The sequence below is a fragment of the Microbacterium sp. SL62 genome (genome assembly GCF_026672635.1).
Lineage (GTDB): Bacteria > Actinomycetota > Actinomycetes > Actinomycetales > Microbacteriaceae > Microbacterium > Microbacterium testaceum_A.
This window is the reverse complement of sequence record NZ_JAPPRM010000001.1, coordinates 1761696-1872817: the sequence shown is the minus strand read 5'-3', so window position 1 is coordinate 1872817 and position 111122 is coordinate 1761696. Positions and strand designations below refer to the sequence as shown.

At 69.1% G+C, this 111122-nt stretch carries 118 protein-coding genes and 3 rRNA genes (2 of these 121 cut by a window edge); 37 read left to right on the top strand and 84 right to left on the bottom strand.

The annotated features are described in order from the left end of the window. The 11 genes from OVA26_RS08925 to OVA26_RS08875 form a co-directional block, all read right to left on the bottom strand. On the bottom strand, positions 1-351 hold the 5' portion of the coding sequence (locus OVA26_RS08925) for an RNA polymerase-binding protein RbpA (protein ID WP_055955187.1). Its footprint begins 3 nt before the window's first position; the window shows 351 of its 354 coding nt (coding positions 1-351); its start codon is at positions 349-351; the stop codon falls past the left edge of the window. 1 nt (position 352) lies between these two features. Continuing rightward, positions 353-601, bottom strand: a complete 249-nt coding sequence (secG, locus tag OVA26_RS08920; protein WP_056232190.1) for a preprotein translocase subunit SecG — start codon at positions 599-601, stop codon at positions 353-355. A 113-nt stretch (positions 602-714) separates the two neighbouring features. Then, positions 715-1503, bottom strand: a complete 789-nt coding sequence (gene tpiA / locus OVA26_RS08915) for a triose-phosphate isomerase (RefSeq protein WP_144784756.1) — start codon at positions 1501-1503, stop codon at positions 715-717. After that, positions 1494-2708, bottom strand: coding sequence for a phosphoglycerate kinase (locus OVA26_RS08910; protein WP_268103866.1), 1215 nt, complete (start codon positions 2706-2708; stop codon positions 1494-1496). The genes tpiA and OVA26_RS08910 overlap by 10 nt, the downstream gene beginning before the upstream one ends. Positions 2709-2714: 6 nt before the next feature. Beyond that, the gene (gap, locus tag OVA26_RS08905; protein ID WP_094734144.1) at positions 2715-3725 is read right to left on the bottom strand and encodes a type I glyceraldehyde-3-phosphate dehydrogenase; all 1011 of its coding nucleotides are present in this window, start codon (positions 3723-3725) and stop codon (positions 2715-2717) included. A 103-nt stretch (positions 3726-3828) separates the two neighbouring features. Then, complete coding sequence (locus tag OVA26_RS08900) at positions 3829-4455, bottom strand: superoxide dismutase (protein ID WP_056232453.1); 627 nt, start codon at positions 4453-4455, stop codon at positions 3829-3831. A gap of 423 nt (positions 4456-4878) precedes the next feature. After that, positions 4879-5856 (bottom strand): DNA-binding protein WhiA, encoded by a 978-nt coding sequence (gene whiA, locus OVA26_RS08895; RefSeq protein WP_268103865.1) that lies wholly within the window; start codon positions 5854-5856, stop codon positions 4879-4881. A 40-nt stretch (positions 5857-5896) separates the two neighbouring features. Then, a complete protein-coding gene (rapZ, locus tag OVA26_RS08890) occupies positions 5897-6778 on the bottom strand; it encodes an RNase adapter RapZ (protein ID WP_056232207.1) in 882 nt (293 codons plus the stop codon). A gap of 31 nt (positions 6779-6809) precedes the next feature. Beyond that, on the bottom strand, positions 6810-8753 hold the full coding sequence (gene uvrC / locus OVA26_RS08885; protein WP_268103864.1) for an excinuclease ABC subunit UvrC: 1944 nt from the start codon (positions 8751-8753) through the stop codon (positions 6810-6812). Positions 8754-8755: 2 nt separating this feature from the next. Continuing rightward, a complete protein-coding gene (gene uvrA, locus OVA26_RS08880) occupies positions 8756-11725 on the bottom strand; it encodes an excinuclease ABC subunit UvrA (protein WP_074694853.1) in 2970 nt (989 codons plus the stop codon). A 124-nt stretch (positions 11726-11849) separates the two neighbouring features. Further along, positions 11850-12278 (bottom strand): MarR family winged helix-turn-helix transcriptional regulator, encoded by a 429-nt coding sequence (locus OVA26_RS08875; protein WP_268103863.1) that lies wholly within the window; start codon positions 12276-12278, stop codon positions 11850-11852. A 36-nt stretch (positions 12279-12314) separates the two neighbouring features. Between OVA26_RS08875 and OVA26_RS08870 the strand changes: the two genes are divergently transcribed. Then, positions 12315-12551: a hypothetical protein gene (locus OVA26_RS08870; protein WP_144784746.1), complete on the top strand. Its 237-nt coding sequence runs from the start codon at positions 12315-12317 to the stop codon at positions 12549-12551. 19 nt (positions 12552-12570) lie between these two features. Here OVA26_RS08870 and OVA26_RS08865 read toward each other — a convergent pair whose 3' ends face one another. The 3 genes from OVA26_RS08865 to coaE all read right to left on the bottom strand — a co-directional run bounded on the left by OVA26_RS08865 (position 12571) and on the right by coaE (position 15783). Further along, a complete protein-coding gene (locus OVA26_RS08865) occupies positions 12571-12996 on the bottom strand; it encodes a VOC family protein (protein WP_268103862.1) in 426 nt (141 codons plus the stop codon). 31 nt (positions 12997-13027) lie between these two features. Further along, positions 13028-15097, bottom strand: a complete 2070-nt coding sequence (gene uvrB, locus OVA26_RS08860; RefSeq protein ID WP_074694849.1) for an excinuclease ABC subunit UvrB — start codon at positions 15095-15097, stop codon at positions 13028-13030. An 83-nt stretch (positions 15098-15180) separates the two neighbouring features. After that, positions 15181-15783: a dephospho-CoA kinase gene (gene coaE / locus OVA26_RS08855; protein ID WP_268103861.1), complete on the bottom strand. Its 603-nt coding sequence runs from the start codon at positions 15781-15783 to the stop codon at positions 15181-15183. Positions 15784-15895: 112 nt separating this feature from the next. On the opposite strand from coaE, the gene OVA26_RS08850 reads away from it, so the two are divergent. Continuing rightward, positions 15896-16270, top strand: a complete 375-nt coding sequence (locus tag OVA26_RS08850; protein ID WP_144784740.1) for a response regulator transcription factor — start codon at positions 15896-15898, stop codon at positions 16268-16270. An 8-nt stretch (positions 16271-16278) separates the two neighbouring features. On the opposite strand, the gene OVA26_RS08845 is transcribed toward OVA26_RS08850, so the two are convergent. The 12 genes from OVA26_RS08845 to rpsA all read right to left on the bottom strand — a co-directional run bounded on the left by OVA26_RS08845 (position 16279) and on the right by rpsA (position 31970). Then, a complete protein-coding gene (locus OVA26_RS08845; protein ID WP_268103860.1) occupies positions 16279-17436 on the bottom strand; it encodes a diguanylate cyclase domain-containing protein in 1158 nt (385 codons plus the stop codon). Next, positions 17433-18170 (bottom strand): sensor histidine kinase, encoded by a 738-nt coding sequence (locus tag OVA26_RS08840; protein ID WP_268103859.1) that lies wholly within the window; start codon positions 18168-18170, stop codon positions 17433-17435. Before OVA26_RS08840 ends, OVA26_RS08845 begins: the two co-directional genes overlap by 4 nt. Next, on the bottom strand, positions 18149-19051 hold the full coding sequence (locus OVA26_RS08835) for a hypothetical protein (RefSeq protein ID WP_268103858.1): 903 nt from the start codon (positions 19049-19051) through the stop codon (positions 18149-18151). Before OVA26_RS08835 ends, OVA26_RS08840 begins: the two co-directional genes overlap by 22 nt. Positions 19052-19141: 90 nt before the next feature. Further along, positions 19142-19831 (bottom strand): hypothetical protein, encoded by a 690-nt coding sequence (locus OVA26_RS08830; RefSeq protein WP_268103857.1) that lies wholly within the window; start codon positions 19829-19831, stop codon positions 19142-19144. 126 nt (positions 19832-19957) lie between these two features. After that, positions 19958-20509, bottom strand: coding sequence for a GIY-YIG nuclease family protein (locus OVA26_RS08825; RefSeq protein WP_268103856.1), 552 nt, complete (start codon positions 20507-20509; stop codon positions 19958-19960). A gap of 34 nt (positions 20510-20543) precedes the next feature. Continuing rightward, complete coding sequence (gene treS / locus OVA26_RS08820) at positions 20544-22805, bottom strand: maltose alpha-D-glucosyltransferase (RefSeq protein WP_442786071.1); 2262 nt, start codon at positions 22803-22805, stop codon at positions 20544-20546. Between the two features lie 155 nt (positions 22806-22960). Further along, positions 22961-24175: an MFS transporter gene (locus tag OVA26_RS08815; RefSeq protein WP_268103854.1), complete on the bottom strand. Its 1215-nt coding sequence runs from the start codon at positions 24173-24175 to the stop codon at positions 22961-22963. A 177-nt stretch (positions 24176-24352) separates the two neighbouring features. Continuing rightward, positions 24353-24469: ribosomal RNA gene (gene rrf, locus OVA26_RS08810) — 5S ribosomal RNA — on the bottom strand. A 102-nt stretch (positions 24470-24571) separates the two neighbouring features. Then, positions 24572-27683, bottom strand: a 23S ribosomal RNA gene (locus OVA26_RS08805). 414 nt (positions 27684-28097) lie between these two features. After that, positions 28098-29619, bottom strand: a 16S ribosomal RNA gene (locus OVA26_RS08800). Together the 16S, 23S and 5S rRNA genes form the textbook arrangement of a ribosomal RNA operon. 586 nt (positions 29620-30205) lie before the next feature. Beyond that, complete coding sequence (locus tag OVA26_RS08795; RefSeq protein WP_268103853.1) at positions 30206-30379, bottom strand: hypothetical protein; 174 nt, start codon at positions 30377-30379, stop codon at positions 30206-30208. A gap of 136 nt (positions 30380-30515) precedes the next feature. After that, entirely contained in the window at positions 30516-31970 is a 1455-nt protein-coding gene (gene rpsA, locus OVA26_RS08790; protein ID WP_056227982.1) for a 30S ribosomal protein S1, read from the bottom strand. Positions 31971-32439: 469 nt separating this feature from the next. On the opposite strand from rpsA, the gene OVA26_RS08785 reads away from it, so the two are divergent. After that, a complete protein-coding gene (locus tag OVA26_RS08785; RefSeq protein ID WP_268103852.1) occupies positions 32440-33441 on the top strand; it encodes a lytic transglycosylase domain-containing protein in 1002 nt (333 codons plus the stop codon). 4 nt (positions 33442-33445) lie between these two features. Here OVA26_RS08785 and OVA26_RS08780 read toward each other — a convergent pair whose 3' ends face one another. Further along, positions 33446-36460: a DEAD/DEAH box helicase family protein gene (locus OVA26_RS08780; RefSeq protein ID WP_268103851.1), complete on the bottom strand. Its 3015-nt coding sequence runs from the start codon at positions 36458-36460 to the stop codon at positions 33446-33448. A gap of 65 nt (positions 36461-36525) precedes the next feature. On the opposite strand from OVA26_RS08780, the gene OVA26_RS08775 reads away from it, so the two are divergent. Beyond that, a complete protein-coding gene (locus OVA26_RS08775; RefSeq protein ID WP_268103850.1) occupies positions 36526-37656 on the top strand; it encodes a hypothetical protein in 1131 nt (376 codons plus the stop codon). 42 nt (positions 37657-37698) lie between these two features. On the opposite strand, the gene OVA26_RS08770 is transcribed toward OVA26_RS08775, so the two are convergent. The 9 genes from OVA26_RS08770 to OVA26_RS08730 all read right to left on the bottom strand — a co-directional run bounded on the left by OVA26_RS08770 (position 37699) and on the right by OVA26_RS08730 (position 46460). Further along, positions 37699-39396 carry an ABC1 kinase family protein gene (locus tag OVA26_RS08770; protein ID WP_268103849.1) on the bottom strand — a complete coding sequence of 566 codons (1698 nt, stop codon included), beginning with the start codon at positions 39394-39396 and terminating at the stop codon, positions 37699-37701. 52 nt (positions 39397-39448) lie between these two features. Further along, positions 39449-40027 (bottom strand): PadR family transcriptional regulator, encoded by a 579-nt coding sequence (locus OVA26_RS08765; protein ID WP_144781888.1) that lies wholly within the window; start codon positions 40025-40027, stop codon positions 39449-39451. A gap of 150 nt (positions 40028-40177) precedes the next feature. Next, positions 40178-41152 carry a phospholipase gene (locus OVA26_RS08760; protein WP_268103848.1) on the bottom strand — a complete coding sequence of 325 codons (975 nt, stop codon included), beginning with the start codon at positions 41150-41152 and terminating at the stop codon, positions 40178-40180. 297 nt (positions 41153-41449) lie between these two features. After that, a complete protein-coding gene (gene pgi / locus OVA26_RS08755) occupies positions 41450-43129 on the bottom strand; it encodes a glucose-6-phosphate isomerase (protein ID WP_268103847.1) in 1680 nt (559 codons plus the stop codon). 63 nt (positions 43130-43192) lie between these two features. Then, positions 43193-43918 carry an NUDIX hydrolase gene (locus OVA26_RS08750; protein ID WP_268103846.1) on the bottom strand — a complete coding sequence of 242 codons (726 nt, stop codon included), beginning with the start codon at positions 43916-43918 and terminating at the stop codon, positions 43193-43195. A gap of 9 nt (positions 43919-43927) precedes the next feature. After that, complete coding sequence (locus OVA26_RS08745; RefSeq protein WP_268103845.1) at positions 43928-44425, bottom strand: Sec-independent protein translocase subunit TatA/TatB; 498 nt, start codon at positions 44423-44425, stop codon at positions 43928-43930. Further along, positions 44413-45219, bottom strand: a complete 807-nt coding sequence (gene tatC, locus OVA26_RS08740; RefSeq protein WP_268103844.1) for a twin-arginine translocase subunit TatC — start codon at positions 45217-45219, stop codon at positions 44413-44415. The genes OVA26_RS08745 and tatC overlap by 13 nt, the downstream gene beginning before the upstream one ends. Further along, positions 45216-45452 carry a twin-arginine translocase TatA/TatE family subunit gene (gene tatA / locus OVA26_RS08735; RefSeq protein ID WP_268103843.1) on the bottom strand — a complete coding sequence of 79 codons (237 nt, stop codon included), beginning with the start codon at positions 45450-45452 and terminating at the stop codon, positions 45216-45218. The genes tatC and tatA overlap by 4 nt, the downstream gene beginning before the upstream one ends. 24 nt (positions 45453-45476) lie before the next feature. Beyond that, positions 45477-46460, bottom strand: a complete 984-nt coding sequence (locus OVA26_RS08730; RefSeq protein WP_268103842.1) for a dioxygenase family protein — start codon at positions 46458-46460, stop codon at positions 45477-45479. Between the two features lie 165 nt (positions 46461-46625). On the opposite strand from OVA26_RS08730, the gene OVA26_RS08725 reads away from it, so the two are divergent. The 3 genes from OVA26_RS08725 to OVA26_RS08715 are packed head-to-tail and all read left to right on the top strand — an operon-like array spanning position 46626 to position 48576. Next, positions 46626-46937 carry a hypothetical protein gene (locus OVA26_RS08725; protein ID WP_056227956.1) on the top strand — a complete coding sequence of 104 codons (312 nt, stop codon included), beginning with the start codon at positions 46626-46628 and terminating at the stop codon, positions 46935-46937. Next, positions 46934-47611, top strand: coding sequence for a response regulator transcription factor (locus tag OVA26_RS08720; protein ID WP_268103841.1), 678 nt, complete (start codon positions 46934-46936; stop codon positions 47609-47611). The genes OVA26_RS08725 and OVA26_RS08720 overlap by 4 nt, the downstream gene beginning before the upstream one ends. Beyond that, positions 47608-48576, top strand: a complete 969-nt coding sequence (locus OVA26_RS08715) for a sensor histidine kinase (RefSeq protein WP_268103840.1) — start codon at positions 47608-47610, stop codon at positions 48574-48576. The genes OVA26_RS08720 and OVA26_RS08715 overlap by 4 nt, the downstream gene beginning before the upstream one ends. A gap of 10 nt (positions 48577-48586) precedes the next feature. Here the strand turns inward: OVA26_RS08715 and OVA26_RS08710 are convergent, their stop codons facing one another. The 5 genes from OVA26_RS08710 to OVA26_RS08690 all read right to left on the bottom strand — a co-directional run bounded on the left by OVA26_RS08710 (position 48587) and on the right by OVA26_RS08690 (position 52604). Then, entirely contained in the window at positions 48587-49372 is a 786-nt protein-coding gene (locus OVA26_RS08710) for an FAD:protein FMN transferase (RefSeq protein WP_268103839.1), read from the bottom strand. After that, entirely contained in the window at positions 49369-49884 is a 516-nt protein-coding gene (locus tag OVA26_RS08705) for an FMN-binding protein (RefSeq protein ID WP_268103838.1), read from the bottom strand. The genes OVA26_RS08710 and OVA26_RS08705 overlap by 4 nt, the downstream gene beginning before the upstream one ends. A gap of 11 nt (positions 49885-49895) precedes the next feature. Beyond that, the gene (locus OVA26_RS08700) at positions 49896-51326 is read right to left on the bottom strand and encodes a ferredoxin reductase family protein (RefSeq protein WP_268103837.1); all 1431 of its coding nucleotides are present in this window, start codon (positions 51324-51326) and stop codon (positions 49896-49898) included. Positions 51327-51440: 114 nt separating this feature from the next. After that, complete coding sequence (locus tag OVA26_RS08695) at positions 51441-51815, bottom strand: VOC family protein (protein WP_268103836.1); 375 nt, start codon at positions 51813-51815, stop codon at positions 51441-51443. Positions 51816-51908: 93 nt separating this feature from the next. Beyond that, on the bottom strand, positions 51909-52604 hold the full coding sequence (locus tag OVA26_RS08690) for a helix-turn-helix transcriptional regulator (RefSeq protein ID WP_268103835.1): 696 nt from the start codon (positions 52602-52604) through the stop codon (positions 51909-51911). Positions 52605-52788: 184 nt separating this feature from the next. Between OVA26_RS08690 and OVA26_RS08685 the strand changes: the two genes are divergently transcribed. Continuing rightward, positions 52789-53193 carry a hypothetical protein gene (locus tag OVA26_RS08685; RefSeq protein WP_268103834.1) on the top strand — a complete coding sequence of 135 codons (405 nt, stop codon included), beginning with the start codon at positions 52789-52791 and terminating at the stop codon, positions 53191-53193. Continuing rightward, positions 53180-53536 (top strand): hypothetical protein, encoded by a 357-nt coding sequence (locus tag OVA26_RS08680; protein ID WP_268103833.1) that lies wholly within the window; start codon positions 53180-53182, stop codon positions 53534-53536. Before OVA26_RS08685 ends, OVA26_RS08680 begins: the two co-directional genes overlap by 14 nt. Before the next feature lie 15 nt (positions 53537-53551). Here the strand turns inward: OVA26_RS08680 and OVA26_RS08675 are convergent, their stop codons facing one another. Continuing rightward, positions 53552-54265 (bottom strand): TetR/AcrR family transcriptional regulator C-terminal domain-containing protein, encoded by a 714-nt coding sequence (locus OVA26_RS08675; RefSeq protein WP_268103832.1) that lies wholly within the window; start codon positions 54263-54265, stop codon positions 53552-53554. A 103-nt stretch (positions 54266-54368) separates the two neighbouring features. Continuing rightward, on the bottom strand, positions 54369-55196 hold the full coding sequence (locus tag OVA26_RS08670; protein WP_268103831.1) for an SDR family NAD(P)-dependent oxidoreductase: 828 nt from the start codon (positions 55194-55196) through the stop codon (positions 54369-54371). A 189-nt stretch (positions 55197-55385) separates the two neighbouring features. Between OVA26_RS08670 and msrB the strand changes: the two genes are divergently transcribed. Together msrB and msrA are read left to right on the top strand one after the other, a co-directional pair. Beyond that, entirely contained in the window at positions 55386-55844 is a 459-nt protein-coding gene (gene msrB, locus OVA26_RS08665) for a peptide-methionine (R)-S-oxide reductase MsrB (protein ID WP_144781908.1), read from the top strand. Between the two features lie 53 nt (positions 55845-55897). After that, a complete protein-coding gene (gene msrA, locus OVA26_RS08660; RefSeq protein WP_268103830.1) occupies positions 55898-56452 on the top strand; it encodes a peptide-methionine (S)-S-oxide reductase MsrA in 555 nt (184 codons plus the stop codon). A 48-nt stretch (positions 56453-56500) separates the two neighbouring features. Here msrA and OVA26_RS08655 read toward each other — a convergent pair whose 3' ends face one another. Genes OVA26_RS08655 through OVA26_RS08645 form a run of 3 tightly spaced genes read right to left on the bottom strand, consistent with a single transcriptional unit; the run spans position 56501 to position 58694 of the window. After that, entirely contained in the window at positions 56501-56998 is a 498-nt protein-coding gene (locus tag OVA26_RS08655) for a GNAT family N-acetyltransferase (RefSeq protein WP_268103829.1), read from the bottom strand. Continuing rightward, a complete protein-coding gene (locus OVA26_RS08650; protein WP_268103828.1) occupies positions 56995-58290 on the bottom strand; it encodes an FAD-dependent oxidoreductase in 1296 nt (431 codons plus the stop codon). The genes OVA26_RS08655 and OVA26_RS08650 overlap by 4 nt, the downstream gene beginning before the upstream one ends. Beyond that, entirely contained in the window at positions 58287-58694 is a 408-nt protein-coding gene (locus OVA26_RS08645) for an arsenate reductase ArsC (protein WP_056227932.1), read from the bottom strand. The genes OVA26_RS08650 and OVA26_RS08645 overlap by 4 nt, the downstream gene beginning before the upstream one ends. Positions 58695-58794: 100 nt before the next feature. On the opposite strand from OVA26_RS08645, the gene OVA26_RS08640 reads away from it, so the two are divergent. Both OVA26_RS08640 and OVA26_RS08635 read left to right on the top strand, forming a co-directional pair. Continuing rightward, entirely contained in the window at positions 58795-59145 is a 351-nt protein-coding gene (locus OVA26_RS08640) for an ArsR/SmtB family transcription factor (RefSeq protein WP_268103827.1), read from the top strand. A gap of 49 nt (positions 59146-59194) precedes the next feature. Further along, the gene (locus OVA26_RS08635; RefSeq protein ID WP_268103826.1) at positions 59195-60430 is read left to right on the top strand and encodes an NAD(P)/FAD-dependent oxidoreductase; all 1236 of its coding nucleotides are present in this window, start codon (positions 59195-59197) and stop codon (positions 60428-60430) included. 180 nt (positions 60431-60610) lie between these two features. On the opposite strand, the gene OVA26_RS08630 is transcribed toward OVA26_RS08635, so the two are convergent. Genes OVA26_RS08630 through OVA26_RS08620 form a run of 3 tightly spaced genes read right to left on the bottom strand, consistent with a single transcriptional unit; the run spans position 60611 to position 62800 of the window. Then, positions 60611-61111 (bottom strand): GNAT family N-acetyltransferase, encoded by a 501-nt coding sequence (locus tag OVA26_RS08630; RefSeq protein WP_268103825.1) that lies wholly within the window; start codon positions 61109-61111, stop codon positions 60611-60613. Beyond that, positions 61108-62070: a dipeptidase gene (locus OVA26_RS08625; RefSeq protein WP_268103824.1), complete on the bottom strand. Its 963-nt coding sequence runs from the start codon at positions 62068-62070 to the stop codon at positions 61108-61110. The genes OVA26_RS08630 and OVA26_RS08625 overlap by 4 nt, the downstream gene beginning before the upstream one ends. Continuing rightward, positions 62063-62800 (bottom strand): sulfurtransferase, encoded by a 738-nt coding sequence (locus OVA26_RS08620; protein ID WP_268103823.1) that lies wholly within the window; start codon positions 62798-62800, stop codon positions 62063-62065. The genes OVA26_RS08625 and OVA26_RS08620 overlap by 8 nt, the downstream gene beginning before the upstream one ends. 113 nt (positions 62801-62913) lie before the next feature. On the opposite strand from OVA26_RS08620, the gene OVA26_RS08615 reads away from it, so the two are divergent. The 3 genes from OVA26_RS08615 to OVA26_RS08605 are packed head-to-tail and all read left to right on the top strand — an operon-like array spanning position 62914 to position 65094. Further along, entirely contained in the window at positions 62914-63663 is a 750-nt protein-coding gene (locus OVA26_RS08615; protein WP_268103821.1) for a glycosyltransferase family 2 protein, read from the top strand. After that, positions 63660-64493, top strand: coding sequence for an endonuclease/exonuclease/phosphatase family protein (locus OVA26_RS08610; protein ID WP_268103820.1), 834 nt, complete (start codon positions 63660-63662; stop codon positions 64491-64493). The genes OVA26_RS08615 and OVA26_RS08610 overlap by 4 nt, the downstream gene beginning before the upstream one ends. 25 nt (positions 64494-64518) lie before the next feature. Continuing rightward, positions 64519-65094, top strand: coding sequence for a hypothetical protein (locus OVA26_RS08605; protein ID WP_268103819.1), 576 nt, complete (start codon positions 64519-64521; stop codon positions 65092-65094). Positions 65095-65103: 9 nt separating this feature from the next. Here OVA26_RS08605 and OVA26_RS08600 read toward each other — a convergent pair whose 3' ends face one another. Further along, positions 65104-65358 carry a hypothetical protein gene (locus OVA26_RS08600; protein ID WP_268103818.1) on the bottom strand — a complete coding sequence of 85 codons (255 nt, stop codon included), beginning with the start codon at positions 65356-65358 and terminating at the stop codon, positions 65104-65106. Between the two features lie 182 nt (positions 65359-65540). On the opposite strand from OVA26_RS08600, the gene OVA26_RS08595 reads away from it, so the two are divergent. Further along, the gene (locus OVA26_RS08595) at positions 65541-65756 is read left to right on the top strand and encodes a DUF2945 domain-containing protein (protein WP_268103817.1); all 216 of its coding nucleotides are present in this window, start codon (positions 65541-65543) and stop codon (positions 65754-65756) included. 134 nt (positions 65757-65890) lie between these two features. Here OVA26_RS08595 and OVA26_RS08590 read toward each other — a convergent pair whose 3' ends face one another. The 4 genes from OVA26_RS08590 to OVA26_RS08575 all read right to left on the bottom strand — a co-directional run bounded on the left by OVA26_RS08590 (position 65891) and on the right by OVA26_RS08575 (position 68658). Continuing rightward, entirely contained in the window at positions 65891-67330 is a 1440-nt protein-coding gene (locus OVA26_RS08590) for a cryptochrome/photolyase family protein (protein ID WP_268103816.1), read from the bottom strand. Beyond that, positions 67327-67596, bottom strand: coding sequence for a DUF2256 domain-containing protein (locus OVA26_RS08585; protein ID WP_268103815.1), 270 nt, complete (start codon positions 67594-67596; stop codon positions 67327-67329). The genes OVA26_RS08590 and OVA26_RS08585 overlap by 4 nt, the downstream gene beginning before the upstream one ends. 156 nt (positions 67597-67752) lie before the next feature. Next, positions 67753-68244, bottom strand: a complete 492-nt coding sequence (locus tag OVA26_RS08580) for a pyridoxamine 5'-phosphate oxidase family protein (RefSeq protein ID WP_268103814.1) — start codon at positions 68242-68244, stop codon at positions 67753-67755. Between the two features lie 54 nt (positions 68245-68298). Further along, entirely contained in the window at positions 68299-68658 is a 360-nt protein-coding gene (locus OVA26_RS08575) for a biopolymer transporter Tol (RefSeq protein WP_268103812.1), read from the bottom strand. Between the two features lie 229 nt (positions 68659-68887). Between OVA26_RS08575 and OVA26_RS08570 the strand changes: the two genes are divergently transcribed. The 3 genes from OVA26_RS08570 (at position 68888) to OVA26_RS08560 (ending at position 70712) form a co-directional block, all read left to right on the top strand. After that, positions 68888-69172: a hypothetical protein gene (locus OVA26_RS08570; protein WP_143017794.1), complete on the top strand. Its 285-nt coding sequence runs from the start codon at positions 68888-68890 to the stop codon at positions 69170-69172. 16 nt (positions 69173-69188) lie between these two features. After that, entirely contained in the window at positions 69189-69392 is a 204-nt protein-coding gene (locus OVA26_RS08565) for a cold-shock protein (protein ID WP_013583139.1), read from the top strand. Positions 69393-69575: 183 nt separating this feature from the next. Next, positions 69576-70712: a fatty acid desaturase family protein gene (locus tag OVA26_RS08560; RefSeq protein ID WP_431844590.1), complete on the top strand. Its 1137-nt coding sequence runs from the start codon at positions 69576-69578 to the stop codon at positions 70710-70712. 48 nt (positions 70713-70760) lie between these two features. Here OVA26_RS08560 and OVA26_RS08555 read toward each other — a convergent pair whose 3' ends face one another. Together OVA26_RS08555 and OVA26_RS08550 are read right to left on the bottom strand one after the other, a co-directional pair. Next, positions 70761-71366: a M15 family metallopeptidase gene (locus tag OVA26_RS08555; protein ID WP_268103810.1), complete on the bottom strand. Its 606-nt coding sequence runs from the start codon at positions 71364-71366 to the stop codon at positions 70761-70763. An 83-nt stretch (positions 71367-71449) separates the two neighbouring features. After that, positions 71450-71953, bottom strand: a complete 504-nt coding sequence (locus OVA26_RS08550) for a metallophosphoesterase family protein (protein ID WP_268103809.1) — start codon at positions 71951-71953, stop codon at positions 71450-71452. A gap of 79 nt (positions 71954-72032) precedes the next feature. Here OVA26_RS08550 and OVA26_RS08545 point away from each other — a divergent pair, with 79 nt between their 5' ends. Continuing rightward, positions 72033-72701, top strand: a complete 669-nt coding sequence (locus OVA26_RS08545) for a response regulator transcription factor (protein ID WP_268103808.1) — start codon at positions 72033-72035, stop codon at positions 72699-72701. Next, the gene (locus OVA26_RS08540; RefSeq protein ID WP_268103807.1) at positions 72694-73770 is read left to right on the top strand and encodes a HAMP domain-containing sensor histidine kinase; all 1077 of its coding nucleotides are present in this window, start codon (positions 72694-72696) and stop codon (positions 73768-73770) included. The genes OVA26_RS08545 and OVA26_RS08540 overlap by 8 nt, the downstream gene beginning before the upstream one ends. An 8-nt stretch (positions 73771-73778) precedes the next feature. Here the strand turns inward: OVA26_RS08540 and OVA26_RS08535 are convergent, their stop codons facing one another. Beyond that, positions 73779-74216, bottom strand: a complete 438-nt coding sequence (locus OVA26_RS08535) for a VanZ family protein (protein ID WP_268103806.1) — start codon at positions 74214-74216, stop codon at positions 73779-73781. Between the two features lie 111 nt (positions 74217-74327). Here OVA26_RS08535 and OVA26_RS08530 point away from each other — a divergent pair, with 111 nt between their 5' ends. Next, positions 74328-74711, top strand: a complete 384-nt coding sequence (locus OVA26_RS08530) for a DUF3054 domain-containing protein (RefSeq protein WP_268103805.1) — start codon at positions 74328-74330, stop codon at positions 74709-74711. A gap of 54 nt (positions 74712-74765) precedes the next feature. Here the strand turns inward: OVA26_RS08530 and OVA26_RS08525 are convergent, their stop codons facing one another. Further along, positions 74766-75275 carry a glycine cleavage system protein R gene (locus OVA26_RS08525; protein ID WP_144781926.1) on the bottom strand — a complete coding sequence of 170 codons (510 nt, stop codon included), beginning with the start codon at positions 75273-75275 and terminating at the stop codon, positions 74766-74768. 61 nt (positions 75276-75336) lie between these two features. On the opposite strand from OVA26_RS08525, the gene OVA26_RS08520 reads away from it, so the two are divergent. Together OVA26_RS08520 and OVA26_RS08515 are read left to right on the top strand one after the other, a co-directional pair. After that, a complete protein-coding gene (locus OVA26_RS08520) occupies positions 75337-75615 on the top strand; it encodes a DUF6412 domain-containing protein (RefSeq protein WP_222121660.1) in 279 nt (92 codons plus the stop codon). A gap of 115 nt (positions 75616-75730) precedes the next feature. Further along, a complete protein-coding gene (locus OVA26_RS08515) occupies positions 75731-76462 on the top strand; it encodes a YidC/Oxa1 family membrane protein insertase (RefSeq protein ID WP_268103804.1) in 732 nt (243 codons plus the stop codon). On the opposite strand, the gene OVA26_RS08510 is transcribed toward OVA26_RS08515, so the two are convergent. The 3 genes from OVA26_RS08510 to OVA26_RS08500 form a co-directional block, all read right to left on the bottom strand. Beyond that, positions 76398-77699, bottom strand: a complete 1302-nt coding sequence (locus OVA26_RS08510) for an MFS transporter (RefSeq protein WP_268103803.1) — start codon at positions 77697-77699, stop codon at positions 76398-76400. The genes OVA26_RS08515 and OVA26_RS08510 overlap by 65 nt on opposite strands. 134 nt (positions 77700-77833) lie before the next feature. After that, complete coding sequence (locus tag OVA26_RS08505; RefSeq protein WP_268103802.1) at positions 77834-78049, bottom strand: SCO4848 family membrane protein; 216 nt, start codon at positions 78047-78049, stop codon at positions 77834-77836. 23 nt (positions 78050-78072) lie between these two features. Further along, a complete protein-coding gene (locus OVA26_RS08500) occupies positions 78073-78414 on the bottom strand; it encodes a TraR/DksA family transcriptional regulator (protein ID WP_268103801.1) in 342 nt (113 codons plus the stop codon). Positions 78415-78466: 52 nt separating this feature from the next. On the opposite strand from OVA26_RS08500, the gene OVA26_RS08495 reads away from it, so the two are divergent. After that, positions 78467-78826, top strand: a complete 360-nt coding sequence (locus OVA26_RS08495; RefSeq protein ID WP_268103800.1) for a DUF2834 domain-containing protein — start codon at positions 78467-78469, stop codon at positions 78824-78826. Positions 78827-78897: 71 nt separating this feature from the next. Here OVA26_RS08495 and OVA26_RS08490 read toward each other — a convergent pair whose 3' ends face one another. Next, a complete protein-coding gene (locus tag OVA26_RS08490; RefSeq protein WP_268103799.1) occupies positions 78898-79758 on the bottom strand; it encodes an SDR family oxidoreductase in 861 nt (286 codons plus the stop codon). A gap of 93 nt (positions 79759-79851) precedes the next feature. Between OVA26_RS08490 and OVA26_RS08485 the strand changes: the two genes are divergently transcribed. From OVA26_RS08485 to OVA26_RS08475, 3 genes are all read left to right on the top strand, one after another. Continuing rightward, a complete protein-coding gene (locus tag OVA26_RS08485) occupies positions 79852-80220 on the top strand; it encodes a winged helix-turn-helix transcriptional regulator (protein ID WP_144781931.1) in 369 nt (122 codons plus the stop codon). A gap of 2 nt (positions 80221-80222) precedes the next feature. Next, complete coding sequence (locus OVA26_RS08480) at positions 80223-81278, top strand: FUSC family protein (RefSeq protein WP_268103798.1); 1056 nt, start codon at positions 80223-80225, stop codon at positions 81276-81278. An 81-nt stretch (positions 81279-81359) separates the two neighbouring features. Beyond that, positions 81360-82013: an LON peptidase substrate-binding domain-containing protein gene (locus OVA26_RS08475; RefSeq protein WP_268103796.1), complete on the top strand. Its 654-nt coding sequence runs from the start codon at positions 81360-81362 to the stop codon at positions 82011-82013. 105 nt (positions 82014-82118) lie between these two features. Here OVA26_RS08475 and OVA26_RS08470 read toward each other — a convergent pair whose 3' ends face one another. The 3 genes from OVA26_RS08470 to OVA26_RS08460 form a co-directional block, all read right to left on the bottom strand. Beyond that, positions 82119-82895 (bottom strand): isocitrate lyase/PEP mutase family protein, encoded by a 777-nt coding sequence (locus OVA26_RS08470; protein WP_268103795.1) that lies wholly within the window; start codon positions 82893-82895, stop codon positions 82119-82121. Then, on the bottom strand, positions 82892-83560 hold the full coding sequence (locus tag OVA26_RS08465) for an SDR family oxidoreductase (RefSeq protein WP_268103794.1): 669 nt from the start codon (positions 83558-83560) through the stop codon (positions 82892-82894). The genes OVA26_RS08470 and OVA26_RS08465 overlap by 4 nt, the downstream gene beginning before the upstream one ends. A gap of 178 nt (positions 83561-83738) precedes the next feature. Next, entirely contained in the window at positions 83739-84137 is a 399-nt protein-coding gene (locus OVA26_RS08460) for a YchJ family protein (protein WP_268103793.1), read from the bottom strand. A 48-nt stretch (positions 84138-84185) separates the two neighbouring features. Here OVA26_RS08460 and OVA26_RS08455 point away from each other — a divergent pair, with 48 nt between their 5' ends. Next, a complete protein-coding gene (locus OVA26_RS08455; RefSeq protein ID WP_268103792.1) occupies positions 84186-85097 on the top strand; it encodes a 5'-3' exonuclease in 912 nt (303 codons plus the stop codon). A gap of 6 nt (positions 85098-85103) precedes the next feature. On the opposite strand, the gene OVA26_RS08450 is transcribed toward OVA26_RS08455, so the two are convergent. Together OVA26_RS08450 and trpD are read right to left on the bottom strand one after the other, a co-directional pair. Next, on the bottom strand, positions 85104-86096 hold the full coding sequence (locus tag OVA26_RS08450) for a PHP domain-containing protein (RefSeq protein WP_268103791.1): 993 nt from the start codon (positions 86094-86096) through the stop codon (positions 85104-85106). Positions 86097-86098: 2 nt separating this feature from the next. Then, on the bottom strand, positions 86099-87160 hold the full coding sequence (gene trpD / locus OVA26_RS08445; RefSeq protein WP_268103790.1) for an anthranilate phosphoribosyltransferase: 1062 nt from the start codon (positions 87158-87160) through the stop codon (positions 86099-86101). Positions 87161-87293: 133 nt separating this feature from the next. On the opposite strand from trpD, the gene ctaE reads away from it, so the two are divergent. The 6 genes from ctaE (at position 87294) to OVA26_RS08415 (ending at position 93334) form a co-directional block, all read left to right on the top strand. Next, positions 87294-87965 carry an aa3-type cytochrome oxidase subunit III gene (gene ctaE / locus OVA26_RS08440; protein WP_268103789.1) on the top strand — a complete coding sequence of 224 codons (672 nt, stop codon included), beginning with the start codon at positions 87294-87296 and terminating at the stop codon, positions 87963-87965. A 15-nt stretch (positions 87966-87980) separates the two neighbouring features. Continuing rightward, positions 87981-88793, top strand: a complete 813-nt coding sequence (gene qcrC, locus OVA26_RS08435) for a cytochrome bc1 complex diheme cytochrome c subunit (RefSeq protein WP_056227819.1) — start codon at positions 87981-87983, stop codon at positions 88791-88793. A gap of 39 nt (positions 88794-88832) precedes the next feature. Continuing rightward, the gene (gene qcrA, locus OVA26_RS08430) at positions 88833-89891 is read left to right on the top strand and encodes a cytochrome bc1 complex Rieske iron-sulfur subunit (RefSeq protein ID WP_056227815.1); all 1059 of its coding nucleotides are present in this window, start codon (positions 88833-88835) and stop codon (positions 89889-89891) included. Beyond that, a complete protein-coding gene (gene qcrB, locus OVA26_RS08425; RefSeq protein ID WP_442786055.1) occupies positions 89888-91729 on the top strand; it encodes a cytochrome bc1 complex cytochrome b subunit in 1842 nt (613 codons plus the stop codon). Before qcrA ends, qcrB begins: the two co-directional genes overlap by 4 nt. A 208-nt stretch (positions 91730-91937) precedes the next feature. After that, a complete protein-coding gene (locus OVA26_RS08420; protein ID WP_268103788.1) occupies positions 91938-92345 on the top strand; it encodes a rhodanese-like domain-containing protein in 408 nt (135 codons plus the stop codon). Positions 92346-92383: 38 nt separating this feature from the next. Continuing rightward, positions 92384-93334, top strand: coding sequence for an alpha/beta fold hydrolase (locus OVA26_RS08415; RefSeq protein ID WP_268103787.1), 951 nt, complete (start codon positions 92384-92386; stop codon positions 93332-93334). A gap of 52 nt (positions 93335-93386) precedes the next feature. Here the strand turns inward: OVA26_RS08415 and OVA26_RS08410 are convergent, their stop codons facing one another. The 6 genes from OVA26_RS08410 to OVA26_RS08385 form a co-directional block, all read right to left on the bottom strand. Beyond that, positions 93387-94178 (bottom strand): PP2C family protein-serine/threonine phosphatase, encoded by a 792-nt coding sequence (locus tag OVA26_RS08410; RefSeq protein WP_268103786.1) that lies wholly within the window; start codon positions 94176-94178, stop codon positions 93387-93389. A gap of 4 nt (positions 94179-94182) precedes the next feature. Further along, the gene (locus tag OVA26_RS08405) at positions 94183-94599 is read right to left on the bottom strand and encodes a cytochrome c oxidase subunit 4 (protein WP_056227799.1); all 417 of its coding nucleotides are present in this window, start codon (positions 94597-94599) and stop codon (positions 94183-94185) included. Between the two features lie 2 nt (positions 94600-94601). Then, positions 94602-96365: an aa3-type cytochrome oxidase subunit I gene (ctaD, locus tag OVA26_RS08400; protein ID WP_056227796.1), complete on the bottom strand. Its 1764-nt coding sequence runs from the start codon at positions 96363-96365 to the stop codon at positions 94602-94604. 2 nt (positions 96366-96367) lie between these two features. Further along, positions 96368-97249, bottom strand: a complete 882-nt coding sequence (ctaC, locus tag OVA26_RS08395) for an aa3-type cytochrome oxidase subunit II (RefSeq protein WP_081349657.1) — start codon at positions 97247-97249, stop codon at positions 96368-96370. Between the two features lie 166 nt (positions 97250-97415). After that, a complete protein-coding gene (gene erpA, locus OVA26_RS08390) occupies positions 97416-97781 on the bottom strand; it encodes an iron-sulfur cluster insertion protein ErpA (RefSeq protein ID WP_056227791.1) in 366 nt (121 codons plus the stop codon). Positions 97782-97853: 72 nt separating this feature from the next. Further along, complete coding sequence (locus tag OVA26_RS08385) at positions 97854-99248, bottom strand: dipeptidase (RefSeq protein ID WP_268103785.1); 1395 nt, start codon at positions 99246-99248, stop codon at positions 97854-97856. Between the two features lie 46 nt (positions 99249-99294). Here OVA26_RS08385 and OVA26_RS08380 point away from each other — a divergent pair, with 46 nt between their 5' ends. Then, the gene (locus OVA26_RS08380; RefSeq protein WP_056227784.1) at positions 99295-99867 is read left to right on the top strand and encodes a DUF3043 domain-containing protein; all 573 of its coding nucleotides are present in this window, start codon (positions 99295-99297) and stop codon (positions 99865-99867) included. Between the two features lie 75 nt (positions 99868-99942). Here the strand turns inward: OVA26_RS08380 and OVA26_RS08375 are convergent, their stop codons facing one another. From OVA26_RS08375 to OVA26_RS08325, 11 genes are all read right to left on the bottom strand, one after another. After that, positions 99943-100968: a quinone-dependent dihydroorotate dehydrogenase gene (locus OVA26_RS08375; RefSeq protein WP_268103784.1), complete on the bottom strand. Its 1026-nt coding sequence runs from the start codon at positions 100966-100968 to the stop codon at positions 99943-99945. A 10-nt stretch (positions 100969-100978) separates the two neighbouring features. Next, a complete protein-coding gene (nrdR, locus tag OVA26_RS08370; RefSeq protein ID WP_268103783.1) occupies positions 100979-101470 on the bottom strand; it encodes a transcriptional regulator NrdR in 492 nt (163 codons plus the stop codon). A gap of 12 nt (positions 101471-101482) precedes the next feature. Beyond that, on the bottom strand, positions 101483-102784 hold the full coding sequence (gene hisD / locus OVA26_RS08365) for a histidinol dehydrogenase (protein ID WP_268103782.1): 1302 nt from the start codon (positions 102782-102784) through the stop codon (positions 101483-101485). A gap of 63 nt (positions 102785-102847) precedes the next feature. Beyond that, positions 102848-104125: a hypothetical protein gene (locus OVA26_RS08360; RefSeq protein WP_268103780.1), complete on the bottom strand. Its 1278-nt coding sequence runs from the start codon at positions 104123-104125 to the stop codon at positions 102848-102850. Between the two features lie 95 nt (positions 104126-104220). Next, positions 104221-107685, bottom strand: coding sequence for a DNA polymerase III subunit alpha (dnaE, locus tag OVA26_RS08355; RefSeq protein ID WP_442786070.1), 3465 nt, complete (start codon positions 107683-107685; stop codon positions 104221-104223). A gap of 178 nt (positions 107686-107863) precedes the next feature. After that, a complete protein-coding gene (locus OVA26_RS08350; protein ID WP_268104906.1) occupies positions 107864-108787 on the bottom strand; it encodes an RluA family pseudouridine synthase in 924 nt (307 codons plus the stop codon). A 1-nt stretch (position 108788) separates the two neighbouring features. Beyond that, on the bottom strand, positions 108789-109373 hold the full coding sequence (gene lspA, locus OVA26_RS08345; RefSeq protein WP_268103778.1) for a signal peptidase II: 585 nt from the start codon (positions 109371-109373) through the stop codon (positions 108789-108791). A 9-nt stretch (positions 109374-109382) separates the two neighbouring features. After that, positions 109383-110003 carry a DivIVA domain-containing protein gene (locus OVA26_RS08340; protein WP_056227760.1) on the bottom strand — a complete coding sequence of 207 codons (621 nt, stop codon included), beginning with the start codon at positions 110001-110003 and terminating at the stop codon, positions 109383-109385. A gap of 133 nt (positions 110004-110136) precedes the next feature. Further along, on the bottom strand, positions 110137-110439 hold the full coding sequence (locus tag OVA26_RS08335; RefSeq protein ID WP_056227755.1) for a YggT family protein: 303 nt from the start codon (positions 110437-110439) through the stop codon (positions 110137-110139). A gap of 2 nt (positions 110440-110441) precedes the next feature. Then, positions 110442-110912 (bottom strand): cell division protein SepF, encoded by a 471-nt coding sequence (locus OVA26_RS08330; protein ID WP_115920529.1) that lies wholly within the window; start codon positions 110910-110912, stop codon positions 110442-110444. Between the two features lie 31 nt (positions 110913-110943). Further along, on the bottom strand, positions 110944-111122 hold the final stretch of the coding sequence (locus OVA26_RS08325) for a YggS family pyridoxal phosphate-dependent enzyme (protein WP_268103777.1). 508 nt of this gene lie beyond the right edge of the window; only the last 179 of its 687 coding nucleotides appear in the window; its start codon lies off the right edge, out of view; the stop codon is at positions 110944-110946.

Here is a 111122-nt window from a genome sequence, read left to right as displayed (position 1 = left end):
CTGTCCGCGACGCTCGCGCAGCTGCTGCAGAGCGTCATCGAGGAGCGAAGCGGCTTCTTCGTCGCTGCGGCGCTCCTTCACGTAGGCGAGGTGCGTCTTATACGGCTCCGCCTTGGCGAGAGCCGGCGGGTTGGCCTTGTCGCGTCCGGCGGGGAGCCCGGAGTGCGGGGAGTCGATCGTCTCGGGGATCTCGTCGTCGGGGATGCCCGCGGCGAAATACCGGACGGTCTCGTTGCCGAGGGCGTCCCAGTACGAGACGGCGACGCGGTCGGCGTGGAAGCCGTGATCCTGCTCGCCCATGGGGCCCGCGCCGACGCGCGAGCCACGGATGGCATTGCCGCCAGTGGCCATGTCAGATCTCCGCGAACTTGGTGAGGAGACCGAGACCCACGATGGTGACGAACCACACCAGCGCGAGCACGATCGTGAAACGGTTGAGGTTGCGCTCGGCCAGGCCCGACGAACCGAGGGCGGAACTCATGCCGCCGCCGAACATGTCGGACAGACCGCCACCGCGACCCTTGTGAAGCAGGATGAGCAGGGTCAACAGGAGGCTGGTGATACCCAGAAGCACCTGCAGGACGAACTCGAGAATCTGCACAGTCGAAAGCCTTTCGTAGCGATCAGGTCGACCGCACAAGCGTCAAGTATACGGGGAGGCGCCCCGGACGCACGGTTGCCCGCGGCGAAGCGCCGCGGGCAACCGTGTCGGCGTCAGACGCCGACATGCTTCTGGAAGCGGACGATCGCGGCGAACTCGTCGACGACGAGGCTCGCGCCACCCACCAGGGCGCCGTCCACATCGGGCTCGCGCATGAAGCCGGCGATGTTCCCCGACTTCACCGAACCGCCGTAGAGGACGCGCGTACGAGCGGCCGCATCGGCACCCAGCTTGTCCGCGACGACCGCACGGAGCTTGGCGCAGACCTCCTGGGCCTGGTCGGGCGTCGCCGCCTGACCCGAACCGATGGCCCACACCGGCTCGTAGGCCACGACGATGTCGGCGTCCGCCGCCACGCCCTCGAGCGCGACCTCGAGCTGACCGACCGGAACGGCGCTGGCGCCGAACTTCTCGAGGTCCTCCGAGGTCTCGCCGACGCAGATGACCGGCGCGAGACCGTGGCGAAGGGCCGCCTGGGTCTTCGCCGCGACGACCTCGTCGGTCTCGTTGTGGAACTGACGACGCTCCGAGTGCCCGATGATCACGTACTTCGCGTCGAGCTTGGCCAGGAACTGCCCCGAGATCTCGCCGGTGTACGCGCCGGAGTCGTGAGCCGACAGGTCTTGACCGCCGAGGGCGAAGTCGATCTTGTCGGCGTCGAGCAGCGTCTGCACGGTGCGCAGATCGGTGAACGGCGGGAAGACCGCGACCTCGACGCTTCCGGCCTCGTGCTTGGCTTCCTTCAGCGTCCAGTGCAGCTTCTGAACGAACGCGACCGCCTGCAGGTGGTCGAGGTTCATCTTCCAGTTGCCGGCGATGAGGGGGGTTCTGGTCACTGCCATCCGAGGACCTCCAGTCCGGGGAGCTTCTTGCCTTCGAGGAACTCCAGGCTGGCGCCGCCACCCGTGGAGATGTGGCCGAACGCCTCGTCGGCGAAGCCGAGCTGACGCACGGCTGCGGCGGAGTCGCCACCGCCGACGACGCTGAGGCCGTCGACCTCGGTGAGTGCCTGGGCGACGGTCTTGGTGCCGGACTCGAACGCCTTCATCTCGAACACGCCCATCGGGCCGTTCCAGAAGACGGTGCGCGAGCCGCGGACGGCGTCGGCGAACATCTCCGCCGTGCGGGGGCCGATATCGAGGCCGAGACCGGACGCACCGAAGGCGGTGTCTTCGAGGGCGTCCGCGTCGGCGACCACGTGATCGGCGTCCGCCGAGAACGAGGCGGCGACGACCGCATCCACCGGCAGCACGATCTCGACGCCGCGCTCCTTCGCCGTGGCGAGGTAACCCTTCACGGTGTCGATCTGGTCCCGCTCGAGCAGGCTCGAGCCGACCTTGTGCCCCTCGGCGACGAGGAAGGTGAACATCATGCCGCCACCGACGAGAAGCTTGTCCACGCGCGGCAGCAGGTGCTCGATGACGCCCAGCTTGTCGCTGACCTTCGAACCGCCGAGAACGACCGTGTAGGGGCGCTCGGGGTTCTCGGTGAGACGGTCGAGGACCTCGAGCTCCTTCTGGATGAGAAGGCCGGCGGCCGAGGGCACCAGCTGAGCGAGGTCGTAGACGCTCGCCTGCTTGCGGTGCACGACGCCGAAGCCGTCCGACACGAGGGCATCGCCGAGAGCGGCGAGCTCGCGGGCGAAGGCCTGGCGCTCGGACTCGTCCTTCGAGGTCTCCCCCGCGTTGAAGCGGAGGTTCTCGATGACGGCGACCTCACCGTTCTCGAGCGAGGCCACGGCATCCTGAGCCGACTCGCCCACCGTGTCGCGCGCGAACGCGACCGGCTGGCCGAGGAGCTCGGACAGGCGCTGCGCGACCGGCTCGAGGGAGTACTTCGGGTCGGGGGCCCCGTCGGGGCGGCCCAGGTGCGAGCACACGATCACACGCGCGCCGGCGTTGATCAGTGCGTTGAGGGTCGGCAGCGACGCGCGCACGCGGCCATCGTCCGTGATGATCCCGTCCTTGAGAGGAACGTTGAGATCACAACGGACGATGACTCGCGTGCCGGCCAGCGACCCCAGCGAATCGAGGGTGCGCAGAGCCATGGAGGGTCAGAGACGCTCGGCGACGTACTCGGTCAGGTCGACGAGACGGTTCGAGTAGCCCCACTCGTTGTCGTACCACGACGAGACCTTGACGAGGTTGCCGCTGACGTTGGTCAGCTCGGCGTCGAAGATCGACGAGTGCGGGTTGCCCTGGATGTCGCTCGAGACGATCGGGTCCTCGGTGTACTGGAGGATGCCGTTGAGGCGACCCTCGGCAGCGGCCTTCTTGTAGACCTCGTTGACCTGGTCGACGGTCAGGCCCTCGGTGGGCGTGACGATCGTGAGGTCGACGATGGAGCCGGTGGGAACCGGAACGCGGTACGACGAGCCGCTGAGCTTGCCGTTGAGCTCGGGCAGCACCAGGCCGATGGCCTTGGCGGCACCGGTCGAGGCGGGAACGATGTTGATCGCCGCGCCGCGCGCACGACGCAGGTCGCTGTGCGGGCCGTCCTGGAGGTTCTGGTCGGCGGTGTAGGCGTGAGCGGTCATCATGAAGCCGCGCTCGATGCCGAAGGCCTCGTTGAACACCTGGGCGAGGGGCGCCAGGCAGTTCGTGGTGCAGGACGCGTTCGAGATGATGACGTCGGTCTCGGGGTTGTAGGTCTCTTCGTTGACGCCCATGACGATGGTGGCGTCGTCGCCTGTGGCGGGAGCCGAGATGAGGACCTTCTTGGCCCCACCGGTGATGTGCTTCTTGGCGTCTTCGGCCTTGGTGAAGCGACCGGTCGACTCGATGACGATGTCGACGCCCAGCTCGCCCCAGGGGAGGTTCGCGGGGTCGCGCTCTTCGAAGACCTTGATGGTCTTGTCGCCGACGGTGATGGAATCTGCGGTGTACGAGACGTCCTCGGTCAGCACGCCGCCGACGGAGTCGTACTTGAGGAGGTGCGCCAGCGACTTGTTGTCGGTGAGGTCGTTCACCGCCACGATTTCGAGGTCGGCACCCTGCGCGAGAGCCGCGCGGAGGTAGTTGCGTCCGATACGGCCGAAGCCGTTGATTCCGATCTTGACGGTCACGGAATATCTCCTGAATCAGTTGTGCGCGAGAAGCGCGTGATTGCGGTGTTCGCTGGCGGACAACGGCGTCCCGGTGAGGTGTCCCACCGGGACGCCGCACCGTTTACGACAGTACCAGCAGACCCGCGGTCTTCTCTCGGGCGGCGGCGAAGCGCTGCTGGGCGTCATCCCAGTTCGCGATGTTCCAGAACGCCTTCACGTAGTCGGCGCGGACGTTCTTGTAGTCGAGGTAGTACGCGTGCTCCCAGACGTCGAGGAGCAGGATCGGCACGGTGCCCGCGACGATCTGACCCTGCTGGTCGAAGAACTGCTGGATGACGAGGTTCTCGCCGATCGAGTCCCAGAACAGACCCGCCCAGCCGGAGCCCTGCACGCCGAGGGCGGCGGCGGTGAACTGCGCACGGAAGGCGTCGAACGAGCCGAACTGGTCGTCGATGGCCGACTCGAGGTCGCCGGTGGGCTTGTCTCCACCGTTGGGCGAGAGGTTCGTCCAGAAGATCGAGTGGTTCGTGTGACCGCCGAGGTTGAACGCGAGGTCCTTCTGCAGACGGTTGATGTTGGCGAAATCGCCCTTCTCGCGCGCTTCGGCGAGGAGGTCGAGAGTGGTGTTGGCACCGTTGACGTAGGTCTGGTGGTGCTTGCTGTGGTGCAGCTCCATGATGGTCGCACTGATGTGCGGCTCCAGCGCCGAGTAGTCGTAGGGCAGTTCGGGCAGCGTGTACTTCGCCATGATCTCAACTTCCGAATCGGTCGCTGCCGAAACCTCTTCGCCGAGACGACGTGCCGAGGGATCGAGCAGCGAGGGTGACGAGTTCATCCTACTGAGGGGTAACCACGGCGCACCGGGGTTGCTTCCCCGGATGACGGAAGATAAACGCCCGGGCGCGTCGGACGGGGGCGATGGATGCCGTGACCCGCGGGGCCCGGACGAGCGAGGTCGCACTCAGCGGGCGACGGTGATCGGGACAGCCTGAGCGTCACCGGGGCGCCCCGAGGACGGCATCCCCCTCAGCCCTCGGATCTCACCGGAACAGCGGCCTCGATCCCGGGATGCCGGCGACGGCGGCATCCCACCCTGACTCTGTCCTCGGCACCGACCGGCACAGCGGCTTCGGTTCCCGGGATGCCCTCGACGGCGGCGCCCCACCCGGGCTCAGTCCTCGGCACCCACCGGAACCGCGGCTTCGGTTCCCGGGATGCCCTCGACCTCGGCCTTCTTGTCAGCCATGGCGAGGAGGCGTCGGATACGGCCGGCGACGGCGTCCTTGGTGAGGGGCGGATCGGCGTGGTGGCCGAGCTCGTCGAGGCTCGCGTCGCGGTGCGCCAAGCGCAGCTCACCCGCCTGCTTAAGGTGCGCGGGAACCTCGTCGCCGAGGATCTCGAGAGCGCGCTCGACGCGCGCGCACGCCGCGACGGCGGCCTGCGCGGAGCGACGGAGGTTCGCGTCGTCGAAGTTCACGAGACGGTTGACCCCGGCCCGCACCTCGCGGCGCTGGCGCATCTGGTCCCACTCCCCTGCGGTGCGGCGCGCGCCCATCTCGTACAGGGCTCCGCGGATCGCCTCGCCGTCGCGGACGACGACGCGCGGCACTCCGCGCACCTCGCGGGCCTTGGCGGGGATGCCGATGCGGTGGCCCGCACCCACGAGCGCCATCGCCGCCTCCGACGAGGGGCAGGAGATCTCGAGGGCCGCGGAACGACCGGGGTCGCTCAGGGTGCCGGCGGCGAGGAACGCTCCACGCCAGATGGCGCTCAGGTCGGGACGCGAACCAGTGGTCAGCTTGTTCGGCAGGCCGCGCACGGGGCGACGGCGCTGGTCGAGGAGTCCGGTCTGCCGCGCGAGGGTCTCGCCCGCCTCGATCACGCGCACCGCGTAGAGCCCGCCCGCACGCCCGCCGGAACCCTGCACGTGGTGCAGTTCGGGACGGACGCCGTAGAGCTCCATGAGGTCGCGGGCCACGCGGCGCGCGAGGATGTCGGAGTCGAGTTCGGCCTCGACCGCGACGCGGTTGGCGATGGAGTGCAGACCACCGGAGAAGCGCAGGAGGGCCGTCAGCTCGGCGACGCGCGCGGTCGGGCGCGGGTCGCGAACGGTGATGAGTTCGGCCTTCACGTCGGCGGTCAGCGGCACGGTTCTCCTCGGGTGGGGGCGGCGGGGACGACGGTACAGCCTACTCGCGACCGAGGTCGCGGTGAGCCACACGGACGGCCACCCCGGGCACATCGGACAGACGTGCAGCCAACTCCCGCGCCATCACCACCGAACGATGCTTGCCGCCCGTGCAGCCCACAGCCACGACGGAATGCCGCTTGTTCTCGCGCTGATACCCCTCCATCACGGGGCGCAGCGCCGCCGCGTACGCATCGAGGAACTCCGCCGCGCCCTGCTGACCCAGCACGTATTCCCGCACGCGGGGATCCTCTCCGGTGAGCGCGCGCAGATCGTCGTTCCAGAACGGATTCGGCAGGAAGCGCATGTCGGCGACGAGATCGACGTCGGGCGGCAGGCCGTACTTGAAGCCGAAACTCATCAACGTGACGGTGTGGCGCGCAGCGCCCTCTTCTCCGAACAGCTCGACCGCGCGCAACGACAGCTGGTGGACGTTCAGTGCGGAAGTGTCGATCACGACGTCGGCGGCCTCGCGGACCGGAGCCAGTCGCTCGCGCTCGCGACGGATGCCGTCGAGGATCGTGCCGTCGTGCTGCAGGGGGTGCGGCCGGCGCACCGCCTCGAACCTGCGCACGAGCACCGCGTCACTGGCATCCAGGAACACCACCCTCACCTGCCGGTTCGCCTGCAGGGTGCGCATGGCCTCGGGAAGGTCGCCGAACAGCGATCGGCCGCGGACGTCGACCACGACCGCGACGCGTGGAACGGCCCCACCGGCGAGCTCCGTGAGCTCGAGAAGCGGCCGCAGCATGCGCGGGGGCAGGTTGTCGACCACGTACCAGTCGAGGTCTTCGAGGGCGTTGGCGACCGTGGATCGCCCGGCGCCCGACATGCCCGTGACGATCAGCACCTCGCCTGGCTCGTCGTCGCGTGCCGGTTCCATGGGCGATCGCCTCCCGTCGTGTCGGTCCAGCCTACCGAGCCAGATGGCTGTGGATGTTCTCGGCGAGCGTCGGCCCGATGCCGGGGAGCTCCATGATCTCTTCGGGCGTGGCGTTCTTCAACGCCGAGACCGACCCGAAATGCCGCAGCAGCGCCTTGATGCGCGTATCGCCGAGTCCGGGCACCTCGGTGAGCACGCTCGTGATGTCGCGCTTGCGGCGCTTGCGCTGGTGGACGATCGCGAAGCGGTGGGCCTCGTCGCGCAGACGCTGCAGCAAGTACAGCGCCTCCGAGGTGCGCGGAAGGATCACCGGGTACTCCTCCCCCGGCAGCCACACTTCTTCGAGACGTTTGGCGATGCCGCACAGCGCGATCTCCTCGTGCCCCGCGTCGGCGAGGGCACGGGCCGCGGCGGCGACCTGGGGCTGACCTCCGTCGACCACGAGCAGCTGCGGGCGGTAGGCGAAGCGCGGCCTCTTGCGGGCCGTGACGACCTCGCCGTCGGCCGTCGCCTCCTCGGAGTCGGGATCGGCCACGATCGCCCCGTCGATGGTCTCGGGCTCGATCTCGTCGGGCCGGTCGAGGTACGCCAGCCGGCGACTGAGCACCTGGTACATCGAATCGGTGTCGTCGGTCGTCTCGGCGACGCCGAAGGAGCGGTACTGGTCCTTGCGCGGAAGGCCGTCCTCGAACACGACCATGGATGCCACCACGTTGGTGCCCGACAGGTGCGAGATGTCGAAGCACTCGATGCGCAACGGCGCCTCGGTCATGCCGAGAGCCTCTTGCAGGTCGGTGAGGGCCTGCGACCGGGCGACGTAGTCGCTCGTCCGGCGCGTCTTGTGGAGCATGAGGGCCTGTTGCGCGTTGAGCGTCGCGGTCTTCAGCAGGTCGGCCTTGCGGCCGCGCTGGGCGACCTGCAGGGTCACCGGGCGGCCCCGGCGTTCGCGCAGCCAGTCCTCGAGCTGCTCCGCGTCGTCGGGGAGTTCGGGAACGAGCACCTGACGGGGGATGTCGCTCGCGTCGGCGTCTCCGTAGGTGCGCTGGAGGACCTGGTCGACGAGATCGGCACCGGAGATGTCGATCTCTTTCTCGATCGTGGTGGCGCGGACTCCGCGCACGCGTCCGCCGCGCACCACGAAGTGCTGGACGGTCGCGGCGAGCTCGTCCTCGGCGATGCCGAAGAGATCGGCATCCGTGTCGGAGGCCAGCACGAGCGCGCTCTTGCCGAGCACGGCGTCGATGGCCTGCAGGCGGTCGCGGTAGTGCGCGGCCGACTCGTAGTCCATCGCGGCCGACGCCTCTTTCATTCGCGACGTCAGCTCGCGCGCGAAGCGCTGGTCGCCGCCCGACATGAAGGCGACGAAGTCGTTGACGATCGCGCGGTGCTCCTCGATCGTCACCTTCATCGAGCAGGGACCACCGCAGCGCCCGATCTGACCCGGGAAGCACGGTCGACCGGAGGTCATCGCCTTCTTGTACGACGAGTCGCTGCACGTGCGGATCGGGAAGACCTTGATCATCAGGTCGATCGTGTCGTGCACCGCCCAGACCTTGGGGTACGGGCCGAAGTACTTCGCCCCACGGATCTTCGGGTTGCGCGTGACGATCACCCGCGGCGCCTCGTCGGCGAGGGTGATCGCCATGAAGGGGTACGACTTGTCGTCCTTGTAACGGACGTTGAACGGCGGATCGAACTCCTTGATCCACATGTACTCGAGCTGCAGCGAGTCGACGTCGCTGGGCACGACCGTCCACTCCACGCTCGCCGCCGTCGTGACCATGCGGCGCGTGCGCTCGTGCAGCGAGTGCAGCGGCGCGAAGTAGTTCGACAGGCGCGCGCGCAGGTTCTTCGCCTTGCCGACGTACAGCACGCGCCCCTCGGCGTCCCGGAACCGGTAGACCCCCGGATTCGTGGGGATCTCGCCGGCCTTGGGACGGTACGGAAGGTGCGAGACCCGTTCGCGGGACGCCATGCTCAGCGCGCCGCGCTCACGAGCTCTCGCTCGGTGTCGCCGGTCTCAACCGTCGCCGCGTTGCGCTGCGCGCCGGTGCGACCGGTCTCGAGGAGCTCCGCGAGGAAGGCACCGGTGTGGCTGCCCTCGACCTTCGCGACCTGCTCGGGCGTGCCGGTGGCCACGATCGTTCCCCCGCCGGCGCCGCCCTCGGGGCCGAGGTCGATGACCCAGTCCGAGCTCTTGATGACGTCGAGGTTGTGCTCGATGACGATGACGGTGTTGCCCTTGTCGACGAGACCGTTGAGCACCTTCAGCAGCAGGGACACGTCTTCGAAGTGCAGACCGGTCGTCGGCTCGTCGAGCACGTAGATCGAGCGGCCGTTGCTCCGGCGCTGCAGCTCGGTCGCGAGCTTGACGCGCTGCGCCTCGCCGCCCGACAGCGTGGTCGCCGACTGTCCGAGGCGCACGTAGCCCAGGCCGACATCGACGAGGGTCCGCAGGTAGCGGTGGATCGCTTGGATCGGCTCGAAGAAGTCCGCGGCCTCGGAGATGGGCATCTCGAGCACCTCGGCGATGTTCTTGCCCTTGTAGTGCACCGACAGGGTGTCGCGGTTGTAGCGCTTTCCGTGGCAGACCTCGCAGTCGACGTAGACGTCGGGCAGGAAGTTCATCTCGATCTTCAGCGTGCCGTCGCCGGAGCACGCCTCGCAGCGCCCGCCCTTGACGTTGAAGCTGAAGCGCCCGGCCTGGTAGCCGCGCACCTTGGCCTCGGGCGTCTCGGCGAACAGGCTACGGATGCGGTCGAAGACGCCGGTGTACGTGGCCGGATTCGAGCGCGGCGTCCGGCCGATGGGCGCCTGATCGACGTGCACGACCTTGTCGAGGTTGTCGAGTCCGGTGACGCGCGTGTGCTTGCCGGGTACGCGCCGAGCGCCGTTCAGCTTGGAGGCGAGGACCTCGTACAGGATGCCGTTGACGAGCGTGGACTTGCCCGAGCCGCTGACCCCGGTGACGGAGGTCAGCACACCGAGGGGGAAGTCGGCCGTGACGTTCTGGAGGTTGTTCTCGCGTGCCCCGACGACCGTGACCTGGCGCTTCTTGTCGATCTTGCGGCGCTTCTTGGGCGCCTCGATCGAACGACGGCCCGAAAGGTAGGCCCCGGTGAGGGAGCGCTCGTCTTCGAGGAGTTCGGCGAGAGGGCCGGAGTGGACGACGTTTCCGCCGTCGACGCCCGCGCGGGGTCCGATGTCGACCACCCAGTCGGCCGCGTGGATCGTCTCTTCGTCGTGCTCGACGACGATCAGCGTGTTGCCCAGGTCGCGAAGGGTCTCGAGGGTCTGGATGAGACGGCGGTTGTCGCGCTGGTGCAGGCCGATCGACGGCTCGTCGAGCACGTAGAGCACACCCGTGAGGCCGGAGCCGATCTGCGTGGCCAGGCGGATGCGCTGGGCCTCGCCGCCCGAGAGCGTGCCGGCGGCGCGACCGAGGCTGAGGTAGTTCAGGCCGACCTGCAGCAGGAAGTCGAGACGAGCCCGGATCTCGCGCAGCACCGCGGCGGCGATCGTGGCCTCGCGGTCGGTCAGCGTGAGCTGCGAGAAGAAGTCCCGCGCGTCGGCGAGGCTCATGCGCGATGCCGCGGCGATCGAGGTGCCGTCGACGAGGACCGAGAGCACCTCGGGCTTGAGACGGTCGCCGTCGCAGACCGCGCAGGGGACCTCGCGCAGGTACTCCGACCAGCGCTGGCGCTGCGTGTCGGACTCGGCCTGGAGATACTGACGCTCGATGTACGGAACGACGCCCTCGAAGCCCGAAGAGTACCGCATCTCCCGGCCGTAGCGGTTCTTCCACTTGACGGTCACCTTGTAGTTCTCGCCGCGCAGCACCGCCTGCTGAACGTCGTGCGAGAGGTCCTTCCACGGGGTGTCGAGCGAGAACTCCAGGTCGCGCGCGAGTCCTTCGAGCAGGCGCTCGTAATACTGGAACAGGCCCTTGCCCTGCGTGGTCCACGGCAGGATCGCTCCGTCGCGGATGGAAAGTTCTTCATCGCCCAGCATGAGGTCGACGTCGACCGACATGCGCGTGCCGAGGCCCGAACACACGGGGCACGCACCGAACGGCGCGTTGAACGAGAACGTGCGCGGCTCGATCTCGGTCAGCTGCAGGGGGTGCCCGTTGGGGCATGCGAGCTTCTCGGAGAACGACTGCCAGGCGTCGTCGCCCTCTTCGTCGACGTAGTTGACCTGCATGATGCCGCCGGCGAGGCCCATCGCGGTCTCGACCGAGTCGGTGACGCGGCTCAGGTTGTCGCCGGAGGCCACGAGTCGGTCGACGACGACCGCGATGTCGTGCTTGTAACTCTTCTTGAGTGTCGGGGGCTCGGCCAGCTGGACGAGCTCGCCGTCGACGACCGCGCGGGCGTAGCCCTTGGCGCTGAGCTCTTTGAAGAGGTCGACGAACTCGCCCTTCTTCTGGGTGACGACGGGGGCGACGATCTGGTAGCGCGTGCGCTCGGGCAATTCCATGAGCTGGTCGGCGATCTGCTGGATCGTCTGACGCTGGATGCGGGCGCCGCAATCGGGGCAGTGGGGAACACCGACGCGCGCCCAGAGCAGGCGCATGTAGTCGTGGATCTCGGTGATCGTGCCGACCGTCGAGCGGGGGTTGCGGTTGGTCGACTTCTGATCGATCGAAACGGCCGGGCTGAGTCCCTCGATGAAGTCGACGTCGGGCCGGTCGACCTGTCCGAGGAACTGGCGCGCGTAAGCGCTCAGCGACTCGACGTAGCGACGCTGCCCCTCGGCGAAGATCGTGTCGAAGGCGAGGCTCGACTTGCCCGAACCCGACAGACCGGTGAAGACGACGAGCGAATCGCGGGGGATGTCGAGGTCGACGTTCTTGAGGTTGTGGACACGCGCGCCCCGGACACTCAGCTTTCCGCTGGTACCGGAATTCGCGGATGACGAAGGCTGGGCGACAGGAACGATGGGCACCTGTTAAGTCTAGGTCGGACCTCCGACATCGGCCCCGGGTTCGCCCGGGGCGCACGGATGTGCGAGAGTGCGGGCCCCGCGACGTCGCGCCCGGACACCTCGGACGGTCGCCCCGGGCCGGGTGTCAGTTGCGCGTCGGTCCCGCGAAGGGAGCGAGACCGTCGCGCAGCGCCACGAGCGCATCGTGGTCGACCCCGACCCGCTCCATGATCTTGCCCGGAACCTCGAGCGCGGCCGCGCGCAAAGCGCGACCCTCGTCCGTCAGCGCGATGTCGAGCACGCGCTCGTCGTCGGCGCGTCGCGACCGCGCGACCCTCCCCTGGGCCTCGAGGCGCTTGACGAGCGGCGACAGCGTGGCGGGCTCCATCGCGAGTTCGACGGCGAGAGCGCCGAGGGAGCGCGGCTCCTCCTCCCAGAGCGCGAGCATCACCAGGTACTGCGGATGCGTCAGCCCGAGCGGCTCGAGCACGGGGCGGTAGATCGAGACCACGTTCCGGGCGGCCGTGACCAACGCGAAGCACACTTGATTCTCGAGCTTCAGGAGGTCGTCCACGTGCACTCCTCTCCATTCGTTAGTACACTAACTATCATGACACGAAGGGATGCCGACCGCCCGCCTCTGCGCGAGCGCGTCCGCGACGCCGGCGGCTGGTACCAGTACCTCAACACGCGCCTCATCCGGGTCGCCGGACCCGCGTCGGTCGGCCCGTACGAAAGCACCCCCGAGCCCGTCCGCACGGAGCGCCCCTGTCCGCTGTGCGGTCACGCGATGTCCGAGCACGCCGTCGACCGGTCGGGGCCGAAGCCCCTCCTGCACTGCCCCTGACGTCCGACGCGGACCCGACTCACTCGTCGAGCACGGGCCTCCCCCGGTCATCAAGTGGCCAGCCCGGGTTGACCGCAACCTCCCAGGGGTGGCCGTCGGGGTCGATGAAGACGCCGGAGTACCCGCCCCACGGGGTGTCCGCTCCCGCGCGCGCGAGCCGGGCTCCCGCCGCCTCCGCCTCCGCGAGGATCGCATCGACGTCAGCCGGGTGATCGACGTTGTGGGCGAGGGTCACCCCGCCCCAGCCCCCGGCATCCGAGACTCCGGAGTCCTCGGCGAGCTTCGCCCTCTCCCACAACGCGACGACCATACCTCCGACGTCGAAGAACGCCACCTCTCCGGCGACCGACGACGGATGCGCTCGCCACCCGAGCGCCGTATAGAAGGCCATCGCCCGTTCCAGATCGCTGACGCCGAGGGTGACGAGCGTGACGCGTTGTTCCATGACGACCTCCGCGCGCCGGACCCGATCAGGGTCAGGCGTGACCGGCGCGCTCCATGGCGCGCAGCTCTTTCTTCATGTCCTGCACCTCGTCGCGCAGGCGTCCGGCGAGCTCGAACTTGAGCTCGGCCGCTGCCGCGAGCATCTGCTGCGTGAGATCCGCGATCGTGGACTCGAGTTGATCGGCGCCCTCGGCCGCGATACCGGTGCGGCGCAGGGACGGCGTGGGCGATTTGCCCTTGCCGGACTTGTCGTTGCGTGCCAGGAGGTTCTTCGTGTCGGACGCCTCGCGGTTGAGCACCTCGGTGATGTCGGCGATCTTCTTGCGCAGCGGCTGCGGGTCGATCCCGTGCTCGAGGTTGTAGGCGATCTGCTTCTCTCGACGACGTTCGGTTTCCTCGATGGCCTTGCTCATCGAATCGGTCATCTTGTCGGCGTACATGTGCACCTCGCCCGAGACGTTTCGCGCCGCACGGCCGATGGTCTGGATGAGCGAGGTGCCGCTGCGCAGGAACCCCTCCTTGTCGGCATCGAGGATCGACACCAACGAGACCTCCGGAAGGTCGAGACCCTCGCGCAGGAGGTTGATGCCCACCAGCACGTCGTAGACGCCGGCGCGCAGTTCGGTGAGCAGCTCGACACGGCGCAGCGTGTCGACGTCGGAGTGCAGGTACCGCACGCGGACCCCGTGCTCGCCGAGGAAGTCCGTGAGCTCCTCCGCCATCTTCTTCGTGAGGGTGGTGACGAGCACGCGCTCGTCGCGCTCGACGCGGACGCGGATCTCTTCGAGCAGGTCGTCGATCTGTCCCTTCGACGGCTTGACGATGATCTCCGGATCCACGAGACCGGTCGGACGGATGATCTGCTCGACCACGCCGTCGGCGATCCCCATCTCGTAGCGGCCCGGCGTCGCCGACAGGTAGACCGTCTGGCCGACGCGCTCCTTGAACTCGTCCCATCGCAGCGGGCGGTTGTCCATCGCGCTCGGGAGGCGGAATCCGTGCTCGACCAGAGTGCGTTTGCGCGAGGCGTCGCCCTCGTACATCGCCCCGATCTGCGGGACGGTCACGTGGGACTCGTCGATGACGAGAAGGAAGTCGTCGGGGAAGAAGTCGAGCAGGGTGTGCGGCGGGTCGCCGGGCATCCGGCCGTCCATGTGCCGCGAGTAGTTCTCGATGCCCGAGCAGAACCCGAGCTGCTGCAGCATCTCGAGGTCGAAGGTGGTGCGCATGCGCAGACGCTGCGCCTCGAGGAGCTTGCCCTGCGACTCGAATTCCTTCAGACGCTCCTCGAGTTCGTGCTCGATCGTTCCGATCGCACGCTGGACCGTCTCGGTCCCGGCGACGTAGTGCGATGCGGGGAAGATCGGCACGGAGTCCATCTTCTCGATCACATCGCCCGTCAGGGGGTGGAGGAGATACAGGGCCTCGATCTCGTCGCCGAACATCTCGATGCGGATGGCGTACTCCTCGTACACCGGGATGATCTCGATCGTGTCACCGCGCACGCGGAAGTTTCCGCGCGAGAAGTCGACATCGTTGCGGTTGTACTGCATCGAGATGAACTTGCGGATGAGGGCGTCGCGGTCGTACCGCTCCCCCACCTGCAGGGCCACCATCGCGCGGAGGTACTCTTCCGGCGCGCCGAGGCCGTAGATGCACGAGACCGTCGACACCACCACGACGTCGCGGCGCGAGAGCAGCGAGTTCGTCGTCGAGTGTCGAAGGCGCTCCACCTCAGCGTTGATCGAGCTGTCCTTCTCGATGAAGGTGTCCGTCTGCGGGACGTAGGCCTCGGGCTGGTAGTAGTCGTAGTACGAGACGAAGTACTCGACGGCGTTGTTGGGCATCAGCTCGCGGAACTCGTTCGCCAGCTGGGCGGCCAGCGTCTTGTTGTGCGCGAGCACCAGCGTCGGACGCTGCACCTGCTCCACCAGCCACGCCGTTGTCGCCGACTTGCCGGTACCCGTGGCACCCAGCAGCACGACGTCGGTCTCACCGGCGTTGATGCGCCCCGCGAGATCGGCGATCGCCTGTGGCTGATCACCGGAGGGCGTGTATTCGCTGATGACCTCGAAGGGGCGGACGGAGCGCGTGGCCTGCATACTTCCAGCGTAGGCGGGGCCTCCGACATCGGGGTCGGGTTGCGTTCGCCGTGGGCGAGCGCCCGGGTCCCGCATCGCCCCGATCAGGCGGGACGGACCACCCGAGCCCAGAGCTCGTCGACCTGTCGACGCGTGGCATCCATGTCGGACGAGGTGTCGATCACGACGTCCGCCAGAGCAAGGCGCTCCTCCTCGCTCGCCTGCGAACCCACGCGCGCGCGGGCGTCGGCCTCGCTCAGCCCACGGTTCTCGACGAGACGCCGCACGCGGAGCTCCGCGGGGCAGTGCGCCACGACCACCAGGTCCCACGAGTCGCCGCCGCGGGCCTCGGCGAGCAGGGGCACGTCGTACACGACCACCGCACCCGCGTCCGCGGCGAAGGCCTCGTCGAAACGCCGCTGCGACTCCTCGCGCACGGCCGGGTGCACGAGCGCGTTGAGGCGCGCGAGTCGATCGGGATGACCGAACACCAGGGCTCCCAGCGCGGCCCGATCGAGAGACCCATCGGGACGCACGACGTCCGCACCGAACTCGTCGGCGATCGCGCCGAGCACCACGGACCCCGGGGCCTGCACCTCCCGCACGATCGCATCCGCGTCGACCACGACGGCTCCACGGTCGGCGAGCAGGGCGGCGATGGTGGATTTGCCTGAGGCGATCCCACCCGTCAACGCGAGAAGAGGCACCCATCGAGGATGCCATATCCGCACGTCCTCCCACCGGGGAGGCGTATCGTCCACCTGTCGTCTAGCATTTGCCCAGGCCGCACGCCCGTTCCGGCCCGACGAAAGCTCCGCCATGACCTCCCCACACACCACTGTGGTGATCGAGGACGACCTCGACATCCGCCTCCTCGTGACGGCGGTCCTCGAGAGCGCCGGATACGTCGTCCACGCGGCCGCGACCGGCCTCGACGGCATCGAACTCGTCCGTCGGCACGACCCCGTCGTGACGACGTTGGACGTGAGCATGCCGGGGATCGACGGGTTCGAGACGGCGCGCCGCATCCGCGCGTTCAGCGACACCCGCATCCTCATGGTGAGTGCGCGGGCTGATGAGAATGAACAGCGGGCGGGCCGCGAGGCCGGCGCCGACGACTACCTCACCAAGCCGTTCCGTCCGCGCGAGCTCCGCCAGCGGGTCACCGACCTCGCCCAGTCCGTCCGGGACTGACCCCCGACTCAGGCCAGCCCGAAGGCCTGTTCGCCGGTCGCAGCCGCGTGCGCCGCGGCCTCGTCCGCTCGCGTCGTGAGGGCGACCGAGTGATAGCCGTGATCGGCGGCCAGAGCCACTCCGACGCCCACGGTGGGCACGACCGCGGCGCCCAGGCGCGCGAGGTCGGCGACCACGCGCTGATGCAGGACGCGAGCGGCGCGACGCACGTCCGTCGTCGGCGTCGTGGTGAACGCCACGGCGAGGCCGGCGGCATCCGTCTCCCCCACGAGGGCCATCGTGGGTGAGTGCCGACGCACGGACGCGCGCACCTCGAGGGCCAGCCGCTCGGCGTCGTCGGGGCCGAAAGCGACGGCGACGCGCTTGAGATCGTCGATCCGGATGCCGATCACGCACACGCCCTCGCCCGCCTCCTCGGCCCGCGAGCAGATGATGGCGAGAGTGGCCTCGAACGATTCGCGGAATAGCACGCCGTTCGCGTCCACCGACAGCCGTCGGGTCTCGGACGTCCCGCGCAGCGCCGACTCGTTCGCCCGGAGAACGGAGGTCACCACCACCGCCGCGATGAGGAGCGAGATCGTGAGGATCGCCGACACCCGCGTGTCGAACGCGTCGCGGAACAGCGCGCTGTCCGGGCCGAGCGAGAGGAACACGATCGCGCGGGCGACGAACCACACCGTCTCGACCGCCAGGACGACGGTCAGTCCCGACGAGCTCCAGCGACGGGCGATCGCCCCTCGACGCGTCTCGATCGCCCCCGTCGCGGCTAACACCGCGTTGCCGAGGAAGAACGGCACGGCCCCCGCCCACGATCCTCCCTCAGGCCCCGCGGCCAGAGCGGCGATGACGACCACGAGGACGGTCGCCGTGAGGATGAGCGCGGCACGGCGAACCGATCCGCCGTTGAAGGCGACGCACCCCAGCCAGATGAAGCCGGTCGCGGCGACGAACGCGCCGTTGCCCACCGCGACCGCGACGTATACGTCGGGAAGCAGCAGCCAGGCCAGATAGCACGTGGCCGAGAACGTCCCCGACAGGTAGGCGCTCGCCCACAGTCGCCCGGGGAGACCATCCTTGAGCATGAGGGTGTCGAGCAGGTACATCACCGTCGACATGACGATCACGAGGGTCGCCGCGGCCTGCAGGGTGAGGACGTCGAGGTTCACGGGGTCTCCCTCGGATCGCGTGGCAGCCGCACGGTGAAGGTCGCCCCTTCGCCCGCTGCCGTGTGCACGGTGATCTCGCCGCCGTGGGCGCGGACGAGGTCTCGGCTGATGGCGAGGCCCAGCCCGCTGCCGTGGGTCGAGGATTTGCGCACGGCGTCGCCCCGGAAGAACCTTTCGAACAGGCGCGCCTGTTCGCTCGCGCTGATGCCCGGCCCGTCGTCCGAGATGACGACCGTGATCGAGCGCGGTTCGTTTCCGACCGAGACGGCCACCGACCCCCCGCGCGGGTTGTACTTCACGGCGTTCGAGAGCAGATTGTCGATGACCTGGCGCACCCGGCGTCCGTCGACCAGCGCGTGCGCCGTCGGTAGGTCGCCGGCCTCGATCAGGATGCCGTGATCATGCGCCTTCAACGCGATCGACTCGATCGCGGAGCGGACGATGGCCGAGACGTCGGTCGGGCGCAGGTCCAGGTCGACGCCGAAGCCCTCCCTCGAGGTGGACGACACCGCGAGGATGTCAGCGACCAGCTCGAGCAGCCGCGAGGCGTTGCGCTCGGCAACCTCGAGCCTCTCCCGGGTCGCGGGATCGAGCTCGTCGTCGTCGAGCGCGAGGTCGAGGTAGCCGATGATCGAGGTGAGCGGGGTGCGCAGCTCGTGCGAGACGCTGGCGACCAGGTCTTCGCGGGCCCGACGGGCTTGCTCCTCCACCGTCACGTCGCGCGAGACGACCACCGCCCCGGCGTCGCCGGCGTCGCTGCGGGGCAGACGGCGCGCGGTGACGTTGAGGGCGCGGCGGTCCTCCCCGGGAGGCCGTACCAGACCACCTCGCCCTCGAACACCTCTCCCGAACGCGCGCGAGCGAGCGGAGCGGATTCGGGGGCGATCGCGGTGGACCCGTCGGCGGCGAACACCGCGACCTCCCGGCCGAAGGCGTCCGTGCTGTTCAACAGGAGTCCGTGGGCGGTGTTGGTGACGGAGAACTCCCCGGTCGGGCTGATGCGCGTGACGCCGAAGTCGACGGCATCCAGCACCTCGGTGACGAGGTCCTCCTGACGCCGGGCACGATCGAGGGCTCGACGCAGCTCGGCGGACTGCTTCTCGAGCAGGACCCGCTGGGCGCGGGATCGTCGAGCGGTGAACGCGGCCATCGACGACAGCGCCGTCACGGTGAAGGGCAGCACGAGGGTCGACGCGGTGAACCTCTGCAGGTCATCGGTCGTGAGCTGGTGGACCATCACGGCGGTCACCGTCAACGACACGGCGACGACGCCGCGCAGACCGAAGACCGTCCCGATCCAGATCGCGGGGAACGTCCACAACAGACCGACTCCGGCCAGCGGCGAGCTCTCGCGCATGACGGCGATCGCCACGACGTCGACGATCGGCAACAGCCCGACCACCCACCGGGGCATGCGCTGCCAGGGCAGGAGCACGGCGGCGATCGCACCCGCGAAGACGAGCGAGGTCCCTCCGAAGAACAGCGAGGCGTGGCCCACCTGCCCCACCGAGATCGACACCACGACACTCAGGAGGGTCGCTGCGGCCAGAAGCGTCTGGCTCGCCACGATGCTGCGGCGCAGACCGAAGCGCTCGCTCGAGGTCGGAGACGCCATGGCCTCGACCATAGCGTTTTCCGAGTGCGCGACCAGGGCGGTGTGCTCCGGCACGCCGGTCAGGGGGTCGTGACGGCTCCGGCGAAAGGGTCAGAACCCGAAGTCGCCGCCGAAATCTGCCCCGAGGTCCCCGCCGAAGTCACCGCCGAAATCGGCCGCGCCCTCGTCCGTCCCCGACGCGTCCGCGACGCCGGCGGCATCCGCGTCGGCCTGGGCGTCCGCTGCCGCGCCGTCGGCGTATCCCGCGTCGTATCCGGGGTCGAACATCGCCCCGACGAGAGCGGAACCGACGACGTACCCCCCGATCGTCCCGAGCATCGAGGCTCCGAGCATCGACCCGAAACCCGGCCCGTTCGAGAAACCGCGCCCGCCGAAGGTGCGCTCCATGAAACCGGGCTGCGAGTACTCGGCGCGGGTGGCGGCGCGGGCCAACGACGCCGGATCGTCGCTTGCCGGACGCTCGGCGGGTGCCAACCCGGCCGACATCTCGGCGAGCACCTGTTGACGCTGGGCCGGGGTCAGTCGGCCGAAGGCTTCGGCGTGCACCTGTTCGACTGTCTCGGGAGGCGCCGTCCGCAGGAGGTAGCGGTAGCGCTCGATCGCCTGGCGGTCCTCGTCGGACCCGGATGCGGCGGCCGGCACCTGCTGCTGCGCGGGCGGAGGGGCGTACCGCCCCTCGGCGTCACGAGAGCCGCTCGCCGAACCGTGGGGCACCGGGGTCTCGGGGGCTCGTCGCGAGGCGTCGTCGCCGGAGCCGAACAGTCTGTCGAACAAGCCCATGGGTGCGCCTCTCTGATCGTGTGTCTCGCACCGTAGACCGCTCACCTCGGAGCGCCCTGAGGCTTGTGGACGGCGGAGCACTCGTGGCAGCCGGGCAGGCGGAGCGCACGGAGCATGCGACAGCCGTCAGCCCCGGCGCGCGATCGCCGCGCTCGTCCACCGGGCGTACAACGCCCAGGGGTCGTCGACGCCCGCCGCGAGCTCGGCCACGTGCGCGTCGAGCGCGGGGCTGCGGCGGAACCACTCGGTCCTGCCGAATCGCTCCTCGTCGAACTGCGCGTGTCGACGCCGCTCGACGAGCCTGTCCCCCGGCTCGAGGGCGAGGAGCTCGTCGTGCCAGATCGCGGCCAGCCGCTGGCGGGGGCTCGCCGTGGTACCGATCTTGATGCGATCGTCGAACCGCAGGTAGTAGACGACGTCGACGCGCGGCGGCGGGAGCTCACCGTCGACGGGGTCGCCGTGCCGCCACTCGCACACCGCGCAGAGCCACCCGCTCGGCCACCGCACGCCCAGCCGCGACCCGCACAATCGGCAGGGCACCGGAAGCACGTCGGTCACGCCGTCGTGCCCGGCAGCCCAGTCCGCGCTCACGCCCAGGTGCCAGGTGCAGAGCGCCACCGGGGCGGAGGGATCGGCCGCTCGACGGCAATCGGGCACGAGGCAGTCGGGGGCGGACATACGCTCACGCTACGCCCGACGCCCGACATCGCCGTCAGTCGTCGGCGGCCGGCGCCTCCAGCACGAGGAACAGACCGGCGTACGGCCCGAGCTCGAGAGAAAAGCTCTGCAGCTCGTCCACTCGGCCCACGGCCTCGCCGGTCGCCGCGTCGATCGCGATGCTCTGCGGCACCAGCCACTCCGACCGGACCGTTCCCTCGATCGTCTCACCCGAGAAGTTCAGCACCGTGATCTGCAGGGGCGCCGACTCGTCCCGTCGGTCGCCCCCATCGAGACGATGGACCATGACGAGCATGCTCGGATGCCCGACCTGCGGGATGTCGACCTGCGAGGCGATGGCGATGCCGTGATCGCTGCGGATCCGCAGGATCTCTTTCAGCCCCGACAGGAAGGATTCGGGGTCTTCCTGCTGCCGACCCAGCGAGCCGTAGAGCGAGCGCGCGCGCGGCACGCCCGACATCGACGACGCCGCGTCGGGGGCCACGTCGAGCAGGTCGTGCGCTCCCCGCTCGATCCAGCGCGTGTCGCCGGTCGAGATGAGATGGCGCACGTCATCCGCCGGAAGCGTGAGCGAACCCGTGAGGTCCCAGCCCGAGAGGGCGAAGACTCCCGGCTGCCAGGAGTTGTACTTCGCGAGCAGCAGGTGGGCATCGCGGATGGCCGGGATGTCTGCGTCGGTGATCTCGTCGAGCGTCGCCTTGCCCTGCGTCGCAGCGATGAGGGATGCCGAGGTGCAGGCGATCCCGTTCTGCGTGAAGACGAGGTTGTAGTCGGCTTCGACGGTGAGCTTCTCGGTGAGCTCGGCGCGCACCATCTCGGCGATCTCTCCCCCGGTGTGCTCCTCGTGCCGGAAGGGGTAGACGGTGTCGCGGTGGGTCGTGGCCCAGTGCACGAGCTCGTAGGTCAGCTCGTCGTGATTCTGCATGCCGTGAACGAGCTGCACGGGCTCGACGCCGGTCTCGAGCGCCGTCGTGAGCGCGAGCCTCAGGAACTCCGTGTTCGCCGTGGCGAGGGCGTGGTGATACCCGGGCCGCGTGACGAAGTCGTACGACAGGTCGGCGCCGACCGCGCTCGTGTCGCGGATGTCCTCCATCGTGAGGTTCAGCTCCTGGAACGTGAACCCGCCGACCTTTCGGACCATCCCGGCGATGATGTGGTTGGCCGCGTGCGACAGCGGGTGCCCCTCCGACCACGCAGGCAGGCCCTCTGCGCTCTTCTCCACACCGAGGAAGCCGTTCGCGTCGAGTCGTAGCGCGCTCGTCCCGAGATCGCCGAGGGAGTGCAGGGCATCTCCGATCACGAGCCGCATCCCTGCGAAGGTGGGGTCGAGCCAGTTGATCGACGGCTGCCCCTCCTTGAAGTAGTGGAGGTACACCCAGCGTCGCTCGAGACCGTCCGTGCCGACGACCGGAGCGGTCGTGCTCCAGTTCGTCTCTTTCACCCCCGGGGTGTAGAAGATGACGCGCTGAAGTTCGCCGATGATGTAGCCGCGTGCGCTGAGCTCGCGCTCGGTTTCGGCATCGAGGTTCACCGAGTCGCGCCCGGCGGGCACCTCGGGAAGCAGGTCCCAGTCCTCACGGGGGATCTCGACCATGTGGTAGATGCCCGGGTAGTCCTTGTACGCCATCTCGGCGAGCCGGAAATCCGCGCCTTTACCCGTGTGACCGGGAACGATGTCGTCGATGACGCTGCCGCCGTGCGACTCCGCCACGTCGGCGACGCGGCGGAAGGCGTTCTCGTCACCGAATTCGGGGTCGATCTGCGTGCTGATGCGATCGAAGTGACCGTCGACGCTGGGGGTCTCCTGCCAGCCGGTGATACCTCCGGCCCTCTTGACGGGACCGGTGTGGATGCCGTTGATCCCCACCCACTCGAAGGCCTCCCACAGCGCCTCATCGCCGAGCGCCTCGAGGAACGACTCCCCCGGGCGGGTGATGAGCGAGATCGGATAGGCCGTGAACCAGACGTCGGTCGATTCGATGGCCCGGCGCGCGTCCGGACGCGCGTAGGGATTACGCCACATCGAGGGCTGACCGGACAACTGCCGGCTCAGGACATCGGCGTCTTTGAGCATCGACTGACGGACGAGCCACTCCACATAGGAGGGATTGCCGCCGTTGGCGTTGCGGGGATCGGTGAGGAATCGACGGAGAGTGCCACCGCGGAACTGGTCGCGGGGACGCAGCCGACGGGGTCGCGCCGGATAGCGCTGCTCGTCGTAACTGATCTCGGTCGTCGTCTCGACCGCCTCTTCGGCATCGATGTCATCCGCGTCGTTCCGACCGGCATCGACCATCTCGTCGTCCACCACAGCGCGCTCATCGGCGTCGTCCACTCCCGACCTCCCTCACGTCATATCCGACGCTAGTCGCTTCCACTGACATCGACCTCGGGCATTGACCTCGACCCGCCGGGTGTCGACAGATCCGTCGTGCGCGCCTTCCTCGGGGCTCACCGCGGACGCGACGGGGCCCCGCGCAGGGCCGACCAGGCGATCACCAGCGCGAGCAGGCACATCCCGAGCACCGCGGCGAGGAACACCCCCCACCCGACGGAGGAGAAGACCAGTCCCAGCACCCATCCGAACAGGCTCGAGCCCGCGTAGTACCCGAGGTAGTACAGCGACGACGCCTGCGCGCGGGCCTCGGGATCGGCGGCAACGGGTGTCCAGCCCGAGGCCACCGCGTGCGCTCCGAAGAAGCCGGCGGTGAAAGCGAGCAGCCCCACGATGACCGCGGCGATGAACGGCAGGAACATCACGATCACGCCCGCCGCCATGAGTCCGGTGCTGCCGAGCAGGAGGGGGAGCCTGCCGTACCGCACGGCCAGAGCGCCCGCCCGCGGAGACGAGACCGTCCCGGCGAGGTACGCGAGGAACAACAGCGTCACGATCGCCGGCGGCAGAGCGAACGGCGGGGCCGCCACGTGAAAGCCCAGATAGTTGTAGACCGCGACGAAGGCACCCATCAGCAGGAACGCTTGCGCGTACAGCGCTATCTGCACCGGAGAACGCAAGTTGAGCGCCAGACGCCGCCTCACCGACGGTCCCCTCACCGTCCGGGACCGGCCGGGAACGAACCCCCTGGCCGCCGGTACGAGCCACAGGAACACCACCGCCGCGACCACGCAGAGAAGGACCACGGATGCCACCCCCCACCGCCAGCCGGCCAGTTCGGCGATCCAGCCCGAGGCCACGCGTCCGGAAAGACCGCCCACGGTCGTCCCCGCGATGTAGGAGCCGGCGGCCGCCGCCACGAATCGGGGCGACACCTCCTCGCTCAGGTACGCGAGGGCGACCGCCGGAACGGCACCGAGCGCAGCCCCCTCGAGAAGTCGCAGCGTCAACAGCACACCGAGGTCGTCCGCGAAGGGCGTGACAGCCCCGAGAAGAGTCGCCGCGATCAGGCCGATGGCCATGGCGGGCACGCGACCGATGCGATCGGCCACCAGCGACCAGGGGATGACCGCCACCGCCAGGCCCAAAGTGGATGCCGAGACGGTCAGGGCCGCCCCTGCCGGGCCCGACGCGAGATCGACGGCGATCGCCGGGAGGACGGCCTGTGTCGCGTACAGCTGCGCGAAGGTCGCGACGCCGCCGAAGAAGAGTCCGATCAGCAGGCGACGGTAGTCGCGACTCCCGGGGAGATGGCCCGAGAACTCGCTCACACCCTCGAGCCTATCGACCAGTGGCCCGGGGTATGACGAAGCGCCGGTGCCCACACCCCCCATTTCTGGGTGGGTGTGTGCACCGGCGCTGAAACCCCGGGGTCGTATCACCCGGGAATTGTGCCCGTAAATGCGAAATGGCCACCCAACATTGGGTGGCCATTTCGACTAAAAGAAGTCCGGCGGTGTCCTACTCTCCCACAGGGTCCCCCCTGCAGTACCATCGGCGCTGAGAGGCTTAGCTTCCGGGTTCGGAATGTAACCGGGCGTTTCCCTCTCGCTATGGCCGCCGAAACACTATTGATGTTTCAAAAACCAACAACGACATGATCATTGTTGAGTTCCCGACCGTACATCGAGAACCACTCAGTGGACGCAAGCACCAAAAACAGGTGTGTTATCAAGTCATCGGCTTATTAGTACCGGTCAGCTTCACGTATTACTACGCTTCCACATCCGGCCTATCAACCCAGTAGTCTGGCTGGGAGCCTCTCACCATAAATGGTATGGAAGTCTCATCTTGAGGCCGGCTTCCCGCTTAGATGCTTTCAGCGGTTATCCATCCCGAACGTAGCTAATCAGCGGTGCTCCTGGCGGAACAACTGACACACCAGAGGTTCGTCCAACCCGGTCCTCTCGTACTAGGGTCAGATCCTCTCAAACTTCCTACGCGCGCAGCGGATAGGGACCGAACTGTCTCACGACGTTCTAAACCCAGCTCGCGTACCGCTTTAATGGGCGAACAGCCCAACCCTTGGGACCTACTCCAGCCCCAGGATGCGACGAGCCGACATCGAGGTGCCAAACCATGCCGTCGATATGGACTCTTGGGCAAGATCAGCCTGTTATCCCCGAGGTACCTTTTATCCGTTGAGCGACAGCGCTTCCACAAGCCACTGCCGGATCACTAGTCCCGACTTTCGTCCCTGCTCGACCTGTCAGTCTCACAGTCAAGCTCCCTTGTGCACTTACACTCGCCACCTGATTGCCAACCAGGTTGAGGGAACCTTTGGGCGCCTCCGTTACATTTTGGGAGGCAACCGCCCCAGTTAAACTACCCACCAGGCACTGTCCCTGAACCGGATCACGGTCCTAAGTTAGATATCCAGAGTGACCAGAGTGGTATTTCAACAATGACTCCACACTCACTGGCGTGAATGCTTCACCGTCTCCCACCTATCCTACACAAGCCACACCGAACACCAATACCAAGCTGTAGTAAAGGTCACGGGGTCTTTCCGTCCTGCTGCGCGTAACGAGCATCTTTACTCGTAATGCAATTTCGCCGAGTTCGCGGTTGAGACAGTTGGGAAGTCGTTACGCCATTCGTGCAGGTCGGAACTTACCCGACAAGGAATTTCGCTACCTTAGGATGGTTATAGTTACCACCGCCGTTTACTGGGGCTTAAATTCTCAGCTTCGCCTTGCGGCTAACCGGTCCTCTTAACCTTCCAGCACCGGGCAGGCGTCAGTCCGTATACATCGTCTTGCGACTTGGCACGGACCTGTGTTTTTAGTAAACAGTCGCTACCCACTAGTCTCTGCGGCCACCACACCCTTTCGGAGCAAGTCCTAATAAGTGGATGGCCCCCCTTCTCCCGAAGTTACGGGGGCATTTTGCCGAGTTCCTTAACCACGATTCTCTCGATCTCCTTGGTATTCTCTACCTGACCACCTGAGTCGGTTTGGGGTACGGGCGGCTAGAACCTCGCGTCGATGCTTTTCTCGGCAGCATAGGATCACCCACTTTTTATCCGCATCGTGTCTCAGCCTGTATGAGTGACGGATTTGCCTATCACTCGGCCTACGCACTTGCACCAGGACTACCATCGCCTGGCTTGGGCTACCTTCCTGCGTCACACCTGTTAATACGCTAGCCGCACCAGCATGGGGTCGAGCGTTCACACGGACGCGTCTCACCCCGAAGGGATCAACAACATTCCGAGCTAGGACTCTTAGCACCACTGGATTAGCTTGGGCGGTTCTTCGCCGGTACGGGAATATCAACCCGTTGTCCATCGACTACGCCTGTCGGCCTCGCCTTAGGTCCCGACTTACCCAGGGAAGATTAGCTTGACCCTGGAACCCTTGGTCTTTCGGAGGACGTGTTTCTCACACGTCTTTCGCTACTCATGCCTGCATTCTCACTCGTGTAGCGTCCACGGCTGGGTCACCCCGCCGCTTCACTCGCCACACGACGCTCTCCTACCCATCAACACGGCTGGACCACGAAGGCCTACCAAAAATGTCAATGCCACAACTTCGGTGGCGTGCTTGAGCCCCGTTACATTGTCGGCGCGGAATCACTTGACCAGTGAGCTATTACGCACTCTTTCAAGGGTGGCTGCTTCTAAGCCAACCTCCTGGTTGTCAAAGCAACTCCACATCCTTTCCCACTTAGCACGCGCTTAGGGACCTTAGTTGGTGGTCTGGGTTGTTTCCCTCTCGACTATGAAGCTTATCCCCCACAGTCTCACTGCTGCGCTCTCACTTACCGGCATTCGGAGTTTGGCTGACGTCAGTAACCTTGTAGGGCCCATCGGCCATCCAGTAGCTCTACCTCCGGCAAGAAACACGCAACGCTGCACCTAAATGCATTTCGGAGAGAACCAGCTATCACGAAGTTTGATTGGCCTTTCACCCCTATCCACAGCTCATCCCCTCAGTTTTCAACCTAAGTGGGTTCGGTCCTCCACGACGTCTTACCGTCGCTTCAACCTGGCCATGGATAGATCACTTCGCTTCGGGTCTAGGACACGCGACTGAATCGCCCTATTCAGACTCGCTTTCGCTACGGCTACCCCACTCGGGTTAACCTCGCCACGTATCGCTAACTCGCAGGCTCATTCTTCAAAAGGCACGCTGTCACCCCTACTAAGGAGGCTCCAACGGTTTGTAAGCAAACGGTTTCAGGTACTATTTCACTCCCCTCCCGGGGTACTTTTCACCTTTCCCTCACGGTACTTGTCCGCTATCGGTCACCTGGGAGTATTTAGGCTTATCAGGTGGTCCTGACAGATTCACACGGGATTTCTCGGGCCCCGTGCTACTTGGGATACTCTTCACGCCAAGAACAGGCATTTCGACTACGGGGTTCGCACCCTCTATGACCGGCCATTCAAAACCGTTCGTCTATACCCTCTTGTCACGTCGATCATTCGGCAGAACAATCAGAAAAGTCCCACAACCCCCAACATGCAACGCCTGCCGGCTATCACACACGCTAGGTTTAGCCTCTTCCGGTTTCGCTCGCCACTACTTACGGAATCGCTTTTGCTTTCTCTTCCTGTGGGTACTGAGATGTTTCACTTCCCCACGTTCCCTCTACCCGCCCTATATATTCAGGCGGGAGTCACCAGGTACGCACGCGCCCTGGCGGGGTTTCCCCATTCGGACACCCTCGGATCAAAACTCGCTTATCAGTTCCCCGAGGCTTATCGCAGATTGCTACGTCCTTCTTCGGCTCCAGATGCCAAGGCATCCACCGTTTGCTCTTAAAGACTTGAAATCACATGAGTTGAATCGTCAAAAAATTGACTAATGATCTTTAAGATCATCTTCACGACACAAACCAAAAGGCTCATGTCGAAGATGCTCGCGTCCACTGTGTAGTTCTCAAAGTACGGGCGGTACCCACCCCAGCCACCGGAACACCGGTACCGAAGCAGGCCCTCGAGGAACAGCCACCAACCACCACCAGCCATACGACTGACGCGATCAGCGCCCGGCCCCTCAGGACCCAACAGCGTGCATGTATCGACAACTCCGAACCAGATCGTTCCAGTGGCAAGCCACGTACTAAACCCGAGAACCTCGTCCCCGACACCAAGTCAAATGTTCCACCCATGAGCTAACCGGCAGACACATTCGGTCTGATCCGGCGCCTGAACAACCCCATTACAGGGCGTCAGATGCTCCTTAGAAAGGAGGTGATCCAGCCGCACCTTCCGGTACGGCTACCTTGTTACGACTTAGTCCTAATTACCGATCCCACCTTCGACGGCTCCCTCCACAAGGGTTGGGCCACCGGCTTCAGGTGTTACCGACTTTCATGACTTGACGGGCGGTGTGTACAAGACCCGGGAACGTATTCACCGCAGCGTTGCTGATCTGCGATTACTAGCGACTCCGACTTCATGAGGTCGAGTTGCAGACCTCAATCCGAACTGGGACCGGCTTTTTGGGATTCGCTCCACCTCACGGTATTGCAGCCCTTTGTACCGGCCATTGTAGCATGCGTGAAGCCCAAGACATAAGGGGCATGATGATTTGACGTCATCCCCACCTTCCTCCGAGTTGACCCCGGCAGTATCCCATGAGTTCCCACCATTACGTGCTGGCAACATAGAACGAGGGTTGCGCTCGTTGCGGGACTTAACCCAACATCTCACGACACGAGCTGACGACAACCATGCACCACCTGTTTACGAGTGTCCAAAGAGTTGACCATTTCTGGCCCGTTCTCGTATATGTCAAGCCTTGGTAAGGTTCTTCGCGTTGCATCGAATTAATCCGCATGCTCCGCCGCTTGTGCGGGTCCCCGTCAATTCCTTTGAGTTTTAGCCTTGCGGCCGTACTCCCCAGGCGGGGAACTTAATGCGTTAGCTGCGTCACGGAAACCGTGGAATGGTCCCCACAACTAGTTCCCAACGTTTACGGGGTGGACTACCAGGGTATCTAAGCCTGTTTGCTCCCCACCCTTTCGCTCCTCAGCGTCAGTTACGGCCCAGAGATCTGCCTTCGCCATCGGTGTTCCTCCTGATATCTGCGCATTCCACCGCTACACCAGGAATTCCAATCTCCCCTACCGCACTCTAGTCTGCCCGTACCCACTGCAGGCCCGAGGTTGAGCCTCGGGATTTCACAGCAGACGCGACAAACCGCCTACGAGCTCTTTACGCCCAATAATTCCGGATAACGCTTGCGCCCTACGTATTACCGCGGCTGCTGGCACGTAGTTAGCCGGCGCTTTTTCTGCAGGTACCGTCACTTTCGCTTCTTCCCTGCTAAAAGAGGTTTACAACCCGAAGGCCGTCATCCCTCACGCGGCGTTGCTGCATCAGGCTTCCGCCCATTGTGCAATATTCCCCACTGCTGCCTCCCGTAGGAGTCTGGGCCGTGTCTCAGTCCCAGTGTGGCCGGTCACCCTCTCAGGCCGGCTACCCGTCGACGCCTTGGTGAGCCATTACCTCACCAACAAGCTGATAGGCCGCGAGCCCATCCCAGACCGAAAAATCTTTCCAAACACGACCATGCGATCACGTCTCATATCCAGTATTAGACGCCGTTTCCAGCGCTTATCCCAGAGTCCAGGGCAGGTTGCTCACGTGTTACTCACCCGTTCGCCACTGATCCACCAAGCAAGCTTGGCTTCACCGTTCGACTTGCATGTGTTAAGCACGCCGCCAGCGTTCATCCTGAGCCAGGATCAAACTCTCCGTAAAAAAGAAATGCATACAACCACCGGGAAAACGGGGCCGCAGCGAGTTTGAAACTGACCAAAGAAAAACATCATTACTGACGAATTTCACGCCAACCCCCGAAAGGGTTGGACTTTGATCCAAAGGAATTTCTCGCAATCCAACAAAAGTCAGACCGACGAGGAATAAATTGGCATTTGACAAGTGCACGCTGTTGAGTTCTCAAGGAACGGACGCACCCACAGAAACGATCTCTCGACCTACCCGTGAGGCAGTTCACTTCAATTGACAGCCGCCAGCACACGGAACCTCACTGGGATCTCAAAAAGATCAACCTCGGGAACCGGCCGAACGACCAAACCAAAACCATACACCATTCGGAGGAGGTTATGGGTGGTCCGCCACTTGAGACGATGCGGGGCCTTCCGGCCTCTCCGCTCTCCCCTGTGGGGCGAACAAGTAATAAGTTACGCGGGAACGATCGACCCGTCGAATCCAGGCACATCTCGGGCGTGTCGCTTGACCGCGGCCGCGGAATCCTGCGGAAACGTCGACGGCCCGGCGCGACCTTCGAGGTCGCCCGGGCCGAGGGACGGGAACGATGTGGCCGTCAGGCGACGAGTGTCCATGTCGACGGGGAGGTCATGGCATCCGTGTGTCCCCCGGTGAACTCGAGCCCGCCGAAGAACATCGCTCCGATGACCAAAGCGAAGACGAACGCGATCGACAGGAACAGCACGGCCACGCCGGCAAGGGTGATCAGAAGAGGAAGTCGAGAAGCCATGTCTTCATCCTGCCCTGCTCCCCCACCCGCCCACCAGGGCTTGCGCCCGGGAACGACCGAAGGCCGGCACCTCCGAGGAGGGAACGACCGAAGGCCGGCACCTCCGAGGAGGTACCGGCCTTCGATGCGGGACGGATCAGCGACCGGAGAGCTTCTCGCGAAGCGCAGCCAGCGACTCGTCGTCGGCGAGGGTGCCCTGGGCGGGCGTCTCGGACGAGAACGATCCACCGAACGAACCGGCGTCCGTCGGGTTGGCGGCCTCGGCCTCGAGGGCCTTGGCGACGGCAGCCTTGTGGGCTTCCCAGCGACCCTGAGCAGCGGCGTACTCCTGCTCCCAGGCCTCGCGCTGAGTGTCGAAGCCCTCGAGCCACGCACCCGACTCGGGGTCGAAGCCCTCGGGGTACTTGTACTCGCCACGCTCGTCGTACTCGGTGGCCATGCCGTACAGCGCCGGGTCGAACTCGGTGCCGTTGGGGTCGACCGACTCGTTGGCCTGCTTGAGCGACAGCGAGATGCGGCGACGCTCGAGGTCGATGTCGATGATCTTGACGAAGACCTCTTCGCCAACCGACACGACCTGCTCGGCGAGCTCGACGTGCTTGCCCGACAGCTCCGAGATGTGCACGAGACCCTCGATGCCGTCGGCCACGCGGACGAACGCACCGAAGGGAACGAGCTTGGTGACCTTGCCCGGAGCGATCTGACCGATCGCGTGGGTACGGGCGAACACCTGCCACGGGTCTTCCTGCGTCGCCTTGAGCGAGAGCGACACGCGCTCGCGGTCGAGGTCGACCTCGAGGATCTCGACGGTGACCTCCTGGCCCACCTCGACGACCTCAGAGGCGTGCTCGATGTGCTTCCAGGAGAGCTCGGAGACGTGGACGAGACCGTCGACGCCGCCCAGGTCGACGAACGCACCGAAATTGACGATCGACGAGACCGTGCCCTTGCGGACCTGGCCCTTGTGGAGGTTGTTGAGGAACGTGGTGCGCGACTCGGACTGCGTCTGCTCGAGCAGAGCGCGGCGCGAGAGCACGACGTTGTTGCGGTTCTTGTCGAGCTCGAGGATCTTGGCCTCGATCTCCTGGCCGAGGTACGGCGTCAGGTCGCGGACCCGGCGCAGCTCGATGAGCGAGGCCGGGAGGAAGCCGCGGAGGCCGATGTCGACGATGAGACCACCCTTGACGACCTCGATCACGGAACCGGTGACAACACCGTCGTTCTCCTTGATCTTCTCGACGTCGCCCCACGCACGCTCGTACTGAGCGCGCTTCTTGGACAGGATGAGGCGGCCTTCTTTGTCCTCCTTCTGGAGAACGAGTGCCTCGACGTGGTCGCCGACGTTGACGACCTCGTTGGGGTCGACGTCGTGCTTGATCGAGAGCTCGCGGGAGGGGATGACACCCTCGGTCTTGTAACCGACGTCGAGGAGGACCTCGTCGCGGTCGATCTTCACCACGGTGCCTTCGATGAGGTCGCCATCGTTGAAGAACTTGAGCGTCTTCTCGACCGCGGCCAGGAAGTCTTCGGCCGAGCCGATGTCGTTGATCGCGACCTGCTTGGTAGCCGGGGCGGTCGTTGCGGTAGTCATGTAGTGGGTTGTCCTAGTTGGGTGTGGTGTCGGGCTCCGACTCCTGTACCCGTCGGTCCGAAGACCGGGGGCCGTCGGGCTGGGGCCGCCCGAGGGCGAACTCCAACCACGAGTCGAAGCGAAGCGGATTGTTCATGCGATGCCACGGGCTCGCCAGATAGGCAGAACCCAGGTGTGACACCTCAGTCTAACGCACCAGGCCTGTCGCGCAGTCCCGGGTGACGCGCATCCCGCGCTCGAACCGTCACACGCTGACGCCGACCGCGCGGGGCGAACGGAGACAGCGGGCCGGACAGGGCGTTTGCGCGTGCACGCGATTCGCCTCGGATCGGCCGTTTTGTTCCGGCGTTCTGAGGCGGTCCGCCCAGGTGGCGTCCAGAAACACGTGCCAGGCTCCCCGTCTTGTGCCCGCTGACGCGGGTCGGACGGTGACACCCGCACCGTCCTCCCCTCACGTGAAACCGGTTCTATGCGCTCTGACTCGACGTCCTTTTCCAATCGTCGTGACCGCCGCCTCGCCGCCCGCCGCACTCGTCGTCGCCCCGTGACGACAGTGGGAGCGCTCGTGCTCGGCGTGGTCGCGGCCGCGGCTCTCACCGGCACCGCGCCGGCCGCCACCGCCTCCCCCGCCGACCTGTCGACCGCGACGTTCTCGCTCGCCTCCTCGATCACGCCCACGGTGCTCGCGGCCACCCCCGGCCCCGAGAAGACCGAGGCCCGCGCGGCGGAGACCGCTGCGTCGACCTCGATCCAGGCCGTCGCCACCGTGCAGAGCGACATCGCGGCATCCGGTCTCGACATCGGCCAGCCCGCCACGGTCGACACGACTGCGCTGCAGCAGGCCACCGACCGCCTCGAGGCGGCCTCGGTGCTGCCCGAGACGTTCCTCCCCGCGCTCTCGCACGACGTCGCCGCGGCCACCGCCGCGGTCGACCAGCGCGTGGCCGAGTTGCGCGGCGGTCTCGACGCCGCCGTGGCCAAGAAGGCCGAAGAAGAGGCGGCCGAGAAGGCGCGCCAGGAAGCAGAGGCTGCTGCCGCGGCGAAGGCCGCCGCCGACAAGGCCGCCGCCGAGAAGCAGGCCTCGTCGTCGTCGTCGTCCTCGTCCAACTCCGGCGGTGGCGGGTCTTCGGCCCCCATTCCGACCGGAGGCGGTTCGGGAGACAACAGCCCCGCCGGTGCCCAGGCCGCCGCGCGCGACATGCTCGCCAGCCGCGGCTGGGGCGACGACCAGATGTCGTGCCTCGTGTCGCTGTGGAACAAGGAGTCGGGCTGGAACTACAAGGCCTACAACTCCGGCAGCGGCGCCTACGGCATCCCGCAGGCGCTCCCCGGCAGCAAGATGTCGTCCGCCGGTGCCGACTGGCAGACCAACGCCGCCACTCAGGTGTCGTGGGGCCTCGGGTACATCTCGGGCCGCTACGGCACGCCGTGCGGCGCGTGGGGCCACTCGCAGTCGACCGGCTGGTACTGAGCCCTCAGCTCCATCGCATCATCGAGCGCGCCGCTCCGGAGAATCCTCCGGTGCGGCGCGCTTCTGCGAGCAGCGGGAGATTCTCGGGTCCGTTGAGCTCGTGCAGGACGGCCGGACCCACGTGCACCTGCCACGCGCCGTGGAAGCGGACGGCGTCCGCCCGACGACGACCGATCTCGGAAGGCACGGCGAGGAACTGCCGGGACCGGGAGCGTCCCGCCCGCTCGAGGACGGCGCGCACCCACCACGACCCTCCGCCGCGGTCGACCTCCAGCACGAAACGCGGTGACCGGATCGGGCCGCACAGCTCCTCCAGCGCGATCCCGAAGGTCTTCTGATCGGCGAGGCTCGCGTGCGCCATCGTGATCTCGGCGCGGGTGGCGTCGGCATCCCTCCGCTCTCCCTCCCACACCGCAACGGCGAGCGGGGACCGGACGCGCCCACTCTCGGACAGCGCCGTCCAGACCACATGCGCCATGTTCCTCAGCGTTGCCGCCGCGTCCCGAGCCTGCCGACGCGTGCGCCGCCACGCCGAGAACAGGGGAACGGCCATGACGGCACCGATCAGGGCGCTGGCTCCCCCCACTGCGACTCCCGCGAACGGGGGCAGGAAGAACGACAGTGCGATCAGCGCCGCCGGCGCTCCCGCCGATACTCCGAGCCACCCGCCGAGGGCACGCTCGGCCATCACCGACGTCGAGAAGACCGGCGTGCGGGCCGGGCGCTCGACCACCCCGAAGAGCTCCTCGCGGTCGTCGTACGGGGAGCCGATGCGCCAGGCGGATCGCGTCTCGTCCCGCGGTGGAGCCGAGGTCAGCGCGTCGACACGCTCCAGCGACGCGCCGGGGGTCTTCTCGAGCACCTCGTCGAGCGCGCGACGACGGTCGCGCCCCAGCGCCGCGGGCAGCCCGCGGACGATGCGCTCCGGGTGGTCGGCGTCGAGTCCCCACAGGCCGGCGTGCTTGCGACGGAGGCGGGCGGCATCCGGTTGCGCGTCGAGGGGCGAGTCGGGCGGCAGCAGCGCCGAGACCGTCCAGTTGTGGGCGACCTTCTCGGGCCAGCTCGGATCGCGCCGCAGCGTACGGCCCCGCAACTGCTGCGTCGCCGACGCCGTCGCCACCGCGGTGAGATCGATCAGGGTGTTCACCGCCGGGCAGTCCCACCCTTCGCCGAAGAGACCGCGCGTGCCCACGACCACCTCGAGCGAGCCGTCGGCGAGCAGCCGGGAGACGGCGCTGACCACCCCCGACCCCGTGGTCCCCCGCACCTCGAGGACGGCCACGTCGTCGGAGCAGGGCTCCCCCGTCACCGGGACGCCGAGCTCGCGCGCGAGCGCCGGAAGCAGCGTCTTCGCGTGACGGACGGCGACGCGCACCGTCGAGGACGTGACGAGGATCGCGCGCAGCGCCGAGGTAGCGGCATCCGTCGCCACGATCGAGAACGTGCGGACGGCGCCGGCCGAGCCCAGGAGTCCCCCGTGGACGTTGCCGTGAGTGACGTAATCGGTCACGACGAGGGCGCGGAGGCGGTCGCCGATCTCGTCGCGCTCGCGGGAGAGGATGTCGCACGCTCCCCTGTCCTTCGAGAGGGAGGACGCGAGGACCGTGTCGATCGGATCGCGGGTGCGCCGCACCCCGCGGTCGGTCAGGGCGAAGCCGAAATCGGCGAGCAGGCGACGCAGCCGGCGCCACTCATCGGCGCGCGCGGGGTCGGGGAGCACCCGGTCCAGGGCGTATCGACCCAGCAGGCGCAGCGTCTCTTCGGTCGTGGGCGCCCGTCGCGCCACGGCGGGAAGACGAGCGGTGAGCGGATCGTCGGGCGCGACGACGGAGAACATCGCCGCAGCGGCCTCGGCACCGGCGAAATCGACGGCGAACGCCGCCGAAAGAGCGGCATCGACGGCGGCGTCGGGGTCGCACGACTCCGCGGCGGGCGGCGGGGGCTCGAGCCCCGGACGCGCGGGCGCACTCCTCCCCGCGGGAGGGACCGGGACGGGCGACGAGACGCCCTCGGTGGGCGGTTCGAGGGGATCCGCGGGGGCGGAAGGGGTCGATGGCTGGAGCACCGCGCGCAGGAACTCCCTTCCGACGCCCACCGCGAAAGTCGTCCGAAGCGCCTCCGCGAGGGCCTCGGCGTGCGCGGAGAGGAACGCCCGCTCCTCGCCGGTCGGTTGGACTACGTGGACGAGGTCGCGGTACGGCGCGAGGTCCCCCTCGCGCACGACCGCCGGCACGGGAACCTCGAGATCGACCTCGCCCAGCAGCGAGACGTAGTTCTCGTACTCGTTCGCGTCGTCGGGCGAGGGAAGTGTGGCCGTGAGCCCGATCACGAGCGGCTCCCGCCCCACGGCGCGCAACCGCGCGACGAGCGCCGCGACCACGAGCGCCCAGTGATCGAGGAGGTGATGGCACTCATCGAGGACGATGGTCTCGACCCCCGCCTCGACGAGGCGCTCCAGCAGCTCGCGCGATCGCGGGTGCAGAGCGGCCGTGAGAGCGGCGGCATCCTGTCTCGCCAGAGTGCGCCGAAGAGCGCGGGACCGAGAGCGGATGCCACGGCCGTACGCCGCGGCATTGCTCTCGCTGAGCGCCTCGAGCCATCGCTCGGCCTGGTCGGGGGTGCGATCGTCGGTGATCAGCTCGTCGACCCAGCGGGCGCGCGCCAGGGCCGCGAAGGGCTCGCTGGAGTCGACCACGCTGATCGCCTGGTACGTCAGGGCCGTGAGGTCGGCGGGGAGATCGGGGTCGTCCGACACGGCGGCGTCATCGTGCGCCAGCACCCGGGCAGCGCCCACCCACTGCGCGCGGATCGCCGTCGTGGGCGCGAAGACCACCGTGCGCCTTCCCCGGCGTGCGGCGAGGAGGAGCCCGAGCAGGGTCTTTCCGGCACCCGGCGGGGCGACGAGGTGCAGCGGCTCCCCCGCGTCGACGTCGACACGGTCGAGCGCGGCGCGCTGATAGACCCGGAGCGTTCCGTCGAACCGCCACGCCGACAGGGGACGGCGTGATTCGGTCGACACCGCGCCAGTCTAGGGAGGGACCCCCGGCGGGCAGGCGGACCGACACCCGCCGGAGAGGACGACGCGTGGACCTTCGATGGCTCGACGCCCCCGACGAGGACGTGCGGCGGGAGCTGCCGACCGTGCCGGAGCACGAACCGCCGCCGTGGGTACCGACCCGCAGACGCCTGCTCGTGCGGCTGAACGCCGTGATCCAGGTTTGGACCCTTTTCATCGTGGTGTTCAACACCGGACTCGACGTCGACATCCGGGGCGACGGGACGCTCCAGGCCGACGACGTCCGCACCCTGGTCATCACCCTGGTCGTCGCCATCGTCTGGACCGCCGCGAGCATCGCGCTGTGGCGATGGTCGCGGAAGGCCTCGACGCCCGTCCAGCTCCGCCGCGCTCGCCGCGCTCTCACCGCGCGGGCGAACGAGTTCCGCGCGGAGGCATGGTGGCGGGACTCCTTCACAGCCATCGTCACCGCTCACTCCGCCGGCGTGCGCGAGTACCCGCGCTTCGTGGGCGAAGGGGTCGAGTTCGGGACGGTTCGACTGCGGATGCCGCGGACGCGTCCGCGCTCCTACGTCTGCGTCTCGCTGGCATCCCCGCTCCCCCACCTGGTCCTCGACGCCGTCGAGAACGACGGAGTGCGCTCGGGGCTGCCCGAGAACCTCGCCGAACGACAACGGATCTCGCTGGAGGGCGACTTCGACCGGATCTTCCGCGCCTACGCTCCACGCGGATACGCCCGCGACGCGCTCTACGTCCTGACCCCCGATGTCATGGCGGTCCTCGCCGATCACGCCCGCGCATTCGACGTCGAGATCATCGAGGATCGCGCGGTGTTCTTCCGGGCCGAGCGGCGACGGTGGGACGACCGGGCGCTGTGGCGGGAGGTGGACGCGATCCTCACCCACGTCGCGCCCCGGCTGCGGCAGCGCTCCCTGCGATACACCGACGAGAGGGTCGCGGGCCAGGTCGCCCTCGAGATCGCGGAGAGTCTCGCGAGCGGTTCGTCGGGGGTCACGGCGTGGCGCCCGGACGCGCCCGTGGTGGGCCCGGAAGGGCGACGGCTCCGCTCCGGGACGCCCCGCCACGGGTGGTGGGCGAACGTGCGCGTGGTCTCGTCGTTCATGCTCGGAACGGCGGTCTACGGCATCCCGGTGTTCCTCGGCGTCGTCACGCTTCTGGGCATGTTCGACGGGCGCTGAGCCGGGCGGCAGCCTTCACCGTCCCACGCGGAGCCGACGCCGTCAGGCGCCGTTGCGTCGAGCGACCCACCCCGCCAGCAGGGCGTGCGAGAGCGGCGCGATCGAGACGACCATGAGGATCGTGCCCAGCACCGCCTGCTCCGCCTGCAGCAGCACCCCGCCGATGAGCAGGCCCGTGAACAGCACCGACGAGACCACCCGGCGCACCATGCGCTCGAGATCGCGCATGCGCCGCTCGATGCGCGGGGTCTGGACCGACACCGAGCCGTCTTCGAAGCGCGAGATGAGGTTGTCGGCCCGGCGCGGGAGGCGCGCGGTCACGGCGGCGACCGCTCCGACCTCGCGGACGAAGGCCTGCGCGGTGTTGCCGCTCTCTTCGCGGATGAGGCGTTGGGCGTAGGGCTCGACGGCGTCCCAGATGTTGAAGGCGGGATCGAGCGCGCTGCACATGCCGCTCGTGAGCGACATCGCGCGCACGATCAGCAGGAAGTTCTCGGGCAGCTGGAACGGCAGCGACCGCACGACGTCGCCGAACTCGATCGCGAAGGCGCGGAACTCGCGCGGGTCGACCTCTTGCAGCTCGGCGAAGCCCATCCCACCGAAGCGGGAGAACAAACCCGTCATCGCGCGCTCCAACTGCACGGTGTCGGCCGAGGGCAACAGCACGCCGACATCGCGGATGCCGTCGACCAGGCCCTTTCCGTCACGCGAGGCCGCCGCGATGAGCACACGGCGCAGCCCCCGGCGCAAGCTCGGCGGGACCTCGCCCATCATGCCGAAGTCGATGAACGTGAAGCGCCACGCCGGGGTGCCGGCGTCGGTCGTGCCGCCGAGCGGCGTGACGAAGACGTTTCCGGGGTGCGGGTCGGCGTGAAAGAAGCCGTCGTCGAACAGCTGGTCGAACATCACCCGCGCGAAGCGGGCGGCGACCTCGGACGGATCGATGCCGGCCGCGCGGAGGGCGTCGACGTCGTTGATCTTGATCGCCGTGACGTCTTGGAGGGTGAGCACGCGGCGGGTGGTGCGCTCCCACACGACCTCGGGCACGGCCACTCCATCGGGCCCGCCGAAGTCGGTCGCGAAGCGCTCGGAGTTGGCGGCCTCGTGCAGGTAGTCGATCTCTTCGAGGCTCGTGACGGCGAACTCCTCGACGAGCGAGGGCATGTCGACGCGATCGCGGACCAGGGCGACCTTGCTGAGCCACACGCCGACCTTGCGGAGGGCGCGCAGGTCGACGTCGACGATGCGGTCGATGCCCGGGCGCTGGATCTTCAGCACGACGGCGCTCAGGCCGGTCTCGGCGGCCAGATCCTCCGTCAGCACAGCGCGGTGCGCCTGACCCAAGGAAGCCGCCGCGAGGGGGCGCTCGTCGACGCTCGCGAAGGCGCGCTCCAGTGGCATCCCGAGCTCTTCTTCTGCCCGCGCGCGCATCTGCGCGAACGGCACAGCGGGCACCTCGTCTTGCAGACCCTCGAGCTGTTTCGTGATCGAGGGCGGCAGCACGTCGAGACGCGACGACATGAACTGCCCGACCTTGATCATGAGACCGCCGAGGTCGACAGCGAGCACATGGAAACGCTGGGCGATGCGCTCGAGCCGCCGGGTGCGGCCCCGGGCGGAGATCCACCCGAGACCGAACCGCGGCAGGAACAGCTCGAACCACCAGGCCTGCACCAGATAGCGCGCCGCGAAGCGCGTGATCCGCCGGTAGCGGGCCTTCATGAGGGCGTCGTCGGTCATCGATTCTCCTGGATGCCGACGGGCGGAATGCCCCCGTCGAGCGGGCGTGACCTCAACCCTGGGCGAGGATGGAGTAGAGCTTACGGCGCGCCTCGTCGAGGATCTCGACCGCTTGCGCGACCTGCTCCTTGTCGCCCGTGCGGCCGACCTGCGCCGCCGCCTGGGCCAGTTCGATGCCGGCCTTGGGGAGCGCGGTCATGCGACCGCCGTCGCGGGATCCGGCCGACTCCCACGGCGCCGTGCGCTCGGTGGTCTCGTCGCCGGCCGCAGCGCGGCCCTCGGCGGTGAGCGAGTAGGTCTTGCGGCCGTTCGACTCCTCGGCCTGCACCAGGCCCTCGTCGGTCAGCAGCTGCAGCGTGGGGTAGACCGAGCCGGGACTCGGCTTCCACGAGCCGCCGCTGCGATCTTCGATCTCGCGGATGATCTGGTAGCCGTGCATCGGCTGCTCGAGCAGGAGCGAGAGCACGGCCGAACGCACGTCGCCCTTGTTCATGCGCGGCGTCGAGGCGGTCTTCTGCTCGAACTGCGTGCGCAGCTGCTCGAGACCCTCGAGGATGTTGGACATCGGCCAGCCGGGGGTGTTGTTGCCACCGCGTCCGCCGAACGCGTCTCCCAGGAATGAACCACTCATGACGACCTCCTTCGCGCGGACCCGATCTGAGTCAGCGATACATAACGATATATCGCTGAGGAGGGGTGGAGGCTGGGAATCGACCCGCGATCCTTCGACGTCGAGCAGACCCGCAGCGCCCGGCGGGGACCCGAGGCGCAGCGACGCGGATCAGTACCAGTTCATCGCCTGAGAGTGACCCCACGCGCTGCACGGGGTGCCGTAGCCGCGGGAGATGTAGTCGAGGCCCCACGCGATCTGAGTGGCCGCGTTGGTCTGCCAGTCGGCGCCGAAGCTCGCCATCTTGCTTCCGGGCAGGGCCTGCGGGATGCCGGTCGCCCCACCGTCATTGTTGTAGGCCTGGTAGTTCCAGCCCGACTCCTTGTTCCACAGCGACGACAGGCACGAGAACTGGTCGCTCCCCCAGCCGTACTTCTCGGCCATGAGCTGCGAGGCGTACGCGCGCGCTCCCTCGGGCGTGTTGACCCGGGCGAGAGCGGCGGCGGCATCGGCCTGACGCTGCGCCTCGGCGGCCGCTGCGGCCTCGGCCTGACGCTGCGCCTCGGCGGCGGCGTCGGCGGCGGCCTTGTCGGCCTTCGCCTGGTCGAGGCTGCCCTTAACCTCCGCCACGCGGGCGCTGACGCGGTCGGTCTCGCTCTGGGCGTTCTGACTCAGGGCGGGTACGAGCAGCACCGGGAGCAGGTCGCGGGAGGTGAGGCGGTCGACGGCGTCTTGGAGCGCGCCCGTGTCGATCGACGCGTCGCCGATCGAGAGCGGGAGCCCGGTCGCGGCGACATCGGCCTGGACGGCGGTCGCGTTCGAGAGAGCCGTCTGCGCCCCGTCGAGGGCGGCGGCGGCCCCGGTGCTCACGGCGTCGAGGGTCGGCGCCGTGGACACGGGCACCGAGGTGCCGGGGGCGGAGAAGGAGGATGCCGAGGCGTCGGGCAACGAGACGGGAGACGCCATCGCCAGACCGGTCGTGGCGACCAGGCCGAACGCGAGGCCGGCGCAGGTGGCCGCCGTGACGAGGGTGCGTCGGGCGCGGTTGACGTGGGTGAGTTTGATGTCGGAACGCAGCAAGAGAGATCTTTCGTCGGGGGCGCGCTCGTCGGGATCGAGCACGGTGTCGCGCCGTCGGGTCGGCACGGGCCCCGAGTGTGGGTGCTGGTTCTGGGCGTTATCTTTTCGTTACCTGGAAGACCGGTGAGAGCAGACGGTTCGGTGACGCGCGCTCGCCGGGGGTCGCGCGACAGGTTCCGCTTCTCGTCGCCAGCAGAAGAAAAACGCGCCTTACCCGGTCTTTTATCGACGCTCCGACGCCGGGTTCCCGTCAGCCGCCGCTGAGCTTTCCTCCCCTCGCGACGAGAGGCCGATCCGACGAAGAAAAAATCTCGTCGAATCGGCCTCTCAGCGGTCGACCCGCCCGTCGCGTCGCGCGAGGGCTCAGCCGCGGTGCGCCCGGTAGTAGTCCAGGAGGGCGCGCGTCGAGGAGTCCTGAGCCGCCAGCGCCTCGTCGTCACCCTCGATCGCGGGGGCGATCTGCAGAGCGAGCTGCTTGCCCAGCTCGACGCCCCACTGATCGAAGGAGTTGATGCCCCAGATCGTGCCCTGCGTGAAGGTGATGTGCTCGTACAGGGCGATCAACTGGCCGAGCACCGAGGGCGTGAGAGACGGCGCGAAGATCGACGTGGTCGGCCGGTTGCCGGGGAACGTGCGGGCGGCGACGAGCGCGCCCGTGGTTCCCTCGGCCTCGACCTCTTCGGCGGTCTTGCCGAACGCCAGCGCCTTCGTCTGTGCGAGGAAGTTCGCCAGGAACAGGCCGTGCACGTCGCGCCCGTCGTCGGCGCGCGGGTAGGCCGGGTTCACGAACGCGATGAAGTCGGCCGGTATGAGACGCGTGCCCTGGTGGATCAGCTGGTAGAACGCGTGCTGACCGTTGGTTCCGGGCTCTCCCCAGAAGACCTCGCCCGTGTCCGTGGTGACCGGCGTTCCGTCCCACCGCACCGACTTGCCGTTGGACTCCATCGTGAGCTGCTGCAGGTAGGCCGCGAAGCGGTGGAGCTGCTGCGCGTAGGGAAGTACCGCGTGCGACTGCGCGCCGAGGAAGTTGGTGTACCAGACGTTGAGCAGACCCATGAGAACGGGCACGTTCTGCTCGACCGGAGTGGATGCCACGTGCTCGTCGACCGTGTGGAAGCCGGCCAGGAGCTCGCGGAACACGTCGGGACCCAGGGCGATCGCGAGCGACAGCCCGATCGAGGAGTCGACGGAATAACGTCCGCCCACCCAGTCCCAGAAGCCGAAGGCGTTCGTCGGGTCGATGCCGAACGCTGCGACCTTGTCGAGCGCGGTCGACACGGCGACGAAGTGGTGGGCCACGGCGTCGGTGCGGGCGGCATCCGAGTCGTCGATCGCGCCCTTCTCGGCGAGCTGCGCCCACAGCCAGTCGCGAGCCAGGCGGGCGTTGGTCAGGGTCTCGAGCGTCGTGAAGGTCTTCGAGGCGACGATGAAGAGGGTGGTCTCGGGATCGAGGTCAGCCGTCTTCTGCGAGATGTCGGTGGGGTCGATATTCGAGACGAAGCGGGCCTGGATGCCGGCGTCGGCGTACGGCAGCAGAGCCTCGTAGACCATCACCGGGCCCAGGTCGCTGCCGCCGATGCCGATGTTGACGACGTGCGTGACCTTCTTGCCGGTGACGCCGCGCCACTCGCCCGAGCGCACGCGGTCGGCGAAGACGCTGAGGCGGTCGAGCACCTCGTGCACGTCGTGGTCGATCTGCTGACCGTCGACGACGAGGGACGGCTCGACTCCTGCCGGGCGACGGAGCGCGGTGTGCAGCACCGCGCGGTCCTCACTGGTGTTCAGGTGCGCACCGCTCAGCATCGCGCCGAAACGATCGCGCACACCGGTCTCGTCGGCGAGGGCGACCAGAGCGTCGAGGATCTCGGGGGTGACGAGGTTCTTGGACAGGTCGACGTGCAGGTCGCCCACCGTGCGCGTGAGATCACGCGTGCGATCGGCGTCGGAGGCGAACCAGCCACGCAGGTCGGGATCGAAACCCTCCCGCAGAGCGGTGAGGCGGGACCAGGCGGCGGTGGTGGTGGGATCGATAGGCGCAGTCACGGAACCCACGCTAGCGACCTCGGACGATCGCCACGCCGCGGATGACGAAGTGCGCCGGACGCGCTACGACCGGGGCGGCGGCCCGGATGGAACGCGAGCGCCCGTGACGACCTCGGTCAGGGGAATCTCACGGGATCTGTCCCAGGGCTCAGTCCACCCGAGGCGGTCGAACAGCCCGTCCAGCACCATCGCGGTGAACCCCCACACCGTCTGCGGGCCGCGCGCCGTCTGCAGGGCGAAGGCCGGGCCCCGCCACTCCCGACCGTCACGACGCAGCACCGTCACTCCTCGGCGTTCGGGATCGAGCAGATCGGCCACCGGGGCGCGGAAGACCTCGGCCGACTCCGCCGCATCCACGGCACGCACCGGGGTCGGGCGCGCCCACCATCCGATCACCGGGGCGACCTCGTGGCGAGAGAAGGCCAGGGGCAGCGACTCGAGGGTGCCCAGCACCTCGACACCGTCGGGATCGAGTCCCGTCTCTTCGCGGGCTTCGCGGAGGGCCGCCGCCACGGCATCCGCGTCTTCGGGATCGACCCGGCCGCCGGGGAACGCGACTTGGCCCGGGTGGGCGCGCAGGGTGCTCGCCCGCGCGAGCAGCAGCACGTCGAGATCGCTGGGGACGGTGGGCGAGACCCGACGGCTGGGTACCCCGTCGAGCACGCCGAAGAGGATGAGCACCGCCGCCGCTCGCGCCTCGCCCTCGACCGGTAGTGCCTGCAGCGCCGGGGAGACGTCACCGAGCCCGCGCGCGAGGAGGGCTTCGAGCTGAGCGCGGGGCGAGGGCATAGTTCGAGGCTATGCCGAGACGGTTGCCCGCGCGGTCGCCTCTTCGGCGGGGGCGGCAGGCGCGTCGGGTGCGGCGACCTCCGACCCCGCGGGCACCTCGATCCAGCGCGGGTGGGCGGAGCTGCCGACGCGCACGCGGCGCATCGGGACGCTCGGGCGCTCCGGTACGACGGGAGCCGTGGCGTCTGCGGCATCCGGGGCCGAGGTCGTGGTCGAAACGGGGACGGATGCCGTGTCCGCGGCCATCGCGACGGGTGGTGCCGCGAGGGCCTCGGCGATGATGCGCCGAGGGTCGTACCGCCGGGGGTCGAGCGCGCGCCATTCGCTCGCGTCGGCGGGGACGCCGAGCTCGGTCGCGGCGCGATGCCGCGCGGCATCCACCGTTGCGCGAAGCGCGCGAACGAGGGACGCGAGGCGCGCGACCACCCCGGGCAGCCGCTGCGGGCCGATCACCACCGCGGCGATGAGCCCCACGAGGAGGAGCTTCTCGAGCGTCAGGCCGAACATGAGGTCTCCTCGGAGGCCGACGCCCGGGCGACGGCCCTATCGTGCAGAGCCGCGACCAGGAGGGCCGCGGCGTAGAAAGCGGTCATCGGAACGGCGACGACGAACATCGACATCACATCGGCCGACGGCGTGGCGAGGGCGCTGAAGAGCACGATGGCCACGACCGCGTACCGCCAGCTCTGCGCGAGGGCGCGGGCCGAGACGATGCCGGCGAGGTTCAACACCACCAGCACCACCGGCAGCACGAAGGCGAGGCCGGTCGCGATGACGATCTTCAGGGCGAAGTCGATGTAGGCGCCCGCGTCGAGGATCGTGGAGTCGTCGCTCGAGGCGAAGCCCGTGAGCACTGACACCATATGCGGGAACAACAGCAGTCCCGTCGCGCACCCGGCGGCGAACAGCGGAGCCGCGGCCCCCACCGAGCCGAGGACGTACCGCCGCTCGCGCCCCGTGAGTCCGGGGAGCACGAACGCGAAGAGCTCGTACAGCCAGACCGGGCTCGACAGGACGAATCCGGCGACCATGGCGACGCGCAGGCGCAGGTCGAAGGCCCCGGTGACGCTGTCGAAATTGAGGCTCGCGTTGCGCTCGGCCGCGATCTGCACGATCGGTGCGCGGACCAGGTCCATCACCGGTTCGTACAGCAACCAGCCGGCGACCGCGCAGACCGCGAGGGCGACCGCCGCCCGCACCGCGCGTCGCGTCGCCTCGTCGAGGTGCGCGGCGACGGGCATGGGGGCTGAACGGCGCGCCTCGGGTCGGGACGGCGCGATGGTGGGGGCGGCGGCGGTCATGGCGTGCTCGGCGGGGAGAGGACGGGCACGGCCGTCGTCGACGGAACACGGTCGTCGGCGCGATCGGCCGGAGCGGCGGTCTCTTCCGCCCGGGACTCGCTCACCTCGGTCTTGAGGATGCGCACCGACTGCCCGAGGCTGCGGGCGAGGGCGGGGAGCTTGGCGGCTCCGAAGATGAGGATGACGACCGCCAGCACGATCAGGGCGTGCCAGCCGGTGAGATTCTGCAGCATGAGAAGGGTTCCTTTCGATTCGGTTCAGCGCCCGCCGGGGGCTCCACCGGGGGCGGCGCCCGCGGTCGGGGTGGTGGCGGTGTCGACGCGGACGCCGAGGGAGACGGTGTAGCCGGAGGTGTTGTCGCCCGAGGTGGTGGCGAGCTGCAGCGCTCCCCCGTCGTCACCGAAGACGTTGTCGCTGTCGAGTGAGACGCGCGTGAGGTTGGACGCCGAGGACGGGTACAGGCTCGTGTCGGCGTAGACGACGTCGCACGTGTCCTTCGGCAGGGCCACCTGCGAGGTCGCGATCGCGTTGGAGGCGTCGGTGATAGCATCCACGTTCGGGTACACCTCGAAGTGGATGTGCGGCCAGCGGCCGTCGTAGCAGCCGGGGAAGATCGAGGTGAACGACACCACGCCGTCGTCTCCGACGACCTGGACGCCGCGCAGGTAGGTCTCGTTCTCGATGCCGGAGGAGTACATCGAGTAGTTGCCCTCGGTGTCGCAGTGCCACACGTACACGGCGGCTCCGGTCATGGGCGCATCGCCGTTCGCGGTGTCGAAGATCGTGAGGTTCAGCGCCATGGGGATGCCGGTGGCCGTCGCTCCGCCGTCGAGGCTCGATCGCAGGTCGCTGCGGACGATGCCGGACTGCTCCAGGACGTCGGCGCCGTTGGATCCATCGCCCGGGTAGGGGCCGGCGGTCTCGTCGGGGATCTCTCCCGAGGGGAGGGCTGCGGCCGCGCTCGTCGCCGTGGCGCTCGGTGTCGCGCTCGCCGTGGGCGTCGCGGTCGGGGTCGCCGTCGCTGCGGTCGTGGCGGCGCCGGAGGCCGTGGGAGCGCACGCCGCCAGCGTGGCGGTACCCGCGCCCAGCACGACCAGGCCCAGGATGCCGCGGCGCGAGACGAGCGTCCGGATGTCGAACGGCGCCCCCTGGTCGACGACGGGCTCGTCGGCGCGGTCGAGCAGGCGCCCCTCGTACGCGGGTCCGTCGGGGGTCATCTGGGTGTCGGGGATTCTGCTCATGGTCTGCTCCATCGGTCGAGGCGGATGTCGATGGATCGAGGATCGCGGAGCGACCCTGCCCCCTCCCTCACCGAATCTATGGACCGCCTATGCGCGACGAATCCGCGCGTGATCCACCGTCCCCGGCCCCGGTGCGCATGTCAGGATGAACGAGGGAGGTACGCGATGACCGGAACACTGCACGCCGTGACCCTCGTCGTGAACATGCCGATCACCAAGATCGACGCCCTCGACGCGATCGCCTTCGCCGCCGACGGGGGTGTCGACGGTGCAGGCACGATGAGCCCGCGCGTCTGGCTCGCCCCGCACGCGTGGGCCGAGGTCGAGATCCCCAAGTTCGCCGATCCCCCGCCGTTCGCGATCGACGTGTACTCCGACGTCTCGGGGGCGGTGGCGTGGGCGCAGGCCCGCCGCCTGTTCGACGCCCTCGAGCGCTTCGGATGGAACGTGAGCCCGCCGCGCGCGGGGGTGCAGTGAGCGAGACCGCCGCGCCGCGGCCTCGGCTGCTGTACGTCGAGGACGACGCCGGGATCGCCGCGATGACCCTCGAGGTGCTCCGCGAGACGTATGACGTCGTGCACGAGGCCGACGGGCTGGCGGGCCGCGACCGGGCGCTGCGCGAGAGCTTCGAGGTGATCCTGCTCGACCGGCGTCTCCCCGGCCGCGACGGAGCCGAGATCGTGCGCGACCTGCGCACCGCCCACATCACGACCCCCGTGCTGCTGCTCACCGCCCTCGGCGCCGTCGCCGACCGCGTCGAGGGGCTGGACGCCGGCGCGAACGACTACCTGCTCAAGCCTTTCGACTTCGACGAGCTGCTCGCACGGCTGCGGGCGCTGCGGCGCGGCTACCGCGCCGAGGGACGTCGCCGCGGCGTCTCGGACTGGACCTATCTGCCCGACACGGCCGTGATCTACGGCCCCTCCGGCGAGCGCGTGGCCCTCACCTCGACCGAGAACGCCGTGCTGGAGTTGCTCACCCGGAGCCCCGACCACGTCTTCTCGCGCGAGGAGATCGCCCGCGCGGTGTTCTCGTCTCCGGATGCCGTGACCACCGTCGACACGTACGTGCACTACCTGCGCCGCAAGACCGCGACCGACCTGGTCGAGACCGTGCGCGGGCGCGGCTATCGCGCGGGGGCCGAGCGGTGAGCGCCGACGACGACCTTCGGGTCGTCCGCCGGGCCGCGCTGCGGGTCGGCACCCTCGTGGCGGGCGCGTCGGCCGTCGCGATCGCCGTGGGGGTCGGCATCCTGATCTCGGTGCTCATCGCGCAGGCCCGCACCGAGGGTGGCGGCCGACACGGCCCGGGCGGCGCCCCCGTGGGCGATCGCTTCGTGGTCGACCTCGACGACGTGCTGCCCTGGGTGATCGGCCTGGGTCTCGCCGGCGTCGTGGTGCTCGGGCTCGTGGGGTGGGCCGCGGCCCGTTGGTCGGTGCGTCCGCTCGATGAGGCCCTGCGCCGACAGCGCGCGTTCGTCTCGGATGCGAGCCACGAGCTGCGCACGCCCCTCACCGCCCTGTCCAGCCGCATCCAGATCGTGCAGCGACGCCTGCACCGCGGCGAACCCGCCGACGAGCCGCTCGATCAGCTGCGGCGCGACGCACAGATCATCGACGACGTTCTCGCCGACATGCTGCTGACCGCCGAGGGCGAGGTGCACACGGGCACCGCGCGGGTCGACGACAGCGTGCGCGCGGCGACCGCGGCGCTGTCGTCCCTCGCCGCCGACGCGGGAGTGCGCCTGCGACCGACCCGGCTGACGGGCGTGGTCGTCGCCGTACCGGCGGTCACCGTCGTGCGCATGTGCACCGCGCTGCTCGACAACGCCATCGGGCACACGCCCGCGGGCTCCGAGGTCACGGTCACCGCCGACGCCGACGACCGCGACGTCGTCATCCGCGTGGAGGACGGGGGAAGCGGCATCCGCGACGACGATCTGCCCCGCATCTTCGATCGCTTCGCGCGCGGGGCGGAGTCGGGCCGGCGCCGCGGTTTCGGGCTCGGGCTGGCGCTCGTGCGCGAGGCGGCGACCCGCTACGGCGGGAGCATCGAGGTCGAGCGCACCTCGCCTACGGGCACGGTGTTCGCCCTGCGCCTCCCCCGCGCCCGCTGACGGAGTGTTCTCAGCCGGCGAGCGCGTCGTGGAACGCCGACACCTCGACCCGGCCGGCGAAGCGGCGCGTGCGGCCGTGCTCCCAGACGATTCCGGATGCCACGGGGGCCACCGGCATCCACTCGAGGTCGTCGATCCCGGCGATGGCCGCCACGGTGGCCCAGGCGTCGGCGGTGGTGAGGTCGTCGGCGACGATCGTCGCGCTCACGGGACCCGCGAGGTGCATGCCCGTGCGCGGATCGACGAGGTGCGCGCCGCGCTCGGACGTGCCCGAGGTGGCCACGGCCCCGTCGACGACCTCGGCCCTGGCCAGCAGCTCGCCCTCGTGGGTCGGGTGCGCGATGCCGATGCGCCACACGTGCTTGCTCGTCGCGGCCGTGCGCAGGCGCATGTCGCCGCCCACGTTGACGCCGACCGCCTCGATCGCGCCATCGGCGAGAAGCTCGTCGAAGGCCCGGGTCGCGGCATCCGTCGACCATCCCTTCACGTACCCGGTCGGGTCGAACCAGCCCCGCCAGTGCGCGTCGAAGCGGCCGCCGCTGCGCTCGCGCAGATCGCGGCACCGCGCGGCCACCTCGGCCACCCGCGGGTCGATGTCGCCGAGCTCGAGACCCTCGTCGCGCAGCCGCGAGATGTCGGAGTCGTCGCGGTAGGTCGAGAAGACGCGTTCGTCGTCGCGCAGGCGCGCCACGCACGCGGCGATCGCCCGCTCGACCTGCGCCATGCGCTCGCCGATGACGGTGATCGAGGCGACGGTCCCCATCACGGGCTCGACGACCGTGAACGCGCCGGTCATGCGCGGGCCTGGTCGAGGGCGGACTGCAGCGAGGTGCGGTATCCGGTGCTGGTGTAGGTGGCACCCGAGACCATGTCGACCTGGGCGCTCTGCGCCTGCACGGTCTCTTTCACCAGCACGGGCAGCGCGCGTGAGTTGATCTGCTGGTCGCGGCCGCTCTCGGAGGGGTACTGCGGCACCTGCACGTCGGTGATCGCGCCGCCCGACACGGTGATCTGCACCTGCACGGGACCGAAGCGGGTGTCCGCCGCCTGGCCGGTGTAGGTGCCGTCGGTGAGGCCGCTGGATGAGGTCTGCGCGCTAGTCGACCCCGACGAGGTCGAGCTCGAACCCGAGGACGCGGATGCCGACGGGCTCGGGGTGGTCGTGGTGGTCTTCGGAACCGTCGCGACACCCGACGAGGGGGCATCGGCGAGCGCGCTCGTCGACTCGGGGACCGTCGAGGTGCGGTAGCTGAACAGCAGCACGAGACCGGTGACGGTCGCCATGAGGGCGTAGACGATCTTCTTCATCGCAGGTCTCCTCAGACGGTGAAGGCTTCGAGGTGGACGCCCTCGGCCGGGACCCCGGCGCGGCGCAGGTCGGCGCGCACGGCATCCATCCACGGCTGCGGTCCGCACAGGAACACGTCGGTGTCGGCGGTTCGCGGAGAGACGTAGCGGATGAGGTCGGCTCCCGCCCATTGCGCGTGCGAGGCGGGCAGCCACGACGAGGTCGTGCGGGCGCGGGGGCCGGGAAGGGGCGCGTGACGAAGCCCCCGCTCCCGCACGAGGCGCTCGACCGCCTCCGCACGCAGGGCGTCGTCGGCGGTGTGGTCGCGCACGATGAGCGTCGCCTCGCCCGGAGCCCAGTCGGCTTCTTCGAGCATCGCGACCAGGGGCGCGACGCCCGCACCCGCGCCGATCATGAGCAGGTGTCCGCCACGACGCTCGTCGGCGGTCATCGTGCCGTAGGGGCCCTCGATGAGCACACGCGTGCCGGGGCGGAGCGCGGCGAGCCGCTGCGTGCCGTCGCCGACGAAGCGGGCCGAGATGACGAGCTCGCCGCCGGCCGGATCGGTGGCGAGAGAGAAGGGGTGTCCGCGTGTCCAGCCCGCGCCGTCGAGGAAGCGCCAGACGAAGAACTGACCGCCGCGCGCCTTGAGGGCGTCGATCCGGCGTCCGGTCATGCGCACCGAGACGCCGCTCTGGCCGTCGCGCTCGACGGCTCTGACCCGGATGCCGTGACGCAGCGACCTCGCTAGCGGAAGCCCGAGACGGAAGACGACGAGCGTCGCCACGGTCACGCCCCACATCGCCCACCAGTACACGGTGGCGGCGGGCGAGACGGTGAAGTCGGCGCCCGTCCACAGCATGTGCGGAATGGCGAGGCCGACGCCGAGATAGCCGTACAGGTGCAGCAGGTGCCATGACTCGTACCGCAGTCGCTTGCGGGCCTTGCGCACCGAGGTCACCACGACCAGCAGCAGCAGGGCGGTCCCCGCGGTCGCCAGCAGCATGCCCGGGTCCTCCCACACGAATTGCCACGCCTGCTCGAGCGGGTTGATACCCGCCTGCACCGCATAGCCGAGGATCTGCAGCCCGATGTGCGCCGTGAACAGCGCGAACGACCAGAAGCCGACGATGCGGTGCATGCGGGTGATGCCGTCGCGACCGAAGCCGCGCTCGAACAGCGGCACGCGCGCCATGAGTAGCACCTGGTAGAAGAGCAGGTTCGCGGATGCCAGGCCCGCGGCGCGACCGAGGGAGTTCAGCGAGTCGGCTCCCCCCGCCAGCAGCGACTGCACCTCTCCCCCCGCGACCCACACGGCCACGACGACGAGGCTCGTCGCCCAGATGACGACGATGGCGGCGAGGTTCCACAGCGGGCGGGTGTTCGGCCTGCTCCGCGGCACACGGCGAGCGCGGCGCACGGCGACGGCGGGCGGGGCGGCGAGGGCGGGTGCAGCGGTCATGCGCTCAGCGTGCCCGCGCGCTCCCCAGACGGCTCCAAGAATGCGGCGTACGGGGGTGATGCATAGGAAACGCGTAGATTGCGGATTCGCACACCCGTCGACGAGCGGCGGGCGCTACCTCGCGCCGGGAGTGCTGAAGAGGTTCACGACGTTGCCGTCGGGGTCGCGCACGAGCGCCGATCGGTTGCCCCACGGCATCGTGGTCGGTTCGAGGACGACGTCTTCACCAAGCGCCCGAAGCGCGGCGAACGCGGCGTCGACGTCGTCGACCTCGAACTCGACGAACACGGACCGGTTCGCTGCGGGCACGAGGGCTCCGTCGAGCATCGCGACCGTGGCGGTGCTGGCGATCGCGAGGGTCGCGCCGGGGCCGCTGAATTGCGCGAAGACAGGGGCGGGCCGTTCGGCCTGCTGACCGGTGACCCGCTCGTAGAACGCGACGAGGGCGTCGAGGTCAGCGGTGACGATGCGGATGGAGGCGAACGACATGGGATTCCTTCGGTGAGGTCGGTGGGAGGGAAGCTCCAGCCTCACCGGGGAGCGCGACACCGTCGTGTCGGTGTTTCGCAAAGTCCCTTCCGTTCAGTCCTCGACCACCGACCGCAATCGCCCATACGGGATCGCGAGGTCGGCGGCACGCAGTGCGCGCTGCGGGGGTCGCTCCTCGGTCACCTCGATCGCCCGCATCCGGTCTCCCCGGAAGGCTCGGACCTCGTCGCGCAGGCGGCACCACGCGATGAGGTACCACTGCCCCTCCTTGCCGATGGACCCGAGGGGCTCGACCTCGCGGACCGACTCGGTGCCGCCGGCGTCTTGGTAGCGCAAGCGCACGACGCGGTCGGCGCGCAGGGCTGCAGCGAACTCGGGCGGGGCGACGACCTCGTCCTCACTCTCGAGGACGTGCACGCGCGACGCGAGAGCGCGGGCGCGCGCCGCCTCGCCCTCCGGCATGACCGCGAGCATCTTGCGGGCTGCCGTGCGGGCGGAGAGCCGGAACGGGCTGCGCCCGAGCGTGCCGAGCCCGATCAGCACCGCGAGCGCCTCGTCGAGCGTGAACCCCGCCGGGCCCAGTGTCGCGGACGCATCGATCACGTATCCACCGGTGCGGCCGGGCTCCGCCCAGATCGGCAGACCCGCTTGCTGGAGCGCCGAGAGATCCCTTTCGATGGTGCGCACGGACACCTCGAACCGCTCCGCGAGACGGCGAGCACTGCGTGGCCGCGGCGAGACGGCCCGCAGTTCTTCCACCAGGCCATAGAGACGATCGGTGCGGTTCACTCCCCCATCATCGGACGCCTCGTCGCCCGGAGCACTCCGCGACGTCGGCGAGAAGCGATGGCGCCGGTCAGACTCGCGCCCGACTCTTCTCGGCGCGTGAAGACGCGCTCGCCCGTCTCGATCGGCGGGGACGAGCGGATCGGACATTGCCCGACAAGGTCGACTTACAGCGTAAGCTGATGGCGTGGAACACGACAGCATCGAGGACTCGCCTCCGCGCCGTTCTCGTATGCAGCTGCAGGAGTGGGTGCAGGAATTCGTCGATCTCGGGCACCCGATTGCCAGCCGGATCCGCGTTGCGGAGCAAGAGGATACGGACGGACGCGACACCGGCCTCGTCGTCGTCGAGCTCGTTCACGGCGGCGGATCGGTCTCGCTCGAACCCCGCGGATACGACGATCCCGTCTGGCAGGCCGACCTCATCGGTGGAGACGACGACGTCATGCTGTCGCCCTACGCGCTGGCGGGGCTCGCGGCCGAACTCGTCGTCGCCGGCAACCTCTGCGCTTTCCTGCGGGGGAAATCGCTGGAGTGGGACCGAGCAAGCGGGCGCCACACGGCGGGAGGGGCGACAGATGCCTCAGGATGACGCGCACGAACTCCTGTCGAACATCCTCGACCGTTGCGCCGCCATGGAACGCCCGTTCTGGGAGGTCAGCGCCGAGAAGAGGGCCGAGGTGGCGCGCCACTTCGGGTCTCCCGCGGTGATCATGCGGGTCGGACAGGGGTCCGACGAAGATCTGCGCATCGCCGGCGGAGCCGATCTCTTCCTGGCAACGTCGCTGTTGACCGAGATCGCGATCGAGCTCGCGGAGCAGGCGCACACGGGCCGCAGTCGGTCGGAGGCCGTCTCCGCCATCCGCGCGCGCCTGCGCGCTCTCCTCGGGCCAGCAGCCCACCCCGAAGACGCATCCGATCCGCGCCGCGGATGAGGCGCGGGCCGGCCTCTATTGGGACAGCTGACGGTCCAGTCGGTCCAACAGCGCCTCGAGCGATTCCTCGAACTCGTCCTCGGAGCGATCCCTGCTGAGAAGACCGCGCAGTCTCTGCACGTGAGGAGTGTCTGCGAGCTCCTTCTCGGCGTCGCCCTGTCCGATCGCGGCTCCGCCCTCGTCGAGCGGTTCCTCGACCGGCGCGGTCTCGGCGCCGCGCACGGCCGCTTCAAGGAGCAGGTTTCCAAGGAGGAAGCTGCTGAACGAGCGGTAGGCCCTCACAGCCTGCTCATCATCGAAGCCAAAACCGATCATCGCCGTGAGGAAATGCTCCACCACCTCCACGCTCCGCAACGGCGGGCGCAGCCAGGGCGCCGCCGGGTGACGAGTGGCGACAAGGGGGAACGCCTTCGGGTGTTCGATCGCGATGCGACGGACTTCGTGGGCGACGACCTGGAGATACCGCTGCCACCCGTTGTCTTCCGCCACGAGTAGTGCGTCGGTGAGGCCCCGCATGAGCCGATCGACGACGCCCTCGAGAAGGTCTTCTCGGCCGTTCACGTACCGGTACAGCGACATGGCCTCGACCCCGAGCGCTTTGCCGAGATGGCGCATCGACAGCTCGTTGAGACCCCGCTCGTCGATCAGCGACAGGGCCACATCGAGGATCGCGTCCCGGCTGAGCCGAGGGGCGGTCGTCCGTTCGGTGTCCACGATGTTCTCGCCCATGTCCCACTCTCCGTGTGTAGAACACCATCGTGGCCGAAGTCGGCTCCCCGCGGAGGTCGCTTGCCCCTCCAGCGAGGCGTGCGCTAGCCCGCCGTCGACGGGGTCAGTCGTCGAGACCGACCAGCACCGCGCTGCGTTCCCACAACTGCCGCGCAACCAGGGGGTCGTCGGCGAGGCGGTTGGTCGCGGCGGGCTTGTTGTTCGAGTAGAAGCCTCCGGGGGTCCAGTCGACTCCCGGCTTGCCGAGCGCGAGCCAGGTCAGACGCGCGCCGCCCACCGCAGTGGAGGTCATGAGGCTCTTCGCAAGCGGGCCCCCGTACAGGAACTTCCACGGTCCATCGCTCGACGATCCGAAGTTCGAGGCGATGACGCCCGGGTGGAAGGCCACGGCCGAGACACCCTGGTCGCCGAACCGGCGGTTGAGTTCCTTGGTGAACAGCACGTTCGCGAGCTTCGCGTTGCCGTACGCCGCGGTCGAGGAGTAACGGCGCTCACCCTGCAGGTCATCGATGTCGAAGCGCGGGAAGAGTTTCGCCGCGGCGCTCGAGGTCTGGATCACCGAGGCGTCCGACTCGATGAGGCGCTCTCGCAGCAGGTTGGTGAGCAGGAACGGCGCGAGGTGGTTGACCTGGAAGGTCGTCTCGTAGCCGTCCTTCGTCAGGGTGCGCTCGCCGAAAACCCCGCCGGCGTTGTTGGCGAGCACGTCGATGCGGGGGTATTTTTCGAGCAGGGATGCCGCGAGCTCCCGCACCTGCGCCAGGTCGCTGAAGTCGGCGACGAACGAATCCACCCCGAGCGACCGCGCGACTCGGGCGGTCTTGTCGGGATTGCGCCCGACGACCACGACCTCCTCGCCCACCTGCGTGAGCTGCTTTGCGGCTGCGGCGCCGATGCCGTCGCTGGCTCCGGTGATGACGATGGTGCGGGTCATGCGAACCTCCTGGGTCGAAGAGCGCCACGTTACTGCGGGCACCGAGGTGAACGTCGGGGCTTGCCCGCGGCATCCGGGATCGAAAAGAACTCACAGCCCGCTCCCAGCCCCGCGGGACCAAATCCGGCGGGTCCGGCGTTCTTACCCATGACGCCCGCCACCGGGCGACATGACGAAGGGACACACACCGTGAGCACGGAGTACCGGAAGACGTCGGAGGCGCTCAGCCGCCTCACCGACCGCCAGTTCGCCGTCACGCAGGACGACGCCACCGAGCCGCCGTTCCGCAACGAGTACTGGGACAACCACGAGGACGGCATCTACGTCGATGTCGTGTCGGGACAGCCGCTGTTCTCGTCGACCGACAAGTTCGAGAGCGGATCGGGCTGGCCGAGCTTCACCAAGCCCATCGACGACGCCGCCGTCGTGAACAAGACCGACCGCTCGCTGTGGATGACGCGCACCGAGGTGCGCTCGGCCGGAGCCGACAGCCACCTCGGACACCTGTTCGACGACGGCCCGCGCGACGCCGGCGGGCTGAGATACTGCATGAACTCGGCGGCGATGCGCTTCGTGCCCGTCAGCGAGCTCGAGGCCCAGGGGTACGGCGCGTACCTCCCCCTGTTCCGCGAAAGCCGAGCCTCATGAACCTCTTCTCTTTCCTCACCCGCAGCAGCGTCAACCGCAGAAGGAGCACCACCATGACCAGCGGACCCACCGACTCCGGCGACATCACCCGCCGCCCCGGCACCGAGACCGCCGTCCTCGCGGGCGGATGCTTCTGGGGCGTCGAAGACCTCATCCGCCGCCAGCCCGGTGTGCTCGACACGCGCGTCGGCTACACCGGCGGCCAGAACGACCACGCGACCTACCGCAACCACCCCGGTCACGCGGAGGCCGTCGAGATCGTCTTCGACCCCACGCAGACCTCGTACCGCGACATCCTGGCGTTCTTCTTCCAGATCCACGACCCGTCGACCCTGAACCGTCAGGGCAACGACATCGGCACGAGCTACCGCTCGGCGATCTTCCCGCTCTCGCCCGAACAGGAGAAGGTCGCGCGCGACACGATCGCCGACGTCGACGCGTCGGGCATCTGGCCCGCGAAGGTCGTCACCACGATCGAGCCTGAGGCGCCCTTCTGGGAGGCCGAGCCCGAGCACCAGGACTACCTGATCCGCATCCCCAACGGGTACACGTGCCACTTCGTGCGTCCCGGTTGGGTGCTGCCCAAGCGCGAGGAAGCCTCCGCGTAAGTCGCTTTTCAGGGCCCGTATGCCATGGCATACGGGCCCTTTCTCGCGTCAGACGACAGTGGGACTGCGTCTTTCGATCAGCACCGTGTCGCGCCAGACGTCTGCAGCATCGCGGGCGATGCGCTCGCGGACGCCGACGGTGCGAAACCCGTGGCGTGCGTGCAAGGCGAGCGAGGCGTGGTTGCCTGCGAAGATCGTCGACTGGATCGTCCAGACGCCGGCGGCCTCGGTCGAAGCGATGAGGGCGTCGAGCAGCAGGTGACCGATCCCCCGGCCGCGGGCGTCGGCCTCGACGTACACCGAGTGCTCCACGACTCCGCGGTAGACGGGTCGCGACGACACCGCGGAGACGGCCGCCCAGCCGACGACCCGGTGACCGACGACCGCGACGAAGCGATGCGCGTCGAGCTTCGCCGCGTCGAACGCGCCCCACGTCGCGGGAGGCTCCGTCTCGAAGGTCGCGTGACCGGTCGCGATGCCCTCCGCGTAGATGCGGTACACCTCCGGCCAGTCTTCCGCGGCGAGTGGGCGCAGCGACACGCTCACGCGCAGCAGGACCCCGCGTCGGTCGTGCAGACGCCCGTCTCGGGCAGCACGAGATCAACCTGCCGTGCCGCCGCCCTGTCGCCGGCGAGTTCCGCCGCGATCGACCGCACTTGCTCGTACCCGGTGAGCAGCAGGAAGGTGGGCGCCCGCCCGTACGACTTCATGCCCGCGAGGTAGAAGTCGGGCTCGGGGTGCGTCAGTTCGGCGACCCCGTGAGGTGGCACGGAGCCGCACGAGTGCAGGTTCGGGTCGATCAGCGGGGCGAGGGCCCTCGGCGCCTCGATGATCTCGTCGAGACCCAGGCGGATCTCCCCCAGCATCGACAGGTCGGGGCGGAACCCCGCGGCGTTGACGACCACGTCGACCTCGAGGGCGAACGCCTCTCCCACGCGTCGGCCGCTGACGCGCACGCCGTCGCCGGAGAGCCGCACGTCGTCGATCTCGAACGCGGCGATCTGCTCGACGGCGCCCTCTTCGACCAGGCGGTGCACCGCAGCGCCGAGGCGTCCGCGCGCGGCGAGGTCGTCGGCCGCGTCGGCGGCGAGGCGGGCGGTTCCCTCGTTGCGGACAGCCCACGCGATGCGCGTCGTGGGCTCGTCTGCGGCGAGCGCGGCGAGGGCGATCAGGGTGTTCGCCGCCGAGTGCCCCGCACCGACGACGAGCACGCGCCGGCCGGCGAAGCGCGCCCGGTCGCGTCCGCGCACATCGGGAAGCGCCGTCGTCACGCGATCACCGAGGTCGTCGTGCGCCAGACCCGACGACAACAGCGACCGCGGCGAGCTCGTGGTGCCCGAGGTGTCGATGACGGCGCGAGCCGTGGCATCCGTCACGCCCTCCTCCGTGTGCAGTCGCAAGACGAAGGGGATGGCCGCCCGACCGGCCGAGCGGGTGCGGTCCATGCCCTGGCGGGCCACGGCCTCGACGCGCGTGCCGTACCGGATGACGGATGCCAAGGCGGCGGTGCGCGCGAGGGGTTCGAGGTAGCCGTCGACCAGCTCGTCTCCGGTGGGCAGGCCCTCGGCATCCGGGGCGGTCCATCCCTCGGCCTCGAGCAGACGGCGAGCCGCGGGGTCGACGACGTAGCGCCACGGCGAGAACAGGCGCGTGTGCCCCCACGCGCGAACGGCGGCGCCGGCGGTGTCGCCCGCTTCGAAGACGACGACGGGCAGCCCGCGTTCGATCAGGTGCGCGGCGGCCGCGAGGCCGACGGGGCCGGCGCCGATGATCGCGATGGGCAGACCCGCGCGGCGATCGGCCTCGCGCCGCGGTGGGACCGTGAGGGTCAGGCTCATGCGTCGACCCCGAGCTCGCGCAGCAGCGTGGTCACCCGCGCCTTGATGTCGTCGCGGATCGGGCGCACCTCGTCGAGGCCTTTGCCGGCCGGGTCGGTCAGTTCCCAGTCTTCGTAGCGCTTGCCGGGGAAGATCGGGCACGCGTCTCCGCAGCCCATCGTGATGACCGCGTCGGAGGCACGCACGTCGTCTGTGAGCAGCAGCTGCGGCACCTCGGCGCTGATGTCGATCCCCTCTTCGGCCATCGCGGCCACCGCCATGGGGTTGAGGGCGTCGCCGGGGGCGCTGCCACCGGACAGCACGCGCACGCGGTCGCCGCCCAGGGCGCGCGCGTAACCGGCGGCCATCTGCGAACGGCCGGCGTTGTGCACGCAGACGAAGAGGATCGTGGCGGTGTCGGACATGGCGCTTCCTTCGGGTCGGGACGAACGGGAACAGCATGACGCAACACATCGACGCTCGTCAATATTGACGTTCATCGATGTCCGCACGATGATAGATGCCATGACCTCCACCATCGCCCTGCCCCTGCTCGACGCCCCCTGCTGCGTCTCGTCGGGCGATGCTGCGATGGCCCCGGCCGAAGCGGAGACGCTGGCGAAGACGCTCAAGGCGCTCGCCGATCCGGCGCGACTGCGGATCGTGTCGATCATCGCCGCGCAAGACGCCGGCGTCACGTGCGCGTGCGACCTGCAAGAACCCCTCGGTCTCTCGCAGCCCACCGTCTCACACCACACGAAAGTGCTGGTGGATGCCGGCATCCTGACCCGCGAGAAGCGCGGCACCTGGGCGTATTTCTCGCTCGTGCCGGGCGCTCTCGACAGCGTCGCCGCGGCCATCGCGCCCCGTCGCTGACGCTCGCAACCCCCGCGTCCGCTCGCGTTCTCCTGCTTAGGCTCGCGGCATGAACGAATACGACGTCGTCGTGGTGGGAGCAGGGCTCGCGGGACTCCGCGCCGCGACCCGGCTGGCCGAGGCCGGACGCGACGTCGTGGTGCTCGAGGCGAACGACGCGGTCGGCGGACGCGAGCGCACCGACGTCGTCGACGGGTTCCGCCTCGACCTCGGCTTCCACGTGCTGAACCCGGCGTACCCGGCGGTGCGGCGCTGGGTCGACGTCGACGCCCTCGCGCTCCGGCGCTTCCCGGTCGCGGTCGGCGTGCGGCTCGACGACAGGGTCGCGCGGGTGGCGCATCCGCTGCGGCATCCGGGATCGATTGCCGCGACCCTGCGATCGGGCCTGGTGCGCCCCGCCGACGTCGCCGCGCTCGCACGCTGGGTGGGCCCCACTCTGCTGTCAGCGCGTCAGGCCAAGAGGGGCCGCGACTTCTCGCTCGACGAGGGCTGGGACCGCGCCGGCCTCCGCGGCCCCCTCCGCGAGGCGGTGCTCGAGCCCTTCCTCGCCGGGGTCATCGCCGACGACAGGCAACAGACCTCCGACGCCTTCGTGCGCCTGCTCATCCGCAGCTTCGCCCTTGGGCGTCCCGGCGTTCCCGCGGCGGGGATCGGCGCCCTCCCCGCGCAGCTCGCCGACACGGCGCGGCGTGCGGGTGTCGGCATCCGCCTCTCGCACCGCGTCGTGTCGACCCGCAAGCGCGCGCACGGCTGGCACCTCGGGGTGGAGGGGGCGGATGCCGTGACCGCCCGCACCCTCGTGCTCGCGACCGGCCTGGACCACGCCCTCGACGCCCCGCACCCTCGCACCCGCGGCCTGCAGACCTGGTGGTTCGCCGCCGACGAGGCACCCTCGACCGATGCCGCGCTGCGCGTCGACGGACGCCGCCGCGGGCCGATCGTGAACACAGCGGTCATGACCAACACCGCGCCGACGTACGCCCCGCGCGGGCAGCACCTCATTCAGGCGACCTGCGTTATGCCCTCCGTCGCCGCCGAGGACGAGGTGCGGCGCCAGCTCGGCGAGGTGTGGCAGGCCGACACCCGGCCGTGGCGCCTGCTGCGCCGCGACGACATCACCCACGCGCTCCCCGCGCAGGATCCGCCGCTGCGCCTGCGCCTCCCCGTGCGCCTCGACGACGGCCGCTACCTCGCCGGCGACCACCGCGACACCCCGTCGATCCAGGGCGCGCTGGTGTCGGGGCAGCGCGCCGCCGAGGCGGTGCTGGCCGACCTCGCGCGGTGAGCGGGCGGGGTCGCGATCAACCCAGGCCCGGTTTGGGGCGGATCCCGGCGCTCGGGGCGTGAATCATTCGCCCCAACCTGCAGAATCCGCCCCGAACCCGATGGACCGGAGCGTCCCTGGCCCGACGAGTCGGCGCACAGCCCCACCCCGACCGAAGAACGCGCGGGAATCGACCCCGCGCTATCCCCGCGCCGCGAGCGCCGTCAGCGCATCGCCCGTGACGCGGCGGGTCGTCCACTCGTCCATCGCCTCGGCGCCGAGCGCGCGGTAGAAGCCGATCGCGGGCTCGTTCCAGTCGAGCACCGTCCACTCGAGGCGCGAATATCCTTTGTCGAGGCACTCGGCGGCGAGCGCGGCGAGCAGGGCGACGCCGTATCCGTTCGAGCGGTACTGCTCGTGCACGTACAGGTCTTCGAGCCAGATGCCGTGGCGTCCGGTCCACGTCGAATAGGTGAGGAACCAGATCGCGATCGCCCGGATGCCGCCGTCGGGGCCCTTCACGACGAAGGCGAACGCGCGGGGGTCGTCGCCGAACAGCGTGTCGGTGAGCATCGCGGCGGTGTTGTCCACGGCATCCGGTTCGCGTTCGTAAACGGCGAGCGCCTGGATGCACGCGAGGATGCCCTCCTCGTCGCCGGGGCGGGCGGGGCGCAGCACGGCGCCGTCGCGGAGTTCGGTCATGACAGGGGCTCCCAGCTCTCGACCGCGACGCGGCGGAAGTTCCCGCCGAGCACCGCGGCGACGTCGGTGTCGTTCCATCCTCGCGCGGCGAGCGCGGAGTCGAGGAGGACGAAGGTCTCGGGCGGCATCCACTCCATCGGGCCCCAGCGGGTGTAGCTCGCGTCGTACAGCTCCGGCATCCGCACGATCTCGTCGCGGAAGGTCTCCCAGTCGAACGAGAAGTCGGTGCTGACCCCGACGTGACGGATGCCGACGACCTCGACGGCGCGCTCGATGTGGCGCACCATCGCCTCGAGCGTCGGGGTGTTGGGCCCGAGGAAGATCCCCACCCCGGTGATGCCGATGACTCCCCCGGTGTCCGCTGCCGCTCGCGCCTGGTCGTCGGTGATGTTGCGCGGGTGCTCCCACACGGAGCGCAGGTTCGAGTGGCTGAACACCACCGGGCGGGTCGACGCGGCGCACATGTCGAAGGTGGTGCGGGCGCCCACGTGCGAGCCGTCGGGAACCATGCCGCGCGCGTTCATCTCGGCGACGAGGTCGCGGCCCCAGGCCGTCAGGCCGTCGTCGACCGCGTCGAGGCACCCGCCGCCCGCGCGGTTGGCGTGGTTGTAGGTCGGCCCGAGGGTGCGTACTCCCCGTGCGACGAGGGAGGACACGGCATCCAGGTCCCCGCCGAGAGGGGCGCAGTCCTCGAGGTCGAAGGCGACGGCCGTGTCGCCCCGCGCGGCGATGCGGTCGATGTCGGCGACCGTGGCGGCGAGCTCGAGCCCGTCGATGGCGTCGACGTGCGCGCGGAAGGAGCGGAGAAGGGATGCCGTGAGCTCGGGCGCGTGCGGGGCGTAGCCGACGTTGATCGACACGTAGCCCCCGCCGGCTCCGCGGTAGCGCCGCAGGTCGGTGAGGTCGGCGGTCTCGACGAGTTCGACGCAGGCGTGCTGGTCCCAGAGCACGTCAGGCACCGGCCCGAGCGGCGAGTCCCGCATCGAGCGCTTCGCGCTCGTCGAAGACGAAGAGGTCGCCGTCCCAGTACGCTTCGCCCTGCGCGGCGAACCACCCGAGGATCCCACCCTCGAGCTGGTACGCCTCGAGTCCCTCGTCGCGCAGGTACAGGGCCGCCTTCTCGCAGCGGATGCCGCCCGTGCAGAAGCTCACCACGGTCTTGCCCTCGAGTTCTTCGCGGTGGGATGCCGCGGCATCCGGGAACTGTGTGAACCTCTCGATGCGCCAGTCCTTCGCTCCGGCGAAGGTGCCGTAGTCGACCTCGAAGGCGTTGCGCGTGTCGATGAGCACGACCTCCCGACCCGCGTCGTCGACGCCCGCGTCGAGCCAGCGGCGCAGCGTGTCGGGGGTCACGGCCGGCGCGCGACCGTCCTGCGGGCGCACCTCGGGCCGGTCCATGCGGATGATCTCGCGCTTCACCTTCACGAGCAGCTTGCCGAAGGGCACGTCATCCGACCAGCTCTCCTTGGTCTGCAGGGCGGCGAAACGCGCGTCGGCGCGCAGGTCGTCGACGAAGCCGCGCACCTCGTCGGCTCCGCCCGCGAGGAACAGGTTGATGCCCTCCTCGGCCAGCAAGATTGTCCCCCGCAGTCCCGCCTCCGCCGCCCGCGCGCGCAGAGCCGCTCGCAGGGACGCGGGGTCGTCGATGCGCGTGAACAGGTACGCCGAGACATTGAGGACGGATGCCATGGCATCCACGATACGAAAGGCGAGCGCTGTCAGCCGACGACGCAGGCGTCAAGCCGGGAAACGCCCGCCGCTGATCGCCTAGCGTGGGAGGACTCGTCTCCGGGAGGACCCCCGTGCCCCAAGGCCCCGTCTCGCCGGCCGTCACCGTCTCCGTCGTCATCCCCTGCCGTGACGACGGCGCCCATCTGTGGCGGTGCCTGCGCGCGCTGTCCGCGCAGACCCTCACCCCGACCGAGATCGTCGTGGTCGACAACGCCTCGACCGACGACAGCGCCGAGATCGCCCGGGCGGCAGGAGCGCGCGTGGTGTTCTGCGGAGAGCGCGGCATCCCCGCGGCCGCCGCCACCGGGTACGACGCGGCCCGCGGAGAGCTGATCCTCCGCCTCGACGCTGACAGCCTGGCCGATCCGACGTGGGTGCAGGGCATGGTCGACGCGCTGGCGGATCCGACGGTGGATGCCGTGACCGGCGGAGCCGTGTTCCACGACGGACCCGCGCGGCGACGCGTGTCGATGGCGCGGCTCTTCCTCGGCACCTACGCCACCTTCGCGACCCCCGCTCTCGGACACACGCCGCTCTGGGGCTCGAACATGGCGTTCCGCCGCCGCGCCTGGGAGGACGTGCGCGGCGAGGTGCACCTCGACCCCGAACTGCACGACGACCTCGACCTCGCGTACCACCTCGGCCGCCGCCATCGCATCGCGCGCGTGTCCGGCGCGCACATGCGCGTGTCGTCGAGGACCGTCGAGCCGCGCCGCTTCGCCCGATGCTTCCGTCGGGGTGCGGGGACCGTCTTCGCGCACTGGCCCGCCGAGATCCCGCCGGCGCGATGGGTGCGTCTGGGGCTGCGGGGTCGATCATGAGCGGCATCCTCTTCCCCGACGTCGAAGCCCCCGACCTGCATGTGATGAGCTTCAACATCCGTCGACGCTTCGACCGGATCACGTGGCCCCCCGCCGACCGCTGGCCCCTGCGCAAAGAGCGACTGCGGACGTTCCTCAGCGCGAACCGCCCCCACCTGCTGGGTACCCAGGAGGCGATGCCCGATCAGGCCCAGTGGGTGCAGGCGTCGCTCGGCTCCGACTACGGCCGCATCGGACTCGGCCGCGGTCCCCGCCGCGACGGGGAGGGCACTCCGCTCTTCTACGACCGCGATCGCGTCGAGGTCGAGGACTGGGAGCAGGTCGCCCTGTCGGACACCCCCGGCGTCCCCGGGTCGACCGGATGGGGCAACACCATCCCACGCATCGCGGTCATCGCGCAGGTGCGCGACCTCGCGACCGACGCCCGGTTCACCTTCGTGAACACCCATTTCGACGCGTTCTCGCGCCGGGCTCGCCGCCGCTCGGCCGCGTGGCTGCACGACCTCGTGGCGCGCCGCGAACGCCCGCTGCTGTTCACCGCCGACGTGAACGCCCACGTGCGCTCCGGCGAACTGTCGGACATGTTCGCCGACGGCCTGCTCGTCGACACGTGGTCGTACGCCCCCGCCCGCCGGACCGCCGAGTGGGGCACCTTCAACAACTACGCGGCGCCCAAGGTCGGTGCGCGCCGCATCGACGCCCTGCTCGCGACTCCCGACGTGGGCGTGCGCGCGGTCGGCATCGACCCGCGACCGACCGGCACGCAGTGGCCGAGCGACCACTTGCCGGTGCAGGCGGTCGTGCGCATCCATCCGGCGGCGACGCCATGACGGGCGGATGCCGATGATCCGGGCGATGTACGCCAACCTCAAGCGGCCGCCGGGCACCGTCATCGACTGGCTGACCGACGTCGTGCGGGCCGTGGCGATCGTCGTCGTGATCGTCTCGCTGTTCACCCTGCCGTTCACCGACTTCGCCGTGCTGTCGATGTCGCTGCCTGCGGTGATGCTCTCGCGCATGATCGGCCTGCGCTCGGGCCTCGACCTCGTCACGTGCGTCACGGTGTTCGTCGCGGCCGGCAGCAACGTCATCGACCTGTACCGCGCGTGGACCGGGTGGGACCTGATCGTCCACGCCGTGTGCACGGGAGTGCTCGCCGCGGTCGCCCTGGTGCTTCTCGACGACGCGCGCGTGATCGCGCCGACCGGCCGACGCCGGACGCCCATCGTCGTCGCCACCTTGGCGGGCCTCGCGCTGAGCGCCGTGTGGGAGATGATCGAGTGGTTCGGCTACCGCTTCATCACCGACGCGATCTTCGTGACCTACGACGACACGATCGGCGACATGATCGCGGGAGGCGCGGGCGCGCTGCTGCTGGGCGTCGTGGCATCCCGGTTCCGCCTGACCCGCGCGGACCGCGCAGCGCTCTAGCGGCAACGGTCAGCGACCCCGCGGCTCGCGCTCCGGGCCCGTCGTCGCCGCGACGACGATTCCGCCGACGACGAGGGCGAGGGCGAGCAGCCCCACGAGACCCGGGAGGACGATCGTCGGGGCGTCAGGGGCCGCGCCGGCGTCGTTGATGAACGGGCCGATCTCATCGAGCCACGTGCCGTAGGCCGTGCCCCACGCCACGAGCAGCCCGATCATCAGCACGCCGATGCCGGCCGTCGCCATTCCCCACACAGGTCCTCGCATGACGGCAGCATCTCAGACGGTCGCGCCGATCCTCGGCATCCGGATGCCGTTTCCGCGCCCCCGCCGCATCTCCGTCACGTGCGACACGCGGACCGGCGACGTCCCGTCCGCCGGCTGTCAATCCCCCGATGCGCGCTCCCGCCGCTCGACACCATGAACCGACATCAACGGAAGGAAGCGTCATGTCGAAGGATCTGTCGAAGGGCGACCGCGTCAGCTGGGACACCCCGCAGGGCCGCACCCAGGGTGAGGTCGTGGAGAAGAAGACGAAGGACTTCCAGCACGACGGTCAGAAATTCACGGCATCCGACGACGACCCGGCCTACATCGTGAAGTCGGAGAAGTCGGGTTCGACCGCCGCGCACAAGGGCTCGGCGCTGAACACGTTGAAGAGCTGACCCCCGCGGGGCGTGCGGAACTCCTGAGTTTCTTGCCACGCCGGGCGCCCACCGGGGGCGGCGACGACGACGAAGCGACTTTCTCAGGAGTTTCGCCCGCGTCGGCGCCGGTGGGCGACCGGCGGGGCGCCCCGCTACCCCTTCGCGTCGCGACGCTTGCGCATCTGCGCCAGCGCGAGGCCCAGCCGGTGGTTTCCGGCCAGCACGTCCTCGTGTCGCTCGAGGAACTCCCAGTACGCGTCGGTGAAGACCGAGTCCTTGGCCTCCTGCGCCGAGGGCCACCACGACCCCATCTTCTGCAGGTACGCGCCGCCCGAGACGTACGGCTTGGTCGCGACGAAGCCGCCGTCGGCGAACTGGCTCATGCCCATGACGTTGGGCACCATGACCCAGTCGTACGCGTCGACGAACAGCGCGAGGAACCAGTCGTTGACCTGCCGCGGCGCGTACCCCTGCAGGAGGAACCAGTTGCCGAGCACCATGAGGCGTTCGATGTGGTGCGCGTAGCCCCACTCGTGCACGCGTTCCAGCACCGTGCGCACGGGGATCGGCAGGTCACTCGGCACCCGTTGTCCGGAGTACCAGTACTTCTCGATCCTCTTCTGGAGGTGCAGCGCGTTGACGTGCTCGAGCTGCGGGTGCGCCCGGTACATGCCGCGCATGTACTCGCGCCACCCGATCACCTGGCGGATGAACCCCTCGACGGATGCCAGGGGCGCGTCGGTCCGTGTGGTGGCGGCGACCACTTCTTCGACGGTGAGCAGCCCGATGTTCAGCATCGGCGAGATGATCGCGTGGAAGAGGAACGGCTCGTCGGCCTTCATCGCGTCTTCGTAGCGGCCGAAGTCGTTGAGGCGCTCCGCGACGAAGACGTCGAGCCAGTCGCGGGAATCCTCCGGCGTGACGGGCAACCAGAAATCGGCTGCACTGCCGGGGTGCTCGGCGTAGCGCTCGTCGACCTCGGCGATGACGGCGCGGGTGATCTCGTCGTGCGCGGGCTGCGGCAGCGGCGGAACCTCGACGCCCTTCTTCGGCAGCGCCTTGCGATTGTCGGCGTCGAAGTTCCAGCGCCGCCCCGCCGGCTTCCCGCCGTCCATCAGGATGCCGGTGCGCCGCCGCTGCCAGTGGTAGAAGTCCTCCATGAGCGGCGTCGGGTGCTCGGCGAACCAGGCGTCGACGTCGTCCTCGGGGGTGAGGAACAGCTGGTCCGAGAGCACGTCGGTCTCGACGTCGTGCGCCTGGCAGATGCGCGCGATGCGCTCGTCGACCGGGCGATTGGGGTCGCTCATCCACGTCAACTCGGTGACGCGATGGGCCTTCAGCAGCTTTTCGAGCCCGGCCTTGAAGGTGAGGTCGTCGTCGAGAGTGATCCGGCGGACGGTCTTGCCCTCCGCCTCGAGCCGGGCGGCGGTGTGCCGCATCGCCGAGACGAGCAGCACGATCTTGTGGCGGTGGTACGGGAGCTTGGCGAAGCGGGGCGCCGACTCGATGAAGAAGTACTCCTCGATGCCGTCATCGGAGTACGCGGGGTGCTCGGCGAACTGCTGCGTCGCGAGGATCAGCGCGGCCCTCACGCGTGGCGCCTCTGCTTCGCGGCGTTGGCGCGGCAGCCGCGCGAGCAGTAGAGCACCTGGTCCCACTGGTCGCGCCCGCTCCAGCGCTTGCGATCGGTGAAGGGCCGGCCGCAGTAGGCGCAGGGCTTGGAGCGGACCTCGGGTCGTGACATGCCGTCATCATCGCGAAGCGCACCCGCGGCACCCGGGGGCTTGCGCTCGCACGCCGCGCCGGTTCGCGCAAGGCCCGCGCGGCCGTCGACCGCGGCGTGGTCGGGTGTCGCCATGGACACCACACACGACCGTACGAACGACACCGCCGACGAGCCCGACGAGCTCGAGACGGCCGACTCCCCCACCATCCCCGACACCACCGACGACGACGACGCCCCCGTCGACAACCCGTCGGGCGGCGGACCTCGCGGCGCGGGTCCGCGCCGCGCTCAGTCGGTCAGGTCGAAGGTCTGCTTCTCACCGCCGCGGGGCCGGTCGCCGGTCACCTTCGAGGTGACGAGTGCGATGGCCGTGGCGAGGCGCCCGCCGGCGCTCCCCCAGTACTCGCCGGTGAGAGTCGAGACTTTCAGCAGGGTCACCCCGGGCGACTCGGGGCCGTCGGGGAACCACGCCTCGACGCTCGTCGACCACAGTTCCTTGAGCTTCGCGAGATCTTCGACCACCTCGGCCTCGCCCGCGAGCGACAGCCACGTGCCGTCGGTGCTGAACGACAGGCCCACCTTCGGGTCGCGCCGCACGTGCTCAACGGCGGAGGCGTGCGTGCCGACGATGAACCAGAGGTCGCCGTCCGACTCCTTCTCCTGCACGGTCAGCGGGTGCGCGTGCAGCGCTCCGTCTTCGGCGCGGGTGGTGACCATCGCGAAGCGGAACTTCTTGAGCAGGTCGTTGAGCGTCTCGAGCTCGGTGGCGGTGGATGACATGGGGGCTCCCCTCGGTTCGTGAGCCCCCAGCCCATCCCCTGGCTGCGCCTCGCGCTACGCGTTGACGCCGGGGGAATCGTCTGCTCTCGGCGGGGCGAGAGCGTCGAGCTCGGCGAGGGCCTCTTCGGCCCGGTGCACCCGCGCGGCGACCTCGTCGTCCCACCAGCGCGGCCCTCGCTCGCCCAGTCCGTGTTTCGCGAGCCCCACCCGGCGACGCGCGTCGGATACGTCGTCGTCGCCCCCGGCGCGTTTCGCCGTCCGCACGGCCGATCGGGCCCGCCCGAGGTGCGACCGCAACCGGTCGGCGAGGTCGTCCGGCACCGCCGGATCAGTGCGGCGCCACCGGCGCCCGTCGATCACGAGCCAGCGCTCGTCGTCGGTCGCGCCCCGATCGGAAGGAGGGTCGGATGCCATGCCCCCAGTGCACCGCACCCTCGGGCCCGCCAAAATCACCCGGGTGTCTCGCAGACATCCGTGCTAGCGTGAAGTTATTCGTTCTGGGACTTGCTTCATCGACGCCCGCCTCATCGCTGAGATGCCGGGCGCACGGCGCCGAGCCGTTTCCGACAGCAAACCCACCCCCCATCATCGTGTGCCTCGCTCGACGGCTTCGGTCCTCGCCTCGCACTCGCAGAAAGTTCTTGTGTCTCTGCTTCACCCTTCGCCGCTATCGTGGCGCCAGGCCGATCTCGACGTGTACGTCGCGACGGCCGGATCCGACTACGCCGGTTTCGTCGGCGCGGGAACCTCGGGCTTCGAAGCCCAGGGTCCCCTCGGCGAGAATCTCGGTGTCCACACGTCCGTCGGCGCGGCTCAGGCCGCCGTCGACGGGCATCGCGTACGCGCCACCACCACGGTGACGCGGCGTCCCCGTCCGCTCCGCACGCGTCGGAGCGGCGCCCACGGCCGCATCTGCGGCCCAACATGAATAAAGGAAGAACACGATGGCCACTGGCACCGTGAAATGGTTCAACTCCGAAAAGGGCTACGGCTTCATTGCTCCCGACGACGGCTCCGCCGACCTGTTCGCGCACTTCAGCGCGATCCAGGGCAACGGCTTCAAGGAGCTCACGGAAGCACAGAAGGTCGAATTCGACGCTGAGCAGGGCCCCAAGGGCATGCAGGCGGCGAACATCCGCCCCCTCTAAGCTCCGCTTACCTCGGAAGCCGGGTACGTCGCCTCGCGACGACCCGGCTTTCGTCGTTTCCGAGACGATTCCGCACGCCGGGATTTCCATTTCCCGAGAGGCTCCTGAACATCGCGTCGTATGCCGGGGCGTCCATACGGCGACCCGTAATGTGGGCGACAGCCCGGGTAGCCGCCCCGGTCCATCCCGATCCGAGGAGCAGAAATCGCTTCCACCGTCGTCGAGTCCCGCCTCGGCCCCATCCGTCAGACGTACTCCGGTACGACCGAATTCCCCCCGATCGCCAAGGCCTATACAGAGCTGTCTCAGGTCGTTCGCGAGAGCGGACTCCTCGTCCGCACGCCGGTGTTCTACGCCGTCGTCGCCGCCGCGATCGTGCTCGGCTTCGCCGGGTGCATCACCGGCTTCATCCTCCTCGGTGACAGCTGGTTCCAGCTGATCATCGCCGCGGTCCTCGGCATCCTGTTCACCCAGGTCGCCTTCCTCGCCCACGAGGCCGCGCACCGCCAGATCTTCGCGTCGGGCCCTGCCAACGATCGCCTCGGGCTGCTCATCGGCAACGGCATCGTCGGCATGAGCCGCTCGTGGTGGGCGTCGAAGCACACGCGTCACCACGCCAACCCCAACCGCGTCGACAAGGACCCCGACATCGAGATCGACACGATCTCGTTCCTCGACGTCGACGCGGCCAAGGCCCGCGGCATCCAGCGCTGGATCACCCAGCGCCAGGGGTACCTGTTCTTCCCGCTGCTGGCGTTCGAGGGGATCAACCTCTACGTGCTGGCCCTGCGCCACCTCTTCTCGCGCGAGCCCGTCAAGGGCCGCTGGGCAGAACTCGCCCTGCTGACGCTGCGCCACGCGCTCTTCATCGCGCCGATCTTCATCTTCTTGCCGATCGGTCTCGCCTTCGCGTTCTTCGGCGTCTCGGTCGCTGTCTTCGGGATCTACATGGGAGCGTCCTTCGCCCCCAACCACAAGGGCATGCCGATCATCGCCTCCGGTGCGAAGCTCGACTTCTTCAGCAAGCAGGTGCGCACCTCGCGCAACGTCTCGGGCGGCTGGTGGGCCACGTGGCTCATGGGCGGTCTGAACTACCAGATCGAGCACCACCTGTTCCCCAACATGCCGCGCCCGCACCTCAGCAAGGCCCGCGTGATCGTCCGCGAGCACTGCGAGACACTGGGGGTGCCCTACGTCGAGACCACGCTGTTCCAGTCGTACGGCATCGTCATCGCGTACCTCAACCGGGTCGGGCTCGCCGCCCGGGACCCGTTCGACTGCCCGCTGACCTCTCCCACCCGTCAGCTGAACGTCGAGTAACCACCCGCACGACGGCGCCGCATCCGAATGGGGCGGCGCCGTCGTCGTTCACCCCCGCGCATCGGGCTTCGGCTCCGGGCACTCTCCTCCGGCATCCGTCGCCTTCTCGAAGTGCCACCGCTCGTTGGCGTAGGTCTGGCACAGGCCCCACTCGCGCCCGTGCTCGATGATCCACAGTTGCGCGTCGAGCGAGCCGATGTCGACCGCTCGACCCGTGACGTGACTGGAGTCTTGGGGCGACGCGACGTACTCCCGCGCGAGCGCCTCGGAGCCGTACGTGCGAACGGCGTCGCCGAGGAGCCAGCGCTGGTACTCCTCGCTGCGCCATCCGCTGGTGACGTCAAAGACGACTCCCTCCGGCGCGGCGGCCGCCTGGGCGGAGCGAAGGGCCTCGCGCAGGTCTCCGTCGAGTCCTGTCATCGCCGGGTGCCGATCGTCGCTCACGGTGAGGGGCGCCTCCGCCGGGATCATCCCGTCCGCCTCTGTCGGAGAGAACGGCGCATGCGCGGTCATCCCCGCCGTGAACGACGCCGCGGTGGTCATCGCGAGCAGAACGGCGACCACGGTGAGGATGACGGCCAGGGCGGCCCCGATCGCGAGGACCGCGAGCCGACGGCGCGAAGGGGAATCGGTACGGGATGCGGGAGAAGCCATAGCCCCAGTCGACTCGGGGCTGCGTTGTCACGGCGTATCACCCGCGCGATACGCCGGCGATACACCCCGCGACGTCTCGGTCGTCAGTCGCGTGACACTTCGTGCAGCAGCACGTCGCGCACCTCGCCGTCGTCGAGCGTCGCGGTCATCAGCGTGCACGCCGGCTGACGGCGGCGGTCGGTGGGCGAGCCGGGGTTGAGAAGGCGCAGGCCGTTCGGGGTCACGGCGTCCCACGGGATGTGGCTGTGCCCGAACACGAGCAGGTCGGTGTCGGGGTAGGCGGCATCCATCGTCTTCTCGCGTCCGGTCGCGGGCCCCGTCTCGTGCGCGACCGCGACGCGCACCCCGTCGATTTCGGCGCGGGCGACCTCGGGCAGGCGCGAGCGCAGGTCGTCGCCGTCGTTGTTGCCCCAGACGCCCAGCACCGGGCCGAGGGTCTCGAGTTCGTCGAGCACGCTCGCGCTCACCCAGTCGCCCGCGTGGACGATCAGATCGACCTCGGATGCCGCCTCGCGCACCGCCGCGGGAAGGACGCGCGCCCGCTTCGGCACGTGCGTGTCGGCCACGAGGAGAAGTCGGGTCGCCATGCCCCCAACGCTACCGACGCCCGCGGCGGCGGGCACCGCGCATACGTCCGCGATATGCGGCCCCGCCTACGATGACGGAATGCGCGTGTTGATCGTCGAGGACGAACCCTTCCTCGCCGAGGCCATCCGCGACGGGCTGCGGCTCGAGGCGATCGCGGCCGACATCGCCGGTGACGGCGACACCGCCCTCGAGGTGCTCGGTCACACCGCGTACGACGTGGTCGTGCTCGACCGCGACATCCCGGGCCCGAACGGCGACGAGATCGCCCGGCACCTCAGCGCGCGGCCCGCCGCCCCGCGCGTGCTCATGCTGACCGCCGCCGATCGCCTCGACGACAAGGCCACCGGTTTCGAGAGCGGCGCCGACGACTACCTGACGAAACCCTTCGTCCTGCGCGAGCTCGTGATGCGCCTGCACGCCCTGGCCCGCCGCCCCGCGGCCGCGACCCCGCCGGTGCTCGAGCAGCACGGCATCCGCCTCGATCCCTTTCGCCGCGAGGTGTTCCGCGACGGACGGTACGTGTCGCTGACCCGTAAGCAGTTCGCGGTGCTGCAGGTGCTCATGGGCGCGGCCGGTGGAGTGGTCAGCGCCGAAGACCTGCTCGAGCGGGCGTGGGACGAGAACGCCGACCCGTTCACGAACGCCGTGCGCATCACGATCTCGACGCTGCGCAAGCGTCTCGGCGAGCCGTGGCTCATCCAGACCGTCGCGGGAGTGGGCTACCGCATGGGCCCGGTCGATGCGTGAGCGTCGTCCGGGACTCTCGGTCCGCCTCAAGCTCACCCTGAGCTACGCGGCGTTCGTCGTGATCGTGGGGATCGCGGTGTTCGTCGTGGGGTTCCTCGTGCTGCGCTTCCTGCCCGAGGGCAACCTGTACTCCGAGAGCGGGTCGTTCACGCCCGGGCGCGGCGACCTCGTCGACGTCTTCGTCCGGTACGCCTGGTACACCGTCCTCGCGTTGGCGATCGTGGGCCTCGGCGGCGGTTGGGTCGTGTCGGGACTCATGCTGCGCCCCCTTCACCGGATCACGGATGCCGCCCGCGCGGTGCGCGACGGCGATCTGGCGCACCGCGTCGATCTGCCGGGACCGCGCGACGAGCTCACCGACCTCGCCGACACCTTCGACGCGATGCTCGCGCGGATCGAGGAGACCCTGGAGGCGCAGAAGCGCTTCGCCGCGAACGCCTCCCACGAGTTGCGCACCCCGCACGCGACGATGCGCACCCTCCTCGAGGTGGCCCGGGCCGACCCCGGGGGCGTCGACGTCGAGCGGCTGCTGCACCGGCTCGACATCACGAACGAGCGCGCGATCCGCCTCACCGAGTCCCTGCTCGCCCTCGCCCGCTCGACGCGCGAGGGAGCGCTATCACCCGAACCCACCGCGGTGGACGAGCTCGTCGCCGCCGTGGTGTCCGAGGCGCGGGGCGACGCCGCGGGCCTCGATCTGGACCTGATCGACTCCTCGGGTGGGGTCGCACGCCTCGACGAGACCCTGGTCCGTCAGGCGGTGGCGAATCTCGTCCGCAACGCCCTCGTCCACAACATCGAGGGCGGCTGGGTGCGCCTCGCCGTGAGCGGCGAGGTCGACGAGGTGATCATCGACGTCGTCAACAGCGGAGACGACCTGTCGCGCGAGCTCGTCTCGACGCTCCCCGAGCCTTTCGTCCGCGGCGTCGGCCGCACGCGCGGGCGCGCGGACGGCACCGGCCTGGGGCTCGCCATCGTCGCCTCGATCGCCCGCGCGCACCGCGGACGGCTCGAACTGTGGCCCCGAGAGGGCGGCGGTCTGCACGCGCGCCTCCGCCTGCCCCGCTGACCAGCGGCTCAGCGCCGGGCGGCGCGCCCTCCGCGGGCGGCCACGCGCATCGCGATGACGACGACCGTTCCGACCGCGGCGCCGATCGTGTTGGACAGCACGTCATCGGCATCCGGAACCCGACCGGGGATCCCGGCCTGGAGCATCTCGACCGCGAACGACACGAGGGCGCACAACGCGACGGATGCCGGCGCCCACCGCAGCGGAAGGAGCAGGGCGACCGCGGCGCCGAGGGGCACGAAGAAGGCGACGTTGAGAGCCACGTCGGCGCCCGCGCCGAAAACGAGGGCGCTCCACGACGGGGGAAGGTGGTCGAGCGCGTCGAGGACGAGGGTGCGGGCCGGCCACGCGATCGCCCGCGGGGCGAGCGTCAAGGCGACGACGGCGGCGAGCACCGCGCCCGCGGTGACCAGACGCGCGGGGGTGAGGACAGGACGAGCGGACACGGCAACCTCCGGGGTCGGGACAGTCCATCCCATCGCTCGGGCTGTTGCCGCGGTGTCTCGGAACCGCGATACGCGGACGATACCCTCGCGTCGCCACGAGAGAATGAGGTCGTGTCCCCCTCGCTCCGCTCCTTCCTCCCCGCCCTGATCGTCGATGTCGTGCTCGTCGTCGTCTTCGCCGCGATCGGACGCGCCACCCACGACGGCGACGTCCTGGGTCCGTTCGGCTCAGGGCTGGCGACCACCGCGTGGCCCTTCGTCGTCGCGCTCCTCGTCGGCTGGCTCGTCGCGCGCGCGTGGCGTCGACCGACCGCCGTCGTCGCGACGGGGCTCCCGGTGTGGGCGGTCACCGTGCTGCTCGGGGTGGTGCTGCGCGCATTCAGCGGGCAGGGCATCGCGGTGGCGTTCGTCATCGTCGCGACCCTCACCCTCGCCCTGCTGCTGCTGGGATGGCGTGGGATCGCACGCCTCGCGACCCGGGCGCGCCGAGCCTGAACCCGGTCGAGATCGGCCCTGCGCCGATCGAGCCGCGTCCGCGCGCCGCCCGGGTCAGTCCGCGAGCGTGACGTCGACCTGTATCTCGGCGGCGAGACGCTCCAGACGCGCGACGAGATCGTCGACGGCGACGTCGGCTGCCACCGTCGCGGTGATGGACGCCTCGAACAGGCGGCCGCCCGCCATCGCGGCATCCGTCGTCTGCGTCGACATCCGTTCGATGCTCGCGCCGTGCGCGCCGAGAGCCGCGGACACCTCGCGGACGATGCCGGGTCGATCGTTGCCGACGACGTCGAAGGTCACCGTGCGGCCCGCGGCGTCCGCCGAGCCGGCTCCGGCATGGACGGTGACGGTGAGGGTTCCGGCGAGACCGTCGAGCGCCGCGCGCAGGTCGTCGGCGCGCGCGGGCGTCACCGACACCTCGATGATCCCGGCGAAGGCACCCGCCAGCTCGGCGAGTTCGCTGTTCTCCCAGTTGCCGCCGTGGGCGTCGACGATGTCGGCGACCGCGGACACGAGGCCCGCGCGGTCATCGCCGACGACGGTGAGGACGAGGGTGGTCATGCCGACAGCGTACCCACCGGAGCTTTGCTAGCGTGGGGACTCGACCGGAGGGGGTGAGAGCGTGATCGCATCGCTGATCGCGGCGCTCAACCTGCTCCTGGCCACCGCCGAGCTGGCACTCACGCCCGGGGGCAGCGCCCCTCTGCTGGCCGTGGTGCTCGCCGCAGCCGTCGTGCTGACCGCCGTGATCGTGCTCGTCGTGGTCCCCGCTCTCGTCGCGGCCACGCCCCCGCCGTCGGCGCGTCCGATCGACCCCTCGGCATCCCTCTCCCAGAGCGATCCCGACGCCGCGGGGCATCCGCGCCCGCGAGCGCCAGGGTTCGCGATCCGCGTCGCGTAGCCCTCCCCGTCGCCCTGGCGACGGCCCGAGCGCGCAGCGACGCCGGTCGCCCGCGTGCTCTCGGCGCGCCCCGCGACCGATCAGCCCGTGATCACTCGCTCTGATGGGATGCCCCGTGGACCTCTTCGCCTTTCCGCCCCTCGCTCTGCTGCTCGACCTCGCCACGCGAGCCCTGCTCGCCCTGACCTCTCTTCTCGAACCGCTCGCCGGCGGTCTCGCCGCCGCCCTCGCCGTCGTCGTCGTGACGCTCGCCGTGCGGATGCTCCTCATTCCCGTGGGGGTGTCGCAGGCGCGGGCCGAGCAGACGCGCGCCCGCTTGGCCCCACGCCTCCGCGCCCTGCAGGAGAGGTGGCGCAAGAACCCCGAACGCCTGCAGCGCGAGACCCTGCAGCTGTACCGCGACGAGGGATCGTCCCCCTTCGCGGGGATCCTGCCCGTGCTCGCCCAGGCGCCCGTGGTCGGTCTGCTGTACGCCGTCTTCCTGCGCGCCCAGGTCGGCGGACACGCCAACACCCTTCTCACGCACGACGTGTTCGGCGTCCCTCTCGGGCGGAGTCTTCTCGGCGCCCTGACGACCGGAACGATGGACGCCGCCACCCTCGCCGTCTTCGGCACGCTCGTCATCGTGATCGCCGGGGTGGCCGAACTCACGCGCCGACTCCTGCGACCCGCGGTCGACCCGTCGGCTCCCGCGTGGACGACGGGGATGCTCGGCGTCCTGCAGTTCACGACGGCGGTGGTCGCGCTGTTCGTCCCGCTTGCGGCGGGGCTCTATCTCACCGTCACGACCGCGTGGACGCTGGGCCAACGCCTGCTGCTGCGGCGGCGCTACCCCCTGCCGCGCTGAGTCCGGCCCCGGCGGACGCCCGGTCCCACCGCGGGGCGGCCGCGGCGTTCACCGCCGCCATGGCGAGGACGAGCAGCGCCGCGCCCGCGGGGAAGAGCATCGCCGTGGCGACCGAGACGTTCTCGGCCACGGCGCCGGTCACCGCCGACGACAGCGCCTGCGCCAGGGTGAGGGCCGAGGCGAGGATCGTCATGGTCGACGCCGTGCGCCCGCGCGGCGCGCGGTGGCCGGCGAGACTGAACAGCGTGACGAGGGCGGGACCCACCCCGATGCCCATGAGACACAGGACCAGGGTCACCGTCGAGACGGATCCGCCGACCGAGTAGGCGCCGGCCGAGGCCGTGAGCACGCTCGCGAACAGCACGAGCCGCCACCGCAGTGCGAAGCGCTCGGGGACCAGGGCCACGGCGAGGGCCAGCACCGCCGAGCCCACCCCCATCACGCCGTAGAGCAGGGCTCCCGCCTCGGGCGCCCCCTGCGCCTCCATGAAGGCGGTCAGCGAGGTGAGGGTGGAGCCGAAGAACAGCCCGACGCCGAAAACAGCTGCCACGAGCACGAGCAAGCGCGGGTGCAGCAGCTCGCGGAACGGCGCCATCGCGGTGCGTTCGGACCGCTCGGGCACGGCTCGGCCGGTGGGGTGCAGGGCGAAGGCGGTGACGAAGACGAAGCTGAGGAGGGCCGCACCGATGATCGGCGCCCACGGGGCGATCAACGCCGCCAGGATGCCGACGACGAACGGGCCGATGACGAACGCCGTCTCGTCGGCCGCGGACTCGTAGGCCATCGCCCGCGAGAAGGTGCGGTCGCGCCGCTCGGGATGCACGCGCGCGCCGATCAGCGCCATCACGCGACTGCGCGACATCGCCGCGGTCTGCGGTCCGGTCACACCGATCGCCACGGCCGCCCCGAGCAGCAGGGCATCCGAGGCCGCGAATCCCACCACGAGCGGGAAGACCGCAAGCAGGATGCCGTTGGCCACCCCCACCGGCACGAGCACGCGCCGCTGCCCGTAGCGGTCGGCGAGATCGCCCAGCACCGGGCCCGCGACGACGACGCCGAGACCCACGGCCGCCGAGGTGAGACCGCCGAGGGCGACCGAGCCGCGCAGGGCCACCACGATCGCGAGGACCCCCACGGTCATCATCGCGAAGGGCAACCGCGCCACGAAGGCGATGGGGAAGTACCAGAAGCCGGTGTGATGGACGAGGGGCCGATGGTCGACGGCGGGCGCAGTCATGAAGCGGGTCTCCAGAGAGGGGGCGATGGAACGTGCCGCCTTGCCGGACCGGTAGGTAGTTGCACAGAGTGCGGCGGGAAATCCCGCACCCTCAGTCTACCGCGGGCACCTCGCGGGCGCCTGGGTGCGCAGGATCAGCCCACCAGGGCGGCGATCGCGGCGATGGCCGACGCGAGCGCGAGCACCAGGGCGAGGGCGATGAGCACGGTGTGGACGATGAGGAACGGCGTGGGCTTGCCCTCGGCGTTCCTCGCCCGCTGGTCCTTCGCGACCCGCATGAAGAAGCGCGGCCACACGACGACGTTGAAGACGGCGTTGGCGAGCAGCAGCGCGATGAGGACGGGTTCCATGCCTCGAGCCTAAGCGCCGCGGCTCACGCGGCGCACGAGATGCACCGCCGCGCGAAGGGCAGGACCTCGAGACGGGCGTCGGCGATCGGCCGGCCGCAGTTCTCGCACGTGCCGAAGGTGCCGAATGCCACCCGCTCGCGCGCCGCGGAGATCTCGGCGCTCTCGGCCTCGGCTCCCCGCCGCAGCGCGTCGACCTGCGCCCACTCCCCCGACAGCGTCGACCCCTCGGGGTCGTGCTCGTCGTCGGCGATGGCGTCGGCGCGGTCGTGTCGCAGGCTCGCTTCGTCGTCGAGCAGGCGCGTCAAACGGTGCACGACCTCGCGTTCGCGGTCATCGAGCATGCGCATCGCGGTGTCGGCATCCATCCTTCGACGCTATCCCCCACCACCGACACGAGGGCTGCGGCAGGATCGGCTCATGAGCGAACTCCGACGACACTGGACCCCCACCGCCGTGGCCTTCCTCGTGCTGGCCGTCGCCGGCCTCGTGGGCACCTGGACCTTCAACGTCTTCGCGATCGTGCAGATGCGGGACTTCATCGGCGATCTCGTCTCGAGCGGACCGGCGGTGTCGTCGATCACCGTGGACCTGATGGTCGTCGCGATCGCGGGCAGCATCTTCATCATCGTCGAGGGGCGACGCCTCGGCATGCGCTTCGCGTGGCTGTACATCGTGCTGTCGGGGGTGACTGCCTTCGCCTTCACGTTCCCGCTGTTCCTGGCGATGCGCCAGCGGCGGCTGACCGCACGCCGGTCCTCCCCCGACAGCCCCGCGTGAGTCGCCACGATGCGTCGCTTCACGGGCGTCCGAAGCGACGGATCGTGGCGACTCACGCCGGGAGGAAGGGGTCAGCGCGCGGCCAGGCCCTGACGCAGTCCTTCGACGAGCGGCGTGGTGGGACGGCCGATGAGGCGAGACAGCGACCCGTCGGTCTGCGCGAGCGCGCCGCGGGCGATCGCGTCGTCGATCCCGGCCACGAACGCCGCCGTGCCGGCATCCAGTCCCGCCGCCTTCAGCCCCTCGGTCAACTGCTCCACCGACACGCGGGTGTAGGTCACCGGGCGACCGAGCACCTCGCTCGCCGCGGCGGCGAGCTCATCGTAGGTCCACGCGACGTCGCCGCCGATCTCGACGGTCCGGCCGGCCAGCTCGTCGGTAATGAGGGCGACCGCGGCCGCCTCCGCGTAGTCGCGGCGGCTCGCGCTGGCGACGCGCGCGTCACCGGTCGCCGCCACGATCTCTCCGGTGTCGGCCGCGCGGGCGACGGTGTCGAGATAGTTCTCGGTGTACCAGTTATTGCGGAGGATGGTGGCGCTCACCCCCGACGCGGCGATGGCCTGCTCGGTGGCCTTGTGGTCGGCGCCGAGGCTGTAGTCGATGACGTCGTTGCGCGGGGCGCTCGTGTAGACGAGACGCTCCACTCCAGCGGCGCGGATCGCGTCGATCGCCGCGCGGTGCTCGGCGACGCGGTCGGGACCGTTGCCCGAGATCAGCACGACGCGGGTCACACCGTCGAGGGCGGCGGAGATCGTCTCGGGACGCGCGTAGTCGAGCTCGGCGACGCGGACCCCGCGGGCGGCGAGGTCGTCGACCTTGGCGGGCGTGCGCGCACCCGCGACGATGTCGGATGCCGGCACGCCGCGCTCGAGAAGAGCGTCGACGACGAGGCGGCCGAGGTGGCCGGAGGCGGCGGTGACGAGGAAGGTCATGATGGAATCCTTTCGGTGGGTTCGTCGGGCTCAACGCCCCGCCGCCTATTGCATTCCGGAATGCCGGTACCCACTTTCTGGTTAGGTACTCACATGAGCGTTAGTCTTGCGTCGATCCGCGCCGAACACCCCGGACTTTTCGCCGACGGGTGCCCCACCCGCACGGTCCTCGATCACGTCATGGGCAAGTGGGGCATTCTCGTGCTGCTCGCCCTCTCGGACGGGACGCAGCGCTGGGGCGCCCTTCGACGCAACATCGACGGGATCAGCGAGAAGATGCTCGCGAGCACGCTCAAGACGCTCGAGGCCGACGGCCTCGTCTTGCGCACCGCCTACCCCGAGGTCCCCCCTCGCGTCGAGTACGCCCTCACCGATCGGGGGCGCGACCTCATGACGCACGTCATCCCCCTGATGGGATGGGTCGCCGAGAACGCCATCGCCATCGTCGGACCACGGGAGTGATCGTGCGCGTCCCCTCCGCTCGCGCCGTGCGCGACAGCCTCACCTTCCGCGCCCCGCGGCGCGTGCCGCTGCTGCAGGTCGCCAAGTCGGCCATCGCGATCGTCGCCGCGTGGCTGCTGGCCGGGTGGCTCGTGCAGGGTCCACCCCCGATCTTCGCCGCCATCGCCGCCCTGCTGGTGGTCCAGCCGAGCATCAACCAGTCGTTCACGCGCGCGGTCGAACGCAGTGTCGGCGTGATCGTCGGGGTGCTCATCGCGGCTCTTCTCGGGCTCGTGTTCGGCTCGCAACCCTGGGTCGCCCTGCTCTCGGCGGGCGTGGCGCTCGTGGTGGCGTGGGCGGCGCGGATCTCGGCCGGAGCCACCAACCAGATCGCGATCAGCGCCCTGCTCGTCCTCGCGCTCGGCACCGCGACCCCCAACTACGCCCTCGACCGCGTGCTCGAGACCCTCATCGGCGCGGCCATCGGCATCGTCGTCAACGCGGTGCTGGTCCCCCCGGTGCTCGTCCCCGCCGCGCGGGCCAAGATCGACGTCCTCGGACGCGAGCTCGCCGCCGCTCTCGAGCGTCTGGCCGACGCCCTCGAGACCCCGCAGACCTCCGCGTCCCTCGAGGGGCTCCTCCTCGAGGCGCGCCTGCTCCGCCCGGTTCGGGATGCCGCGGCCGACGCGATCCGCGACGGAGCCGACTCGCTCGCCCTGAACCCCCGCAGCGGTCGTCACCGCACCGACCTGGCCGAGATGGACGCCCTCGTCGAGCGCTTCAGTCCCGTCGTCACCCAGACGATCGGCATGACGCGCGCGATCTACGACGGCTACGAACAGACGATCGCCGACGAACCCGCCGTCCGGGCGATCGCCGAACAGCTCCATCGCGCCGCCCACGACGTGCGATTGGCGTTCGCCCTCGACGCGGGCCCCGAGCGCGTCGTCGACGAAGAGCCGGCCCTCACCCGTCCCCTGCAGATCCGCACACCCTCGACGATGCACTGGGTGCTCGTGGGATCGCTTCTGATGGACCTGCACCGCGTGCACGAGACCCTGCGCGACGTCGAGGACTGACGCCGCCCGCTCGACCTGGGAACTCGCTCGCGGATCCCGCTCCCCGACCCCGCAGGCCGTCGCCCCTGGTTGACTGAGGGCATGGGTACCGCGATGTTCCCCCTCGGAGCCGTCCTCTTCCCGCATACGCCTCTCGCGCTGCGGATCTTCGAGGAGCGCTACCTCGTCATGCTGGGGCGCCTCCTCGACGAGACGGACCCCGCATTCGGCGTCGTCCTCATCGAGCGCGGCAGTGAGACGGGCGGGGGCGATCAGCGCTTCCCCCTCGGCACCATGGCGCAGCTCAGCCACGTCGTGCCCCAGGCCGGCCAGATGCAGATCGTCGCACGGGGCACGGAGAGGTTCGAGATCGTGGAGTGGCTCGACGACGCCCCGTACCCGCGGGCGGATGTGCGGGCTCTTCCCGACCTCGAGTGGAACGACGCCCTTCTCCCGTTGCTCGAAGAGGCGGAGCGGATCGTGCGGCGGGTGCTCGGTCGCGCTCAGCAGTACGGCGGTACGAGGTGGGACCCCGAGGTGGAGCTCTCGGAGGAGCCGCTTCCTCGCGCGTGGCAGGTGGCGGCGATCGCCCCGCTCGGCGAACTCGACCAGATGGAGCTGCTGCGCTCGGTGACCCTCGGCGGTCTGTTGCGGGCGACCATCGACCTCACGCTCGCCGCCGAGCCCCTGCTCGGCGATCCCGTGCCCGACGGAGTGATCGTGGTCGAAGACGGAGAACCCGAAGACGACGACTGACCCCGCGCCGGCGGAGCGCGGTGGCGTGTCGTCGGAGCGGCTTTCGGCGCGGACGCCGAAGGGGCGCCGCAGCCCGCAGGCCGCGACGCCCCACCGGGCGAATCGTCAGTTCAGTTCGCGCACCGACGAGGGGATGACCCCCGTGCCGTAGAGGTCGATCGCGAGGTCCTGCAGTGCCGTCAGCGCGACGCGCTGCGTGAGCGGACCGTACGAGATCCGCGCCACGCCGAGCTTCTCGTACTCGGCGGCCGACAGCGCCCCGGGGAACCCGATGACGCTCAGGCGCTGTTCCCCGAGCCCCTCGACCAGTCGACTCGTCGTGTCGGCGTCCAGAAGCCCCGGGACGAACACCGAGGTCGCCCCGGCGTCGAGGAAGGCGCGGCCGCGCTTCACGGCATCCGCGATCTTGTCGTCGAGCGGACGGTCGCCGCCCTTCACGAACACATCGGTGCGCGCGTTCAGCACGAAGGGGACGCCCTCGGCCTCCCCCGCCGCGATCACGGCCTCGACGGCGGCCACCGCTTCATCGAACGGCTTGACCCGGTCCTCGACGTTCGCGCCGACCACACCCACGCCGATGGCGCGCCGGGTCGTCTCGCCGGGGTTTCCGAAGCCCGCGTCGAGGTCGGCCGTCACCGGCACGTCGACCGCCGCCACGATGCGTCCGACCATGTCGAGCATGACGTCGAGGGGGATGTTCTCGCCGTCCTCGTACCCGAAGGTCGCGGCGATCGAGTGGCCGGCCGTGGCGAGGGCTTTCGTCTCGGGCAGAGCGGCGACCGCCTTCGCCGACACGACGTCCCAGATGTTGACGACCCGGAGGATCTCGGGGGCGGTGTGCAGAGCGGCGAACGAGGCCGCCTTCTCGCTCAGGGCGCTCATGCCTGTCCCCCGTCCGCGCGGTCCGCGACGATCGCCTCGGCGATCAGCGTGTCGCCCGCGCCGAAGCGGATGAACCGGCCCACCGTGGCCGGCTGCACGAGCACAGCGGCCGCGACGGCGGCAACGTCGGCACGAGAGACTTCGGCCTTACCCTGCGGCGCCGTCGTGATGCGGCCGGTGGGCTCGTCCGTCGTGAGGGTACCGGGGCCGAGGATCGTCCAATCGAGGTCGCTGGCGCGCAGGTGGTCGTCGGCCGCGAGCTTGGCGTCGGCGTAGGCGAAGAACGAGTCGTCGGGGTCGATGCCGTGATCGGGCGTCGAGCCGATCCACGACACCATCACGAACCGGCGGACGCCCGCCTTCGATGCCGCGTCGACCGCTCGCTGCGCGGCATCGCGGTCGACCGCGTAAGTGCGCTCGGCGCTTCCGCCACCCGCACCGGCGGACCACACGACCGCGTCGGCACCCGAGAAGGCCTTCGCCATCTCGTCGACGTCCGCGTTCTCGACGTCGAGGACGAGGGGCGCGCCGCCCGCGTGCTCGATGTCGGCCTTCTGCTCCGCCTTGCGGATCACCGACGTCGCCTCGTCGCCGCGGTCGGCGAGCAGTCGAGCGAGGTGGAGGGCCACCTTGCCGTGCCCTCCGATGATCACGATGCGTTCCATGTCACTGTCCTCTTCCTTGTCGATCGACTTCTGTCGAATCCCCCGGCCGGCGCTGTCACAGGACTGCCGCATCGGGACCACCTCGACCGCCAGTGCGGTGCCGGGGATCTCTGATCGACCCTACGCACGACCCGCGACACCCCCCGCGGGCTTGACGAGGTCCTCGAGCGGTTCCGATTCAGTCGACGTCGCCGTCGACGTAGACCCAGCGTCCGCCGCGCCGCGCGAACCGGCTGCGCTCGCGCAGCACGCCGTGATCGGGCCCGTGCCGCCACGACGCGCGGAAGGTCACGGTCGCGTTCTCGCCGCCTTCCGACGCGTCCTCGATCTCGAGGCCCGACCATCGCGTGCCGTCATCGACGACGATGTCGTCGGGACGCGTCCGCGGATGCCACGACCTCGCCAGATGCACGGCGTCGCCGACCGCGAACGCGGTGTACCGCGAACGCATCAACCGCTCGGCGCTCGGGGCGGCCTCGCCGTCCAGGATCGGCCCGCAGCACTCCCCGAACGCGGCGCGGCCGCACGGGCACACGGCATCCGGTGCCGGTCGTCGGGGAGCGGAACCGAAGGACATCCGGCCACTCTAGGTCAGCGCAGCCGCCGGCGTGCCAGGATCGGGGGCGTGACCGATCGCCTCATGCTCCTCGACACCGCCTCGCTGTACTTCCGCGCGTTCTACGGTGTGCCCGACAAGGTCAAAGCGGCCGACGGCTCGTCGGTGAACGCGGTCCGCGGCCTGCTCGACATGATCGCGAAGCTCGTCACGACGTACGAGCCGACGCGGCTCGTCGCGTGCTGGGACGACGACTGGCGACCCCAGTGGCGCGTCGACCTGCTTCCGAGCTACAAGGCCCACCGCGTCGTCGAGGTGGTCGCCGCGGGGCCCGACGTCGAAGAGGTGCCCGATCCGCTCGAGGCGCAGATCCCGCTCATCCGCGAGGCGCTCGCGGTGCTCGGCATCCCCGTGGTGGGTGCCGCCGAGCACGAGGCCGACGACGTGATCGGCGCCCTCGCGACGCGCGCCGAGGTTCCCGTCGACATCGTCACCGGCGATCGCGACCTCTTCCAACTGGTCGACGACGCGCGCGGCATCCGGATCGTCTACACCGCTCGGGGCATGAGCAACCTCGAGCTCGTCGACGACGCCGCCGTCTTCTCGAAGTACGGCGTCCACGCGGATCAGTACGCCGACTTCGCGGTGTTGCGCGGCGACCCCTCCGACGGCCTGCCGGGCGTTTCGGGCATCGGCGAGAAGTCCGCGGCGGCGCTGCTGAGCGCGTGCGGCGATCTCGACGGCATCCGATCCGGGGTTCTCGACGGCACCGCGGGGACGCCCGCCCAGCGCGCGAAGATCGCGGCCGCCGCGGACTACCTCGAGGTCGCCCCGACCGTGGTGCGCGTGGCCCGCGAGCTGGACCTCGCTCCGTTCGACGACCGCCTCGGTCCGGTCGACCGGGATGCCGCGGAGGAGCTCGCCGAACGCTGGAACCTCGGCTCGTCGATGACGAGGGCGCTGGCGGCTCTGCCCGCCTGATCGCTCTCAGCGACTGCGCTCGAGCCAGGCGCGCAGACGATCGAGCGGCCACGTCGTGACGATCCGGTCGGCGGGGACACCCGCGGCCTCGGCACGCGCCGCACCGTAGTCGAGAAGCGAGAGCTGTCCCGGAGCGTGCGCGTCGGAATCGATCGAGAAGAGGCAGCCGGCCTCGATCGCGAGGGCGAGCAGATCGTCGGGCGGATCCTGCCGCTCGGGGCGCGAGTTGATCTCGACCGCCACTCCCGACGCGGCCGCCGCCGCGAACACCTCGCGCGCGTCGAACTCCGACGGGGGCCGCGTCCCGCGGGCGCCCTCGACGAGCCGACCGGTCACATGACCGAGCACGTCCACCCGCGCGTCGCTCGCCGCCGCGACGAGCCGCTTCGTCATGGGCCCGCGTTCCATCCGCAGTTTGGAATGAGCGGATGCCACGACCACATCGAGCGCGCGCAGCAGATCGTCCTCCTGATCGAGGGCGCCGTCGTCGAGGATGTCGACCTCGATCCCGGTGAGCAGGGTGAATCCCTCGCCGCGGTGACCGCGGACGATCTCGATCTGCGCGCGCAGCCGCTCGGGCGACAACCCGTTGGCGACCGTGAGCCGGGGCGAGTGATCGGTCAGGGCGAGATACTCGTGGCCGAGACCGCGCGCCGCGTCGACCATGGCCTTGATCGGTGTCAGCCCGTCCGACCAGTCGCTGTGACTGTGCAGGTCGCCCTTGAGTTGCGCCCGCAGCTCCTCCCCTCCCGCGGGGGCGGACTCGGCCCGGAGCTTCGCCAGGCGCTCGGGCACCTCGCCGGCGAGGGCCTGCTGGATCACCGCGAAGGTCGACTCGCCGATCCCCGCGCGACGACGGAGGCCCGGATCCCGCAGCTGCGCGTCGCTCAGCCCGTCGATGGCGGAGGCCGCAGTACGGAACGCCTTCGATTTGTAGCGCGACGATCTCTCCCGCTCGAGCAGGTACGCGATCTCGGTGAGCGCGTCGAGCGGGTCCACGGCTACTCCGCCAGCGCCTTCGAGGCGTCGACCCAGTCGTCGAGCTTCGCCGACGCGCGTCCGTCGTCGATCGCCGCGGCGGCGTCGGTCATCGCCTCAGCCAGTCGCTCGAGGATCGGTCGTTGCACCTGGGCGGCGTCCTGGAACAGCCGGAACGACACGAGCCCCGCCGCGGCGTTCAGCAGCACGATGTCGCGGACCGCCCCGCGGTCACCGCCGAGCACACGCCGCACCACGGTGGCGTTGTGATCGGGAGAGCCCCCGAGCAGGTCGTCCATATCGGCGAGAGGGATGCCGAGATCCCGGGGATCCAGGTCGTGCTCGTGGACGTCGCCGCGGCTGATCTCCCACACGCGGCTGTGTCCGGTCGTGGTCAGTTCGTCGAGGCCGTCGTCGCCGCGGAAGACCAGCGCCGTCGCGCCGCGCGTGCGGAACACGCCCGTGATGAGGGGGACCCGGTCGAGGTGAGCGACGCCGACCGCATTGGCCTCGGCGCGAGCCGGGTTGCAGAGCGGGCCGAGGAAGTTGAAGACCGTGGGGACCCCCAGCTCCGACCGCGTGGCCGCCGCGTGCCGGAACCCCGGGTGGAAGGCCGAGGCGAACGCGAACGTGATGCCGGTGTGATCGAGGATCTCGGCCACCTTCTCGGGCGACAGCGTGAGTCCGATGCCCAGCGAGGACAGCACGTCCGACGAGCCCGAGGCCGAGCTGGCCGCTCGGTTCCCGTGCTTGACGACGGGAACTCCGGATGCCGCGGCCACGATGGCCGCCATCGTCGAGATGTTGACGGTGCCGTAACGGTCTCCGCCCGTGCCCACGATGTCGAGCACCTCGGCACGGACCGGCAGCGGCACGGCCGCCTCGAGGATCGCGTCACGGAAGCCGACGATCTCTTCGACCGTCTCGCCCTTGGCGCGCAGCGCCATGAGGAAACCGCCGAGCTGAGAGGGCGTGGCCTCCCCCGCCATCACCTTGCGCATCGCCCACGTGGACTCCGAGACGCTGAGGTCGGTGCCGGCCAGCAGCGACGAGAGGAGATCGGGCCACGAGAAACGTTCCGCCATGCCACGATCCTCCCATACGCGTGTCGCGTGACCGCGCCCGGGCACACGGCTCCGAAACAGCCTCCGTACCGGGCCTTATGTGCGGATTCTGAGGCATCCCTAAGTCTCGACGATGGAATATCCCAGGGTGGGGATGGGAATATCGGGCTTCCGGATCGCGCATAATGGAACGGTGACGACCTCAGCGACGTATTCCCAGGCTGTGCGTGCCGTGAAGCGGCCCGACCCGGTCGCCGTGGGCACCATCGTGTGGCTGGGCAGCGAGGTCATGTTCTTCGCCGGCCTGTTCGCGATCTACTTCACCCTCCGCAGCACGTCGGCCTCTCTGTGGGCCGAAGAGACGCAGCTGCTCAACGTCCCCTTCGCGACCGTCAACACGATCATCCTCGTGCTGTCCTCGGTCACGTGCCAGATGGGCGTCTTCGCCGCGGAGCGGTACCAGCCGTACCGCACCGGCGGGCGCACCGGCTTCCTGAAGTGGGGAATGGTGGAGTGGTTCTACCTCACCTTCATCCTCGGCGCGGTCTTCGTGTCGGGTCAGGTGTGGGAGTACGCGACGCTGGTTGCCGAGGGCATGCCCATCAGCGCCAACCCCTACGCCTCGGCCTTCTACATCACCACCGGCTTCCACGCCCTGCACGTGACGGGTGGGCTCATTGCCTTCCTGCTCGTGATCGGTCGTGCCTACGCCGTGAAGAACTTCGGTCGGAAAGAGATGACCACCTCGATCGTCGTGTCGTACTACTGGCACTTCGTCGACGTCGTCTGGATCGCCCTGTTCTTCGTCATCTACTTCCTCAAGTAAGAGAGCAGTACCCACATGGCACGCGAGAAGAAGACTCGTCGGGCGTCCGGGCGTCGTAGCCCCCTGGCCGCCGCGGCGCTCATCGGCATCGGACTCCTCCTGACCGGAGGCGTCTACGCCGGCGCATCGGCCGCGATGGCCGCCACCTCCGGCACCCCCACGAGCGAGGCGAACTCCGCGACGGCGGTCGAAGAAGGGCAGAAGCTCTTCCAGGCCAACTGCGCGACGTGCCACGGTCTCGACCTCCAGGGCAGCCAGCAGGGCCCGTCGCTCTTCGGCGTCGGCGAGCTCTCGGTGCACTTCCAGGTCTCGACCGGTCGCATGCCGCTGCAGGCCCAGGGCCCGCAGGCTCCGGTCAAGCCCCCGCAGTTCACCGAAGAGCAGGTCAACGCCATTGCCGCGTACGTGCAGTCCGCGGCTCCGGGACCGACCTACCCCACCGAGGACCTCGTCGACGGCCAGGGCGACCTGTCGCACGGCGCCGAGCTCTTCCGCATCAACTGCGCCATGTGCCACAACGTGGCCGGTGCCGGCGGGGCGCTGACCGAGGGCAAGTACGCCCCCGACCTCCACACCACCACCCCGGTCAACATCTACGCGGCCATGGTCACCGGCCCGCAGAACATGCCGGTGTTCAACGACCTGAACCTCACCCCCGAAGACAAGCGCGACGTCATCTCGTACCTCATGTACCTGCAGAAGAACGACTCGCCCGGTGGCTACGCCCTCGGCTCGCTCGGTCCGGTCTCCGAGGGTCTGTTCATCTGGATCTTCGGTATCGGGGCGCTCATCGCCCTGACCGTATGGATCACGGCGAAGTCCAACTGACCGTCGTCTTCGACATCACGTAAACGCACGAGGAGCACCATGGCACACGAGGACGACGCACTCGAGCACGAGAGGGCTTCCTGGAAGCCCGCCTCGGGGCTCGCCGTCGCGGTTCCCGACGCCGTACAGAACCCCGGCCTTCCCGGCCACCGTCAGCGCATGACCGACCAGGACCCGCAGGCGATGAAGCGTGCGGTCCGCACGGTTTACACGCTGTTCTACTTCTCGGTCGCGGCGAGCATCTGGGCGAGCATCGCCTACATGATCTTCCCGATCGAGTCGGGCGCGCTGATCGACATCCGCTACAACAACCTCTTCATCGGGCTCGGCATCGCGTTCGCGCTGCTCGCGATCGGCATCGGCACCATTCACTGGGGCAAGTCGGTCATGTCCGACAAGGAGTACATCGAGGACCGTCACGCCACCCGTGGTCGCGACGAGGTCCGCGAGGGCGCGATCAACGTCTTCGAAGAGGCGAACAAGGATTCCGGCTTCGGACGTCGCGAGATCATCCGCAACTCGCTGTTCGCCGCGCTGGCCGCCTCGGTCATCCCCGGCATCACCCTGTTCCGTGGCCTCGCGCCGCAGGACCAGGACCCGGTGAAGCTCCTCAGCCACACCATGTGGAAAGAGGGCATGCGCCTGACGCACGACCCCTCGGGACGCCCGATCCGCGCCGCTGACGTCACGCTCGGCTCCGCTTTCCACGTGATCCCCGAAGAACTCGCGGGACTCGGCCACGACGAGGGTTACCTCGAAGAGAAGGCCAAGGCGATCGTCCTGCTCATGCGTATGCAGCCCGAGCAGCTCAACCCCGAGACCAACAACCTGGACTGGTCGTACGACGGCATCATCGCGTACTCGAAGGTCTGCACTCACGTCGGTTGCCCCGTGGCGCTCTACGAGCAGCAGACCCACCACCTCCTGTGCCCCTGCCACCAGTCGCAGTTCGACGTCGCCAACGGTGCGGCCGTCATCTTCGGCCCGGCCGCCCGTCCCCTGCCGCAGCTCCCCATCACCGTCGACGCCGAGGGCTACCTCGTCGCGCAGAGTGACTTCCACGAGCCCGTCGGCCCCAGCTTCTGGGAGCGCTCATGAGCATCGGTACCCATCCCACCGAGAACGTCACCACGGAACCCGCGGTCCACGCGGGCCCGCCTGCGACGAGTGCACGCGACGGCAAGCCGCTCGGCGGTCGTTTCGTGGGCTCCGTCGCGAACTACATGGACGAGCGCACGAGCATGTCGGGCATCGTCAAGGAGCTCGGCCGCAAGGTCTTCCCTGACCACTGGTCGTTCATGCTCGGCGAGATCGCGCTGTGGAGCTTCGTGGTCGTGCTGCTGTCGGGCACGTTCCTGACGTTCTTCTTCCAGGCGTCCATGGTCGAGACGCACTACAACGGCGCTTACGAGCCCATGCGCGGCATCGCGATGTCGGCCGCGATGGAGTCGGCCCTGCACATCTCCTTCGACCTGCGCGGCGGCCTGCTCGTCCGACAGATCCACCACTGGGCCGCCCTCGTGTTCGTCGCCGGTATCGGCGTCCACATGCTCCGCGTCTTCTTCACCGGTGCGTTCCGCAAGCCCCGCGAGCTCAACTGGGTCGTCGGCTTCATCCTCTTCATCCTCGCGATGGCCGAGGGCTTCACCGGCTACTCGCTCCCCGACGACCTGCTCTCCGGTAACGGTCTGCGCATCATCGACGGCATGATCAAGGGTCTGCCGATCATCGGCACCTGGACCTCGTTCCTGCTCTTCGGCGGTGAGTTCCCCGGTACCGCGATCGTCGGACGCCTGTACACGCTGCACATCCTGCTGCTGCCCGCGATCCTCGTAGCGCTGCTCGCCGTGCACCTCATGCTGATGATCATCAACAAGCACACGCAGTTCGCCGGGCCCGCCCGCACGAACAGCAACGTCGTGGGCTACCCGATGCTCCCGGTGTACGCCTCCAAGATGGGTGGCTTCTTCTTCATCACGTTCGGTGTGATCGTTCTGATCGCCGCGCTGGTGACGATCAACCCCATCTGGAACTACGGTCCGTACGACCCGTCCCCGGTGTCCGCCGGTACGCAGCCCGACTGGTACATCGGCTTCGCCGACGGCATGCTCCGTCTGATCCCGCCGCACCTCGAGTTCGTGCTCTGGGACCACACCTTCTCGTGGAACATCATCATCCCCGTCGGTGTCCTGGGTCTCTTCATCGTCCTCGTGCTGGTGTATCCCTTCATCGAGGCGTGGGTGACCGGCGACAAGCGCGAGCACCACATCGCCCAGCGTCCGCGCAACGCCGCGACGCGCACGGCGATCGGTGCTGCCGGTGTGACGTTCTACGCCGTGATGTGGGCCGCTGCCTCTTCGGACATCGTGGCGACGCATTTCCACCTCACGATGGAAGGTGTCATCCACGTCCTGCAGGCCCTGCTGATCCTGGGCCCGATCCTCGCCTACTTCGTCACGAAGCGCATCTGCATCGCGCTCCAGAAGAAGGACCGCGAGATCGCGCTCCACGGCTACGAGTCGGGCCGTATCGTCCGTCTGCCCGGCGGCGAGTACATCGAGGTCCACCAGCCGGTCGACGAGTACGAGCGCTGGAAGCTGGTCGACAACGAGACGTACGAGCCTCTCGTCGTCCGTCCCAACGCCAACGGTGAGATCCCCTGGTACGAGAACGTCCGTGGTGCGGTGTCGCGCTGGTTCTTCGAGGACCGGCTCGCTCCCCTCACGCAGGCTGAGCTCGACGCCGCGGTCGCCCACCAGCACCACGAGCTCGACCACATCGACCACGAGGAGGCCGACGAGATCGCCGGCGCCAACGCTCGTGCCGATGAGGACGGTCGCCCCCGCAACGCGGTCGGTGAGCGCGCCGAGGTCGAGATCCCGGCTCCCAAGGGACTCGAAGAGCGCAACCGCCCGAACGGCGACAAGGGCGAGTAATCGGCCATCGACGAAACCCCGGTGCTTCGGCACCGGGGTTTCGCGTTTCCCGGGCCGGCGAGTCGTCACGACGGCGCCGAAGAGTGCGCGCGGATCCGGCGCCGCGCGCGTTACCCGCTCCCCCAACCAACGCCATCTGGCAGAGAAGCGCGGGGGCATGGCATCCCCTCTCTTTCCGCGTGCCGCACGCATCTCTAGCGTGAAACGCATGACCGATGCCGTGGACTACTTCTCTCGCCGTCTCGCCTTCGAGACCGACCCCAGCGATGTCTACGCAGCGCAGAAGGCCGGAGACGACCTGGCGCTTGTCGACGTGCGCGGAGACCACGCATGGGCGCAGGGACGCGTATCGGGCGCCATTCACATGCCCTACCGGGAGATCGCCGAACGAGCTCGTCGCGAGATCCCGGCCGGCACGCCGGTGGTCGTCTACTGCTGGAGTCCGGGCTGCAACGCCGGGCAGAAGGGCGCGCTCGCGTTCGCGCGGCTCGGATACGACGTCCGAGAGATGATCGGCGGATACGAGTACTGGGTGCGCGAGGGCCAACCCACCGAGAACGACGAGGGGCTCCGCGAGCGGGTCTTCGACCCGACCGTCATGGTGGTCCGCTCCTGAACCTCGAGAGCGCCCCGACCTGCGGTTAGGCTTCGGGCATGCAGCATCCCCCTCTCGAGCCGTTCCTCTCCGGATTCGTGGAGCGACCGGACGGTGCCCGGGTGTACTGGGAGACCTCGGGCAACCCCCGCGGGCGACCCGCGCTGTATCTGCACGGCGGCCCCGGCGGCAGCCTCGGCGCAGGCGGGTATCGGCGGCGCTTCGACCCCGACCTCCACCTCATCGTCGGAATCGACCAACGCGGGTGCGGGCGGAGCGAGCCCTGGGCCGCCGACGACCTGTCGAGCCTGCGCCATCAGACGATGGGCGACCTGCTCGCCGACATCGAGGCGGTGCGGACGCACCTCGGCGTCGACCGCTGGCTTCTGCACGGAGTCTCATGGGGATCGACCCTGGCACTCGCGTACGCGCTCGAGCACCCCGACCGTGTCACAGAGATCGTCAATCTCGCTGTCACGACGGGTGCCCGCTGGGAGATCGACTGGATCACCGACGGCATCGCGCCGGTGTTCCCCGAGGCGCACGCACGTCTCCGCGCGCCCCTGCGCGACGACGAGCGCACGATCGAGGGATACGCCCGGCTGCTCACCGACGACTCCCCCGCCGTGCGCCGGCGAGCCGGAGACGACTGGGACGCCTGGGAGGTCGCCCACGTCTCGCTCGGTCCCCTCGCCAAGCCCGGCCCCCTGCACGCCGAGCCGCGGCACCGCCTCAACTTCGCCACCCTCGCGACGCACTACTGGGCGAACGACTGCTTCCTCCCCGGTACCGCGTCGATCATGTCCCGCGCGCCCGAGCTCGAAGGTATCCCCGGCGTGCTCGTGCACGGTCGACGCGATCTCAGCGGACCGTCGCTGATCCCCTGGCGACTGCATCGCGCCTGGCCCGGATCCCGTCTCGAGATCGTTGAGGAGGACGGCCACGGCGGCCCGCGGAGCGCGCAGATCGCTCAGGAGGCCATGGACGACTTCGCCCGATCCGCTCGGTGACGCTGAGCCGGCGTCGGCGGATGAGATCGGATGACGCCGAACGTCCGACGAGTCAGGCTGTTTCGACGTCCTCGGCGAACCATCGGGCTGCCGAGCCGAAGAACACGGGGTCCGTTCCCGCGGTCTCGTCATCGTCGACGACGTCGCAGACCACGACGGTGACGTTGTCGCGCGTGCCGGCCTCGAGGGCCAGCGCCACGGCAGCGGCTGCCGCCGAACGAGGATCCGCCGCCTCGGCCACGAGACGGGCCACATCAGCCTCGGGGACGTAGTCGGTCAGACCGTCGCTGCAGAGCACCCATCGATCGCCAGTCACCGGAGGTCGTTCGGCGACCGAGACGACGTCACCCTCGGCCCCGCCGAGCGAGGCCGTGATGATGTTGCGCCGCGGGTGCGCCTGCGCGGCCTCGGGGGGAATGATGCCGTGGTCGACGAGCGCCTGCACGTACGAGTCGTCACGCGTCTCGCGCGTGAACTCGCCGTCGCGGAGCAGATAGGCCCGCGAATCCCCGGTGTGGGCGAGCAGGAGCTCACCGCTCACGCTGAGGAAGATCCCGGTGAACGTCGTCGCCATGCCCTGCAGCGCAGGGTCGCGCTCGACGTGGGCACGGATGTCCCAGTTCGCTTCGCGGATGCGGACCAGGAGGCCGTCGGCATCCATTCCGCCCCCTCGTGTCGCCACGAGACGGTGAAGCAGGGCGGCGGAGGCGAGGTCCCCGGAGGGCCCTCCCCCGACGCCATCGGCCACCGCCGCACCCCAGGACGCCGCGAAAGCGGCGTCCTGGTTGGTGGGACGGTGGGAGCCGGCGTCGGAGACGGCGGCCGCATTCAGCCGGATGGGCACGGGGTCAGCGCGCGAAGTACCCGCGGTAGTACTCGTACACCCAACCGACGATCGCGATGACGAACACCGCGAAGCCGACGGGGACGAGCCAGCTGCCGACCGCGAGACCGATCACCGCGATCGCGGCGGAGGCCGCGAGCACGATGGGCCACCACGACCACGGGCTGAACTCGCCCATCTCGGGGTCGCCGTCGTCGATGTCAGCCGTCAGGGTGTCTTCGGGCAGGTCACCGCGCTGCGCCTTCATGACGCGCGAGATGTAGAACGCGATCATCGACGACATGAGGCCGAGGAAGACGAGCGCGACACTGCCGACCCACTCGACTCCGCCGTGCTGGATGAGGCTCCAGACGGTGTAGACGGCGGCGATCAGGAAGCCGAAGACAGCCAGCAGCCACCAGAGTCCAACGTTGGTACGCATTCTTACTTGACCTCTCCGGCCGCAGAGTCGACCACGGGCGCCTCAGGGGCGTCCTTCGCAGGCCCCACACCGACCGGGATGCCGGCCTCAGGGTGGTTCAGGTCGAAGGCGGGACGCTCGCTGCGGATACGCGGGATCGAGGTGAAGTTGTGGCGCGGCGGCGGGCACGAGGTGGCCCACTCCAGCGAGGCACCGTAGCCCCACGGGTCGTCGACCGTGACGCGCGGAGCCTTGCGAGCGGTGATCCAGACGTTCAGGAGGAACGGGATCATCGAGGCGCCGAGGATCATCGAGCCCACGGTGGACAGCTGGTTCTCCCAGGTCCATCCGTCCGCGGCGGCGTAGTCGGCGTACCGGCGGACCATGCCGTCGACACCCAGCCAGTGCTGGATGAGGAACGTCATGTGGAAGCCGATAAACAGCATCCAGAAGTGCACCATGCCGAGACGCTCGTTGAGCATCTTTCCGGTCCACTTGGGCCACCAGAAGTAGAAACCGGCGAACATCGCGAACACCACGGTGCCGAACACGACGTAGTGGAAGTGCGCCACGACGAAGTACGAGTCGGACAGGTGGAAGTCGAGCGGGGGCGACGCCAGGATGACGCCGGTCAGACCACCGAAGACGAACGACACGAGGAAGCCGAGGGCGAAGACCATAGGCGTCTCGAACGTGACCGAACCTCGCCAGAGCGTACCGATCCAGTTGAAGATCTTCACGCCCGTCGGGACGGCGATCAGCATCGTCATGAGGGCGAAGAACGGGAGCAGCACACCGCCGGTGACGTACATGTGGTGCGCCCACACCGCGACCGAGAGGGCCGCGATGGCGATGGTCGCGTACACGAGCGTCTTGTAACCGAAGATCGGCTTACGGCTGAACACCGGGAAGATCTCGGACACGATCCCGAAGAACGGCAGCGCGATGATGTACACCTCGGGGTGACCGAAGAACCAGAAGAGGTGCTGCCAGAGAAGCACTCCACCGTTCTCGGGGCTGTAGATGTGAGCGCCGAGCACACGGTCGGCGGCGGCGGCGAAGATCGCGGCGGCCAGCACGGGGAACGCGAGCAGGATCAGGATGCTCGTGATGAGCGTGTTCCACGAGAAGATCGGCATGCGCCACATCGTCATACCGGGGGCGCGCATCGTGAGCACCGTGGTGATGAAGTTGACCGCACCGAGGATCGTTCCGAAACCGCTGATGCCGAGACCGAGCATCCAGAGATTTCCGCCCACGCCCGGCGAGAAGCTGGCGTTGGCGAGCGGCTGATACGCGAACCACCCGAAGCCGGCCGCACCCTGCGGGGTGAGGAAGCCCGAGACCGCGATGGTCGAGCCGAAGAGGAACAGCCAGAACGCGAAGGCGTTCAGACGCGGGAACGCCACGTCGGGCGCGCCGATCTGCAGCGGCAGCAGCGCGTTGGCGAAGCCGGCGAACAGCGGCGTCGCGAACATGAGCAGCATGATCGTGCCGTGCATCGTGAACAGCTGGTTGTACTGCTCTTTGGTCGGGATGATCTGCATACCCGGCTCGAACAGCTCGGCGCGGATGATCAGCGCCATGACACCACCGAGCATGAAGAACATGACGGAGGCGATCAGGTACATGTACCCGATGGTCTTGTGGTCGGTGGAGGTGATCCACTTGACGACCAGGTTGCCCTTCTGCTCGACACGCGTGGTGCTCAGCAGTGCGGCTTGACGCGGCGGGAGAGTCGTCGGGCGCGAAGGGCCCGTCCCCTGGAGCGGAAGCGTCGTGGCCATGATCACTCGTTCCCTTCGGTACCGGCCGTCGTCAGGTTCTGCAGACGCGACAGGTCGCTGATGTCACCCACGTCGCCGGCACGGCGCAGCGAGTCGAGGTAGTTGTTGTACTCGTCTTCGCTGACGACCTTGACGTTGAAGAGCATGGCGGAGTGGTACTCACCGCAGAGCTCCGCGCACTTGCCCTCGTACGTGCCTTCACGGGTGGGCGTGAACGACCACTCGTTGTCGCGACCGATGTACATGTCTTTCTTGTAAAGGAAGTCGATGATCCAGAAGGAGTGGATGACGTCGCGCGAGCGGAGGTCGATCTTCACCGTCTTGTTCACCGGCAGGTACAGCGTGGGGACGTCCTGGAGGTCGTAACCGTCGGACGTGGCCTTGGCCTGCACACCCATCGAGTACACGGCGTCGGAGTTGTCTTCCTTCGTGCCGTTGTACTGGAAGTCCCACGCCCACTGCTTGCCGTAGGCGGTGATGGAGACGTCGGGGTTGTCGTACTGCGTCTCGAGCGTGTTCTGGTCACGCGCCGTGAAGGCGAAGAAGCCCACGACGAGGATCAGCGGCACGACCGTGTAGAAGATCTCGACCGGCATGTTGTAGCGCAGCTGGACCGGGAGACCGGACTGACCCTTGCGGCGGCGGTACGCGATGACCGACCAGAGCATGAGGCCCCAGGTGATGACACCCACCGCGAGGAGCACGATCCACGAGTTGACCCAGAGCCCTGCGACCATGTCGGTGTGGTTCGTAGCGGCCGGGCCGTCATCGACGAAGCCGGGCAGGAACCCGTGGAGCTGGGTCGTGGTGCAGCCGGAGAGGAGCGCTACGGAGGCGATGCCGAGGGGAAGCGCTGCCCAGCGAAGGCGACGTTTGGAGGGCACAATGCACCTTTCCGGGTCGTGGATGTTGCTCTGACAGTCTAGAGCAACCTCTCACCGTTCTCAGGCCATTCGTCCAGTGCCGAGACATCGAGAACCCCCGGATTCCGCGGTGTGATCCGGGATTCCGGGGGCTCTCGATGTGGCGCCGGAGAACGGCGTCAGAGGGTCAGTGGAAGCTGTCTCCGCACGCGCAGGATCCCTGGGCGTTCGGGTTGTCGATCGTGAAGCCCTGCTCCGAGATCGTGTCCTTGAAGTCGATGTTCGCGCCGTCGAGGTACGGGACGCTCATGTCGTCGACGATCACCTCGACGCCGTCGAAGTCGACGACCTTGTCACCGTCGAGATAACGCTCGTCGAAGTACAGCTGGTAGATGAGGCCGGAGCAGCCGCCGGGCTGGACGGCGACGCGCAGGCGCAGGTCGTCGCGACCTTCCTGCGACAGCAGGCTCTTCACCTTGTCGGAGGCGGCCGCGGTCAGGCCGACGCCGTGCTCGCGGGTCTCGGCGGAGGACGACAGTGTGGTGTCGGTCATGGCGATGCCCTTCGGGTTGTTCGGTCGCGGGGACGAGTCGAGTCTACGCCCGTCCCGCCCCCGCGGCCTCGATCAGTGCGTCCGCGCGTTGAGGCGAGCCAGCAGGAGCGCCTCCGAGACGAGCGCGTTGCGGAAGGTCTCGAGGTGCAGCGACTCGTTCGGGCTGTGCGCCCGCGCGTGCGGATCTTCGACCCCGGTCACGAGGATCTGCGCCTCGGGGAACTCGCGGACGAGGTCCGAGATGAACGGGATCGATCCCCCGATGCCGACGTCGACCGAGTCGACCCCGTATCCGTCCGCGAAGGAGGCACGAGCCTCTTCGAGGGCCCATCCGCTGGTGTCGACCAGGAAGGAGTCGCCGCAGTCGACGTCGGTGAACTCGAGCTGCGCGCCGAAGGGGGCATGCGCACGCAGGTGCGCCTCGACCGCGGCGAAGGCCTCCTGCGCGTCTTGCCCGGGAGCGACCCGCGCGCTGATGACGACGCTCGTCTGCGGGGAGAGGGTGTTGGATGCCGCCTCGACCGGGGTGGCATCCCATCCGGTGATCGTGATGGACGGCTTGTTCCAGATGCGGCTGAGGATCGAGTCGCGGCCGATCGGGCTCACGCCCTCGAGGAGGCCGGACTCCGCGCGCAGCGTCGCCTCGTCGTAGTCCGGGGTCTCGGCGTCGCGCACGGCGAGGCCCTCGACCGCGACGGCGCCGTCGTCGTCCCACAGGGTCGCGAGGAGCTTGACAGTGGCGAGCATGGCATCCGGGACCGCTCCGCCCATCATCCCGGAGTGGGACGCGTGCTCGAGGGTGCGGACGGTCAGGGTGAAGCGCGCGTTTCCGCGGAGAGAAACGGTGAGGCCGGGGGTGCGCTCATCCCAGTTGCCCGAGTCGGCCACGACGATGACGTCCGAGCGGAGCACCTCGGCGTTGTCGGCGAGGAACTGGCCGAAGGAGCGCGAACCGTACTCCTCCTCCCCCTCGATGAAGACGGCGAGGCCGAGGTCGAGGTCGTCGCCGATGACCTCGGACACGGCGCGGATGGCGCCCACGTGGGCCATGATGCCGGCCTTGTCGTCGGCGGCGCCCCGGCCGTAGAGACGCCCGTCGCGGACGGTCGGCTCGAACGGCGGCGACTCCCACAGCGCCTCGTCTCCCGGGGGCTGCACATCGTGGTGCGCGTACAGCAGCACGGTCGGGCGCCCGTTGCGGGCCGCACGCGTAGCGAGCACAGCGGGCTGGCCGAACTCATCGGTTCCGGGGATCGCGGCGCGCTTCACCTCGACCGCGTCGAAGACGCCGGTGCCCTCGAGGAGGGCGGCCACGGCGTCGGCGCTCTTCACGAGCGCGGACTGGTCGAAGGCCGGCCACGCGATCGAAGGGATGCGAACGAGGGAGCCGAGGTCGGAGAGGGCGGAGGGGATGCCGGCGTCCGCTGCTTTTTGCACAGCGTCCTGCCGGGACAGGTCGAGGGTCATGCGGGTAATCTTAAATCTCCCGATCAGCGAAGCACCGAGGTTTCCCGTGGCCAAGTCCCCCGCACCCGCACCCAACGACACCCCCGTCGAGCCGACGGAGCTCGGTTCGGGCAAGGGCCGCGCGACCCCGTCGCGCGCCGAGCAGGAGGCCGCCCGCAAGCGCCCCCTCGTGCCCGACACCAAAGAGGCCAAGGCCCGCGCGCGCGCCGAGCTCGCCGCTCAGCGCGAGAAGGCCCGCATCGGCATGGCCGCCGGCGAAGAGAAGTACCTGCCCGTCCGCGACCGCGGCCCGCAGCGCCGCTTCGCCCGCGACTTCGTCGACGCCGGCTGGCACCTCGGCGAGGGCGTGATGCCGTTCATGATCCTCGTCATCGTGGCGACGCTGATCCCCGTGTCGTTCTTCCAGTACTGGTCGTTCGTCGCGCTGTGGATCTTCATCCTCTTCGTCGTCGGCGACATGATCATCACCTCGATCCGCATCAAGCGGGCCGCCAAAGAGAAGTTCGGCGAAGGCCGACTCGAGAAGGGCCTCGGCTGGTACGCCGCGATGCGCACCGTCCAGATGCGCTTCATGCGCCTGCCGAAGGCCCAGGTCAAGCGCGGACAGTACCCGGTCTGACCCGGTCCCTCTTCGACGAAGCGGCGCGCCTTCGGGCGCGCCGCTTCTGCGTGGGCGCGACCGCGCGGCGGATCCTCAGCGGGCGCGCGCGAGACCGCGGTTGATCTGCCGGGCCCACAGCGGGCCGCGGTACAGGAACCCGGTGTACCCCTGCACGAGCGTCGCCCCGGCGGCGAGACGATCGCGGACGTCGTCGGCGGTCTCCGCTCCCCCGGCCGAGATCACGACGAACTCCTCCGGCACCGCGGCGCGCACCAGGCGCAGCACCTCGGCGGCGCGGGCCTTGAGCGGCGCCCCCGACAGTCCACCGGCGCCCATCGCCTCGATCTTCGCGGCATCGGTCGAGAGTCCCGTGCGCGCGATCGTCGTGTTGGTCGCGATGATCCCCGAGAGTCCGGCATCGACGGCGAGACGCGCGATGTCCTGCACCTCGGCGTCATCGAGGTCGGGAGCGATCTTCACGAGCAGGGGCGTGTCGCCCGCGGCATCCCGAACCTCCGTCAGTAACGGACGCAGCGTCTCGACCGCCTGCAGGCCGCGCAGACCGGGCGTGTTCGGCGAGGACACGTTGACGACGAGGTAGTCGGCGAGCGGAGCCAGCAGAAGGGCACTGCGGACGTAGTCGGTCGTGGCGTCTTCGACGGCGACCACACGACTCTTGCCGATGTTCACGCCGATCACCGGGCGCCGACGGGCTCGTCGCAGGCGGCGCAGCTTCGCCGCGGCGGCGACCGCACCGTCGTTGTTGAAACCCATGCGGTTGATCACCGCGCGGTCGGCGACGAGACGGAACAGGCGGGGCCGGGGGTTGCCGGGCTGCGCGAGGGCGGTGATCGTCCCCACCTCGACGTGACCGAAGCCGAGCGCACCGAGGCCGCCGACCATCGTGACGTTCTTGTCGAAGCCCGCGGCGACGCCGAACGGCGAATCGAACGTCAATCCCAGAGCGTGGACGCGCTGCGCGGGCGCGGGCGCCGTGAAGCGACGGACGAGGGATGCCACCGGCTCCACGCCCGCGACACGGATGACGAGGGCGCCGAGATGGTGCGCGAACTCGGGATCGAAACGGGTCAGGACCGTACGGAAGAGAAGGGGATACATCCCCGCCAGATTACTGGACCGGGGCGGACTCGCCGGCCTGCCCGGAGGAACGCTCCGCGTGATCGGCGCGCAGCTGCGCGATCGCGGCGTCGAAGTCGTCCAGCGAATCGAAAGCCTGGTAGACGCTGGCGAAGCGCAGGTAGGCGACCTCGTCGAGCTCTCGCAGCGGGCCGAGGATCGACAGGCCGATCTCGTTCGCCTCGATCTGCGACGAGCCGGTCTGGCGGATGTTCTCTTCGACCTGTTGGGCAAGCACCGCCAGGTCGGCGTCGGTCACCGGTCGCCCCTGACACGCCTTGCGGACGCCCGACATCACCTTCTCGCGACTGAACGGCTCGACGACCCCGGAGCGTTTGATCACGTTGAGACTCGCGGTCTCGACGGTCGAGAAGCGCCCCCCGCACTTCGGGCACTGGCGACGGCGGCGGATGCTGAGGCCATCGTCGCTGGTACGCGAATCAATGACGCGGGAGTCCGGGTTGCGACAGAAGGGACAATGCATGACGCCGCCAGACTACGCGTCGAAACGCGCGGTCACGGCCTCGCCGTGCGCGGGGAGCGCCTCGGCGTCGGCCAGGGTGACGATGGCGTCGCGCACCCGGGCGAGGGCCTCTCGGTCGTACTCGACGACCTGCTGCGGGCGCAGGAAGGTCGCCGCCGACAACCCCGCTCCGTACCGGGCCTGTCCCCCGGTCGGAAGCACGTGGTTGCTGCCGGCGAGGTAGTCGCCGAGGCTGACCGGCGTGTACGGGCCGACGAACACGGCTCCGGCGTTCACGAAGTTCTCGGGACGCGCGTCGGCGAGGTGCAGCTCGAGGTGCTCGGGGGCGTAGGCGTTGCTGAACGCGGTCGCCTGGGCGAGGTCGTCGACCAGGACGACCGCCGACTGCGGCCCGTGGAACGCCGCCGTCACGCGCTCGGTGTGGCGGGTCGCGGCGACGCGCTCGGGCAGTGCGGCCCGGACGGCCTCGGCCAGCTCGACGGAGTCGGTGACCAGCACGGCCGAGGCCTGCTCGTCGTGCTCGGCCTGGCTGACGAGATCGGCCGCGACGAGAGCGGGGACCGCGCTGTCGTCGGCGACGACGAGGATCTCGGTCGCCCCGGCCTCGGAGTCGGTGCCGACGCGGCCCGCGACGACGCGCTTGGCGGAGGCGACGAAGTTGTTGCCGGGCCCGGTCACGACGTCGACCGGGTCGAGCCCGATCTCGGCCACCCCGTAGGCGAAGGCGCCGATGGCTCCCGCTCCCCCCATCGCGTAGACCTCGGTGACACCCAGGAGCTTGGCGGCGGCGAGGATGACGGGGTGCACGCGGCCGCCGAACGCCGCCTGCGGCGGGGATGCGAGGGCGACCTCGCGCACACCCGCGACCTGCGCGGGCACGGTGTTCATCACCACGCTCGAGGGGTACACGGCCTTGCCGCCCGGGACGTAGAGTCCGACGCGACGCACCGGCTGCCACCGCTGCGTCACGCGAGCACCCTCGCCGAGTTCGGTGACGACCGGGGCGGGGACCTGGGCGGCGGATGCTCTGCGCACGCGCACGATCGCCTCGTCCAGAGCGGCACGGATGCCGGGATCGAGATCGCGCAGTGCCTCATCGAGGTGGTCCGCGGGCACGCGGAGGGCATGGTCGCTCACCCGGTCGAAACGGGCGGCCTGCTCGCGAAGTGCTTCTTCGCCCCGGCGCGCGACGTCGTCGACGAGACGCGCCGCGGTGGCAAGGGCCTCGTCGCGCGCGGCGTCCGCCCGCGGGACGACGGCCAGGAGCTCGGCCGGCGAGAGCACGCGGCCGCGGAGATCGATCGTGCGAAGCATGTCTTCAAGGCTACCGGCGCCTGCGAGCCGCCTCGCGCGGGGCGGGCGGCTCGCAGGCTCTGCTCAGCCGCGCGTGACGCCGGAGACGTCGTGCAGGTAACCGATGCGGCCGTCGTCGTGACGGACGACGAACGTCTCGCCGCGATCCTCGATCACGAGCGCCCACGCCGTGGGCCCGATCCGGAAGATCGGCGTGCCGTAGTCGTCGACGATCTCGCGCTCCTCGGGAGCCAGCGCCCAAAACGCCTGCGCGTGCGGGTGGTCGTCGTGCGCGGCACGCTGCTCCGCCGTGGGCTCGTCGCCGGCCGGGGCAGCCCAGCGCGAGTGGTCGTCGTGACCGTCCGCGTCGTCACGATCGTCATCGGCGCGCAGCGGCGCGAAGACGTCGGTGTCGTTGGCGTCGGAGTGGGCGGGGAGCACGCTCGTCGCGGGCGCGGGGTCGTGCGCCAGGTCGGTCGAGCCGGTGTAGGTGCCGGGAGTGGGGTCATCCGCGTCGGCGTGGACGCTCGACAAGGCGGCGGCACGCGCGGAGCCCGGGGTCGAGGGCGTGCGGGGCGTCCGCGGGCGCGCGACGACCGGGCGGATGGGTCGCGCGTTGCGATGAGCGGGGATTTCTTCACGGTCGCGGAAGTCGGCGGAGAACGGCGGGATGAAAGGCGCGAAGACCGTGAGGACCACACCCGCCAGCAGCAGGACGGCCTCGACCCAGATGACCCAGGAACGCGTCCAGACGGTGTTCGAGGCGTACACGGCGACGGCGTCCCACACCCACGAGACCCACACGAGGGCGGAGATCGTGAACGCGACCGAGGCGAACTGGTCGATGCCGAGCGATCCGACGCGGCGGATGCCCTGCGGGGAGAGGCGACGGAGTACCACCAGTCCCACGGCGACGGTCGGCAGGGCGATCGCGGGGATCCACCACAGGCCCGAGAGCCAGACGTTCGCCCCGCCGATCAGGACGCTCGAACCGGATTCGAGGATGTTGGTGCGGAAGAACGAGACGAGGAACGCCACGACCCAGATGCCGAGCAGGGCGACCTCGCGGACCGAGAACGGACCGACGCCGTAGTTCGGGCGGGCGTCGCGGCCGTCGACGACGGGACGGCTGCCCGTGTGGGCGTTGGCGTGCGCCGCGGCCGGAAGAGAGGCGCCGCGGGACCCGGCATCGACGGCGCCGGTGTCGTGGGCGAAGGTGTCGTCCGCGTCGGCGGCGCGGTCACCCGTGCCCTGTCGGCGGGCACCGGTGGTTTCGGAGGACGCGCTCTCGTCGGCACGGGAGCCGTCAAGGCGATCGGGGTCGGTGGGCGTGAAGCCGTCGTGGGGGGTCGAATCGGTCACGGTGGTCCTTTCGGAGGGCGGCAAGCGCCCGGTCATCCTAACCAGGGGGTGTCCAGAACGAGCTGGGGTTGAAACGCGCCGCGAGGGCGCGCGGGTCAACCGAGGCAGTTCGGGCCGAGGAGGCCCTTGAGCTCGCCGAACAGGTCGGCGGTCACGCGAACGGGCATCGGCACCTCGAACACCTTGGCGGTGCCGCCTTTGTGCAACTTGAGGACGACCTCGGTCGATCCGGAGTGACGCTGCAGCATCTGCGCGAGCTCGCCGACGAGCGCCTCGTTCGCGCGCTGCTCGGGAACGACGAGGGTGAGTCCGCCCGCGTCGTCGAGGCCCTCGAGATCGGGGGCGAAGGCGCTCTGGGCGTGCAAATTGAGTCCGTCGTCGCGACGCGAGACGCGTCCGCGGACCACGAGGATCGAATCGCCTTGCAGGATCGGCGCGAATTCCGCGTAGGTCTTGCCCATGAACATCACGGTCACCTCGCCGTTGAAGTCCTCGACGGTGACCATGCCGTAGGGGTTTCCGCTCTGCTTCGCGACGCGGTGCTGCACGCTCGTCAGCAGACCGGCGACCGTCACCTGGTCGCCGTCCTGCACGTCTTCGGAGGCGAGCAGGTCGTGGATCGAGGTGGACGCGTGCTTCGCGAGGGGCACCTCGAGACCGGCCAACGGGTGGTCGGACACGTAGAGGCCGAGCATCTCGCGCTCGAACGCCAGCTTGTCCTTCTTGGTCCACTCGGGCCGTTCAGGCACCTTGACGACCTGTTGGGGCTCGTCCCACAGCGAGTCGAAGTCGAAGCCGACCTCGCCGTTCGCCTCGCGCTTCTTGTCGATCACGGCGCCCTCGCAGGCGTCTTCGTGCACCTCGATGAGCGCCCGGCGCGTGGACCCGAGCGAATCGAACGCCCCCGCCTTGATGAGCGACTCGACGGTGCGCTTGTTCGCCGCGTGCGCGGGGACCTTCGCGAGGAAGTCGTGGAACGACGTGTATTTGGCCTCTTGCCGTGACGCCACGATCCCGTCGACGACGTTGGTGCCCACGTTTCGGACGGCACCGAGACCGAACCGGATGTCTTCGCCGACGGCCGCGAAGTACCGGATCGACTCGTTGACGTCGGGCGGGAGCACTTTGATGCCCATGCGGCGGCACTCGTTCAGATAGACCGCCATCTTGTCCTTCGAGTCGCCGACGCTCGTGAGCAGGGCGGCCATGTACTCGGCCGGGTAGTGCGCCTTGAGGTAGGCAGTCCAGTACGACACGAGCCCGTAGGCCGCGGTGTGCGCCTTGTTGAAGGCGTAGTCGGCGAACGACTCGAGCACCTTCCAGAGCGTCTGCTGCGCGACGTCGCCGAACCCGCGCTCGGTCATACCGCCGAAGAAGATCTCTTTCTGCTTGTCGAGCTCGCTCTTCTTCTTCTTACCCATCGCGCGGCGCAAGAGGTCGGCCTGACCGAGGGTGTACCCGGCGACGCGCTGGGCGACCGCCATCACCTGCTCCTGGTAGACGATCAGGCCGTAGGTGGTGTCTAGGATGTCGGCGAGCGGCTCTTCGAGCTCGGGGTGGATCGGCTCGATCTCTTGCTGCTTGTTCTTGCGCAGCGCGTAGTTGATGTGCGAGTTCACGCCCATCGGGCCCGGGCGGTAGAGCGCGAGCACCGCCGAGATGTCCTCGAAGTTGTCGGGCCGCATGAGGCGCAGGAGCGAGCGCATGGGCCCGCCGTCGAGCTGGAACACCCCGAGGGTGTCTCCGCGCGCGAGCAGCTCGTACGACGCCGCGTCGTCGAGGTCGAGGTCTTCGAGCACGAGGGGGTGGCCGCGGTTGGCCTCGATGTTGTCGAGGGCGTCGTTGATGATCGTGAGGTTGCGCAGCCCCAGGAAGTCCATCTTGATCAGACCGAGCGACTCGCACGCCGGGTAGTCGAACTGCGTGACGATCTGGCCGTCCTGCTCGCGGCGCATGATCGGGATGATGTCGATCAGCGGCTCGCTCGACATGATCACGCCGGCCGCATGCACGCCCCACTGGCGTTTGAGGTTCTCAAGGCCCAACGCGGTGTCGAAAACCGTCTTGGCCTCGGCGTCGGTCTCGATGAGGGTGCGGAACTCGCTCGCCTCTTTGTACCGCGGGTGCTCGGGGTTGAACATGCCGTCGAGCGGCATGTCCTTGCCCATCACGGCCGGGGGCATTGCCTTGGTGAGGCGGTCGCCCATGCTGAAGGGGAAGCCCAGCACGCGACCGGCGTCCTTCAGGGCCTGCTTGGCCTTGATCGTGCCGTAGGTCACGATCTGCGCGACGCGCTCGTCGCCGTACTTCTCGGTGACGTACTGGATGACCTCGCCGCGACGACGATCGTCGAAGTCGACGTCGAAGTCGGGCATGGAAACGCGGTCGGGGTTGAGGAACCGCTCGAAGATCAGGCCGTGCTGCAGGGGGTCGAGGTCGGTGATCTTCATCGCGTACGCGACCATCGACCCGGCACCCGAACCACGACCGGGACCCACGCGGATCCCGTTGTCCTTGGCCCAGTTGATGAAGTCGGCGACGACGAGGAAGTAGCCCGGGAATCCCATCTGCAGGATGACGTCGGTCTCGTACTCGGCCTGCTTGCGCACGGCGTCGGGGATGCCCCCGGGGTACCGGTCGTTGAGGCCGTTCTCGACCTCTTTGATCATCCAGCTGCCCTCGGTCTCGCCCTCGGGGACGGGGAACCGCGGCATGTAGTTGGCGGAGGTGTCGAACTCCACGTCGCAGCGCTCGGCGATCAGCAGCGTGTTGTCGCACGCCTCGGGGTGGTCGCGGAACACCTGGCGCATCTCGGCTGGCGACTTGACGTAGTAGCCGTCGCCGTCGAACTTGAAGCGCTTCGGGTCGTCGAGCGTCGAGCCCGACTGCACGCACAACAGGGCGGCATGACTCGTCGCGTCGTGCTGGTGCGTGTAGTGGAGGTCGTTCGTGCCGAGCAACGGGATGCCGAGGTCTTTCGACAGCTTCAGCAGGTCGCCCATGACGCGCCGCTCGATCGACAGACCGTGGTCCATGATCTCGGCGAAGTAGTTGTCTTTGCCGAAGATGTCCTGGAACTCGGCGGCGGCGGCCCGGGCGGCCTCGTACTGCCCGAGGCGCAGGCGCGTCTGCACCTCGCCGGAGGGACACCCGGTCGTCGCGATCAGGCCCGTGCTGTAGGTCTGCAGCAGTTCGCGGTCCATGCGGGGCTTGAAGTAGTAGCCCTCCATGCTCGCCTTGGACGACAGGCGGAAGAGGTTGTGCATGCCCTGCGTGGTCTCGGACAGCAGGGTCATGTGCGTGTACGCGCCCGAACCCGAGACGTCGTCGCTCTGCTGCTCGGGAGTACCCCAGCGGACACGGGTCTTGTCGGAACGGTGGGTTCCGGGGGTGACGTAGGCCTCGATGCCGATGATCGGCTTGATGCCGGCGTCTTTCGCCGTCTTGTAGAACTCGTAGGCCGCGAACGTGTTTCCGTGGTCGGTCACGGCGATGGCCGGCATGCCTTGTTTGACGGCCTCTTGGACCATCGGACCGATGCGGGCCGCGCCATCGAGCATCGAATACTCGCTGTGCACGTGAAGGTGAACGAAGGAGTCAGCTGCCACGGGTCGAGTCTACGTTCGGCCTCCGACATCGACCGCGGAAGTTCGCAGCCCGCGCCCAGTTCGACGCGCCGACCCGGGCGCGTCGCCGGGTGGTGGCATCCCCTCCGCCGATCGTCGCGGAGGGGCGCGCTCAGGCCCCGTCGCCGAGCATCTCGAGGGCGTGCGCCAGATCCGCCGGGTAGGGCGATTCGAACTCGACCCACTCCCCCGTGCCGGGGTGCGTGAACGCCAGGCGATGCGCGTGCAGCCACTGCCGCGTCAGCCCGAGGCGCGCGGACAGGGTCGGGTCCGCGCCGTACAGCGGGTCTCCGGCGCAGGGGTGACGGTGCGCCGCCATGTGCACGCGGATCTGATGGGTGCGGCCGGTCTCGAGGTGGATCTCGAGCAGGGAGGCGCGAGGGAACGCCTCGAGCGTCTCGTAGTGGGTCACCGAGTCCTTGCCGTCCGGGGTCACGGCGAACTTCCACGAGTGGTGCGGATGCCGCCCGATCGGCGCGTCGATGGTGCCTGCGAGCGGGTCCGGGTGCCCCTGCACGACAGCGTGGTAGATCTTGTCGACCTCGCGCTCTTTGAAGGCGCTCTTGAGCAGCGTGTACGCGCGCTCGGTCTTGGCGACCACCATGAGCCCGCTCGTACCCGCGTCGAGGCGGTGCACGACGCCGCGCCGCTCGGCGGGGCCGCTCGTGGCGATGCGGAATCCGGCCGCGGCGAGGGCACCGAGCACGGTCGGACCGTCCCACCCCACAGAGGGGTGCGCGGCGACGCCCGCGGGCTTGTCGACCACGACGATGTCGTCGTCGTCGTGCACGATCCCGAGGTCGGGGACCGCGACCGGCACGATCTCGGGCTCGCGCTTGGGCTCCCATTCGATGTTCAGCCAGGTGCCGGCGCGCAGACGGTCGGAGCGCCCGGCCACCCGACCGTCGACGCTCACCCCGCCCGCGTCGGCGACCTCGGCCGCGAACGTGCGGGAGAACCCGAGCATCTTGGCCAGACCCTGGTCGATGCGCGTCCCGTCGAGCCCGTCGGGGACGGGCAGGCTCCGCGACTCCATGTCAGCGGGCGCCCGGGTCGGCCGGAGCATCGACCGCGCCGTCGGCGGACTCCGCCGCGGCTCGGGACGCCTTGGTCTCGCGCGAACCGTCGAGCTTCAGCCCGAACAGCACGAGGACCGCCACCGAGATCATCATCGTGACGATGAACATGTCGGCGACGTTGTAGATCGCGGGCATCATCCAGGGTGTCGAGATGAAGTCCACGACGTGCCCCACGGGGAAGCCGGGTTCGCGGATCAGGCGGTCGGTGAGGTTGCCCAGCACACCGCCGAGGAGCAGCCCCAGAACGATCGCCCACAGACGCGAACGCACGCGACGCACACCGAGATAGACGATCACGCACGCGACGACCGCGAGGGCGATTGTGAAGACCCACGTGACGCCCTCGCCGAGCGAGAACGCCGCACCGGGGTTACGGACGAGATAGAACTGCAGGAAGTCGCCGATGATCGGGACCACGCGCTCCGAGGGGAGAGCGGCGATCGCGGCGTTCTTCGCAAACTGGTCGGCGGCCAGCACCAGCACCGCGAGAATCGCGATGGTGACGCCGGCCGCCGCCGTACGCAGAGGAGGTCGACTGCGCAAAGAGTCGGCCTACAGACCGATCGCCGACACCGGCGTCGAGCCCGAGGACGTCGCGGTGGTGTCGAGGTCGCGGAGCTGACCCTCGATGTACGAACGCAGCTGCGAGCGGTAGTCGCGCTCGAAGTTGCGCAGCTCGGTGATGCGACCCTCGAGCGTGGTGCGCTCCTTCTCGAGACGGGCGCGCTCTTCGCGGCCCTTCTGCTCGGCCTCGGCGACGATGGATGCCGCCTGAGCCTGCGCCTCGCCGATGAGCTGGTCGCGCTGGGCCTTACCCTCTGCGACGTGCTCGTCGTGCAGACGCTGCGCGAGCTCGATGATGCCGGCGCTCTGGGCGGCGGGCTCGGCGTCGTGCGACGGGGTGGAGGCGACCGGTGCCGGAGCGGGCGTCTCAGCGACGACCGGCTCTTCGACCTTGGGCGCCTCGGCGGGGGCTTCGGCGGCGGCCGGAGCGGCCTCGCCGGACTCGTACGCCGCGAGCTTGGTCTTCAGCTCTTCGTTCTCGGCGATCGTCTTGCGCCACTCGACGACGATCTCGTCGAGGAAGTCGTCGACCTCGTCGGGGTCGAAGCCCTCCTTGAAGCGCACGTGCTGGAACTGCTTGGTGACGACGTCATCGGGGGTCAGTGCCATGGTGTTTCCTCTTTCGAGAGCTCTGATGTCGGAACTGTGGGGGTGTCGCACCGGGGCGTACCGCTTCGGAACAGCATAGCCGCCGCCCTCCACCGGTGTCGAAGATCACGGGCGAAGAAGCGGCGGCGGGGCGTCACACGGCCGCGAGGGACCGCGTCACGCTCAACAGCATGAAGCAGACGAACATCACGATCGCGAATCCGAAATCGATCGCGATCCCCCCGATGCGCAGGGGGGGGATGAAGCGACGGATCAGCTTGATGGGCGGATCCGTCACCGTGTAGACGATCTCTGCCAACACGAGGGTGACGCCGCGAGGGCGCCACTCCCGGTTGAACATCGGGATGTACTCGAGCACGAGGCGCGCGAGCAGCAGCACGATGAAGATGAACAGGACCGCACTGAGGATGGAGCCGACGAGGCTCAGAACGGCCACTGTTACTGGGACGCGAAGGGCGCAGCCTCGGGATCGGCCTGCGCGATCGCACCGTCGCCGGAGACGGCGATGTTCTCGGGCGAGAGCAGGAACACCTTGCTCGTCACCCGCTCGATGCGTCCGTACAGCCCGAGCGAGAGTCCGCTCGCGAAGTCGATCAGGCGACGCGCGTCGGCGTCGCTCATCTGCGACAGGTTGATGATGACCGGGATTCCCTCGCGGAAGTTCTCGGCGATCGTCTGCGCGTCGCGATACTGCTTGGGGTGCACCGTGAGGATCTCACTCACGGGTCCGGCCGCGGGCTGGCGCACCACGGCGGGACGGTGCAGGGGGGTCACCGGCGCGGCCTTCTCGAGGGGAGCAGCAGCTGCGGGCTGCTTGCGCGCGATGGGCTGCGGCGCGGTCTCCTCATAGGTCTCTTCCTCGTCGGCGAGGCCCAGGTACACCATCGTCTTCTTGAGGGGGTTCGACATCGCATCCTCCGTTCGCTCGTCTGGTCCGAGGCTAGTCGCGCGGGGGCCTCGGGCCCGTGATTGCGGAGCCGATCCGCAGGTGTGTCGCGCCCATTGCGATCGCCTCGGGGAAATCGCCGGTCATGCCCGCCGAGATCCACCGCGCGTCGGGGACGACGGAGCGCACCGCATCGGCACAACGGTGCAGTCGCTCGAACGCACGAGCGGGTT

What these genes read in the sequence shown, in the direction of transcription:
- tpiA (WP_144784756.1), bottom strand. Translation starts at nt 1,503, where the DNA reads ATGGCAGTGACCAGAACCCCCCTCATCGCCGGCAACTGGAAGATGAAC.
- OVA26_RS08910 (WP_268103866.1), bottom strand. Translation starts at nt 2,708, where the DNA reads ATGGCTCTGCGCACCCTCGATTCGCTGGGGTCGCTGGCCGGCACGCGA.
- OVA26_RS08900 (WP_056232453.1), bottom strand. Translation starts at nt 4,455, where the DNA reads ATGGCGAAGTACACGCTGCCCGAACTGCCCTACGACTACTCGGCGCTG.
- rapZ (WP_056232207.1), bottom strand. Translation starts at nt 6,778, where the DNA reads ATGGAACCGGCACGCGACGACGAGCCAGGCGAGGTGCTGATCGTCACG.
- uvrC (WP_268103864.1), bottom strand. Translation starts at nt 8,753, where the DNA reads ATGGCGTCCCGCGAACGGGTCTCGCACCTTCCGTACCGTCCCAAGGCC.
- OVA26_RS08870 (WP_144784746.1), top strand. Translation starts at nt 12,315, where the DNA reads ATGACACGAAGGGATGCCGACCGCCCGCCTCTGCGCGAGCGCGTCCGC.
- OVA26_RS08865 (WP_268103862.1), bottom strand. Translation starts at nt 12,996, where the DNA reads ATGGAACAACGCGTCACGCTCGTCACCCTCGGCGTCAGCGATCTGGAA.
- uvrB (WP_074694849.1), bottom strand. Translation starts at nt 15,097, where the DNA reads ATGCAGGCCACGCGCTCCGTCCGCCCCTTCGAGGTCATCAGCGAATAC.
- OVA26_RS08850 (WP_144784740.1), top strand. Translation starts at nt 15,896, where the DNA reads ATGACCTCCCCACACACCACTGTGGTGATCGAGGACGACCTCGACATC.
- OVA26_RS08835 (WP_268103858.1), bottom strand. Translation starts at nt 19,051, where the DNA reads ATGGCGTCTCCGACCTCGAGCGAGCGCTTCGGTCTGCGCCGCAGCATC.
- OVA26_RS08830 (WP_268103857.1), bottom strand. Translation starts at nt 19,831, where the DNA reads ATGGGCTTGTTCGACAGACTGTTCGGCTCCGGCGACGACGCCTCGCGA.
- OVA26_RS08825 (WP_268103856.1), bottom strand. Translation starts at nt 20,509, where the DNA reads ATGTCCGCCCCCGACTGCCTCGTGCCCGATTGCCGTCGAGCGGCCGAT.
- treS (WP_442786071.1), bottom strand. Translation starts at nt 22,805, where the DNA reads ATGGTCGATGCCGGTCGGAACGACGCGGATGACATCGATGCCGAAGAG.
- OVA26_RS08795 (WP_268103853.1), bottom strand. Translation starts at nt 30,379, where the DNA reads ATGGCTTCTCGACTTCCTCTTCTGATCACCCTTGCCGGCGTGGCCGTG.
- rpsA (WP_056227982.1), bottom strand. Translation starts at nt 31,970, where the DNA reads ATGACTACCGCAACGACCGCCCCGGCTACCAAGCAGGTCGCGATCAAC.
- OVA26_RS08785 (WP_268103852.1), top strand. Translation starts at nt 32,440, where the DNA reads ATGCGCTCTGACTCGACGTCCTTTTCCAATCGTCGTGACCGCCGCCTC.
- OVA26_RS08770 (WP_268103849.1), bottom strand. Translation starts at nt 39,396, where the DNA reads ATGACCGACGACGCCCTCATGAAGGCCCGCTACCGGCGGATCACGCGC.
- OVA26_RS08765 (WP_144781888.1), bottom strand. Translation starts at nt 40,027, where the DNA reads ATGAGTGGTTCATTCCTGGGAGACGCGTTCGGCGGACGCGGTGGCAAC.
- OVA26_RS08750 (WP_268103846.1), bottom strand. Translation starts at nt 43,918, where the DNA reads ATGCCCTCGCCCCGCGCTCAGCTCGAAGCCCTCCTCGCGCGCGGGCTC.
- OVA26_RS08745 (WP_268103845.1), bottom strand. Translation starts at nt 44,425, where the DNA reads ATGTTCGGCCTGACGCTCGAGAAGCTCCTCCTCGTGGGGCTCATCGCC.
- tatC (WP_268103844.1), bottom strand. Translation starts at nt 45,219, where the DNA reads ATGACCGCCGCCGCCCCCACCATCGCGCCGTCCCGACCCGAGGCGCGC.
- tatA (WP_268103843.1), bottom strand. Translation starts at nt 45,452, where the DNA reads ATGCTGCAGAATCTCACCGGCTGGCACGCCCTGATCGTGCTGGCGGTC.
- OVA26_RS08730 (WP_268103842.1), bottom strand. Translation starts at nt 46,460, where the DNA reads ATGAGCAGAATCCCCGACACCCAGATGACCCCCGACGGACCCGCGTAC.
- OVA26_RS08725 (WP_056227956.1), top strand. Translation starts at nt 46,626, where the DNA reads ATGACCGGAACACTGCACGCCGTGACCCTCGTCGTGAACATGCCGATC.
- OVA26_RS08710 (WP_268103839.1), bottom strand. Translation starts at nt 49,372, where the DNA reads ATGACCGGCGCGTTCACGGTCGTCGAGCCCGTGATGGGGACCGTCGCC.
- OVA26_RS08705 (WP_268103838.1), bottom strand. Translation starts at nt 49,884, where the DNA reads ATGAAGAAGATCGTCTACGCCCTCATGGCGACCGTCACCGGTCTCGTG.
- OVA26_RS08700 (WP_268103837.1), bottom strand. Translation starts at nt 51,326, where the DNA reads ATGACCGCTGCACCCGCCCTCGCCGCCCCGCCCGCCGTCGCCGTGCGC.
- OVA26_RS08695 (WP_268103836.1), bottom strand. Translation starts at nt 51,815, where the DNA reads ATGTCGTTCGCCTCCATCCGCATCGTCACCGCTGACCTCGACGCCCTC.
- OVA26_RS08680 (WP_268103833.1), top strand. Translation starts at nt 53,180, where the DNA reads ATGCCTCAGGATGACGCGCACGAACTCCTGTCGAACATCCTCGACCGT.
- OVA26_RS08675 (WP_268103832.1), bottom strand. Translation starts at nt 54,265, where the DNA reads ATGGGCGAGAACATCGTGGACACCGAACGGACGACCGCCCCTCGGCTC.
- OVA26_RS08670 (WP_268103831.1), bottom strand. Translation starts at nt 55,196, where the DNA reads ATGACCCGCACCATCGTCATCACCGGAGCCAGCGACGGCATCGGCGCC.
- msrA (WP_268103830.1), top strand. Translation starts at nt 55,898, where the DNA reads ATGACCAGCGGACCCACCGACTCCGGCGACATCACCCGCCGCCCCGGC.
- OVA26_RS08650 (WP_268103828.1), bottom strand. Translation starts at nt 58,290, where the DNA reads ATGAGCCTGACCCTCACGGTCCCACCGCGGCGCGAGGCCGATCGCCGC.
- OVA26_RS08645 (WP_056227932.1), bottom strand. Translation starts at nt 58,694, where the DNA reads ATGTCCGACACCGCCACGATCCTCTTCGTCTGCGTGCACAACGCCGGC.
- OVA26_RS08640 (WP_268103827.1), top strand. Translation starts at nt 58,795, where the DNA reads ATGACCTCCACCATCGCCCTGCCCCTGCTCGACGCCCCCTGCTGCGTC.
- OVA26_RS08635 (WP_268103826.1), top strand. Translation starts at nt 59,195, where the DNA reads ATGAACGAATACGACGTCGTCGTGGTGGGAGCAGGGCTCGCGGGACTC.
- OVA26_RS08630 (WP_268103825.1), bottom strand. Translation starts at nt 61,111, where the DNA reads ATGACCGAACTCCGCGACGGCGCCGTGCTGCGCCCCGCCCGCCCCGGC.
- OVA26_RS08620 (WP_268103823.1), bottom strand. Translation starts at nt 62,800, where the DNA reads ATGGCATCCGTCCTCAATGTCTCGGCGTACCTGTTCACGCGCATCGAC.
- OVA26_RS08610 (WP_268103820.1), top strand. Translation starts at nt 63,660, where the DNA reads ATGAGCGGCATCCTCTTCCCCGACGTCGAAGCCCCCGACCTGCATGTG.
- OVA26_RS08605 (WP_268103819.1), top strand. Translation starts at nt 64,519, where the DNA reads ATGTACGCCAACCTCAAGCGGCCGCCGGGCACCGTCATCGACTGGCTG.
- OVA26_RS08600 (WP_268103818.1), bottom strand. Translation starts at nt 65,358, where the DNA reads ATGCGAGGACCTGTGTGGGGAATGGCGACGGCCGGCATCGGCGTGCTG.
- OVA26_RS08595 (WP_268103817.1), top strand. Translation starts at nt 65,541, where the DNA reads ATGTCGAAGGATCTGTCGAAGGGCGACCGCGTCAGCTGGGACACCCCG.
- OVA26_RS08585 (WP_268103815.1), bottom strand. Translation starts at nt 67,596, where the DNA reads ATGGCGACACCCGACCACGCCGCGGTCGACGGCCGCGCGGGCCTTGCG.
- OVA26_RS08580 (WP_268103814.1), bottom strand. Translation starts at nt 68,244, where the DNA reads ATGTCATCCACCGCCACCGAGCTCGAGACGCTCAACGACCTGCTCAAG.
- OVA26_RS08575 (WP_268103812.1), bottom strand. Translation starts at nt 68,658, where the DNA reads ATGGCATCCGACCCTCCTTCCGATCGGGGCGCGACCGACGACGAGCGC.
- OVA26_RS08565 (WP_013583139.1), top strand. Translation starts at nt 69,189, where the DNA reads ATGGCCACTGGCACCGTGAAATGGTTCAACTCCGAAAAGGGCTACGGC.
- OVA26_RS08555 (WP_268103810.1), bottom strand. Translation starts at nt 71,366, where the DNA reads ATGGCTTCTCCCGCATCCCGTACCGATTCCCCTTCGCGCCGTCGGCTC.
- OVA26_RS08550 (WP_268103809.1), bottom strand. Translation starts at nt 71,953, where the DNA reads ATGGCGACCCGACTTCTCCTCGTGGCCGACACGCACGTGCCGAAGCGG.
- OVA26_RS08545 (WP_268103808.1), top strand. Translation starts at nt 72,033, where the DNA reads ATGCGCGTGTTGATCGTCGAGGACGAACCCTTCCTCGCCGAGGCCATC.
- OVA26_RS08540 (WP_268103807.1), top strand. Translation starts at nt 72,694, where the DNA reads ATGCGTGAGCGTCGTCCGGGACTCTCGGTCCGCCTCAAGCTCACCCTG.
- OVA26_RS08525 (WP_144781926.1), bottom strand. Translation starts at nt 75,275, where the DNA reads ATGACCACCCTCGTCCTCACCGTCGTCGGCGATGACCGCGCGGGCCTC.
- OVA26_RS08510 (WP_268103803.1), bottom strand. Translation starts at nt 77,699, where the DNA reads ATGACTGCGCCCGCCGTCGACCATCGGCCCCTCGTCCATCACACCGGC.
- OVA26_RS08505 (WP_268103802.1), bottom strand. Translation starts at nt 78,049, where the DNA reads ATGGAACCCGTCCTCATCGCGCTGCTGCTCGCCAACGCCGTCTTCAAC.
- OVA26_RS08500 (WP_268103801.1), bottom strand. Translation starts at nt 78,414, where the DNA reads ATGGATGCCGACACCGCGATGCGCATGCTCGATGACCGCGAACGCGAG.
- OVA26_RS08495 (WP_268103800.1), top strand. Translation starts at nt 78,467, where the DNA reads ATGAGCGAACTCCGACGACACTGGACCCCCACCGCCGTGGCCTTCCTC.
- OVA26_RS08490 (WP_268103799.1), bottom strand. Translation starts at nt 79,758, where the DNA reads ATGACCTTCCTCGTCACCGCCGCCTCCGGCCACCTCGGCCGCCTCGTC.
- OVA26_RS08485 (WP_144781931.1), top strand. Translation starts at nt 79,852, where the DNA reads ATGAGCGTTAGTCTTGCGTCGATCCGCGCCGAACACCCCGGACTTTTC.
- OVA26_RS08475 (WP_268103796.1), top strand. Translation starts at nt 81,360, where the DNA reads ATGGGTACCGCGATGTTCCCCCTCGGAGCCGTCCTCTTCCCGCATACG.
- OVA26_RS08470 (WP_268103795.1), bottom strand. Translation starts at nt 82,895, where the DNA reads ATGAGCGCCCTGAGCGAGAAGGCGGCCTCGTTCGCCGCTCTGCACACC.
- OVA26_RS08465 (WP_268103794.1), bottom strand. Translation starts at nt 83,560, where the DNA reads ATGGAACGCATCGTGATCATCGGAGGGCACGGCAAGGTGGCCCTCCAC.
- OVA26_RS08460 (WP_268103793.1), bottom strand. Translation starts at nt 84,137, where the DNA reads ATGTCCTTCGGTTCCGCTCCCCGACGACCGGCACCGGATGCCGTGTGC.
- trpD (WP_268103790.1), bottom strand. Translation starts at nt 87,160, where the DNA reads ATGGCGGAACGTTTCTCGTGGCCCGATCTCCTCTCGTCGCTGCTGGCC.
- ctaE (WP_268103789.1), top strand. Translation starts at nt 87,294, where the DNA reads ATGGGAATATCGGGCTTCCGGATCGCGCATAATGGAACGGTGACGACC.
- qcrC (WP_056227819.1), top strand. Translation starts at nt 87,981, where the DNA reads ATGGCACGCGAGAAGAAGACTCGTCGGGCGTCCGGGCGTCGTAGCCCC.
- qcrA (WP_056227815.1), top strand. Translation starts at nt 88,833, where the DNA reads ATGGCACACGAGGACGACGCACTCGAGCACGAGAGGGCTTCCTGGAAG.
- qcrB (WP_442786055.1), top strand. Translation starts at nt 89,888, where the DNA reads ATGAGCATCGGTACCCATCCCACCGAGAACGTCACCACGGAACCCGCG.
- OVA26_RS08420 (WP_268103788.1), top strand. Translation starts at nt 91,938, where the DNA reads ATGACCGATGCCGTGGACTACTTCTCTCGCCGTCTCGCCTTCGAGACC.
- OVA26_RS08415 (WP_268103787.1), top strand. Translation starts at nt 92,384, where the DNA reads ATGCAGCATCCCCCTCTCGAGCCGTTCCTCTCCGGATTCGTGGAGCGA.
- OVA26_RS08405 (WP_056227799.1), bottom strand. Translation starts at nt 94,599, where the DNA reads ATGCGTACCAACGTTGGACTCTGGTGGCTGCTGGCTGTCTTCGGCTTC.
- ctaD (WP_056227796.1), bottom strand. Translation starts at nt 96,365, where the DNA reads ATGGCCACGACGCTTCCGCTCCAGGGGACGGGCCCTTCGCGCCCGACG.
- erpA (WP_056227791.1), bottom strand. Translation starts at nt 97,781, where the DNA reads ATGACCGACACCACACTGTCGTCCTCCGCCGAGACCCGCGAGCACGGC.
- OVA26_RS08385 (WP_268103785.1), bottom strand. Translation starts at nt 99,248, where the DNA reads ATGACCCTCGACCTGTCCCGGCAGGACGCTGTGCAAAAAGCAGCGGAC.
- OVA26_RS08375 (WP_268103784.1), bottom strand. Translation starts at nt 100,968, where the DNA reads ATGTATCCCCTTCTCTTCCGTACGGTCCTGACCCGTTTCGATCCCGAG.
- nrdR (WP_268103783.1), bottom strand. Translation starts at nt 101,470, where the DNA reads ATGCATTGTCCCTTCTGTCGCAACCCGGACTCCCGCGTCATTGATTCG.
- hisD (WP_268103782.1), bottom strand. Translation starts at nt 102,784, where the DNA reads ATGCTTCGCACGATCGATCTCCGCGGCCGCGTGCTCTCGCCGGCCGAG.
- dnaE (WP_442786070.1), bottom strand. Translation starts at nt 107,685, where the DNA reads ATGCTCGATGGCGCGGCCCGCATCGGTCCGATGGTCCAAGAGGCCGTC.
- OVA26_RS08350 (WP_268104906.1), bottom strand. Translation starts at nt 108,787, where the DNA reads ATGGAGTCGCGGAGCCTGCCCGTCCCCGACGGGCTCGACGGGACGCGC.
- OVA26_RS08340 (WP_056227760.1), bottom strand. Translation starts at nt 110,003, where the DNA reads ATGGCACTGACCCCCGATGACGTCGTCACCAAGCAGTTCCAGCACGTG.
- OVA26_RS08330 (WP_115920529.1), bottom strand. Translation starts at nt 110,912, where the DNA reads ATGTCGAACCCCCTCAAGAAGACGATGGTGTACCTGGGCCTCGCCGAC.